Origin of the sequence: Metabacillus sp. Hm71, from assembly GCF_051842955.2 — a bacterium.
Lineage (GTDB): Bacteria > Bacillota > Bacilli > Bacillales > Bacillaceae > Metabacillus.
Genome location: NZ_CM200278.1, coordinates 12,501 through 127,843, shown reverse-complemented (window position 1 = coordinate 127,843; position 115,343 = coordinate 12,501). Strand labels below are relative to the sequence as shown.

Below are 115,343 nucleotides of genomic sequence, written 5' to 3'. Positions count from 1 at the left end.
TAACCGCAGCCTACATCCAAAACATCACCCTCTAAATCAGGACACGCAAAGGTTTCAATCAGTAAGCGCGAACCAAAATCTACTTCATTTTTAGAAAACACCCCGCGGTCACTTTCAAACGTAAAGAGATGTCCTTTTAACGTGTATTCCCATTTTTTTCGATCGCTTTCCACGTTAGGCTTTTGTGAATAATAATGTTCACTCATATAAGCTTCCCCTCTTTCAGAAGATTAGGGTTTGTATTTTACAATGCTTTTATACATACAGCATAAAAAGTCAACGTTTTTTCCTTCTTAGCTAAAACCGAGGTTCATTATAATTTATACACTATCTTTACGTATATAAAAAGCCCGCCATCACTAGCGAGCTTTTTTTACGTTCAAGTATAATTACTTAACTTCTACAGAAGCGCCAACTTCTTCAAGTTTAGCTTTTAATTCTTCAGCTTCTTCTTTAGAAACGCCTTCTTTAAGCGCTTTTGGAGCGTTATCTACTAATTCTTTAGCTTCTTTTAAGCCAAGGCCAGTAGCTTCACGTACAACTTTGATAACTTTGATTTTTTGTCCGCCAGCACTTGCAAGTACTACGTCAAATTCAGTTTGCTCAGCAGCAGCTTCGCCACCAGCAGCACCAGCAACAGCTACAGGAGCTGCAGCAGTTACACCAAACTCTTCTTCGATTGCTTTAACTAAGTCGTTTAATTCTAAAACAGTCATATTTTTAACTGCTTCAATGATTTGTTCTTGAGTCATTCTAATTTCCTCCTTGTTTTTCCTTTTAAAGTTTAATTAATTTATAAATACTAGGTAACTCGAATTACGCACCTTGTTCTTCTTTTTGGTCAGCAACAGCTTTTGCAGCAAGTGCAAAGTTGCGGATTGGAGCTTGAAGAACGCTAAGCAACATAGAAAGTAAACCTTCGCGTGATGGAAGTTCAGCAAGAGCTTTAACCTCTTCAACAGAAGCGATGTTCCCTTCAATTACACCAGCTTTGATTTCAAGCGCTTCATGCTTCTTAGCAAAGTCATTTAAAATTTTTGCTGGAGCTACAACATCATCATTACTGAAAGCAATCGCATTTGGACCAGTTAACGCATCGTTAAGGCCAGTTAGCTCAGCTTGTTCTACTGCACGGCGAGTCATCGTGTTTTTGTAAACTTTAAAGTCAATGCCCGCTTCACGTAATTGCTTACGTAGTTCAGTCACTTCACTTACAGTTAATCCACGATAATCTACAACGATAGTAGATTTGCTTTCACGGAATTTTGTAGCAATTTCTTCTACGATTTGTTTCTTTTGTTCGATAATTGCGCTCATTGTTACACCTCCTGTAGTTCTTTGTGTGACACTAGTACCGTTCGGTGATGGTCGTAAAAAAACCTCCACGATAGACATGGAGGTTTGTATATACAACAAGAAGCAAACAAATGCTTTATTCGTAAATACACCTCGGTAGGAAGATTAAGCTTTCAAAAAGCACCTACTGTCTACGGTATAGCGATATTCATTTAAACAACATTGATAATTATATATAAACTAATTTACGAAGTCAATAGTTATTATTTTACAGCAAAACTAGAAGAATCAACTTTTACGCCAGGTCCCATTGTAGAAGTCGCATTTACGCTCTTCATGTAAGTACCTTTTGCTGCAGCTGGTTTCGCTTTTAATAACGTTTCGTAAACAGTTGTAAAGTTTTCAACTAGTTTAGAATCTTCGAAAGAAACTTTTCCGATTGGAACATGGATGATACCAGCTTTATCAAGACGGTATTCAACCTTACCAGCTTTGATTTCGTTAATCGCTTTTGTTACATCAAATGTAACTGTTCCAGTTTTAGGGTTTGGCATTAAACCTTTAGGTCCTAAGACACGACCTAATTTACCAACTTCACCCATCATGTCTGGAGTCGCAACGATTACGTCAAATTCAAACCAACCTTGTTGGATTTTGTTGATGTAATCTGAATCTCCAACATAATCAGCACCTGCAGCTTCAGCTTCTTTCGCTTTTTCACCTTTAGCAAATACTAATACACGTTGAGTTTTACCAGTACCGTTTGGAAGTACTACTGCTCCACGGATTTGTTGGTCAGCTTTCTTAGGGTCAACTCCTAAACGGAAAGCAACCTCTACAGTTGCATCAAATTTAACGATGCTCGTTTTTTTCACTAGTTCAATTGCTTCTTGAACCGGATAAAACTTAGTACGATCTACAAGCTTTGCAGCTTCTACTAGCTTTTTACCTTTTTTAGCCATTTTTATTTCCTCCTTAGTGGTTTTAGCGGAATAACCTCCCACGAATAAAGGTTGCGAACTTGTTTTTAAGCAAACTCGCAACCCCCAAAAACATCCTTGACTAATAAGATTAGTCTTCGATAACGATACCCATGCTGCGTGCAGTACCTTCAACCATACGCATCGCTGATTCAACGCTTGCTGCGTTTAAATCAGGCATTTTTGTTTCAGCGATTTCACGTACCTTGTCACGCTTAACAGTCGCTACTTTATTACGGTTTGGTTCACCAGAACCAGACTCAATACCAGCCGCTTTTTTAAGAAGAACAGCAGCAGGAGGAGTTTTCGTAATAAATGTAAATGAACGGTCCTCGAATACCGTGATTTCTACTGGAATAATTAAACCAGCTTGATCAGCTGTACGAGCGTTAAACTCTTTACAGAATCCCATGATATTAACACCAGCTTGACCTAATGCAGGACCAACTGGTGGTGCTGGATTAGCTTTCGCTGCAGGAATTTGCAATTTTACAATTTTAATTACTTTTTTAGCCACGAGACACACCTCCTTAAGTCCGTGATGTGGTAAATGGGTTAAACCCTCCCACTCATCTAAACCATCCGTTGTACGAATGGTTAAAATTAGGGCGAACAAGATAAATCAAGTATATGACCTGAGCTTATTACCCTTATCGAGTCAGAAATAATGGAATTTCTGATCAGTGTAAAAACATAATTCTGCCTCAGATCTCCGAGACATACTGACCTATGAAATATTACCACTTTTCATAAGTGATTTCAAGTTTTTTTACAATTATAATTTGCTTACTTGAGCAAAATCCAATTCTACAGGGGTTTCACGGCCGAACATATTAACAAGAACTTTGAGCTTGTTTTTATCCTGGTCAATTTCTTCGATTGTTCCAGTAAAGTTTGCAAACGGTCCCTCTGTTACCTTTACTGTTTCATTCAATTCAAAGTCAATTTCAACCTTGCGCTCATCCATTCCCATTCGTTTTAAAATAAAATTAACTTCATCAGGTAATAAAGGCGTTGGTTTAGAACCATGTCCAGCAGATCCGACAAACCCTGTTACTCCTGGGGTATTCCGTACGACATACCAGGAATCGTCAGTCATGACAATCTCAACTAGAACATATCCCGGAAACACTTTTTTCTTTACAACCTTCTTTTTGCCATCCTTAAAATCCGTTTCTTCCTCTTCAGGTACAACCACACGGAAGATTTTATCCTCCATGCCCATAGATTCAACCCGTTTTTCTAGATTTGCTTTTACTTTATTTTCATAACCTGAATATGTGTGTACAACATACCAATTCTTTTCCATAGCTTCAGGACAAGTTGTCCTTCCCTCCCCACAATAGGTTTTATTTGAATGAATCTCTATATTTTTCTGCCTAAATATAATACTTTTTTAAACAATGAAAAAACCCGTTTAACGGGTTTTGCAGACAAAGATTAATATTCTCTATTATAGCACGATTTACCATCTGTTATTCAAAAATCAAACGAATTAATGAAGAAATACCTAAATCGATGACCGCAAAGAAAACACTAAAAAACACAACAGTCGTAACAACGGTAATTGTATACTTTGTCAGTTCTTTACCTTTTGGCCAACTAACCTTCTTCATTTCACGAGATACATCTCGAAAGAAATTAACTAAACGCTGCATGAATGCTACCTCCAGGATAATAGGGAAACTTCGCAAGAAAAATAGAAAGTAAAAAAATGAAGACTATTTTGTTTCACGGTGGTTCGTATGCGAATTACAGACTTTACAAAACTTTTTCACTTCTAACCGGTCATTCATAGCTGTTATATTTTTCATTGTCGTATAATTCCGACTTCCACAAGATGTACACGCCAACGTTATTTTTTTTCGCATTTCCTCACCTGCCGTTACACAATGATTCCTTAAAACTTTATCATAGTGAGGTTTTCACGTCAATAAACGATGAAATTCGAGCTGACGCTAGTGTCCTTTACAAACTAATTTCTCTCAGTTCTAAGTATCTTTCTAGTTTTCTCTTTACTCTCTGTAATGCATTATCGATCGACTTAACATGTCTATTTAATTCAGCTGAAATTTCATGATATGAACGTCCGTCTAAATATAACACAAGCACTTTGCGCTCTAAGTCGCTTAATAATTCTCCCATTTTCACTTCAATATCATCAAATTCCTCTTGATTAATGATAAGTTCCTCAGGGTCCATAACCTTCGCACCTGAAATAACATCCATCAACGTTCGATCTGATTCTTCATCATATATCGGCTTGTCCAATGATACATAAGAATTCAATGGAATATGTTTTTGACGGGTTGCTGTTTTGATTGCGGTAATAATTTGCCTGGTAATACATAATTCAGCAAATGCTTTAAATGAAGTAAGCTTGTCCTCTTTAAAGTCACGGATCGCCTTATATAAACCTATCATTCCTTCTTGAATGATATCCTCCCGATCAGCACCAATTAAGAAATAAGATCTAGCCTTTGCACGAACAAAATTCCGATATTTCGTAATTAAGTAGTCAAGTGCTTCACTTTCTCCGCTATGCACAAGTTCAACCACTTGTTCATCTTCCAATAATCCAAACTCTTCCTTGTTGACCTTACCCTTGTTGAATGGTGAATTCAAGCCCGATCCCCCCGACCGCACACAAGATAACAATATTATACAGTATCAATTTTGTAAGCGTCAACCAACTATAATTTTCCCCTGCGCCACTTTTCAAGCTTTTCCATCACATCATCAGGGAATAAAATCTTAGAGGATGGTTGCTTTTCCTCAATCTTTTTTACCCTTTGTTTAATTCTGCCCTCGATTGAATTCATTTCATTCAACAACTCTCTTGCTGATTTGCGAAGTGCACCTTGTCCAAATATCGCCCATTGTTCTGTAAAATCTGATGTAGCTACATGTACCTGTGTTTTAATGTTATTTAAGGACTTTGCCAACTTTTCAATTCGTTCATCTGCTGTTTCATTTTCCCGTGTAAAAATAACCTCAACACGATAATTTTTTAATGTTTTCTCAATTCCTTTTACAAGATGGGCGTCAAATACAATGATGACTCGATAACCCGTATAGGCCTGATATTCGGCCATCTTTTCGATTAATCGATCCCTTGCTTCAGATAAATTGGTCATCTTAAGCTTTTGAAGCTCAGGCCATGCACCGATAATGTTATATCCATCAACTAATAGGATATCCATTCTACACTACTCCCCTAAAGGGTATCTCTTTCGGTAAACCTCATACATCAAAAGACTAGCCGCAACAGATGCATTAAGAGATGTAACATGTCCCACCATTGGCATTTTAATTAAAAAGTCACACTTTTCCTTTATTAGTCGTCCAATTCCCTTGCCTTCACTTCCTATTATGAGAGCTAACGGCATGTTTCCATCTAAATTTCGGTAATCATCTGCACCTTTTGCATCTGTTCCTACAACCCAGACTCCTCGTTCTTTTAACTCTTCAATTGTTCTGGCCAAGTTTGTCACACGTGTAACAGGGATATGTTCAATTGCACCTGTTGACGCTTTAGCAACTGTAGCCGTTAAGCCTACCGCTCTTCTTTTCGGGATAATAATGCCATGGGCTCCTACTGCATCAGCTGTTCTCATAATCGATCCTAAATTATGGGGATCTTCAATTTCATCGAGTATCAAAAGGAAAGGCATTTCTCCCCTTTTTTCAGCAAGTTGAAGAATGTCATCAAGATGAACATATTCATAGGCAGCTACCTGAGCAACAACTCCCTGATGGTTTCCTTCTACCATTTGGTCAATTTTCTTTTTCGGAACAAAATTGATGGTAATGCCCTTTTCTTTTGCAAGCTTTGTTATTTGTTGAGCTTGTCCCTTTAACGAATTTTCCGCAACCCATATTTTATTAATCTCCCGCGAAGACTTTAATACTTCAATAACGGGATTCCGACCAATAATATAATCCTGATCCATTAGCTTTTCCTCCCTTCCTCAGATTTAATAAACCGGAACGCCTCCTGTATGAGTTCGTCTAAACGACCTTTTCTTTTTTCTAGATAAAGATAGCCGATCAACGCTTCAAATGCTGTACTATACCGGTATGTTTGGACATCGGTATTTTTCGGGATCGTTCCTGATTTCGCATTTCTGCCGCGCCTAATAACCGACTCTTCCTCTTCTGAAAAGCATTCCATAGACATGAAATAGTGCAAAATTCTAGCCTGGGCCTTTGCAGACACATAACTTTTCGCCTGATTATGAAGTTGATTTGGCCGAATCGTCCCTTCAGCTAATAGATGATGCCTCACATACATTTCATACACAGCATCACCAATATAAGCCAATGCTAAGCTATTCAACTGCTTTGCATCTTTAACCGTTTCAAAATCTAACAACATGATGTTCCTCTTCTCTATATGAAAAGGAGGCGATAGAACTCTTTGGTGCCCCCTTCAATATTGATCTTCCTTACCTTTATTCCCTCTTTAAAGGTTGTATAATCAACCACGCTTCCATCTAGTTCCTTGCGGGGTATCCTCTAAAATAATATTTAAATCTTTTAATTTATCTCTGATTTCATCTGCTAATGCAAAATTACGGTCTTTTCTTGCTTGAATCCGCTGATTGATCATTTCTTCGATCTCTTCATCTAAGAGTTCAGTAGAAGCAAACTTGACCCCTAACACTTCGCCTAGTTGATCAAACTCATCAAGAAACGCCTGGATCACTTCTTCAGATGTATTTTGCTCTTGTAAGTAATAATTTGCTTGCTTCGATAAGTCAAAAAGGACAGAAATGGCATTTGCCGTGTTGAAGTCATCATCCATTTCTTTCTTGAATTGCTGACGATAATCATAAATTTTGCTTAGCCATTCATCGTTATTATCAGTTAAATTCGTGCTGCTGTTTTTACGGTGCTGCAGATTCGTATAAGATGTCGTTAACCGTTCAAACGCATTCGCCGTGCTTTCCAGCAATTCCTGTGAAAAGTTAATTGGGTTTCGGTAATGAACAGATAGCATAAAGAAACGGACAACCTGTGGGTCAATTTCTTTAATGATATCGTGTACGAGAACAAAATTTCCTAATGATTTAGACATCTTTTCGTTATTGATATTAATATAACCATTATGCATCCAATATCTTGCAAATGGCTTGTCATTTAATGCCTCTGATTGAGCGATCTCATTCTCATGATGTGGGAAGGTTAAATCCTGTCCACCTGCATGAATGTCGATTGTATCGCCAAGGTATTTCTTCGCCATGGCAGAGCATTCAATATGCCAGCCCGGGCGCCCATGTCCCCAAGGGCTTTCCCAAAAAATTTCTCCTTCTTTAGCTGCTTTCCATAGAACAAAATCGAGAGCATCATGTTTTTTCTCTCCTACCTCAATTCTGTTGCCTAATCGCAGCTCGTCGATTGATTGATGGGAAAGCTTTCCGTACTCTGCAAACTCTCTCGTCTTATAATAAACATCTCCGCCTGCTTCATAGGCATAGCCTTTATCAATTAATGCTTGAATGAAATCAATGATAATGTCAATGTTTTCTGTCACACGCGGGTGAATGGTCGCTCGCTTGCATCCTAGTGCAGAAACATCTTCATAATAAGCATCGATAAAACGTTCAGCAATGGTTGGAACATCCTCACCGAGTTCATTTGCCGCTTTAATTAATTTATCATCAACATCTGTAAAGTTAGATACAAAGTTTACTTCATAACCGCTATATTCAAGATATTTTCTAACTGTATCGTAAACGATTGCCGGTCTTGCATTCCCGATATGAATATAGTTATATACGGTTGGACCGCAAACATACATTTTTACTTTTCCTGCTTCAAGAGGTTCAAACGTTTCTTTTTGCCTCGTTAGCGTATTGTACAACTTTATTGTCATGTTCACTCGTTCCTTTCTTTAACTGTTGTACTTCATATCTCAAGCTTGAAAGCTCAGCCTCAAGCTCTTTAAATCGATCTGCAACCGGGTCAGGCAAATTACAGTGGTCTAAATCCTTCCCAACCCGCTGGCCATTTTGAATAACCACTTTACCAGGAATTCCAACAACTGTTGAATGATCTGGAACATCCTTTAGCACAACAGAGCCAGCTCCTATTTTAGAGTATGCACCAACAGTAATCGATCCTAACACTTTTGCTCCTGTCGCAATCAATGCATTATCTTTTATTGTTGGATGTCTTTTCCCTTTTTCTTTACCAGTTCCCCCAAGTGTTACCCCTTGGAACACGGTAACATTATCGCCGATTTCACATGTCTCCCCAATAACAACTCCCATTCCGTGATCTATAAAGAACCTGCGGCCGATTTTTGCAGCTGGGTGGATTTCCACTCCTGTAAAAAATCTGCTAATTTGCGAAACAGCCCTTGCAAGAAAGAAAAGCTTCTTTTTGTATAAAGCATGTGCGATCCGATGGCCCCAAATCGCATGTAAACCTGAATACGTCAAGATAACCTCAAGATAGTTCCTCGCAGCTGGATCTTGTTCAAATACGACCTCCACATCTTCTTTCATCATTTTAAACACGGATATCCCTCCATTCATCACTTTCGATAAACCTTTATTATTTAGTAAAGAAAGGATCTTACCAGTCTCCCTACTCCCTTTGCCGTCGGCCCAAAAACTCTATTTCTTTTTTCTTGCTAGCCATTCCCTTTATCTTTTTGGTCCATACAAAAAAGCGCCTCTGCCATAATACAGAGACGCTTTGCACGCGGTTCCACTCTGTTTAGGTATGAGCATCTCGAAATAATCGTTCGCCTCATAACCTCAACTTTAGCTCTATAACGTAGAGCGACACGCTTTTACTTACTAATCCAATACTAGACGTTTAGTAAAAGACTCAAAGGTGCATTTCAAGAATTACTTCACATAAACCCCTTTCAGCCGATGGAGGTTTTCTCTGAAAAGGAAGCAATGCTTTACTCTCCTTATCAACGCTTTCTAACTATTGGTTTAACCATACTATATTACATTTTTTGAAAAAAGTTAACTAATAATATTTTCTAATCGGGAAAGGACCGTGTTTTTCCCTAAAACAGCAATTGACTTCGGTAAATCAGGACCATGGGTTTGGCCGGTAATTGCAACACGAATCGGCATAAATAGGTTTTTCCCTTTTTGGCCCGTTGCCTTTTGGACCCCTTTAATGGCAGCTTTTACATTTTCTGCTGAAAAGTCTTCTAATCCTTCCAGCTCACTTACAAATGCTTTTAATACCTCTGGCACCTGCTCACCGTCAAGAACAGCCTTTGCTTCGTCATTATAGGTAATATCATCCTTAAAGAATAATTCAGTTAAAGTAACAATTTCCGCACCATAGCTCATTTGCTCTTGATAAAGAGCAATCAGCCCATGAATTCGCTCTTTTTCTTCCCCGCTCATCGCTTCAGATACTTTTCCTGCCTTAACTAAATGCGGAAGTGCAAGCGGGACAAGCTGATCGACCTCTAATTGTTTTATATATTGATTATTCATCCATGCCAGTTTTTGTGTATCAAAAACAGCAGGGGATTTTGATAGACGTGCAGCATCAAATATTTCAATTAACTGCTCTTTGCTATAGATCTCCTCTTCTCCAACAGGTGACCAGCCAAGCAAGGCAATAAAGTTAAACAATGCATCTGAGAGATAACCAAGCTCCTCATATTGCTCAATAAATTGAATAATCGATTCATCACGTTTACTTAATTTTTTACGCTGCTCATTAACAATTAACGTCATATGACCAAACGTCGGGATATCCCATCCAAATGCTTCATAAATCATGATTTGCTTTGGTGTATTCGAAATATGGTCCTCGCCGCGTAAAACATGGGAAATTTTCATTAAGTGATCATCAACAGCTACTGCAAAATTATAGGTTGGTGTCCCATCCTTTTTGACAATAACAAAATCACCCATACCCTCTGATTCAAATGAAATATCACCTTTCACCATATCAGTGAAGCGAAACTCCCGGTTTGCCGGAACCCTGAACCGAATGCTTGGCTTTAAGCCTTGATTTTCATAGGCTTTTTGCTCCTCAGCTGTTAAATTCGCATGTTTTCCAGAATAATGAGGCGTCTCACCGCGGGCAATTTGTTCCTCACGTTCTTTTTCTAACTCTTCTTCCGTACAATAGCATTTATAAGCAAGCCCTCTTTCCAACAGCTCTTCATAGTATTTCTTATAAATGTCATTACGTTCTGATTGGCGGTAAGGACCATATTCTCCTCCGACATCTACGCTTTCGTCCCAGTCAATCCCAAGCCACTTTAAATACTTTAATTGGCTTTCCTCTCCGCCTTCAATGTTTCGCTTTTTGTCAGTATCTTCAATACGGACAATAAACTTTCCGCCTTGATTTTTTGCAAATAAATAGTTAAATAATGCTGTTCTAGCATTTCCTATATGTAAATGACCGGTTGGGCTTGGGGCATATCGCACCCTTACTTCGTTTGTCATACTTTAACCTCCACAGCTTTATATATAAATACAGTTCTATTTCATTTAGTCAGACCTAATTTTATCACCAATATGGTCAAGATACAAAAAAATAGTAAGTTCTTATCGTTTCTTAATTAATACAGTTGCCTGTGCCGCAATCCCCTCTTGTCTACCTGTAAAGCCAAGCTTTTCTGTTGTCGTAGCTTTGACATTTACTTGCGAAAGATCTGCCTCAAGCAATTCTGCAATTTTCTCTCTCATCTTTTCAATATGAGGTGCCATTTTTGGCTTTTGCGCAATAATTGTGCAATCTATGTTTCCTAGTTCATACCCTTTGCCCTTCACAAGCTTCCATACATGTGTAAGAAGCTTAGCAGAATCTGCATCCTTAAACTCAGGGTCAGTATCTGGAAAGTGTTTGCCGATATCTCCTTCTGCAATGGCACCTAAGCAAGCATCGGCCACTGTATGAAGTAAAACATCTGCATCAGAGTGTCCTAATAACCCTTTTTCATAAGGTATTTCAATGCCGCCAATTATTAATGGACGTCCTTCAACTAATTGATGGACATCAAAGCCTTGTCCAATTCTAATCAATTCTTTTCCCTCTCTTCATTGTTCCTTTTATTGGATCAGATATGTTTTTGCCCGCTCAAAATTGCATTCGCGATGATCAAGTCCTCTGGGGTTGTTAATTTTATATTTGTATAATCGCCCAATACGATAGAAACCGGCCGGCCTGCTCGTTCAATAAGGCTGGCATCATCTGTCCCAAGATAATTTTCCTTGTTCGCTTGGTGATGAGCATCAAGAATAATCGGCAAAATAAAGGCCTGCGGGGTTTGGATTGACACTAAGGTTGATCGCTCCACCGTTTCAACAACCACTCCGTTCTGCACCCGCTTGATTGTATCCTTTACCGGCACTCCTAAAGTAGCGGCTCCCGTTTCCTTTGCTTTATGTACTAAATCTTCTATCTTTTCATGCGATATAAAAGGTCGCGCTCCATCATGTACAAGGACAAGCTCGCCTTCATCAACAGCCTGTAAACCATTATATACACTGTATTGCCTTTCACTTCCACCTGATACGAGCGATTTCACTTTTTTAATATGATAGTGTTTAAGTAACCGAAGAAAATCATCTCTCTCCTGTTCATTTATAACCAGGATAATTCCTGAGCAAAATGGATGACTGTCAAATACTCTTAACGTATGAATGATAATGGGGGCATGATTAAGCTTAATAAACTGCTTATTTTTACCAGCATTCATCCGTTTGCCTTGTCCAGCAGCTGGTATAACGACTTGATAGTTCATTATGTTTACTCCTTCAAAAAAAACAATATACCACCATCATAAAAGATTAATCTATATATGTAAAACAGCCCATGAAACATTAATCAATTAATGTTTCACGGGCTTAATAATAAAAGCGCAAGGCGCTTAGCATTCGGCTACAAGCATAAGGCGAATAGGAATAGAAGGTGTTCTTTACCTTCCATTCCTATTTGACTAGACCCTAGAGTCAGTCAAAAACTAGGGCGTCCTCATCTCTTGACTGCACTTGCACGTCCAATGCTTTGGAGCTAGGCAAAAAAACTAAGTAGAAAAAGGTTAAATATGTTCTACTTATTATCATTTACAATGCCTTTTCTAACAATTTGGGCTTTGCAAAAATCATTCTACCGGCAGACGTTTGAAGAACACTTGTAACAAGAACATCAATATGTTTTCCAATATAGTTCCGACCATCTTCAACCACAATCATTGTACCGTCATCTAAATAAGCAATACCTTGATTATGTTCTTTTCCATCCTTGATGACTTGAACATTCATTTCTTCCCCCGGCAGTACTACAGGCTTAACGGCATTTGCTAAATCATTGATGTTGAGAACATGTACTTTTTGCAGTTCACAAACTTTATTTAAGTTAAAATCGTTTGTGACAACGACACCTGAAGTTAATTTTGCAAGCTTAACCAGCTTGCTATCAACCTCTTGAATATCCTCAAAGTCACCTTCATAAATCTCAACATTAATCGCAAGCTCTTTTTGAATTCGGTTAAGAATATCAAGTCCTCTGCGACCTCTGTTGCGTTTTAAGACATCTGATGAGTCAGCAATATGCTGAAGCTCCTCCAAAACAAATTGGGGAATCACAATCGTTCCTTCTAAAAAGCCTGTTTGACATATGTCTGCGATTCTTCCATCAATTATGACACTTGTATCGAGAATCTTTAGCTTTTTATCTTCTGTTTCACCTTCTTCTTCCGTTGTTCCTTTTTTCTTTCCTATTCGATTCGGTACGGAAAAGAGATTAATTAGTTCATCTCTTTTCTTGAAACCTACTTGGAATCCTAAATAACCAAGCAACAGCGTAAGAAAGATTGGTATGATTGTATTAAACACTTGGTATTGGATATCTTTTAAAGGAATAACAATAAGAAAAGCAACTATAAGACCAAAGATTAATCCTAAACTACCAAATAAAACATCTGTAACAGGAGCTTTCACAACAGCCTCTTCTAAAACTTTAATCCAATTTACAACGTAATCTACTAACCAAAATGTTGCCACAAAAAAGACGATTGCACCTAATACGGCTAAAGTATAAGGCGTATTAATAAAAGGTATGTCCTGCATATTTAATAACTCGAGTAGTTCTGGCATGAAGAAGATCCCTAACATACCACCTATACTCAAGAATAACAGTTGAATTATGCGTTTTATTAACATACCTTCACCTCCTTTTTACGATATAACTACTTTATCTTACTTCTAGAACTTGTGAAATAAAAAATTAAAAATGTAAATAGATTGATACAAGCCTGTAATTTTTCAAACAATATGGGAAAAAACGTATCAAAAGTATGAATAATTTGATGAAGTTTGGCCGTTTGCTTTGTCCTTATTTGCTCATACAAAGACACGTAAAAATCAATTTTAATATACCCTAAATTCAAGAAATTAAAACCATAAATTTGGAAATTCATTAAATATTCTTATATGTGTGCCTATCAATTAACAACTGATCCTGAAGTCTTTTTAACCCTTCTATAATTTTTTTTGCCCTCACCTCCCCGATTCCATCTACCTCATCTAATTGTTCTACGTTTGCCCGCAAAATAAGTTTCAAGTTTTTATAGGTTGTCACTAAATTTTCAATAATGATCCCTGGAAGCCTAGGAATTTTATTTAATAATCGATACCCTCTCGGCATAACCGGGCTGTCTATATTCGTAAATGAGGTGTACCCAAGCAATTTCAAAAGATCTGAATCCTCCAAAAGCTCAAAGCTGGAAAGATCCTGAAGCTGCTTAATAATTTTAAATGGATCGACGGCTTTGTCATTGGCATAATCTTTTATTAACAGTGCCGCTTCTTCCTCTGATCCCGAAAGGAGCTCTGCAAGCTGCAGCCTGATAAGATGCCCTTCAGCTCCAAGCTCATTTACATAGTCGTTAATTTCATCTTTTATCCGCAAAACCATTTCAAATCGATGCAGCACCTGTAAAACCTCTTTAAAGGTGACAAGCTCTTCAAGCTCTAATGCCCCTAATGTAGCAATTGATTGGTCAAGAACCAGTTTATACTTTTCCAGCGTTTGAATTGCCTGATTCGCCTTCGTTAAAATCACACCAATTTCTCTAAGCGCATACCTAAGTTCACCATGGTAGAGAGTAATGACATTTCTTCTTTGAGAAATTGCAATCACCAAATTGCCTGTTTGTTTTGCCACTCTTTCTGCGGTTCGATGACGCATTCCCGTTTCCGAAGAATAAATCGACGGATCGGGAACAAGCTGAGCATTTGCAAACAAAATTTTATTACCAGTATCACTTAAGACAATGGCTCCGTCCATTTTAGCCAGTTCATACAAGTGTGCTGAGGAGAATGGACATTGGATGAAAAATCCACCATCAATGATTTCCTTGACCTTCTCATTGTGACCAACAACAATTAATCCGCCCGTCTTCGCACGTAAAACATTTTCAATCCCTTCTCTAATTGGTGTACCTGGTGCAACAAATTGTAAGATTTCATTTAGCGTTTTTTCACCTGATAAATTCCCTACCTCTGTCATCCTCTATCCTCCTAACGTTTTATGGAGAGCCTCTGCTACATTTTTAACCCCAATAATCTCAATCTCATCAGGAGGGCTCCATCCACTTATATTAGCCTCTGGGATGATTGCTCTTTTAAACCCCAGCTTAGCAGCTTCCATGACTCTTTGTTCGATCCTGGAAACTCTGCGTACTTCCCCTGTCAATCCAACTTCTCCGATAATAACATCGGTTGGTTTTGGCGGGATATCCTTAAAGCTGGATGCAATGCTTACAGCAACTGCTAAATCTATTGCAGGTTCATCAAGCTTCACACCTCCTGCAACCTTTAAATAAGCATCTTGATTTTGCAGGAGCAAACCAACACGTTTCTCTAAAACTGCCATTAATAATGGCACCCGGTTATGGTCAATTCCTGTAGCCATTCTTCTTGGATTCCCAAAGCTGGTAGGTGAGATTAATGCTTGAATCTCAACTAAGACAGGTCTTGTACCTTCCATTGAGGCAACAACTGTTGAACCAGCCGCACCTTTAGACCGCTCTTCTAAAAAGATTTCTGAAGGATTTTGTACCTCTTCTAAACCTGATTCTTTCATCTCAAATATTCCCATTTCATTCGTTGAACCAAAGCGGTTTTTTACAGCACGCAATATGCGGTATGTATGATGTCTTTCCCCCTCAAAATAAAGAACCGTATCCACCATATGCTCTAATAATCTTGGTCCTGCAATCGATCCTTCCTTTGTTACATGACCAACAATAAAAATCGCAATTCCTTTTGTTTTTGCAATTCTCATCAGCTCTGCTGTCGATTCTCTGACTTGAGAAACACTGCCAGGAGCAGAGGTTATTTCACTATGGTATACCGTTTGGATCGAATCAACGACAACAAACGATGGGTTCGTTTCTTCTATCGCTCTTGAAATAAAACTTAAATCTGTTTCAGATAATACTAAAAGCTTATTAGATTTTACTCCTAATCGGTCAGCTCTCAGTTTTGTTTGTTTAACTGATTCTTCGCCAGAAATATATAAGACATCATTTCCACTTTCAGCTAATTGTGAGGACACTTGCAGCAAAAGTGTCGATTTACCAATCCCGGGGTCGCCGCCAATTAATACAAGTGATCCTCTGACAATACCGCTTCCTAATACACGGTTAAATTCTTTTAAATTTGTATAAATCCTTGGTTCTTGGGTTGTTTCAATATTTGTAATTGGGGAGGGTTTTTGTACAGTTTGATTGGAATGAGCAAAAACTGCCTTGCGAGGTGAGGCAGACTTTAAAACTTCCTCTGTCATTGTATTCCATTCACCACAGCCTGGGCACTTGCCCATCCATTTAGGTGATTCGTACCCACATGATTGACAAATAAACTTTACCTTTGTTTTAGCCATAAAACGATCCTCTCTTATTAGATTACCAAGTAGTCGAACTAATTATGAGTCATATCCCTAATTATAGAACGGAAAGAGGATTTCGAGGAGCATTTTGTTAGGTATGAAGCGTTAGCTTTTATTTACATTTTTTTACACAAGATGCAAATTAGAGCAGATTTCTGTCGAATTCTTGATGAATAAAGAAAGTGAGGCACACGTATCGCGGTATGCCTCAGCTTCCAATCAACCCATATTATATAACTTCTTCCTTTTCGGCTGTTTTGACAACAAATTCGCCATTCTCGACATCTAAGATAATTTTTTGACCTTTATCAATCGTGCCCTTTAATAATTCTTCTGATAGGCGATCTTCTACATTTTTCTGAATAGCACGGCGCAACGGTCTTGCACCATATTCAAGATCAATTCCTTCTTCTGCAATTTTCTCCTTCGCAGACTCCGTTAATTCTAATGAAAGATCTTGTTCCTTCAAGCGTTTTGTTAGTTGATCAGACATAAGTGAAACAATTTCTTTTAAGTGCTTCTTCTCTAGTGAGTGGAAGACAATAATTTCGTCAATACGATTAATGAACTCTGGACGGAATGCGCGTTTTAACTCATTCATTACCTTGTCTTTCATATCTTTGTAATTTTGAGTTTCATCTTGAACATTAAAGCCCACATATTTATTACGCTTCAGTTCACTTGCCCCAACATTTGATGTCATAATTAAAATCGTATTTCTAAAATCAACCGTGCGGCCTTTCGAATCTGTTAGTCTTCCATCCTCTAACACTTGAAGCAAGATATTAAATACATCAGGGTGAGCCTTCTCGATTTCATCTAACAGAACGACAGAATAAGGCTTTCTTCTTACTTTTTCCGTTAATTGTCCGCCTTCCTCATAACCTACATATCCTGGAGGTGAACCAACTAAACGTGAAGTGGAATGCTTTTCCATGTACTCTGACATGTCAATGCGAATCATCGCATCTTCATCACCAAAAATTGATTCAGCCAACGCCCTTGCAAGCTCCGTTTTCCCCACACCTGTTGGCCCTAAGAAAATAAATGAACCAATTGGACGTTTCGGATCCTTTAACCCTGCTCTTGCACGGCGAACCGCTTTTGCCACGGCTACCACTGCTTCCTCTTGTCCGATAACTCTTGAATGTAAAATGTTTTCCATATTTAATAATTTATCGGTCTCTGTTTGCGCTAATCTTGACACTGGAACACCAGTCCAGCTTGATACAACCATGGCAATATCTTCAACAGTGACTTCTGTATTTTCCTGTCCTTGTTTTTCCTTCCACGTTTTTTTAGTTTCTTCCAGTTGTTCACGCAATTTTTGCTCGGTATCGCGTAAAGATGCTGCTTTTTCAAACTCTTGGCTTTGAACAGAAGCATCTTTTTCTTTTCGGATTTCATCAAGCTTTTGCTCAAGCTCTTTTAAGTTCGGCGGTGTTGTAAATGAACGCAGTCTGACTTTAGAACCTGCTTCATCAATTAAATCAATGGCTTTATCAGGCAAGAAACGGTCTGAAATGTAGCGATCAGATAATTTAACTGCTGCATCAATGGCTTCATCAGTGATAGAAACTCTGTGATGTGCTTCATAACGGTCACGCAAACCTTTAAGAATTTGAATACTTTCATCCACTGTCGGCTCATCCACTTGAATTGGTTGGAATCGTCGTTCTAAGGCAGCATCTTTTTCGATGTATTTTCGATATTCATCAAGTGTTGTTGCCCCAATACACTGTAATTCTCCTCTTGCCAATGACGGCTTTAAGATATTAGATGCATCGATTGCACCCTCAGCTCCACCGGCACCAATTAGTGTATGCAGCTCATCTATAAATAGAATGATATTTCCAGCCTGACGAATTTCATCCATCACTTTTTTAAGACGATCTTCGAATTCACCGCGGTATTTTGTACCGGCTACTACTGTACCCATATCGAGTGTCATAACACGCTTATCACGTAAAATTTCCGGAACTTCATTTTGAACGATTTGTTGTGCTAAGCCTTCAGCAATTGCAGTTTTACCGACTCCAGGCTCACCAATTAAAACAGGATTATTTTTTGTACGGCGGCTTAATACTTCAATAACACGCTGAATTTCCTTGCTTCTTCCAATAACAGGATCCAAACTGCCTTCTCTGGCAATGGCTGTTAAATCTCTTGCAAGACTATCCAATGTTGGAGTATTTGCATTTGCCATACTTCCGCCTTGGTGGTTTGAAGACGTTTCATTGCTGCCTAATAACTGAAGAACCTGTTGTCTTGCTTTATTCAAGCTTACTCCTAAGTTATTAAGCACACGTGCTGCTACTCCTTCACCTTCACGGATAAGGCCTAATAGAATGTGCTCTGTACCTACATAGGAATGGCCTAACTTTCTCGCCTCATCCATCGATAGCTCAATGACTTTTTTAGCCCTAGGCGTGTAGTGAATGGTTTGAGAAGCATCTTGGCCTCTGCCAATTAACCCTTCAACCTCTTTCTGGATCTTATCTGGTCCAAGTCCTAATGCCAATAGAGCCTTCGCCGCAATTCCTTCCCCTTCGCTTACAAGTCCGAGAAGAATGTGTTCTGTTCCGATATTGTTATGACCTAAACGAACTGCTTCCTCTTGTGCTAAAGCAAGTACCTTTTGAGCGCGTTCTGTAAATCTTCCAAACATCATGATTCATCATCCTCCATCCGTTTATTACTTGCCATTTCTAGATTCAGCCTCTCTCTAATCAATGCAGCTCGGCGAATATCCCTTTCATTTGGTCGTAATGGCCCGCCAAAGTATTGTTGCAAAAATCCAGGCTGGGTTAAAATCATCAGTTCATTGAGAATAGTGCGGGATAAGTCTTTTATAATTCCTAAATCAATTCCCAATCTAACATCAGATAAACACTTGGCTGTCTCATTGGATTCAATAATTCGACTGTATACCAATGTTCCTAATGATCGGTAAACCCTGTCTTCCAGCTGATGTTGTGAGGAGTTGTATAAATCCTCTCTGGTAGACCTTTCTTGTGTAATTAATTGCTGAACAACACTTATCAAGTCCTCGACAATGTCTTTTTCAGTTTTGCCTAATGTGATTTGGTTGGAAATCTGAAAAATGTTGCCTACAGCTTCACTGCCCTCACCATATATTCCTCTTACAACCAACCCAAGCTGATTAATGGCCGGAATAATTCGATTAATTTTCTGAGTAAGAACTAAAGCCGGTAGATGCATCATAACCGATGCTCTTAAACCAGTCCCTACATTTGTCGGGCAGCTTGTTAAATAGCCTCTATTTTCATCAAAAGCATAATCAACTTCTTGTTCAATCAAATCATCTAACATGTTGGCCATATCCAATGCTTCTTTAAGCTGAAATCCCGGGAATAAACATTGTATGCGAATATGATCCTCTTCGTTTAGCATGATGCTAACTTCTTCGTTTTCAGATAATAAGCATCCTCCGTAAATAGAGTTTTCTGCTAGGTTAGGGCTTATCAAATGCTTTTCCACTAAGACTCTTTTTTGGATGGGCTGCATATCATTCATCTTCAACAGCTCTAAATGACCGATTTTTTGAAAGGTTTTATTTGCATATGTTTTCTCGAAGAAATTTAGAACACTTTGTGCTTCTTCATTTGTAGAAAGTGTCGGAAACTTATACTGCTCCATATTACGAGCTAATCGTATACGGCTGCTTAACACAATATCTGAATCCGGCCCCTCTTGGCTCATCCAAGCACTCATTGCTTTATTCATGAAGTTTTGGAGTGACATAATCATGATCCCTCCTCATAAAGGCCGCTTAATTGTTTTTCAAGGGTTCTAATTTGATCTCTAACCATAGCAGCTTGCTCAAACTCTTCCTGGACAATTAAGTGGTGAATTTTATTTTTCAAATCCTCTATTTGCTTTCGTATATGAATGTCTCCACCGATGCGTTTCGGGATTTTACCAGAGTGGGCTGTATTCCCGCCATGAACACGTCGAAGGATAGGTGTTATATAGTTTTTAAACGTATGATAGCAATTTGAACAGCCTAATCTGCCAACCTTTTTAAATTGCTGAAAGGTCATTTTGCATCGGCTGCACTGAGGAACATCATTTGATGCAAATACATTCTTTTCCTCTGACTTTATGTTTCCAGATTCCATATTTAGCAAACCAGTTAATAAATTATTTAAAGAAAATCCAGGATTAACATTGAACATAAAGAATTCACTATTTTCTTTTGCACAATGCTCACATATATGGACTTCCGTTTTTTCACCATTAATCACTTTTGTAAAGTGAAACGTTGCCGGTCTTTCATTACACTCCTGGCAAATCATCCGTCTCCCCTACTTTCACTTATATTTCAACGAAGTTAACATGGCCTTAACCATTCTTGCCCTAAGCTCATCCCTGTGAGGGAGGTCAATATATAACACTGAACGGTCAATGACACTTAACATTAATTTCGCTTCACGTGCAGAAATTACCTCTTCACTAACAAGTCGACCTATAATGTCTTCAGCAGCGGCCTGTGAAAGGCGATGATCAATTAAGTGTAAGATTTGGTCGAGCAGCTGTGCGTGATTATTTGTTCGAACTTTAATGATTCGAATATAACCGCCTCCGCCACGTTTACTTTCTACAATATAGCCTCTTTCAATCGTAAATCGTGTATTGATAACGTAGTTAATCTGCGAAGGTACACATTGAAATCTATCAGCAATTTCACTTCGTTTAATCTCAACTATTTCTTTCCCGCTACTATCCAGTACCTTTTTTAAGTACTGTTCAATAATGTCTGAAATATTCCTCACTCAACCTCCCCCTCACTGACTTTGACTATATTTGACTTTAATTCAACTATAAAACGAACAGAAAAATTTTTCAACTTTTCTGTTTCATTTTAAATATTGCCAAATTAAGTGAAGGTAAAACCTATTTAAAAGATTTTTTCAATCTCAGGATAGTCCAGTAATAGCTTTTCTAAATCAGTATGAAGAACCGATGAGATATCAATTTCTAATTGATAATAAAATACGACATTTCCCTCCTTATCCCTTCTACAATTTGTCATAATAATTTTATTTGTTGAGATCTCATATGATGATAGTTTTTCAGTTAATTGTTCAATTGTAATGCTGCTCTTGCCTGAATGGAGGGCTACTTTCATTTTGTTCCTTGCTTTATTGACATTCATATATTTTTCTATTCGATTCAAAAATATTAAGCACATTAAAACAATAATTGTAGTAAATAATGCTAAAACATACATACCTGCACCAATCACAAGTCCTAAACCAGCAACAATCCAAATGGAAGCAGCCGTTGTTAATCCTCTTACAGTTGCTCCTTTAACCAAGATTGTACCGCCACCTAAGAAACCTATACCGCTAATAACATAGGAGGGAATTCTTGCTGGATCAAAACGAATATTTTGATTGTTATCTATATAATCTTTGAAACCATAAAGTGAAAGAATCATCATTAAACAAGAGCCTATACCCACTAATAAATGGGTACGAAATCCTGCTGGATGATTATTAAATTCACGCTCCAACCCAATTACCCCACAAAAAACAGCTGCAATAAAGATACGTGCAAACATTATATATGTATCGTGACCTAAGAAATCGAGCATCCCCATTTTTTCTCCTTTTGATTTAGCTAATTATGTGATCTTACTATATGTATACTCAAATGATTGTCTTCAACCACAATTATTGAAAAATATTAAAGGAATATTGTAAAAAGAGAGCATAAAGGAATAAGTTTATATGACTATTACTGGAGATTTTTTAACAACAAAAAAGACCAGTATCTCTACTGATCTTTTTATCCTCTTACCTGGCAACGTCCTACTCTCACAGGGGGAGACCCCCAACTACCATCGGCGCTGAAGAGCTTAACTTCCGTGTTCGGCATGGGAACGGGTGTGACCTCTTCGCTATCGCCACCAGATATATTTTGATGTCGTTTTATAAGCGACAAATACTATTATATTAAGTTTTTGTAAAAAATCAAGATATTTTTTACGTTTATTTTTGAAGAAATGTTCCTTCAAAACTAGATAACGATTATACAATTCAATTACTGAGCTTACGCTTTTCCAAATAGGTTAAGTCCTCGATCGATTAGTATCAGTCAGCTCCACACGTCACCGCGCTTCCACCTCTGACCTATCAACCTGATCATCTTTCAGGGATCTTACGTTACAAAGTAACAGGGAAATCTCATCTTGAGGGGGGCTTCATGCTTAGATGCTTTCAGCACTTATCCCTTCCGCACATAGCTACCCAGCTATGCCTTTGGCAAGACAACTGGTACACCAGCGGTGCGTCCATCCCGGTCCTCTCGTACTAAGGACAGCTCCTCTCAAATTTCCTGCGCCCACGACGGATAGGGACCGAACTGTCTCACGACGTTCTGAACCCAGCTCGCGTACCGCTTTAATGGGCGAACAGCCCAACCCTTGGGACCGACTACAGCCCCAGGATGCGATGAGCCGACATCGAGGTGCCAAACCTCCCCGTCGATGTGGACTCTTGGGGGAGATAAGCCTGTTATCCCCGGGGTAGCTTTTATCCGTTGAGCGATGGCCCTTCCATGCGGAACCACCGGATCACTAAGCCCGACTTTCGTCCCTGCTCGACTTGTAGGTCTCGCAGTCAAGCTCCCTTGTGCCTTTACACTCTGCGAATGATTTCCAACCATTCTGAGGGAACCTTTGGGCGCCTCCGTTACATTTTAGGAGGCGACCGCCCCAGTCAAACTGCCCACCTGACACTGTCTCCCGGCCCGATAAGGGCCGCGGGTTAGAATTTCAATACAGCCAGGGTAGTATCCCACCGACGCCTCCACCGAAGCTGGCGCTCCGGCTTCTCAGGCTCCTACCTATCCTGTACAAGCTGTACCAAAATTCAATATCAGGCTACAGTAAAGCTCCACGGGGTCTTTCCGTCCTGTCGCGGGTAACCTGCATCTTCACAGGTACTATAATTTCACCGAGTCTCTCGTTGAGACAGTGCCCAGATCGTTACGCCTTTCGTGCGGGTCGGAACTTACCCGACAAGGAATTTCGCTACCTTAGGACCGTTATAGTTACGGCCGCCGTTTACTGGGGCTTCAGTTCAAAGCTTCGCTTGCGCTAACCTCTCCCCTTAACCTTCCAGCACCGGGCAGGCGTCAGCCCCTATACTTCGCCTTGCGGCTTCGCAGAGACCTGTGTTTTTGCTAAACAGTCGCCTGGGCCTATTCACTGCGGCTTTTCCGGGCTATTCACCCTAAAAAGCACCCCTTCTCCCGAAGTTACGGGGTCATTTTGCCGAGTTCCTTAACGAGAGTTCTCTCGCTCACCTTAGGATTCTCTCCTCGCCTACCTGTGTCGGTTTGCGGTACGGGCACCTCACACCTCGCTAGAGGCTTTTCTTGGCAGTGTGGAATCAGGAACTTCGGTACTATAGTTCCCTCGCCATCACAGCTCAGCTTATGTGACAACGGGATTTGCCTCGTTGTCAGCCTAACTGCTTGGACGCGCTAATCCAACAGCGCGCTTACCCTATCCTTCTGCGTCCCCCCATTGCTCAAACGGTGAGGAGGTGGTACAGGAATTTCAACCTGTTGGCCATCGCCTACGCCTTTCGGCCTCGGCTTAGGTCCCGACTAACCCTGAGCGGACGAGCCTTCCTCAGGAAACCTTAGGCATTCGGTGGAGGGGATTCTCACCCCTCTTTCGCTACTCATACCGGCATTCTCACTTCTAAGCGCTCCACTAGTCCTTACGGTCTAGCTTCACAGCCCTTAGAACGCTCTCCTACCACTGTTCTAAAAGAACAGTCCACAGCTTCGGTGATACGTTTAGCCCCGGTACATTTTCGGCGCAGAGTCACTCGACCAGTGAGCTATTACGCACTCTTTAAATGGTGGCTGCTTCTAAGCCAACATCCTGGTTGTCTAAGCAACTCCACATCCTTTTCCACTTAACGTATACTTTGGGACCTTAGCTGGTGGTCTGGGCTGTTTCCCTCTTGACTACGGATCTTATCACTCGCAGTCTGACTCCTGAACATAAGTCTTTGGCATTCGGAGTTTGACTGAATTCGGTAACCCGATGGGGGCCCCTAGTCCAATCAGTGCTCTACCTCCAAGACTCTTAATTCAAGGCTAGCCCTAAAGCTATTTCGGAGAGAACCAGCTATCTCCAAGTTCGATTGGAATTTCTCCGCTACCCACACCTCATCCCCGCACTTTTCAACGTGCGTGGGTTCGGGCCTCCATTCAGTGTTACCTGAACTTCACCCTGGACATGGGTAGATCACCTGGTTTCGGGTCTACGACCACGTACTCATTCGCCCTATTTAAGACTCGCTTTCGCTGCGGCTCCGTCTCTTCAACTTAACCTTGCACGGGATCGTAACTCGCCGGTTCATTCTACAAAAGGCACGCCATTACCCATTAACGGGCTTTGACTACTTGTAGGCACACGGTTTCAGGATCTCTTTCACTCCCCTTCCGGGGTGCTTTTCACCTTTCCCTCACGGTACTGGTTCACTATCGGTCACTAGGGAGTATTTAGCCTTGGGAGATGGTCCTCCCTGCTTCCGACGGGATTTCACGTGTCCCGCCGTACTCAGGATCCACTCTGGAGGGAACGAAGTTTCAACTACAGGGTTGTTACCTTCTATGACGGGCCTTTCCAGACCGCTTCATTTACCCCGTTCCTTTGTAACTCCTAATAGAGTGTCCTACAACCCCAAGAGGCAAGCCTCTTGGTTTGGGCTTCTTCCGTTTCGCTCGCCGCTACTCAGGAAATCGCGTTTGCTTTCTCTTCCTCCGGGTACTTAGATGTTTCAGTTCCCCGGGTCTGCCTTCATTACCCTATGGATTCAGGTAAAGATACTGTTCCATTACGAACAGTGGGTTTCCCCATTCGGAAATCTCCGGATCAAAGCTTACTTACAGCTCCCCGAAGCATATCGGTGTTAGTACCGTCCTTCATCGGCTCCTAGTGCCAAGGCATCCACCGTGCGCCCTTAACAACTTAACCTTTGACATCGAAGATGTCATTTACTAATTATTAAGAGAATCACTAAAAATAAGCGTTTAAACTCAGTGAATTACTTGAATTGTTATCGTTATCTAGTTTTCAAGGAACATAAAGCACAGGATGCACAAATGCTATAAGCATTTAAACTCCTATGTCTTTTTCTTACATATAATGAAAGATCGTAAATGATCTCTCAAAACTAAACAAAAACCAAGCGAGCCTCATTTTCCTTAGAAAGGAGGTGATCCAGCCGCACCTTCCGATACGGCTACCTTGTTACGACTTCACCCCAATCATCTGTCCCACCTTAGGCGGCTGGCTCCTTGCGGTTACCCCACCGACTTCGGGTGTTACAAACTCTCGTGGTGTGACGGGCGGTGTGTACAAGGCCCGGGAACGTATTCACCGCGGCATGCTGATCCGCGATTACTAGCGATTCCGGCTTCATGCAGGCGAGTTGCAGCCTGCAATCCGAACTGAGAATGGTTTTATGGGATTGGCTTGACCTCGCGGTCTTGCAGCCCTTTGTACCATCCATTGTAGCACGTGTGTAGCCCAGGTCATAAGGGGCATGATGATTTGACGTCATCCCCACCTTCCTCCGGTTTGTCACCGGCAGTCACCTTAGAGTGCCCAACTGAATGCTGGCAACTAAGATCAAGGGTTGCGCTCGTTGCGGGACTTAACCCAACATCTCACGACACGAGCTGACGACAACCATGCACCACCTGTCACTTCGTCCCCCGAAGGGGAACCTTCTATCTCTAGAAGTAGCGAAGGATGTCAAGACCTGGTAAGGTTCTTCGCGTTGCTTCGAATTAAACCACATGCTCCACCGCTTGTGCGGGCCCCCGTCAATTCCTTTGAGTTTCAGTCTTGCGACCGTACTCCCCAGGCGGAGTGCTTAATGCGTTTGCTGCAGCACTAAAGGGCGGAAACCCTCTAACACTTAGCACTCATCGTTTACGGCGTGGACTACCAGGGTATCTAATCCTGTTCGCTCCCCACGCTTTCGCGCCTCAGCGTCAGTTACAGACCAGAGAGTCGCCTTCGCCACTGGTGTTCCTCCACATCTCTACGCATTTCACCGCTACACGTGGAATTCCACTCTCCTCTTCTGCACTCAAGTTCCCCAGTTTCCAATGACCCTCCACGGTTGAGCCGTGGGCTTTCACATCAGACTTAAGAAACCGCCTGCGCGCGCTTTACGCCCAATAATTCCGGACAACGCTTGCCACCTACGTATTACCGCGGCTGCTGGCACGTAGTTAGCCGTGGCTTTCTGGTTAGGTACCGTCAAGGTACCGCCCTATTTGAACGGTACTTGTTCTTCCCTAACAACAGAGCTTTACGACCCGAAGGCCTTCTTCGCTCACGCGGCGTTGCTCCGTCAGACTTTCGTCCATTGCGGAAGATTCCCTACTGCTGCCTCCCGTAGGAGTCTGGGCCGTGTCTCAGTCCCAGTGTGGCCGATCACCCTCTCAGGTCGGCTACGCATCGTTGCCTTGGTGAGCCGTTACCTCACCAACTAGCTAATGCGCCGCGGGTCCATCTGTAAGTGGTAGCAAAAGCCACCTTTCAATTTCGAACCATGCGGTTCGAAATGTTATCCGGTATTAGCTCCGGTTTCCCGGAGTTATCCCAATCTTACAGGCAGGTTACCCACGTGTTACTCACCCGTCCGCCGCTAATCTTCGGGAGCAAGCTCCCTCAGATTCGCTCGACTTGCATGTATTAGGCACGCCGCCAGCGTTCGTCCTGAGCCAGGATCAAACTCTCCAATAAAGAGTTGATATAGCTCATAATAAATGTACTATTTTAGTACGTTGTTTGTTAATCGAAATTAACGTTGGCACGCTTGGTTTTGTTTAGTTTTCAAAGACCATTTTTTAATGACAACTAAATTAGAATACCCAATCCATATTGTGTTGTCAAGATTTTTTTTGGTGGAGCCTAGCGGGATCGAACCGCTGACCTCCTGCGTGCAAAGCAGGCGCTCTCCCAGCTGAGCTAAGGCCCCATAAGCATTATAGAAATGGTCGGGAAGACAGGATTCGAACCTGCGACCCCTTGGTCCCAAACCAAGTGCTCTACCAAGCTGAGCTACTTCCCGAAATAATTATCAGATATGGGATGTGAGAGGTCAGAGATTCCAAAGCATTATCTTAAATATAAAGCTTTCAATCTCAGTTCTGACTTCCTAATTCTCACTTCAAAATATATGGCGCGCCCGAGAGGAGTCGAACCCCTAACCTTTTGATCCGTAGTCAAACGCTCTATCCAATTGAGCTACGGGCGCAAGTCTAACTGGTGCCGAGGACCGGAATCGAACCGGTACGGTAGTCACCTACCGCAGGATTTTAAGTCCTGTGCGTCTGCCAGTTCCGCCACCCCGGCATTTCTAAAGAGCGGAAGACGGGATTCGAACCCGCGACCCCCACCTTGGCAAGGTGGTGTTCTACCACTGAACTACTTCCGCATTATTTAACTGGTGCGGGTGAAGGGACTTGAACCCCCACGTCACAAGGACACTAGATCCTAAGTCTAGCGCGTCTGCCAATTCCGCCACACCCGCACGGTGTGTAAAATGGTGAGCCATGAAGGACTCGAACCTTCGACCCTCTGATTAAAAGTCAGATGCTCTACCAACTGAGCTAATGGCTCATTTTTAAATGAGTAGTACTATTATGTTTAACGCTTGTTACTGACGCCCAAATCTCAGAATGATTTTTCAAGGAGCAGCTCGATTTGTGCGCTGATGTTTCGCTTCGCAGCTTATTCGTTCGTGCTCTACCAACTGAGCTAATGGCTCTTATTTATTGAAACAATAAGTGGTGCCGGCGAGAGGACTTGAACCCCCAACCTACTGATTACAAGTCAGTTGCTCTACCAATTGAGCTACACCGGCGTAATGGTGGAGGATGACGGGATCGAACCGCCGACCCCCTGCTTGTAAGGCAGGTGCTCTCCCAGCTGAGCTAATCCTCCGAGGCACAGGATGTGTGGCGATTAACGTCGCACACTTTACATGCCATCCTTTATTTTTTCTTTAAACAACCTGGCAACGTCCTACTCTCACAGGGGGAGACCCCCAACTACCATCGGCGCTGAAGAGCTTAACTTCCGTGTTCGGCATGGGAACGGGTGTGACCTCTTCGCTATCGCCACCAGATATATTTTGATGTCGTTTTATAAGCGACAAATACTATTATATTAAGTTTTTGTAAAAAATCAAGATATTTTTTACGTTTATTTTTGAAGAAATGTTCCTTCAAAACTAGATAACGATTATACAATTCAATTACTGAGCTTACGCTTTTCCAAATAGGTTAAGTCCTCGATCGATTAGTATCAGTCAGCTCCACACGTCACCGCGCTTCCACCTCTGACCTATCAACCTGATCATCTTTCAGGGATCTTACGTTACAAAGTAACAGGGAAATCTCATCTTGAGGGGGGCTTCATGCTTAGATGCTTTCAGCACTTATCCCTTCCGCACATAGCTACCCAGCTATGCCTTTGGCAAGACAACTGGTACACCAGCGGTGCGTCCATCCCGGTCCTCTCGTACTAAGGACAGCTCCTCTCAAATTTCCTGCGCCCACGACGGATAGGGACCGAACTGTCTCACGACGTTCTGAACCCAGCTCGCGTACCGCTTTAATGGGCGAACAGCCCAACCCTTGGGACCGACTACAGCCCCAGGATGCGATGAGCCGACATCGAGGTGCCAAACCTCCCCGTCGATGTGGACTCTTGGGGGAGATAAGCCTGTTATCCCCGGGGTAGCTTTTATCCGTTGAGCGATGGCCCTTCCATGCGGAACCACCGGATCACTAAGCCCGACTTTCGTCCCTGCTCGACTTGTAGGTCTCGCAGTCAAGCTCCCTTGTGCCTTTACACTCTGCGAATGATTTCCAACCATTCTGAGGGAACCTTTGGGCGCCTCCGTTACATTTTAGGAGGCGACCGCCCCAGTCAAACTGCCCACCTGACACTGTCTCCCGGCCCGATAAGGGCCGCGGGTTAGAATTTCAATACAGCCAGGGTAGTATCCCACCGACGCCTCCACCGAAGCTGGCGCTCCGGCTTCTCAGGCTCCTACCTATCCTGTACAAGCTGTACCAAAATTCAATATCAGGCTACAGTAAAGCTCCACGGGGTCTTTCCGTCCTGTCGCGGGTAACCTGCATCTTCACAGGTACTATAATTTCACCGAGTCTCTCGTTGAGACAGTGCCCAGATCGTTACGCCTTTCGTGCGGGTCGGAACTTACCCGACAAGGAATTTCGCTACCTTAGGACCGTTATAGTTACGGCCGCCGTTTACTGGGGCTTCAGTTCAAAGCTTCGCTTGCGCTAACCTCTCCCCTTAACCTTCCAGCACCGGGCAGGCGTCAGCCCCTATACTTCGCCTTGCGGCTTCGCAGAGACCTGTGTTTTTGCTAAACAGTCGCCTGGGCCTATTCACTGCGGCTTTTCCGGGCTATTCACCCTAAAAAGCACCCCTTCTCCCGAAGTTACGGGGTCATTTTGCCGAGTTCCTTAACGAGAGTTCTCTCGCTCACCTTAGGATTCTCTCCTCGCCTACCTGTGTCGGTTTGCGGTACGGGCACCTCACACCTCGCTAGAGGCTTTTCTTGGCAGTGTGGAATCAGGAACTTCGGTACTATAGTTCCCTCGCCATCACAGCTCAGCTTATGTGACAACGGGATTTGCCTCGTTGTCAGCCTAACTGCTTGGACGCGCTAATCCAACAGCGCGCTTACCCTATCCTTCTGCGTCCCCCCATTGCTCAAACGGTGAGGAGGTGGTACAGGAATTTCAACCTGTTGGCCATCGCCTACGCCTTTCGGCCTCGGCTTAGGTCCCGACTAACCCTGAGCGGACGAGCCTTCCTCAGGAAACCTTAGGCATTCGGTGGAGGGGATTCTCACCCCTCTTTCGCTACTCATACCGGCATTCTCACTTCTAAGCGCTCCACTAGTCCTTACGGTCTAGCTTCACAGCCCTTAGAACGCTCTCCTACCACTGTTCTAAAAGAACAGTCCACAGCTTCGGTGATACGTTTAGCCCCGGTACATTTTCGGCGCAGAGTCACTCGACCAGTGAGCTATTACGCACTCTTTAAATGGTGGCTGCTTCTAAGCCAACATCCTGGTTGTCTAAGCAACTCCACATCCTTTTCCACTTAACGTATACTTTGGGACCTTAGCTGGTGGTCTGGGCTGTTTCCCTCTTGACTACGGATCTTATCACTCGCAGTCTGACTCCTGAACATAAGTCTTTGGCATTCGGAGTTTGACTGAATTCGGTAACCCGATGGGGGCCCCTAGTCCAATCAGTGCTCTACCTCCAAGACTCTTAATTCAAGGCTAGCCCTAAAGCTATTTCGGAGAGAACCAGCTATCTCCAAGTTCGATTGGAATTTCTCCGCTACCCACACCTCATCCCCGCACTTTTCAACGTGCGTGGGTTCGGGCCTCCATTCAGTGTTACCTGAACTTCACCCTGGACATGGGTAGATCACCTGGTTTCGGGTCTACGACCACGTACTCATTCGCCCTATTTAAGACTCGCTTTCGCTGCGGCTCCGTCTCTTCAACTTAACCTTGCACGGGATCGTAACTCGCCGGTTCATTCTACAAAAGGCACGCCATTACCCATTAACGGGCTTTGACTACTTGTAGGCACACGGTTTCAGGATCTCTTTCACTCCCCTTCCGGGGTGCTTTTCACCTTTCCCTCACGGTACTGGTTCACTATCGGTCACTAGGGAGTATTTAGCCTTGGGAGATGGTCCTCCCTGCTTCCGACGGGATTTCACGTGTCCCGCCGTACTCAGGATCCACTCTGGAGGGAACGAAGTTTCAACTACAGGGTTGTTACCTTCTATGACGGGCCTTTCCAGACCGCTTCATTTACCCCGTTCCTTTGTAACTCCTAATAGAGTGTCCTACAACCCCAAGAGGCAAGCCTCTTGGTTTGGGCTTCTTCCGTTTCGCTCGCCGCTACTCAGGAAATCGCGTTTGCTTTCTCTTCCTCCGGGTACTTAGATGTTTCAGTTCCCCGGGTCTGCCTTCATTACCCTATGGATTCAGGTAAAGATACTGTTCCATTACGAACAGTGGGTTTCCCCATTCGGAAATCTCCGGATCAAAGCTTACTTACAGCTCCCCGAAGCATATCGGTGTTAGTACCGTCCTTCATCGGCTCCTAGTGCCAAGGCATCCACCGTGCGCCCTTAACAACTTAACCTTTGACATCGAAGATGTCATTTACTAATTATTAAGAGAATCACTAAAAATAAGCGTTTAAACTCAGTGAATTACTTGAATTGTTATCGTTATCTAGTTTTCAAGGAACATAAAGCACAGGATGCACAAATGCTATAAGCATTTAAACTCCTATGTCTTTTTCTTACATATAATGAAAGATCGTAAATGATCTCTCAAAACTAAACAAAAACCAAGCGAGCCTCATTTTCCTTAGAAAGGAGGTGATCCAGCCGCACCTTCCGATACGGCTACCTTGTTACGACTTCACCCCAATCATCTGTCCCACCTTAGGCGGCTGGCTCCTTGCGGTTACCCCACCGACTTCGGGTGTTACAAACTCTCGTGGTGTGACGGGCGGTGTGTACAAGGCCCGGGAACGTATTCACCGCGGCATGCTGATCCGCGATTACTAGCGATTCCGGCTTCATGCAGGCGAGTTGCAGCCTGCAATCCGAACTGAGAATGGTTTTATGGGATTGGCTTGACCTCGCGGTCTTGCAGCCCTTTGTACCATCCATTGTAGCACGTGTGTAGCCCAGGTCATAAGGGGCATGATGATTTGACGTCATCCCCACCTTCCTCCGGTTTGTCACCGGCAGTCACCTTAGAGTGCCCAACTGAATGCTGGCAACTAAGATCAAGGGTTGCGCTCGTTGCGGGACTTAACCCAACATCTCACGACACGAGCTGACGACAACCATGCACCACCTGTCACTTCGTCCCCCGAAGGGGAACCTTCTATCTCTAGAAGTAGCGAAGGATGTCAAGACCTGGTAAGGTTCTTCGCGTTGCTTCGAATTAAACCACATGCTCCACCGCTTGTGCGGGCCCCCGTCAATTCCTTTGAGTTTCAGTCTTGCGACCGTACTCCCCAGGCGGAGTGCTTAATGCGTTTGCTGCAGCACTAAAGGGCGGAAACCCTCTAACACTTAGCACTCATCGTTTACGGCGTGGACTACCAGGGTATCTAATCCTGTTCGCTCCCCACGCTTTCGCGCCTCAGCGTCAGTTACAGACCAGAGAGTCGCCTTCGCCACTGGTGTTCCTCCACATCTCTACGCATTTCACCGCTACACGTGGAATTCCACTCTCCTCTTCTGCACTCAAGTTCCCCAGTTTCCAATGACCCTCCACGGTTGAGCCGTGGGCTTTCACATCAGACTTAAGAAACCGCCTGCGCGCGCTTTACGCCCAATAATTCCGGACAACGCTTGCCACCTACGTATTACCGCGGCTGCTGGCACGTAGTTAGCCGTGGCTTTCTGGTTAGGTACCGTCAAGGTACCGCCCTATTTGAACGGTACTTGTTCTTCCCTAACAACAGAGCTTTACGACCCGAAGGCCTTCTTCGCTCACGCGGCGTTGCTCCGTCAGACTTTCGTCCATTGCGGAAGATTCCCTACTGCTGCCTCCCGTAGGAGTCTGGGCCGTGTCTCAGTCCCAGTGTGGCCGATCACCCTCTCAGGTCGGCTACGCATCGTTGCCTTGGTGAGCCGTTACCTCACCAACTAGCTAATGCGCCGCGGGTCCATCTGTAAGTGGTAGCAAAAGCCACCTTTCAACTTCGAACCATGCGGTTCGAAATGTTATCCGGTATTAGCTCCGGTTTCCCGGAGTTATCCCAATCTTACAGGCAGGTTACCCACGTGTTACTCACCCGTCCGCCGCTAATCATCGGGAGCAAGCTCCCTCAGATTCGCTCGACTTGCATGTATTAGGCACGCCGCCAGCGTTCGTCCTGAGCCAGGATCAAACTCTCCAATAAAGAGTTGATATAGCTCATAAAAAATGTACTATTTTAGTACGTTGTTTGTTAATCGAAATTAACGTTGGCACGCTTGGTTTTGTTTAGTTTTCAAAGATCATTTTTTTAAAGCAGCTTTATAATAATAACAAACTCCCAATCTTAAAGTCAAGAAGTTTTTATTTATTTTTTTAAAAAGCTCATTGCCTGTTTCGCAGCAACGTATTCAAATATACCACCGTTTCATTCCTTTAGCAAGCATTTTTTTAAAATAATTTAAAAATGAATAAAACTTGATAATTCGAAGAGAAAGTTATTGATGTAATTCTATACTAAACGCTAGAAAACTAATTTAAGCGTTTAGTGAAAGTTATTCAGAAATAACTCTATTTAGCCTGCGTTATTTACATGAAACCGACCAATTAAACGCAAATACAGCTAACTCAGTTTCTGGTATCAGTCCATTTTTAATACATGAACTTTTAGCATATTCAAGTGAGTAATAGTTTAAATAAATAGCCGTCACCAGAAAAAACAAGATAAATATAGATAACTTAATGCTCTTAGCTTTTATATGAACCACCACGCTTTTATACACAATATTCTAAATCCCTACCATTTTAACATATTATGACAATCAAAAAAGCAGACCAAATCAAAATATGGCCTGCTTCTAAAGTTCTTTTTAACGGTGTCTCATTTGCGGGAATAACAATACGTCACGAATTGATGGTGAATTAGTTAAAAGCATAACTAGACGATCGATACCGATTCCTAAACCACCTGTAGGCGGCATTCCGTATTCGAGTGCTTCAATAAAGTCTTCGTCCATCATATGAGCCTCGTCATTACCTTGTTCACGTTCTTTAAGCTGCGCTTCAAAACGCTCTTTTTGATCAATTGGATCATTTAGTTCTGTAAATGCATTTGCATGTTCACGAGCAACGATGAATAGCTCAAAGCGATCAGTAAAACGAGGGTCATCATCATTTTTCTTGGCCAAGGGTGAAATTTCTACAGGATGACCGTAAATAAATGTTGGTTGGATTAATTTTTCTTCTACTTTTTGTTCAAAGAATTCGTTGACGATATGTCCATATTGCATATGTTCAGTAATCTCAACATGATGTTCTTTTGCAAGAGTCCGAGCCTCTTCTAAGGACATCTCCTTCCAAAAGTCTGCACCTGTATATTCTTTTATAGCATCCACCATATGAAGTCTTTTCCATTTCGGTTCAAGATTTACCTCGTATTCCCCATATTGAATCGTTGTCGTGCCTAATACTTCTTTTGCTACATGGGCAATGACATTTTCCGTTAACTCCATAATATCTTGATAATCAGCGTATGCTTCATAGAGTTCGATCATCGTGAATTCAGGGTTATGGCGCGTAGATACACCCTCATTTCTGAAGACGCGGCCTATTTCATAGACTTTTTCCAATCCGCCTACAATTAATCGTTTCAAGTGCAATTCAATTGCTATACGCATGTATAAAGGCATATCCAATGCATTGTGATGAGTAATAAACGGACGGGCAGAAGCACCACCAGGAATAGAATGCATTGTTGGTGTTTCCACTTCTAAATATCCTTGATCATCTAAATAGCGTCTCATCGCTTGAATGATTTTACTGCGAGTAATAAACGTTTTCTTACTTTCTGGACTCACAATTAAATCTACATAACGTTGACGATAGCGTTGCTCAATATCTTTTAATCCATGGAATTTGTCTGGTAATGGTCGCAATGCTTTTGTTAAAAGCTCAAAAGATTTTACTTTTATCGACAATTCTCCCACTTTTGTCTTAAACACTTCTCCAGTTACACCAATAATATCCCCAAGATCTGCTGTATTGAAAATGTCATAAGCCTCTTCCCCAACAGTATCCTTACGAACATAAATTTGAATTTGACCAGATAAATCCTGGATATGGGCAAATCCCGCTTTCCCTTTTCCTCGCTTTGTCATAATACGTCCAGCAATTGTAACAGATATCGCCTTTTCTTCTAATTCTTCTTTTTCGAATTCATTATAGGCATCAATAATCTCTGCTGTTTGATGCGTTCTTTCAAAGCGTTTTCCAAACGGATCTAACCCTTTTTCTCTTAAAGTATGTAATTTCTCACGTCTCACCTTTAGCTGATCATTTAATTCTTCTTGGTTTAATTCATCGTGACTCATATTAACAACTCCTATCAGTTACTAAATAAAAAGCAGAAAACTGCCAGGAGTACTGGCAGTAAAACAACTTAACGCGCAAACCATTAAACAACCTAACAGTTATCCTACTTGACTAGCACTTTCTTGTTTTGCTTCAACCTCTAAAACAAACTCATCCAGAAGGGCAACAAGCTCGTCTCTAGTATTCATTAGGTTTACTTCATTTCTTACCTTTGCATTTCCTCTGATCCCTTTTAGATACCATGCAGCATGCTTTCTCATTTCGCGAACAGCCACATTCTCATTTTTAAGGGCAATTAATCGATCTAAGTGCAGCTTACATACCTCAATCTTTTCACGTACACCTGGTTCATCCATTAGTTCACCAGTTTCTAAATACTTAACAGTGCGATAAATCATCCAAGGGTTTCCTAGTGCAGCACGCCCAATCATAACCCCGTCAACACCTGTTTCATCAAGCATACGCTTAGCATCTTGTGGTGTTGTTACATCACCATTACCGATAACCGGGATTTTAACCGATTCCTTTACCTCTTTAATGATATCCCAATTTGCTGTTCCTTCATACATTTGTACACGTGTACGACCATGCAAGGCTACAGCTTTACCTCCAGCGCGTTCTACAGCTTGGGCATTTTTCACAGCATAAATATGCTCCTCATCCCAGCCCATACGCATCTTTACGGTTACAGGCTTTTCAACAGCCTCTACTACAGCTGAAACCATGTCATAGATTTTATTCGGGTCTAAAAGCCACTTTGCACCAGCATCACATTTCGTAATCTTCGGAACTGGACAACCCATGTTTATATCAATAATGTCCGCTGTTGTGTTTTTATCAACAAATTTAGCAGCCTCAACTAGCGTTTCTTTTTCGCCGCCAAAAATTTGCAAACTTAAAGGTTTCTCACGCTCATCTATATAAAGCATCCCCATTGTTTTTGCATTTTTATATAAAATCGCTTTATCGCTCACCATTTCGGCACAAACTAAACCAGCACCAAATTCTTTTACCGTTAAGCGAAAGGCAGAATTACATACACCTGCCATAGGGGCAAGCACGACTCTATTTTTTAATTGAATATCACCGATTTTAAACAATTTCTAACCTCCTATCCTTTCATTGATTCATTTGGGGTCAGCTCTTCAACAGTAATGTTAAGAGCTTTAGCTACTTTCTCGATAAACTGTTTGTTGGGTTCACGATTGCCTCTTTCTATTTCACCTAAGACTGAAACAGAAACACCAAGATCTTTTGCGAAACTCTCTTGGGTAAAGCCTTTTAATTTTCTAAAAGCGCGAATACGTCTACCCCATTTTTCTGCTTCCATATTCGTACTCCTTCTTTATCTTGTAATTGATCTATGATAGTCGAAAGTGATTCTTTCCTCGATGGAATGCGGATGTTCTTGTCTAATTCTGATAATGGAATTAACACAAAGGCACGTTCATGCATTCTAGGGTGTGGAACAATAAGTTGCTCTGTTTCAATATTTTCATGATTATAAAGCAAAATGTCAAGGTCTAAAGTTCGCGGCCCCCATTTTACTTCACGCTTTCGATTATGTGATTTTTCAATTTCCTGTAACACGTTTAATAGTTCAAGCGCTGATAGATCAGTGTTTATCTTAATAACCATATTTAAAAATTCATCTTGATCAGTAAAGCCAATTGGATCTGTTTCATAAATAGAGGAAATATTTTCTACAATTATGGATGGGTGAAAGTGCAGTGTTTGAATGGCTTTTTTTAAGTGCTTCTCCCGGTTTCCCATATTCGATCCAAGAGCTATATATGCTTCTACGTTCATTTCCTACCCCTTTTAATTTCGACGGCTACCTCTTTATAATGACCTGGTATCGGCGGGTCGGGCTTTATTAACTTTACCGTACAGTTTTGAACGAGATAGAATTTCGTCAATACTTCCTTAGCAATTTGCTCGGCAACAGTCTCAACAAGCTTATAAGGTTTACCCTCGACAATCTTTTTACAGCATGTATAAAGTGATGCATAATTGACGGTATGCTCCAAATCATCTGTTTCTCCTGCTTGTTTTAAATCTACTTCTACCGTTAAATCAACTCTAAATCGTTGGCCAATCTTATTTTCTTCCTTCAAAACACCATGGTATCCATAAAACTCCATACCGTTCACAAAAATCTTATCGATGTTAGTTACCTCCTTTACCAAGCATTGCATCCATCATTTTTGCCATTCTCGCCATCTCTAACACATCATGAATACGAATGATTTGGCAGCCTTTTTCAATTCCTAAGCATACGGTTGCACCTGTACCTTCCATTCGTTCCGTCGGCGGCAGGTCTAAAACATGCCCGATAAATGACTTTCTAGATGTACCTAATAATACCGGATAGCCAAGTTCGACAAAAGCATCCAAATGTCTCATTACCTGCAAATTATCGTCCATTGTTTTGGCAAAACCAATACCCGGATCTAAGATAATTTTATCATCACTAACTCCTGCATTCTTTACAATTGTAACAGACTCCATTAGGTCAGCAATCATATCAGGAATTAATTGATGATAATCACGATCGTGACGGTTGTGCATAAGAATAATTGGGACATTATAATCAGCAGCAACCTTTGCCATATCAGGATCGGCTTTCGCACCCCAAATGTCATTAATGATGCTTGCACCTGCTTCAACCGCTTGCATGGCAACCTCTGCCTTATAGGTGTCTATCGAAATCGGAACATCTATTTCATTTGCAAGTTCACGAATAACAGGAGCTGTTCGCTCAATTTCCTCTTCCACGGATACAGGCTGGTACCCGGGTCTTGTAGATTCCCCCCCGATATCAATGATATCTGCCCCGTTTTTGATCATTTCCTTTGCGTGAGAAATAGCTTTATCCAAATCTACATACTTTCCTCCATCTGAAAAAGAATCCGGAGTTGTATTTAAAATCCCCATGATTTGTGTCTTTTCGCCATAATGGAGAGTGTATTTCCCACATTCAATCACTTGTTGCTTCGTCATTAATTTCATTCTTCATCCAACCTTTATATCTCGTCTATACTTAATAATTTCGTCCGATAAGAACAATATAACTCCGTTAATTTTTGCACAACACTTCCATCTTTCCCAAAAAACAAATACTCGTCCACCTTTTTTATTGGAACAACCTCTTGGGAGGAATTTGTTATAAACACTTCATTTGCTTCTAGCATATCCTTTTTTGGGTAAAATCCTTCATCGATTTGCATGCCAAGGTTGTTCAAGCATTTCATCACAAATTGCCTTGTAATTCCATTTAAAATTCCTGTCTCAATTGAAGGCGTGTAGACAACCTGATCCTTTACCCAAAAGATATTGGAAACAATGCCTTCTGCAACATATCCTTTTTCCGTTAAGAAAATTCCTTCTACATCTGGAGTTTCTCTTAATTCCCGTCTTCCCAAAATATTATTTAAATAATGGTGTGACTTTAGGCGCTCTGTTCCTTCAGGTGTATTTCTGCGCAATGTTAAAATCGAAGCATGTTTTTCAATATTTCCAATCAGTGGTGCCTTTCTTAAAAAACAAAGAACAGTCGGTTGATCATAAGGTTGTAGCAGTTTGCCGACCTCGCCGATTCCAGCAGAAATATTTAACCGAACCGTCACATCTTCATTTACGAGATGATTTAACTGAAGGAGCTTCTGAAGAATTTCAGACACTTCATCCGCATCAACCTTATAAGAAATCCCTAACTCATTTAAGGCATGCTGCAGTCTTTTTACATGATCATGGAGAAGGAAGGGGAAGCCTTTATAAATACGAAATGTTTCAAAGGCTCCTAGACCATAAAGAAAGCCATGATCAAATGGAGAAATCGTGGCTTCTGTATCTTTTATAAACTGTGATTGGCAATATATATACACGTTTATGAACTCTTTTCGATTAATTTATATTGATTGATAAAATTCTTTAATAAGTCTTTTCCAAAGGATGTCATGATCGATTCAGGGTGAAATTGAACACCTTCGATCGGTAACGTTTTATGGCGGATGGCCATAATTTCATTTTCAGCTGTCCACGCTGTTACCTCTAAGCAATCAGGCAACGTTTCATTTTTTACAATTAACGAATGATAGCGCGTAGCAGTAAATGGATTTTCCATGCCTTTAAAGATCGCTTCTCCATTGTGATGGATTTGTGATGTTTTCCCATGCATTAACCGTTCAGCACGTACAACATCTCCGCCAAAGACCTGTGCAATGGATTGATGACCAAGACAAACGCCAAATATCGGAATTTTCCCCGCAAAATGCTTAATGGCTTCCATGCTTATTCCCGCTTCATTCGGACTGCAAGGCCCAGGAGAAATCATCAGAAATTGGGGGTTTAGCTCCTCAATTTCCGAAATCGTTATTTCATCGTTTCGTTTTACAACAAGTTCTTCTCCAAGCTCTCCTAGGTATTGCACTAAATTGAATGTGAATGAATCATAATTATCAATCATTAAAATCATCTGAACTCACCTCAGTCTCTTATTTTCTCTTCTTTACTCAGCTCAATTGCCTTAATCATTGCTTTAGCCTTTTTCAAAGACTCTTTATATTCAAAATCCGGATTGGAATCAATAACAATTCCTGCTCCAGATTGAACATACCCATAGCCATCTTTTGCAAATAAAGTACGAATCACAATATTAAGTTCCATATTTCCATCATAACCGATCCAGCCTATAGAGCCAGTATATATACCTCGCCTTGTTGGTTCAAGCTCTTCAATAATTTCCATTGTTCTTACTTTCGGTGCACCTGTTATTGTACCACCAGGGAAGGTCGCTTTGATCACATCTGAATAATTTGCTGTTTCTTTTAGTTTCCCCTGCACATTTGAAACGATATGCATTACATGTGAATACTTTTCAATGACCATAAATTCATTAACATGGACTGATCCATATTCACATACACGTCCTAAATCATTTCTTTCGAGGTCAACAAGCATGACATGCTCTGCACGCTCTTTTTCATTTTCAATTAATTCATTTGCAAGCTTTCTATCCTCTTCTTCATTTTTGCCTCTCGACCTTGTCCCGGCAATCGGGCGGGTACTTACAGCTCTCCCTTGTTTTTTAACAAGTAATTCTGGTGATCCGCTCACAATTTGAAACTCTGGAAAATGCAAATAAGCCATGTATGGAGAAGGATTTACTTCCCTCAAGGTTTCATAGATCTCAAGCGGATGATTTTCTAAACGAACATGCTGTCTTAATGAGAGATTTACCTGAAAGACATCTCCCGCTGCGATATATTGCTTGATATCTTCAACAGCCTTCTTGAAGGCTTCCTTTGAAAATGTGATAGGATCACCAGAAGTCGCTTCTTCTTGCCTATTTTTATATTGACATAGATTCGGGATGCATGTCCACTTTTCCTGCATCGAACGCAGCTTCTTCTTGGCACTTTCGACTTCATGCTCTTGATAATAATGTGTAATTAACCAGAGCTTGGATGTATGGTGGTCAAACACAGCAATATCATCAAAAAGCAAAAAATACAGATCAGGAGTTTCTAAATCATCAGCTGCAAGATCCTGCAACTTCTCAAAATACCTTACATAATCATAGCTAACGAAACCTATCGCTCCACCTTGAAAATCAGGCAGTTCCGGGTCAGTTTCCATCTGATATTTTTGAAACCAGGAATGAAAGAGATCAAGCGGATCCCCTTGCAGAACCTCGGTCCCCCGTTCATTTGTTATAAAAAGCAAATGATTTTTACCCTTTACTGAAGCAACCGGCTTTAGCCCGGCAATACTGTACCTGCCGCCCCGCCCACTTTCCAAAAAAGCATGCTGCTTCTCTTCTTGGACCAAGTATTTATATTGTTTAAAAAAATCACGATTATAATCAATATTGATGCTTAGCGATGTCCTTCGTTGCTGCATGACTAATCTCCCCTTTAAAACTCTTACTTTCATTTTACATAAATGTTGCGGAGAAACCATAAGGAATTTAATTTAATTTTTCACAAAAAGGACATCTTTATCACATTCCAAAAAATGATAAAAACCTTTTATAAAGTGAAAAGAGGTCGACATTTACGTCAAACCTCTTTTAAAATATATAATCTTAGTCAGGATCAATCATATTGATATAACGGAGTACTTAAGTAACGCTCACCATTATCTGGAATTACTGCCAATACTTTTTTGCCTTTACCAAGCTCTTTCGCTACTTTTAATGCTGCAAAGATTGCTGCTCCAGCTGAAATTCCACCGAGGATTCCTTCTTCTCTGCCTGCTCTTCTAGCTGTTTCAAATGCCTCTTCATTTTTAACCGTAACAACTTCATCATAAATAGCTGTATTTAATACATCTGGAACAAATCCTGCACCGATACCTTGAATTTTATGAGGACCTGGTTTTCCACCCGATAGAACAGGAGAATCTGTTGGTTCAACTGCATAAATTTTGATGGATGGATAGTTTTCTTTTAATACTGATCCAGCTCCAGTAATTGTACCGCCTGTACCAATACCTGATACGAAAGCATCTAATTGGTTACCCATTTGTTCAACGATTTCCTTACCAGTTGTTAGGCGATGGATTTCAGGGTTTGCTTCATTTTTGAATTGTTGTGGCATAAAGTAACCATGCTCTTCAGCTAGTTCTCCTGCCTTGCGGATTGCTCCGTTCATTCCTTCAGAACCAGGAGTAAGAACAAGCTCTGCTCCATACGCACGAAGTAAGTTTCTGCGCTCCAAACTCATTGTATCAGGCATAACTAGAATCGCTTTTAGTCCTTTTGCAGCAGCTACCATAGCTAGTCCAATACCTGTGTTACCACTTGTTGGCTCAATGATTGTATCGCCAGCTTTTAATTTTCCGCTTTTTTCTGCAGCTTCAATCATTGCAAGTCCGATACGGTCCTTTACACTGCTGCCCGGATTAAAATATTCAAGTTTCAAATAAACATCTGCACTGTTTTCATCAACTAGTCTATTTAACTTCACGATTGGTGTTTGACCAATTAATTCATGTATAGAGTTTGCTACGCGTGTCATACTATTCCTCCCCTATCCCGAGTAAATTTATTGGATTTATAAGTAAATATATCAATTAATATCACAATTGTCAAAACTTTTTATGCTATTTGTACTATTTTTCTGATTTTTCACCATAAAACCATGTGACACCCAGTTCTTCCCATAAAGGCTCGACAGATACCGTTCCTTCCATCTGTTCAAGTGCAATTTGCCGGCGGATTTGTCCTTTTACATCTTCAAAGCTGTATGTTTTCCCTTCAAGTTTTTCATGAAGGAACAGTACTGCATAGCCTGTATCAACTTGAATTGGCTCGCTCCACTCACCTTTGCCAAGCTTTGGTGCTGCTTCAAGATAGGCAGCAGGAACATATTCATTATCTTTAGAGACAAATCCAATATCACCGCCTGAATTCGCAGTAAACTCATCTATCGATTGTTCTAAAGCGAGTGCTTCAAAGCTGGATCCGCCATTAAGCTCTCTGATGATCTGGTTTGCCTCATTTTCCGTCTTCACGATAATATGTGATAAATGATAGGACTCATCTATATTGTATAAATCTTTATTATTTTCATAGAAATCCTTCATTTCTTTTTCAGAAACCGAAACATCCCTAGTCAGGATCTCTTCGAGCAAGATACTGTAACGAATCTGGTCTCTCCAGTTTTCTTCATTGCCAAATTGTTCTTCGTCCAACGAGTTATACATTGACTTATATGTAGCTAATTCCCTTTCAATAACTTCATCTGAAACGGAAATATCGTATTTCTTAGCCAACTCCTCAACAACCTGGACATTTATTAACTCCTTAAGCGTATCCTTCCCGTAACGCGTTTCAAGCTCAGCCATCCATTGTTCCCTGGTAATAGATGTATCACCAATAGTTGCAATTGTTTCACTTGTTTGAGGATCATTCGATACAGGAATGACCCCCTGATTCTTTGAAAGGAAAAAGCCAAGCGTAAAGCAATTAATGATTACTAAACCAAAAATAATACTCCATAATGTTTTCCCGCTCACTTTACCCAACTCCTACTACCCTGCTCAAACAAATTATTTTGCTGCTGTTTTTAATTCTTCTAAATCCTCTCTCGTCAGCAAATAAACTTCATTACAGAAATGACATTGAGCCTCAGCCTTTCCATCCTCATCAATCATGGCCTGTATCTCTTCTTCACCAAGGCTGATAATCGCATTTTCAATTCGTTCTTTTGAACATTGACATTTAAATGCAACAGGATGCTTTTCCAGTATTTTCACGTTTCCTTTGCCAAGTACTTCTTCTAAAATTTCCTCAGGAGTTAAACCACGTTGTATTAATTTTGAAATTGGTTCAATTTTATTTAATCTCTCTTCAATCTTTGTAATGGTTTCATCATCTGTTCCCGGCAATAACTGAATAATGAATCCGCCAGAAGCTAAGATGGTATTATCAGGGTTAACCAATACTCCAACTCCAACTGAAGATGGTATTTGTTCAGATGTTACCAAGTAATAAGTAAAATCCTCACCAAGCTCTCCAGAGACGATTGGTACTTGTCCAGAGAAGTTTTCTTTTAGACCAAGATCCTTCACAACTGTCAAGTTTCCCTCAGTACCTACTGCTCTTCTGACATCAAGCTTACCATGTTCATTTAAGTCAAAATGCGTTTGAGGATTTGTCACATAGCCGCGCACATCTCCCTTTGAGTTGCTGTCAACTAAGATGATACCGATTGGTCCGCCTCCCTCAATTTTAATTGTGAGCTTAGCATTTCCCTTTAGCATCGAACTCATCATGACTCCTGCAGTCATTGCTCTTCCAAGGGCAGCTGAAGCCGTTGGCCATGTGTGATGTCTTCTTTGTGCTTCAGAGATCGTCTCTGTTGTTCTTGCAGCATATGCTCTCACTTGATCATTATAAGCTAATGCCTTTATTAGATAGTCCATTTGTTAAACTCCCTTGTCTGTATAATCAATGATCTAGTTTATGTAAGCTAACGGTGCTCTGTACCTAATTCCTTTACTGTATTTCGTTCATAAATAAGCTGGAGACCTCTTAAAGTCAAGAATGGGTCTACTATATCAATACAATCTGATTCCTTGGCGATTAATGCAGCTAGACCACCCGTTGCAATAACCTTTGGTACTTCCTTTGCTTGTTCTTTTATCCTTTTTACAATTCCCTCTACTTGTCCTACATATCCATATAAAATACCAGATTGCATCGCACTTACAGTATTTTTACCGATGATGTTATCAGGTCGTGTTATTTCGATCCTCGGCAGCTTTGCAGCTCTTGAGTAAAGAGCTTCTGTTGAAATATTAATTCCAGGTGCAATGGCCCCTCCCATATATTGACGTTGTTCATTAATAAAACAATAGGTAGTTGCCGTTCCAAAATCAACAATGATAAGCGGGCTGCCATAATCCTGAATACCCGCTACAGCATTTACAATTCGATCCGCTCCTACTTCACGAGGGTTTTCGTATTTTATATTTAATCCTGTTTTCATTCCAGGTCCGACAACCAATGGTTTCAGATTAAAATACTTCATACACATTCTTTCTAACGCAAACATGATTGGCGGTACAACAGATGAAATGATAATTCCCTCTATTTCTTTAAAAGAAAGTCCCTCATGTTCAAAAAGGTTTTTTATAATCATGCCAAACTCGTCTTCCGTTTTATTACGGCTTGTTTCTATTCTCCAATGATGCTTTAACACATCCTCTTTATATACCCCTAAAACTGTATTCGTATTTCCTACATCCAATACAAGAATCATTTGTATCACCACTTTATATTTAATCTATTATTAGTTTACATATTCGAGATTATTTTATCATAAGAAAAGCGTAAGCGCCTTGATCAGCCCTGACATAATATCAATTAGCGTTTTTCCATTAAAAAAAGATCGATGACAAATTTAAGTTAGCCATCGATCTAAATTTTCACTATTATTGTTTAGAAGAATCCTCTTCATCTTTTTTTGGTTGGATATTTACTTTAACGTCCTCTGCTTTAGCATCCTGACTTTTTTCAGTCGCCGCAACTGGACGATCCGGTAATTTACCATGTTCAACAAGACTTTGAATTTGCGCTGCATCAAGTGTTTCAACCTCTAATAAGGTTTGTGCAACCAATTCAAGCTTTTCTCGATTTTCTGTTAAGATTTGACGAGCACGCTCATAGCTATCTTTAATAAAGCGTTGGATTTCTAAGTCAATCTCATGTGCAATGGCATCACTGTAGTTTTGTTCATTATGAAGATCGCGACCTAAGAAAACTTGACCGCCTTGTGATTGCCCGAATTGCAATGGTCCAAGCTTGTCACTCATACCATATTCAGTAACCATTTTTCTTGCGATGCTGGTTGCTCTTTGGAAATCATTATGAGCTCCGGTACTTACTTCACCAAAGATAATTTCTTCGGCAACCCGACCGCCAAGCAAACCAGTAATTTTATCTAAAAGTTCCGGTTTTGTCATAAAATATCTATCTTCTTTTGGAAGCATAACGGCATATCCGCCTGCTTGACCACGAGGCACAATGGTTACTTTATGTACCATATCAGCTTCATCAAGCACAACACCGATAATCGTATGTCCTGCTTCGTGATAGGCAACGATATTACGCTCTTTCTTAGAAATAACACGGCTCTTTTTAGCAGGACCTGCAATAACGCGGTCTGTAGCTTCATCAAGATCGGTGTTATCAATCTTCTTTTTATCCTGTCTCGCAGCAACTAATGCAGCTTCGTTTAAAAGGTTTTCTAAATCTGCTCCAGAGAATCCAGGAGTACGGGCCGCAATGGCCTTTAAATCTACAGATTCATCTAGAGGCTTATTACGAGCATGTACTTTTAAGACAGCTTCACGGCCTGTAACATCCGGACGGTCAACCGTAATTTGACGGTCAAAACGACCTGGACGTAATAACGCTGGATCCAGAATATCAGGTCTGTTAGTAGCCGCAATGATAATGATTCCTTCATTGGCACCAAAGCCATCCATTTCAACAAGCAATTGGTTAAGAGTTTGCTCACGCTCATCGTGGCCTCCACCCAATCCTGCACCACGTTGGCGCCCAACTGCGTCAATCTCATCGATGAAAATGATACATGGGGCATTCTTTTTAGCATTTTCGAATAAATCACGAACACGTGATGCACCGACACCAACGAACATTTCTACGAAATCAGAACCACTAATAGAGAAGAACGGCACGCCGGCTTCACCCGCAACTGCTCTTGCTAGTAAGGTTTTACCTGTTCCTGGAGGTCCCACAAGCAAGACACCTTTAGGAATTCTTGCCCCTAGTTCAGCAAATTTACGAGGATCTTTTAGGAATTCAACAACCTCAACCAGCTCTTGCTTTTCTTCATCTGCACCAGCGACATCCTTAAATTTAACCTTCTTCTTTTCTTCGCTATACAGCTTAGCTTTACTTTTACCAAAATTCATCACTCGGCTGCCGCCGCCCTGAGCTTGGTTTAGCAGGAAGAAGAATAAAATAAAGATAATAACAAATGGGATAATGGATGTGAAAAATGTAACCCAACCACTTGTTTCTTCAGCTGGAGCAACATTTAATTTTTCAACATTATTCGCCTCAGCAGCTTTATCAACCCGATTTAACCCTTGTTCGGTTGGTATATATGTCAAGAAGGTTTCATCTTCTTTATAACCTTCCATCTTACCTCTTACTTCAAATACACCACGAACCGGCTGTACAGTCATTTCTGTAACATTCCCATTGTTTAATTCAGAAATGAAATCATTGTACGTTATTTGTTCCGTTTTAGGATTGCCACCTGTAAAGAAACTAACAACCCCAATTATGACTAAAAAGATGAGTAAATAAAATATGGTATTACGGAAGATCCGATTCATTCCTTACCTCCTCCCACAGTAAACACGCTATATTAAATAGTATCATAGAAAATCATGGTAACACAACAAATTAGACTATGCTAAATCCCTGGATTTGCTGAAAAGTTTATTCATAAATTTCAGGCTTTAAAATTCCGATATAAGGAAGATTTCGATATTTTTCGCTGTAATCAAGGCCGTAGCCCACTACAAAAGCATCTGGAACAACAAAACCTACATAATCAGCTTCAATATCAGCTTTTCTGCCAGTTGGTTTATCAAGCAGTGTAACGATCTTTATTGATTTTGCTTTGCGGTAACGGAATAGTTTCACTAAATAACTTAAAGTTAAACCGCTGTCGATAATATCCTCAATGATTAAGATATCTCTTCCTTCAACAGAAGTATCCAAATCCTTGATGATTTTTACTTCTCCTGAAGAGACAGTTGATGAACCATAGCTTGAAACATCCATAAAATCCATTTCCAAATATGTATCAATATTCTTTAAAAGATCACCCATAAACGGCATGGCACCTTTTAGAACGCCAATCGCAAGCGGAAACCGATCTTTATACTCTTCCGTTAGGATCTTTCCTAACTCCTTCACTTTTTCCTGAATTTGTTCTTCAGTTACTAGTATTTCTTCGATATCTTGTCTCATTAAATGTGTGCCCCCTAGAAGTTCATAGCTCTTTATAATGTAATAATACAAAGTCATCCCCATTTGCCGGATCGGCTTCATAAATTGACTTTTTTAAGCCGGGCAGCCACAGGATGTCCCCATTCCCATCTTCTACAATAGGCCATGAGTTTCGGCTATGTAACGGAATCTTTGCATCAATAAATATATCTTTAACCTTTTTCCTGCCATTCATGCCTTTTAACTTGATTTTATCTCCCTGCTTTCTTGTGCGAATAATGAGCGGTTTCACTAACGTTTTCTCATTTAATAAAAACGATTCATTCCCATTAAATGATTCGCTGTTACCTTTGACCGATTCACACGAGATCTGAAACCCGTTTGGGAGATGAACAACGGAAGGGATATCAAGTTGAAAACAATAATCTTTACCTTCCTCTTGCTCAAAAGTAAACATACATGTTTGATATGATTTAATCACTTTTAATCTGCCTGGGTAGTCAAGTGAACCTGATGGGTGATCTTGTGAGAGTAACCTCAGTAAACTCTCAATATGTATTGAAGATAGAGAAGCTGGAATATTTACGTATAGATAGTTTAATATTAGTTGAATCCCTCTTCTTTGTAAAGGCAAAGGTAGGCTTTTAAACCTGTCGATATCCATTTCTACCAATGACTTTTCTTTTCTTTTCAATACTTTATTCATTTGTTGCTTTGTTAATTCCTTTAAATACGTTTCATCCTCTAATAAGGTTTCACTAAAATATTGAAATCTTTCGTGAACTAATGGATTTTCTCTTTTTAAATATGGCAATATATGCTTTCTGAAACGGTTTCTAGTATAATCCGTCTTTTCATTACTTGGATCAAATCTAGGCATTAAGTGTTGTTCCCGGCAATAAGAAAGAATTTGTTCTTTTGTTTGTCCAAGCAAAGGCCGTATGATGTATCCATTGTGAAACGCTCGTTTTAAGCGAATACCTGCAAGGGACTCTCCCGTACTTCCTCGAACCAACCTCATTAAGATCGTTTCTATTTGGTCATCCCCATGATGACCAAGTGCCAAACACCTTGACTGATACTTATCTAAAACTTCCTTGTAGAACTTATATCGGCACTCTCTTGCAGCAACTTGTGAACTTAAATGGTGAAGCGCAGCATATGCAGCTACATCAATTTGCTTTGCTTCACATATTATATGATGCTGCTTACAAAAATCCTGGACAAAGAGCATATCCTCTTTTGATTGTTCTCCTCTGAACATGTGATCGACATGCACAGCGACTAAATTAATCTTCCAGTGATCCTTTTGTTTATAAAGCAAGTGCAGCAACGCCAGGGAATCAGGTCCTCCCGATACACCAACGACAATGGTTGAACCCTTTTCAATCAATTGATGTTTTTGAATAAGGGCATAAAAGTTTTCCACGTTTCTTCCCTCTTTTTTTAATATTCCCTTTGAAGTCTTTTCTTTCTTATCTCTATCCTACCATTATTTCTTAGGCAATAACAAAGAAGAAAAATGCGTTCACATATTCACCATATTTTTTGAACAATTTTACAGTACGTTTTACATTAAATAATGATAAACATATAGGGAATAGATTAAAAACACGCCTATCAGAATCACAATTGTTTCAAGAACGCCGCTCATTTTTTTCCGTTTTTTAGTTTGCTTTGCCTGTTTTCTCGTTTGCTTCACTTGGGAAGGACTCATTCTTGCAGCCTGACTCTTAGTATGACCTTGTGTCTTTACCTGAGTACGATAAGTTTTCGTTTTCTGCTTCTCTTTGCTCGTTTCTATTGAGAGTAAATGAACTAAATCTCTCTTCATTTCAGCTGCATTCATGTATTTTCCCAATAGAGCCTTTTGTAAAACCTGCCTATGTTTTTGCAAGAATGGATGGTGATCAATGATGTCAAATAGCTGTGCTCTTCCGTCACTTTCACTCTTTCTAGTAAATCGCTTTGGATAAGCAGCATTAATCATGATCATTGCAACCGAAAAGAGGTCATATGAAGGCTCTGCTTTACGGGTGCCGAATCCCCAATACCCGCGGTCAAAAAACTCTGTAAACTCTTTGATTGCTCTTCCTTGCTGTGTCGTTCCGCCAACATCGATACATCTTATTCTTGGCGGAGGACCTGATATAAGCAGATTTTCAGGTTTTAGGTCCCCGAAAATCCAGCCTTGCTGATGAAGCCTTTCTAAGTTTGATAGAAGCTGAAGAACCAATACATCAATCCATTCAATTCCTCGATCTTTTATAAATTCCAGGAAATTTTTCCCTCGAACATATTCCATCACATAAAAAGGAAGGATTTTCCCATGATCGATTCTCCAATCATCCACATCAAGCAAAGAAGGCCCAAGAGAAGTACCTTGGACCTTAGAAAACCGCTTTAGCACGTTTACCTCTGAAGTAATCGCCATACTATTTTCACTCAGTTTAAGAGCGACTTTTCCTTTTCTACTATCAGCTAAGTACACATTGCCTGTTGCACCTTGTCCAAGCAGCCTTATAATCGTATATCGCTCCCCGTTCCACTTCCCATTAATAACCGTTCCTGAAGAAAGGTTACATGCCTGATTCATCATAGTATTCTTCTTCATTTTGTAATAAACCCCTTAAGGAACGTTTCTGTTTAAACTGTTGAATCGCATCCCGTATCGCTGGGCCTGTCGGTGTAATACCTCCTGTTGACAGTTTAGGGAATATAGAAGAAAGTGATTGTAGATTTGGTGTCCAATCAAGTACCTGTTCAACCTCATCCTTTTTCCCAGGAAATACTGAGACAGAAAATTGATTATCTCCCATTCTTGAATTCAAACTAATAGAGAGATCAAGCAATGCTTCCTTAACCGTAGGGAGCTTTGGCTTCATACTTGCACTTGTATCAACTAAAATGAGGATTTCCAAGCTTATGGTTTCACCTAGTTCATCAACAACCTCCATTACCTCGCCCCGTTTTTCAGGTGGAAGTTCTTCCATTGACGTATGTTTGCCAAGGATTTGCTGCAACTCTTTATTTACAACTCCTTGAAGCGTTTGCGTCATAGCTTTTCTCGTTACCATTTGCACTGTTTGCGATAGTTGGTGCGCATAGACAATTTGGTGTACGCCACCTCCTGACATTGCGATTCCTTCTATTTCTTGCATGGCCTCATGATCAATCACATTTTCTTCAACAACACCAATAACATTTACCGTTATCCCTTGCTCATGAGCTAATGCTGCTATTGCAATGGGATCTTCCCCATGATTAGAACATCCGTCCGTAATTAATAAGATTTGCTTTAAATGACCCTTTGCCATAATTACCCTCCTAGAGAGATGTAAATTTTTCATATATCGCTTATATCGCTTGGACGTATATGAAAACTTGTTACCATACTCGCCAGAAGAGCAGGTTTTTATACTCTAGCTCCTTCTTAACCTATTTTTTTCTTTGCTTCATATTTTGAAACAGGAATGCTTGCCCATTTCGGCGTATTGTGCTCAATCGCTGAAACAACAACCGTCATATCATCCTCGATTTTACCGGATCTCGTTCTTATCACCTCTTCCATTATTAGGTCTGCAACCTCTTGAGGATCTTCCGTTTTTATTTCACTAATTTTCCGCTTCATCCATAAATCATAATTCTCAACATGTTTTGGTCCTTCAAAGATACCATCACTCATCATAATCAAAAGGTCTCCTGCCTTCAGCTTTTCCCCAACAACATCGACATCGAAATCATCGATAATGCCCATTGGTAGATTGCTAGCTTGAATTTTAATGATTTTATCTCCTCGTTTCACAAAGCTTGGCGTTGAGCCAATTTTTAAGAATTTACTGGTTCCATCTTGAAGATCGACAATCGCTAAATCGAGCGTTGAGAAAATTTCATCTGTCGTTCTAAGCGATAAAATTGAATTGATTGTTTTAATTGCAACCTTTTCTTCTATGCCTGATTGCAAGATTTTTTGCAATAGCTTGATCGTTTCATTGCTTTCAAAGTGAGCTCTTTCACCATTTCCCATTCCATCACTAATGGCAACAGCAAACTTGCCCACTCCTAAATCAATCATTGAATAGCTATCACCTGATACTAAACCGCCGCCTTTCGCTGCATGAGCAACACCTGTTTCAATCCGGAATTTCTTCGCTGAACCAAATGAAACATGGCAATAACCATTTGGATAGTTTGCACACTCCTCATGTTTAACGATAATTGATTCATCTAAAATATCAGATAGCATTGGTGCAATGATTTTTTCGCACTCACCATGTCCATTACAAAAAGGAATACTCATTTCAATATCGACATTCCCTTGCTCAAGGCTGTAAATATCTACATTGACAATTTCTATCCCGAAATTTTGCAGGGCATCTAAAATTTGCTCCTCCTGGACAAAATGATTCTCGCGTTCTCTTTTAATTTCCTTGGAAAGGTCCTCCATAACATGTGATACACCTAATAGTTGTTCAGCAACTAACCTCCTGCTTTCCTGAACCTCCTTCTTTAGCTTTTGATTTGCTTGAAAATAATTGATTTCTTCTTCGATCGCCTCTTCCACTTTCGTTGATTTTGAACAGTGTTTCGCAAACTCCTTTTTTAACTTGATATTGTTTTGATACGTTTTTTGTTTCGTTTCTTGCATAATTGCCTGCATATATTCATAAGTTGTATCAAAGTTCTGTACCCAGCACCTTTCTTTCTTAAAACAATGCTGGCATGTACTTTCAGTAATACTGCTTAAAAATAAATCGGTTTCTCGTTGTTCATCTTCTGTCACATCCTTATTATAAAAGGTTCCAAAGCTTTCCGATAGCGCTTGGAATACTTGTGAAAATTGATCAACGCGATGTGCGGTTACATCACGGATTTTCCGTACATATTGTTGTTGTTCCTGAGCATGCTCACTTGTCCCTGGGATGTGCCGTGCCAGTCTTGCTGTAATGGCTTTCGGTGTAATCAGGAATAACAAGATGGCAATCATTGATTCAGTCAGTGTTGTCATTAAATCAGATGACCCTTGTCCATATAAAGAAATCAACACAGACCCTAGCAGAAGGCCAATTGCCGTTCCTAATTTTTGCCCTTCTCTTAATAGACCTCCTAATAGTCCAGAAAAGGCAAGGAGGCTCATATGATATAAGTTTCCGACGTTTGCCAAGCTTAAAATCAATCCCGTGACAACTCCAACTGTACAGCCAATGCTGGATCCGCCTATAAAGGCAAAAAGGAGAACAATATAACGGGAAAAGATATGTTCTGCCTGCAAATTTTGATAGGACACTCCAACAAGACCTGTCATTACAGAAGCTAAGAGAATCATAATGCAGATAATTTCCTCAATCTTTAGTGATTGTTTATATTTTCGGGCAGATATGAGTGGAATACTTTGAAGAAATATTAAAGTTAGGATAAAGGATAACCCTGATTCAACCCCTGCCATCATATAATCATATAATGTTAAAGTGGATTTGGTTGCGAGTGAAAAGACAATCCTTGTTAATGCAACCGTCCCAAAAACGACAAAGGGGAGAATCTTTAATTGATCCTTAAAGATATAGGCAGATAGGCGATTGATCACAAGGAAACCAATAATTGATGCTAAAATGATGAAGGATATTTCAAAAGAAACAGTCATACCTCCGGCTATTAAGGAGAAACCGGCTAATAATGCCTTATCTTTTTTCATGAGAAAAACCGCGCCAAAGAATGGCAATGCGAAAGGTAATACCTCCGATAAAATAATTGCTCGTCCTAATAAAAAACCAATTAATACATACACAAGACCTTTATGCAAGAGGAACACTTGTAATTTAGAAGAGAATCGATGAAAGAATCGATTAACTACTTGCTGGGTTTTAACCATTCCCAAATCCGAAATCGGCTCCATTAACCTTCTTTCTACTTTTTCCATCGTTCATTCCCCCACTAATTGATTGTTGCTGTAATTATATCGAACGCTTGGACAAGATTTTGTCAAAAGAAGGAATGATATTCCAAAAACAGTTCGACTGTTTTTGAAGAATGCGACAAATATCTAAGTGATGTGAAAATTTTTCCAATGTCTTTCGTCAAAAAGGTAGAAAACGATGAGAAAACGGCTAGGAATATGTAAGTAAAAGGAGAAAGAAAGATAGAATAGCCTATGAAAAACGGGTCCTTGTCGGCAAAATATTTCACCTTACCAGGTTTCGAATCCCATTTCCTTAGTGCGGAGAAGCTTTTTTAGTAAAACGACAAAAAAACTAGTTGCTCAAAACAACTAGTTTTTCCATATGACCCGTACGGGATTCGAACCCGTGTTACCGCCGTGAAAGGGCGGTGTCTTAACCGCTTGACCAACGGGCCTATTTAAATGTTGGAGACGGATATGAGATGTCAGAGGTTTATGTTTAATTTCGAAGAAAACGTTTATCCGACTTCTTACTTCCAAATTCCAACTTCTAGTATGGTAGCGGCGGAGGGAATCGAACCCACGACCTCACGGGTATGAACCGTACGCTCTAGCCAGCTGAGCTACGCCGCCATATTTCAAAGTTGTCCTTTTCTAAGGCACAAGATATATAATACATTCGAATTAAATTTACGTCAATATAAAATTTATTCACATAATCTTCTGACTATTAATCACTATTTAGAAAAGCGCAAGCGCCTTGATCAGCCTAGGGCAAATAAGACGATTTAGAATAGAAGGCGTTCTTTTGCCTTCAATTCTAAATTGGCTTATGACCTCGAGGGGCTAGGCGCTGGAGCTAGACACTAAAACTAAGTACAAAATTTTATACTTTCTTAAACATTAAAAAAAGGAAAACACCAATAAGATGTCTTCCTTTTACGGCAACATTTATATGAAGGCAGCAAGCTATCCTCTTCTAGCTCCTCGACCACCGCGTTTTGATTCTGTATTGCGTTTTAATGAAGATAGACGATCTTCACTGTCTTTTAAGAAACGACTCATCTTTTGTTCAAAGCTTTCCTTGCTATTATTGCGGAAATCATTTCCTCTTTGTCTCGGGCGATCTGATTGCCTTGGACGATCTGAGTTTCTTGGGCGTTCTGGACGTTCTGGGCGCTCTGGGCGATCTATCGCTTTTTTAATAGATAAACCAATCTTACCATCATTCTCAACATTTATTACTTTAACTGTAACTTCATCTCCGACTTTTAAGTGATCATTAATATCCTTCACATAATTATCGGCAACTTCACTGATGTGAACGAGACCTGTAGAGCCTCCTGGTAGCTCAACAAAAGCTCCAAAATTAGTAATGCCCGTCACTTTACCCTGTAACTTGCTGCCAACTTCAATCGACATAAAAATAATGCTCCTCCTTAAACAGATAAAAAATCATTCGAACCTTTATTATATTATACATAAATAAAAAATCGAGTGTCAACAAGGCTAATCTTTTATGTTAAAGATGATCTCATTCTCATCAGATAAGAAATAATCCCTTCGTGCAATTTTTGCGATATACTCATCATCATTAAGCTTGACAATTTCTTCTCTTAAAAGCTTCTCCTCTTGTTTTAATCCGCTCAATTCTTTTTCAAGTTTTTTTTGTTCAGCCAATTTTTCCTCAATGGTACTTTGCTGATTGTAAATGGTGGTGATTATAACCACTGAAGAAATGACAGCCAGTAATCCTAACAGGGTCAACCTTCTGATCAAGCCTCTTTTCCGTCGTTTCGAAAGTTGCTGTTGTCTCTCCTGTTGCTGCATATATTGTGATTGCAATTCCGTAATTTTCCTGGTTCTTTCGAGACTCATAGTTTTCCTCCTTACTTTTCTTTTCTCCGTAGCCACCACGCTTTTATCTTACTAGCTATATTCTGGAATTTTTTCATAAATCCTGCTAACAACCGAATAATCTTTCCCAGAAAGTTCCTAATTGTAAATGGAGTAAACCGCCATAAAAGGCGCAAAAGAAATCTTACCGGTGCTAATAAAAGTTTAACGAACGAATATAAAAATTGAAAAGCCCATTTTAGTAATCTCCATAAAAAGTTCACCGTTCCAAGTAAGATCACAAAGAGCAGCTGAACCAAGCCGACAATCGGTTTTACGATCATTAGATTGCCTACCTTTAGCATAAAACGATAGATGCTCAGGCTTGTCTGTATTAAACGCTCAAGAATACGCAAATACAAGCGTTTAAATAAACTCTGATAAGCTGCATATCCGCATAGAACAGCTAGGAAGATATAAATCCGCAATTCTCCTTCATTAACCAGCAGCAACAGATAAAAAAGGATAAGTCCTTGTACGACCCAAAATAAAAAATCATTAATAAAAACAACCCATCTAGCTCTCATTGGCCGCTTTAAAAAGCGGCCATAAGTATCGAGAGCCAAACCGAGCCAACCACCCATACCAGCCATTGCCAACATTGTGTAAAATTGCGTTGTCAGACTCATTTAAATAACTTGCTAAAGAGTCCTTTAGCTTTCTCCCCATGCTGTTCGTCCAAATACACCAAGTCAAAAATTCTGCTGCCCTTTATGGAAACAACGCCCTTATCAACATCAAGATTTTTCATCTGAAGGTTTTGCCCGCGGATCGCTAGCGCCCCCATGACGGTATCCAATAGAAATTCCTCACTATCAAAGCTCTCCACCTGCTTAACACCAGTTATCTCTAATAATTTCCTTCCCCGCATGATGACATCATGCTCTTGAATGGCACCTTTATGGACAGATGAATTGTTATCATAATATTGATTCATGTTCAACCTCCGCATTCTAAATAAAGGATTCTTTTACATTTGTATGTAAAAACAATCCGAATTAGAACAAGCTATATAGAAATGCGGAAGCGGCTTGTGACCTCGAGGGCCTAGGCGCTGCAGCTAGACAATATCGAAAAGCGGAAGCGGCTTGATCAGCTCCGACAAGCATAAGACGCTTAGAAATAGAAGACGTTCTTTTGTCTTCAATTCCTAAGTGGCTTATGACTCGAGGAGCTAGGCGCTGCAGCTAGACAATACAGAAATGCGAAAGCGCCTTGCCCTAAAAGCTATTCCTGCTCTACCTTCTCTTCTTTAACAATACGGTACAGATTTGCTGCCTCTTCTTTTCTTGTTGTTTCCTTTAAATCTGTAATCTCAACTGTCATTAACTTTTGGCCAAAACGGATGAGCAATTCATCCCCTATTTTCACATTAGAGCTTGCCTTTCCGGGGATTCCATTAATTGAAATCCGGCCTTGATCGGCAATTTCTTTTGCTAATGTTCTTCGTTTAATGATTCTTGATACTTTTAAAAATTTGTCTAATCTCATCTTCATCCCTCTTTATCTATTTTCTTTGCTTCATTCCATAATTGATCCATTTCTTCTAAGGACATGTCTTGAAGCTTCAGGTTATGTTCCTCTGCCTTCTTCTCTATGTAGCGAAAACGATCATAAAATTTTTTATTTGTTGAAGCCAATGCTTCCTCAGGTTCAATATGATAATGCCTTCCCACATTGACTAACGCAAATAACACATCACCGAACTCCTTCATGATGTAATGATCATTTGTATTCAATTTTAGCTCGTCTTCAAATTCTGTTATTTCCTCTTTTACCTTTTCCCAGGTTTCATCAACCGTTGGCCAGTCAAATCCAACCTTAGCAGCTTTTTTCTGTAAATGAAAGGCTTTGGAAAGGGCGGGAAGTGCTGATGATACCGAATCAAGAATGGATATTCTAATAGGGAGTTCTTTTTCTTTTTGCTTAATCTCTTCCCAGTTTGCCAGCACCTCATTTGTATCTTGAACAACCGTTTCTCCAAACACATGCGGGTGTCTGCGAACCATCTTTTCTGCGACTGCTCTTATAACATCATCAATCGAAAACATTCCATCGTCTTCACCAATTTGGGCATGAAGAACAACCTGCAAAAGAACGTCACCTAGTTCTTCAATCATATGATCTATATCTTCTTCTTCTATTGCTTCCAATAGTTCATAACACTCTTCAATTAAATATCTTTTTAAAGAGTGATGTGTTTGTTCCTTGTCCCAAGGGCAGCCATCTGGACCGCGCAGTTCGGCTACAATTTGCCTAAAGCTAGTAAATTGATGATATAACAGTTCGTTATTTTTTACAGGTGGAACATAGACACTTGTTAAGTTGTTGACACTTGTTTCACGATCAAGCTCATACAATGGCACTTCTTTAATATGCTGCTGACTGCTTCCAGCAGCAGTTACAATCGTGACACGATAATCATCTGGCAGCTGTTCCATTAAGGTGAGCTTTACATCTGATGCTACCATTTGGTCATAAACTTGAGTAATAAGAACATGTCCATTCAATTGAAGCTGTTCGCTTTTTAATGTTAAGGCATCTACTAGCTGAAATCCTTCAATTGGATCAATTTCTAATGCCTGAAAAGTCGAATCGATAAAGCTTTGTCCGCCTTGTACAACAATTGTATAACCCTTTTCCCTTCCGTTATTTAAAAGGAGTTGTACGGTTTTCTCTGCGACAAGCGGATGTCCCGGAACAGCATACACAATATCCTGATCGGCAGCTTTTTCTAATAAGGTTTCGACAATTTTCCGATACACTTCATCAAAGTCATCATTCTCTTCATAAATAGAATCAAACGCTTCATAACGTATTTCGTTATTTAATTCGACAATAATGGGATGCTCCTTTGTCCGCAAAAATAAATGCACAGATTTTGTAATTAATTGGTATACACCAAAAGGCAATTGCTGCAAATCGCCTGCACCTAACCCAACAATTGTGATTTTTTTAGCCATTTATGAACCCCATTTCATTTTACAAGTTTTTTTACAATTGGAATATTTTGAAGCTCATCATGTGTAAATACTTTTAATTTTAAAATTGCCCATCCATAAATACAACCTCCGATTAATACCCCGCTGAGCGATGCAATACTAGCATACAGTCGATGCTCTAAGTCAAAAACCAGGCCTGCAGCTTTTAGGAAGATCGTTAACAAGATAACCATGATGCCAATCGCAAGACCGATTTTAACTAAACTCTTATTCCCTTTAAAAGAATAACCTTTTATCACCATATATAAAATTGTGATCAATACGACAATCCCGTAAGAAACGACTGTTGAGATTGCTGCTCCGATCACCCCGTAAATTGGAATCAGCCACGTATTTAAACCATATTTAATCCCAACTCCAACTATGACCGACAATGCTGGAAAAAAGGCATAACCTAATCCCTGTAATATCGCAAACATAGTTAGACATAACGAGGTAAACAATATGGAAACACTTAAGACCATTAAGACCATTGAGCCTGAAGTATTTGTAAAAAGCATCACATTCGTCGGTTTTATAATCGCTATTAACCCGGATGATGCACCTGCGGCAACAACAATGCATAGCTTCAAAGAAAGATTCAGCTTTTCATGAATAAAGACAAAGTTATTTTGCACCTTTGCGCTTGCAATAACGGGAACAAGTGATAGAGCAAGAGATGTCGCAACAACTGTCCCCAACTGAATAAGCGGTTGTCCACGATCATATATGCCCTTGGTTTCCTTCGCTAAAACCTTTCCCATTCCTCCATCAACTAATAGGGAATATAAATTAAGCGCATCAATTAGCTGTATAAAAATTAGCAAAAGGCTGCTTAACCCAATTGTCCAGCTAGACTTCACTAAAGATAAGAGTATTTTCCGAGTTTGAATAGGTGCAGAAATATTCCACCTAAACATGCCGCGATGCTCTTTTCTCCAAGTGATTGCCAGCATTACCAGCGCAGCGATGCTCCCAATAATAGAACCTGCTAAAGTCCCAAAACCAACTTCATACAAATTATATCCAGCTTTTATCATGAAATAAGAGCTTACCAATATAAAAGAAACTCTAATTCCTTGTTCAACAACCTGAGAAACAGCTGTCGGATTCATATTTTGCTCTGATTGATAATAGCCTCTATAGGTTGAGACTAGGGGAACAATGAGAAACGAGATTGCGGATACCTGAATAAGCTTTGTAAGATGAAGGTCTCCCATAAAGCGTGCGATCTCATCAGAAAATATGTATAAACAAATAGATAGAAAAAAACCAATGACTAATAAATAGAAAAATATTATCGTCATGATCTTTGAGCGAATTTGCATCGATTTCCCATATCCGTATTCCGTCATCACCTTCGAAATCACTACAGGGAACCCCGATGTGGCTAAAATCACACTCATCCCATAAAAAGGATAAACCTGTTGATAAATATAAAACCCGATATCCCCGACAATATTTTGAAAAGGAACACGGTATGCTGCACTTAAAATTTTTGTTACTAACCCGGCAACTGTAAGGATAAGCGCTCCTTGTATGGCCAGATTCATCCTATTCTTCTGGACGTTCATGTCCTACTCCTCTCAAAAATCCTCTAAGCTTGATTATAGTAGAGCTGAAGAGCATTGAAAAGTCTTAGCCTAAGAATGAAACAACATTTAGGATAGATAAAACAAATAATTCAAACATAAAAAAAGCGCAAGGCGCTAAGCATTCGGCGACAAGCATAAGGCGAACAGGAATAGAAGGTGTTCTTTACCTTCAATTCCTTTTGACTAGACCCAAGAGCCGTTGGCGCCTGGAGCTAGATTCAGAAACGCAAGCTATGTTAAGAAAATATATAAATTCTGAAATCATTAAAAAAGAGCAGCATGTACGCTGCCCTTTTTGTCTACATCCTTATTGTTCCATTTGACGCGCTAAAAATCCTGCTGCAGTCTCTACTGCCTTATGCTCAACTTCACCAATTGGCTGTTCTTTAGAAAAAATAATGACAGCTCCAATTGGATCACCATTCGCGACAATTGGTCCAATTGTATATGATTTGATTTCTTCGCTAAGACCTTCAACAAGCTGTGTTTCTCCACCTTCAGCTTGTAAAACAGAGCTTCTTTCTTCCATTGCTTGTTCAACTACGTCACTAATGTTCTTATTTAAGTATTCTTTTTTTGAACCGCCGGCTACGGCAATAAATGTGTCTCGATCACAGATTAAAACTGGATGACCCAAACTATCATACAGGGCATCTGCATATTCCTTAGAAAAGTCGCTTAATTCGCTTATTGGTGAATATTTCTTTAGAATGACCTCACCATCGCGATCCACAAAGATTTCTAATGGATCTCCTTCACGAATTCGAAGTGTTCTGCGAATTTCCTTCGGAATAACGACTCGACCTAAATCATCAATACGACGAACAATACCAGTTGCTTTCATCTTATGCTGCCTCACTTTCATCGGATGATAGGGAAAAGAGTGATTGTTTGAATTGCTGTTACTTTTAAGGTAGGGTGTGTGTAACAACTCTAACCTCCTGAAGCTTTAATGAAAAAACTTTTGACAGGAGCTTTCTCTTTATGTAACAATCACCATTTGTTGAAATTAGTATCCTACACAAGTGATGTAATATACATGATGAAAGTGATTTTTTAACATTTTTCGTAAATTAACAACTAATAAGCTTCGCCTAAATCTTTTGATGTTAAACCTAATTTAAAGGAATTTCTTCTTTTTTTACTGACGCCAGCCCATTTAATAGTTCCTTGATAATATCTAACCATTTTTCTGTATCAAGCCCTTTTGTAGCAACCGTCAACTTTAATCTGCTGCCTTCCATACCTAAACCAACAATTCGATTATACTTATTGCTCAATTCGAATAGGCGGTGGCCGTCAATTTTATTACTTGCTTCCTCTTCAATGAGTAAGGTAATAACATCTTTTTCTTGTTTAATATGTTCAACTCTTTCCTGTATTGCAAACACTTTAATTTTTGCAATTTGGAATAAATAATCTACTTCAACAGGATATTCTCCAAAACGGTCAATCATTTCCTCTTGCAGTTCTTCTAATTCCTGCAAAGAATCAATTGATCTGAAGCGTTTATACATATCGATTTTTTGACGGCCATCTGAGATATACTCCTGTGGTATATAAGCATCCACTTGGAGATCAATTTCAACTTCAATCGCTTTTTCCTTCGGTTTATCTGTTTGCCGTTCTTCGATCGCTTCTTTTAACATTTGTGAATAAAGATCAAATCCGACCGAATCGATAAAGCCGTGCTGCTGGGCTCCCAATAAATTACCTGCTCCTCTAATCGATAGGTCACGCATCGCAATTTTAAATCCAGAGCCAAGTTCGGTAAATTCCTTTATCGCTTGCAACCTTTTTTCAGCTACCTCTGTTAAGACCTTATCTTTTCTATGTGTAAAATAAGCGTATGCCACACGATTAGAACGTCCTACCCTGCCTCGTAGCTGATAGAGCTGGGATAACCCCATCTTATCGGCGTCATTGACAATCAATGTATTAACATTTGGAATATCTACACCCGTCTCAATAATCGTCGTACTTACTAATACATCATATTCCCCTTCAAGGAAATTAAGCATAACGGACTCAAGTTCGTTTTCTGTCATCTTTCCATGTGCATATGTCACCCTGGCATCAGGGACAAGCATGGATATTTCCTCTGCTTTTCTTTCAATATCCTCGACTCGGTTATATAAAAAGAACACTTGACCGCCACGTGCCATTTCCCGTTCAATCGCTTCTCTTACAAGGGCACCATTGTATTCAACAACATAGGTTTGTACAGGAAAGCGGTTCTCGGGAGGTGTTTCAATAACGGATAAATCACGAACACCTAACATGGACATATGTAAGGTCCTTGGGATTGGTGTCGCTGTCAATGTAAGGACATCAACATTTGTTTTCAGCTGTTTAATTTTTTCTTTATGCGTCACACCAAAACGCTGTTCCTCATCGATAATAAGCAACCCTAAATCCTTATACTGAACATCTTTTGATAATAAGCGATGTGTCCCGATCACCATGTCAACGGTTCCGTTTTTTAAGCCTTTTTTCGTTTCAGTGATTTCCTTTCGCGTTCTAAAACGACTTAGAAGCCCAACGTTTATCGGATAATCCTGAAATCGCTCTCTAACCGTTTCAAAGTGCTGCTGAGCCAGAATGGTCGTCGGAACTAATAATGCAACCTGCTTTCCATCAGCAATGGCCTTAAACGCCGCTCTTATCGCAACCTCTGTCTTTCCATAACCAACATCTCCACAAAGTAGTCGGTCCATTGGACGAATACGCTCCATATCCTTTTTGATTTCTTGGATGGATCGTAATTGATCCTCTGTTTCCTGATATGGAAAGGCCAATTCAAATTCCTTCTGCATTTCTCCATCAGGGGAAAAGGCAAACCCTTCACTAGCTTCACGTTCTGCATACAGTTTAATTAAATCATCAGCAATATCTTGGACAGAAGACTCCACTTTCTTTTTTACCCTGCGCCAATCGCTGCCGCCAAGCTTATAAATCTTAGGTTCTTTGCCTTCAGAGCCTACATACTTTTGCACCTGGTCAATTTGTTCAACCGGGACATATAACTGGTCACTGCCTTGATACTTAATGTTTAAGTAATCCTTATGAATTCCATTAATTTCAAGTGTTTCAATCCCAAGATATTTACCAATACCATGGTTCACGTGAACAACATAGTCACCAATTTCTAACTCAGAGTAGCTTTTTATTCTCTCAGCATTTGAAAGCTTTTGTCTTCTGACTTGCTTTTTCACACGCTTTTTAAAAAGCTCCTCTTCTGTGATCACAGCAAGCTTTTGCATTGGAAGCTCAAAGCCTGTTTGAAGATCGCCTTGCATAATATAAATATTCCCGCTCTTAAAGGATTCCATCTCTCCAAGGATGTGGGCATTTATATCATAATCTTCTAAAACCTGCTCTAATTTTTTTGTTCGTTCTTCATTAACACCTAAAAAAACAACTGCATAATTCGACTTCTGCCAGCGTTCAAGCTCATTTTTCAACACATTCATTTGCCCATGGAAGTTTTGCATTTGCTTGCAAGATAAATTCAAAATATTTTGCGGGCTTGTATGTGGTACATGTCTTAAAAACAATGAAAGATAGACGATTGGGTGTTTCTTTTTCGTCATCACATCCACATAGGAATGGGATAATTTCACATCCTGAAAGATTTTCCCGTCTTCCAGCAAGCTTGTAAACCACTCAGCTTCTTCCCTATCCAATTGATCATAGGTTTCGTGAATTCTGCTTATTTCATCAAGAATGACAATAGCATCTGCAGGGAAATAATCTACTAAACTAGCAGCCTTCTCATAGAAGAGGGATGAATATTTAAAGATATCTTGACTAAATTGATTATTCCTTAAGCGCTCTAAGTCATACTGTATATTTTCAAGCAGCAATTCTTTTTGCTGCTCATTCTTCATTTTTTTAAGCGTTTTTGCTAAACCTGCCTCAACCGCTTGAATACCGCGATTTTTAGACTGTTCATCGACAATCATTTCAATTGCAGGTCCAATTGAGATTTCCTTCAGCATATGGAGTGAACGCTGGTCATCTATATTAAACGAACGAATCGAATCAATCTCAGTATCAAATAATTCAATACGAACGGCATGTTCCTCTGTCAACGGATAAATATCAATAATTCCGCCCCTTACACTGAATTCCCCTGGTGTGCTAACCATGTCTGCCCGTTCATATCCTAGGGAAATAAACATCTGAATGACTTGATCAAGGTCAATATCTTGTCCTAACGTCATCTTTAACTGATATTGTTCCCAAATTTCTTTAGGCGGAAGCAAACGCCTTATACCTGCCACAGGGGCAACAATGATCGATTGTTTCCCTTCAGCAAGCCTGTTAAGAACCTCAATTCTTTGTGCTTTCAGCTCCGGACTAGCAATCGCAATCTCAGAAGCAATTAAATCATTAACAGGGTAAAGGTAAACCATTTCATCATTTATAAGATGAACGAGATCTTCATATAATTTTTGAGCTTGATAAAGATTATGAGTAACAATTAAAATTGATTTCTTTAATTCATTATAAAGAGCTGCGGTAAAAACAGTTCTAGCTGAACCAGATAAACCAGCTACAAGCTGTTCATTCAACCCTTCTTCAATCCCAGAAACAATAGTCTTAAAATCATCTGTCTGATTAAAATATTGCTGCAAACTATACAAGCTCAGCCCTCCTCTCAGGTAAATTCATAGATTTATCTTTTTTGGCTTGTTTGTTTTTTAAATAGATTTGGATTGCCAGCTTTATACTATGGTGAAAAGCTAAACAGAAAAATGCTTTGGGGCTGTACCCAAAGCTCTTACTGAATAAAACTTTCATATTGATGAAATTCTGGATATCTATTTAGTGCATCGTGACAATCCTCGCAAATCGTTTTTATTTGTATATCACCATTTTGTTGATAGGTTATCATCTCTTGACGTTCTTCATCAGATAAATGATCAAAGCCCAGCTGTTCACTTGAAACAGCCATTTTATCAATACTTCCTACCTTCACACCACAGTGTCTACAATGATAATGCAGAGCCATAATTGCCTCCTGAAAAGGGTATATTTTACTGATAGTATGTACCTTTTCGAGGCTTGATATACATGATTTGCTCGGCAGATTAACTGATATTATGAATGTTTAATTAAACTCATTCATAATCTGAGTAAATGAAGTAGACAGCCATCTTTCACAGGCATTTGCAGATCGATCAATCGCTTCATTGATCCCTTGTGTTTCCTCATCAGTAAATCGTCCTAATACATAATCGGTAATTTTCATGCCATTAGTTGGACGGTCAATCCCTATGCGAATCCGGTTAAATTCTTGTGTGGCTAAATGTAAAATCATGGATTTAATCCCATTATGGCCACCGGCACTTCCCTTAGTCCTTAAGCGAATTCTTCCAACTGGTAGATCAAGGTCATCGTAAATAACAACAATCTCGTTATGATCAATATCATAATAATCCATCAAAGGCCGAATGCACTCCCCTGATAAATTCATATATGTAAGTGGTTTTAATAATATGATTTTCTCCCCTGAAATATGTCCCATCCCATATAATCCGTTAAACTTGTGGCGATCAAGCGGGATCGACAATTCCTTCGAAAGCTTATCAACAACCATAAAACCTACATTATGCCTTGTTTGCTCATACTGTTTCCCAGGATTACCCAATCCGATTATGAGTTTCATTTCTAGAAACCCTCCAATACAACTCAACTTATACGCATATGATTATATTATATACTTATCGTTATACTTTTACATGTTATTTTATTTACAATTCTTCCTCATATCCTAACAATAACACAAAAGTCTATGAGCAAAAAGGAAAGTGCCAGCCTTCCTAAAGCTACTAGGAAAAAATCTCTTAGTGCTCTAAAGTAGAAGGCTGACACTCGGTTAAATAATTCATCTATGGCTTTCTTATTTTTCGCTTTCTTCTCGACCTTCCTCATTTTCAGGAGTTCCAGGCTCTTGCTCTTCCCCACTGTCAATTTCTTCTTCCTGCTTAGGCGGGAGAATGGATGCAATCGCTGTCTCTTCATCCTGAACAAATGTGTAATCATTGCTCTTTGGAAGATCCTTAATTAAGATTGTTTCATTTACGCCGAGGTTTGTAATATCAACATCAATAGACTGTGGGATATTTCCCGGCTTTGCAGTAATGGTTAGTTCATGGAATGATTGCTGTAAGACACCGCCATCCTTCACCCCTTGTGCTTCACCTGTTAAATGTACAGGTACATCAACTTGCACATCCGACTGCATGTCCACTACATGAAAATCGGCATGGACAATTTCATTTTTTAATGGATCTGTTTGAACATCATAAAGCATAACCGCATGGGAATCACCATCTACATCCAGGTGAAGAATCGCATTTTTTCCTTCTTCCCTTAATGTTTTTATCAGCTCGATACTATCTAAAGCAACTGGCTTACTTTCAATTTTCTTCCCATAAATAATCGCGGGAATTTGACCTGATTCACGAATTTTTCTTTTCGCAGAGTTTGTGAATTCAGTTCGCTTTATCGCTTGTAATGTTGTCATAGTTACACCTTCCTAACGAATTATCATCCATATATATTGTTTACCCATAACTAGGAAGGTATAAACATATTTTTTCTAGCGGAAGCGATCTGGTTATGCCTGGAAAGCAAAAAGAAGCTATATTCTTATACGGGATGCCCGCATTTCAAGAATAAGCTTCCTTTATAAAAAAGTAAGTATAAAGTTATTACCTTGTGTTATTGTATAACACAAGGCGCCTTGCACTTTTCTTAATCAAAAAGTAAACTTACAGATTGTTTTTCATGGACACGAATAATCGCTTCGCCAATTAATGGTGCAACAGATAGCTCAACCAATTTATCAATTCGTTTCTCTTGCGGCAATGCAATTGAGTTTGTCACAACTAATTCTTTAATTTTAGAATTGTTAATCCGTTCAATAGCTGGACCTGATAAAACAGGATGTGTACAGCATGCAAATACTTCCTTAGCACCATTTTCGACAAGCGCGTTTGCTGCAAGCGTAATTGTTCCGGCTGTGTCAATAATATCATCAATTAAAATAGCTGTTTTCCCTTCGATATTCCCAATAATATTCATAACTTCCACAACATTTGGTCTTGGACGTCTTTTGTCAATAATCGCAATTGGAGCTTTTAACTTATCCGCTAATTTACGAGCTCTTGTTACACCGCCATGATCTGGGGAAACGATGACAATATCATCAAGGTTTTTTCCTAGGAAATATTCTCCTAATATCGGCACTCCCATAAGATGATCAATCGGAATATCAAAGAAGCCCTGAATTTGTGGTGCATGCAGATCTAAAGTAATAACACGGGTTGAACCTGCTGTTTCAATAAGATTTGCAACAAGCTTAGCTGTAATAGGCTCCCTTGCTCTTGCTTTTCGATCTTGTCTTGCATATCCATAATAAGGAATTACAATATTAATGGTTTTGGCAGATGCACGTTTTAAGGCATCAATCATGATTAAAAGTTCCATTAAATGTTCGTTAACAGGGCCGCTGGTTGATTGGATGACATAGACATCACAACCACGAATACTTTCCTCAATATTAATTTGGATTTCCCCATCACTAAACCGAGTAACAGAACTCTTCCCTAAATCCACACCAACAATATCTGCAATTTCTTTTGCTAATGCTGGATTAGAGTTGAGCGTAAATATTTTTAAATTTGAATCTCCATAGCGATTAGACATGGTAAAGTGAAAACCTCCATTAGGAATTTTTATTTTTTATTCGATCGACATAATTCTCTTTATTTACTTGTCGTGAACGTGCAACTGTTAATGCTTTCTCTGGTACATCATCTGTAACCGTTGATCCCGCAGCAACATATGCTTCTTTGCCAATTGTTACTGGTGCAATTAAATTTGAGTTACATCCAATAAATGCCCCATCTTCAATCTTTGTTAAAAACTTATTTTTTCCGTCATAATTAACCGTAATTGATCCGCAGCCAAGATTAACATCGGAACCTACCTCAGCATCGCCAATATAGCTTAAGTGTGATGCTTTGCTGCCCTTACCCATTGTCGACTTTTTAACTTCAACGAAATTTCCGATTTTCACTTCATCAGATATCGATGATAAAGGACGAATATGAGCAAAAGGTCCAATGTTAACACTGTTGCCGATTTGACTGTCATGTGCAACAGATTGACGGATTGTCGTTTCGTTTTGCACCGTGCAATTTTTAATTTCTGTATTCGGTCCGATCAGGCAGTTTTCACCTATAACTGTTTCACCTAGAATCATCGTTCCCGGGTAGATAACAGTATCGCGGCCAATAACAGCATCTGCAGAAATATAGGTGTTATCAGGATCAATAAGTGTTACACCGTTTCTCATATGCTCTTTATTGATGCGCTGCTTCATAATTTTTTCCGCCTGTGATAACGCGATTCGATCGTTAACTCCTAATGTTTCATCAAAAGAAGCTGTTTGATAGGCAGAAACAATTTTTCCTTCCTTTTTTAGAATCTCTATCACATCTGGAAGATAGTATTCCCCTTGCACATTATCATTTGATACATGTGATAATGCTTTAAATAATTCTTTATTATCAAAGCAATATGTACCAGTATTAATTTCAGCAATTTCTCTTTCTGCATCTGTTGCATCTTTATGCTCAACTATTTTTTCTACCGTACCGGCTTCATTGCGAACAATACGGCCATAGCCTGTTGGATCATCAGCCTTTGCTGTTAAGATCGTTGCTTTTGCATTTGTTTCTTTATGATGAGTTAATAATGCTGCCATCGTTTCTGAAGTAATAAGAGGTGTATCGCCACAGATGACAATTGTTGTTCCCTCTTCATTCTCTAGGTATGATGCCGCCTGCATAACCGCATGAGCAGTTCCTAACTGTTCACTTTGTAACGCATACTCACTCGCATCGCCAAGCTCTGATTTTACTTTTTCAGCACCATGTCCAACAACTGTCACGATTTTTGTTAACTCTAATTTAGATACTTGGTCTAAAACATGTTGTACCATAGGTTTTCCACATACAGAATGCAGAACTTTATATAATGAAGATTTCATCCGTGTGCCTTGTCCTGCAGCTAAAATAACTGCGTAGCGATTTTCCATTTACTAGGCCTCCATTTTTATATTTAACCTTTTTTAATTAAACTATTAAATGTCTAGTACCTTTTTATCCATAAAAAAATATATCTTAAAATAACTCGTATTTCAAGATAGCAAATAAAAGTACATGATATTTCTAATTTTATCATAATAATATTTTTTCGCACGTTCACTTTAACACAATAAAGGGTCTCATGAAGAACAAAAGCGCAAGCGCCTTGGTCATCGCCGTACAAACTGGAGGAGCATCGACTGAGATAAAGGAAACACGGTAAGCGAAGCGAACCGATGTTGACTTATCGTAGGGAGATGATCTGAAGTTTGATAGGCGATAGGCGCTGGCAGTCAAAAACGCGACGTCCTGTCGCACAGACTGCACTTGCACATCCTGTGCTTCGGAGCTGGATGTAGCAGTGCTTATCCACAGTTCAATGAATTTTCTAAACGATAAAAAAGGACTTTGCATTTATCTGCAAAGTCCCTTTTTATATTTTATGAAGCACCTGCTTCTTCAAATTCTACTTCTAACTCACCTAAACGGTGATATTCTGCTAATACAGCGTCTTGAATTTTTCCGCGTGTATTAGAATTAATAGGGTGTGCAATATCTCTGAACTCTCCATCAGGAGTTCTCTTACTTGGCATCGCAACGAAGAGACCGTTATTTCCATCAATAACACGGATATCATGAACAACAAATTCATGATCTAGCGTGATTGATGCAATTGCTCTCATACGTCCTTCGGTATTTACGCGGCGTAATCTTACGTCTGTAACTTCCATCCTGTTCACCACCTTTTCCCCCATATGAAAAACTTTAGTTACTATTTCAACGTTCTTTTATATATTCCTGCAATATTTGAAAATTTTTTTAAAATTTAGATAAGGGAGGAAAAGAGGTATTAAGCAAAAGATCTTAATAATGTAAAAGGACTGTCTCAAAACAAAGGATTAAACCTCTGAGACAGTCCGTATGCAAAAACGTTATTTAATTAATGCGATGACTTCTATTTCAACTAGAGCATCTTTTGGGAGACGTGCCACCTCAACGCAAGAACGAGCTGGCTTATGCTCTGAAAAATATTGACCATATACTTCATTAAATGCAGCAAATGAATTCATATCTTGAAGGAACACTGTTGCTTTTACCACTGATTCAAGAGATGCGCCTGCCTCCTCAAGAACAGCTTTTAAGTTTTTAAATACTTGATGAGTTTGTTCAGAAATATCTCCTGTTACCATTTCCCCTTCAGCAGTTAACGGGATTTGACCTGAGCTATAAAACAAATTATTCACAATAATCCCTTGCGAGTATGGGCCGATTGCGGCAGGTGCTTGATTAGTGCTGACAATTTTCATATTATTCCTCTCCAATCTTTTTTTCTTTAATAAATTGAAAATAAGTCCCGGGCTTTACTTGGATATGCTTTTCACGCGTATCTACATCAGTGAGTTTTACGAGAGAGATATATTCGTCCACCAGTCTTTCTTCTACTCCCTCAGTTTCTACAAGAACTCCGATCCCTGCAACCTTAGCCTGGAACTCCTCAAGAAGGCTGATCATCCCGTTGATTGTGCCTCCAGCCTTCATGAAGTCATCAATAATTAACACATTAGAGCCTTCCTTTAAGCTACGCTTAGCTAGCAGCATCGTTTGAATACGTTTAGATGAGCCTGAAACATAGTTAATGCTTACTGTAGATCCTTCTGTTACTTTGCTATCTTTCCTTACGATCACGACCGGTACATCAAGTTGAGCTGCAACAGCATACGCCAATGGGATCCCCTTTGTTGCAACAGTCATCACGACATCAATTTTCCGATTACTAAAAACGGTTGCAAATAATCTCCCTAATTTGTTAACAATCGAGGGGTCACCAAGGATATCGGTTAAATATAAATAACCTCCTGGAAGCAGCCTTTCTGGTTTAGCCATTAATTCACAAAGCTCGTCTATAAATTGTTTTGCTTCATTTTCCTCGACCTGCGGAATAAACTTTACTCCGCCCGCAGCACCAGGTACAGTGAGTAATGTTCCAATTCCATGTTGCTCAAAAGTCTCTTTAATAATCGTCAAGTCTTCGCTTATGGATGATTTAGCTGATTGATACTTCTCTGAAAAATAGGTTAATGGCACTAACGAATGTGGATGATGAAGCAAATAGTTTGTCATATCCACAAGACGACCACTACGACGAAATTTCATGAAATGGTAACCTCCAAAATCCGAATATTATTATAGTAAATATAACTTAATATCCGTATTTAATCAAGGCTGTTTCGCTCCCCCAGCATTCGTACTGCAAATACTTGGTCACAAAACCCTCGAAGTCCATTATAAACTCTCGGCAATCGTGATTCATATTGTACAAGACCGAATACAGTCGGTCCGCTCCCGCTCATGAGAACGGCATCAGCACCAAAACGCTTCATTTGATCTTTAATATTTGCTACTTCAGGATACATATGTAAAGTTACACTTTCTAGTACATTTCCCATTAGTTTGCAGATCTGGTCATAGTCTCCTGCTTTAATAGCTTCAACCATTCCTTCAACATCAGGATGCTCGATCGAATTTATGTTTAAATTTTTATAAACATCAGCAGTTGAAACGCCAATTGTCGGCTTTGCAAGAACAACCCAACAATGTGGCGGAGGGTCGATATGATGGATGATTTCCCCTCGTCCTGTAGCTAATGCCGTTCCGCCATAAACACAGAATGAAACATCTGAACCGATTTCTGCTCCCAGCCTTGCTAACTCTTCTATAGATAAACCCAAGTTCCATAAGCGATTTAATCCTCGTAATGTTGCCGCTGCATCACTGCTGCCTCCCGCTAATCCTGCAGCAACTGGAATCGTTTTTGTAATCGATATCGACACACCTTTACGGATCTTATACCTTTCCTTTAACAATTTAGCCGCTTGATAAGCCAAATTACGATGATCATCTGGAACAAAACGATTTTGAGACACAATACAAATCTCATCATATGGCAAAGAAACGAGCTCGACCCGGTCAGCTAAATCGATGGTTGTCATAATCATTTTCACTTCATGAAAGCCATCCTTCCGTTTAAAAAGGACGTCCAATGATAAATTTATCTTCGCTGGTGCTTTTTCTAACACACGCATGTATTCACCTACTTTAACGATCTAAAATTGTATCAACATTGTACCACAAAAGCAGGCATAGTATTTCTTTTTTCGACAAAGAAAAGCGGAAGCACCCGCTTAGACGCTGCAGCTGGACAATTCGAAATACGGAAGCGCCTCGTTCAGCTCCGACAAGCATAAGACGCTTAGGAATAGAATACGTTCTTTGTCTTCAATTCCTAAGTGGCTTATGACTCGAGGAGCTAGGCGCTGCAGCTGGACAATTCGAAATACGGAAGCGCCTCGTTCAGCTCCGACAAGCATAAGACGCTTAGGAATAGAAGATGTTCTTTGTCTTCAATTCCTAAGTGGCTTATGACTCGAGGAGCTAGGCGCTGCAGCTGGACATTCGAAATGCGGAAGAGCCTCGTTCAGCTCCGACAAGCATAAGACGCTTAGGAATAGAAGACGTTCTTTGTCTTCAATTCCTAAGTGGCTTATGACTCGAGGAGCTAGGCGCTGCAGCTGGACACGAAAACTGAGTTCGTTGTATATCTTACAAAGGCTTAAGTGCCAGCGACTCAAGAACATGCTGACTTCATTCTTCCTATAGACAAAGGGCTGACTGTATAAGCTCACTCCTCAAAAAATAAGGCGATAAAGCTTACCAGTCAACCCTGATACTTCACATTACTTTTGACCACGATGATGTTGAGCAAGCTGAGACTCAGCTAATTCAATTGCACGTTTAACCATATTTCCTGCATCACGTGACCGAATTGCTCCCCATCCTTCTTCTTTTACTGTTTCGTAAAAACCTAAGTCCTTTGCTAATTCATATTTAAAGCTTTCAGACATAATTCCACGACGTCTGCCCATAACACTACACATCCTTTCAAAGGATAAATATGGATAAAAGAAGAGATTGAACGGTGGCATTTTCTATTATCTACACTTATTTATCGATTTATGTAGGGAACTGCTTCTAAGAAAAGCGCAAGGCGCTAAGCATAAGGGGACAAGCATAAGGCGAATAGGAATAGAAGGCGTTCTTTGCCTTCAATTCCTGAGTGGTTACACCCTAGAGGGGCTAAGTGCTGGAGCTAGACACAAAAACTAAGTACAAAAAGTTATACCTTTTTAAAAAAAGACAAAAGAAAAAACAGTAAACAATTCTGTCTACTGTCCACTAACTGCAAATGAACCTGTTGTATCTTCAAAAAATGTTAATTGTACTGTTTCCGTTAACACATCAGCATAGCTGTAAGATACACGTTCAAACGAATTTTCATCTTGATCAAGCTCAATAACAAAGACAGATGGATAGGTTTCTGCAAGTACACCACAGCGTTCTATCGTTTTCCTACGACCACCGTTTGCTCTTAAAGTTAGTCGTCTGCCAAGATTTCCATCCAAGGACTTTTTAATATCCGTTAGAGTTTTTCCCATTGCATCCACCTCACTAATGTAATTATACAGCTTTTGCCTATGTAAGTCAAATAAAATTAAAATTATATCAATAACTTTTCCCAACTGTCAATAAATTATTTTCAACAAAATTCTTCATCCTTCACAGATAGTTTGTTCCGACAATATTAATTTTATGTGCAAAAATGAATGTTTTTTTTATTTTTTATTCAAATGTTCATTTATAAGCCGTAAACAGAGGAAAAGATTCATTATTTTTTGGTTTTCGCTAAGAAAAAACAATGAATACCAGATGGTATTTCATGGTTAAAAAAGATGAATTTTATCAAAAAAAGATGATATTTTATCACTGTCCAAGCAGCTCTTTTCTATTAGAAAGAGCCACTTATATCGATAAGCGGCAACATTTACTGATTACTATGTTTTCTGAATGGCATTCCTGTCCTAAGCACTCCCCTTGTTTCAACACCGCCAAGACCCTTTTCCCTTGTTAACGTGTTTCGAAGGACATCCCAAACATTAATCCGTTCAACAAACGGAGTAAAGCTTATTTTAGCGACAATGTAAACAGGGTCTAAGGCATGGATATTTACCCTTGATGGAGAGCTGGCAAAATTAGCGCCTGCCCTAATTAAGGATTCGAAATGGGATTGACATGCTCCTGCAAAAATCACGAGCTGGTCAAGGTGGGAAACTTTTTTACGGGCATTGCGGACAGTTTGCACGAACTCTTTTGAATGGCGGTACGCATTTAAATCATCTATATTTCCTTTATGCTTTGAATAAGCATCATGACCTGTTATCACTAAAATATCAGGACGATAGCTTTCGAGAAGACCCGTAATTTTTTCTGGCATTTCCTTTTCACTAACATGAATACCATTTACGGGGACACCGATCTTTTCATATAAGGCTAAACATTTTTGCAAATAAAGGGGATCTCCATCAACATGAAGGACTCTTCCAGGTATATGAAAAAACTCTTCGTTGTGGCTATAACTGGATGTTGCATAATATTCTTGCTTCTCTCTTAACAGCTGATAATCTTGGCGAAATAAATAATATGACTGCTCAATCAATTCCTTTTCCTTTTGCTTGCGGCTATTTTTCTCCATCTCATCCACAATGACGAGATCACTGCATTGTGCATCAGCTATTAATCTAACTTCATCACCATATAAGGTTGCAATCTGCTCTCCTGAAGCAGTTGTTTTTACATCAATCACTCGAAATAACAGGTCAAGCTGATAAGATTTTCTTGCTACAACATCTCCAATTTTCACCTGCATAATTGATCACTCCAATTTTAAGAAAAGCACAAGCACCTTGCTCGCTCCAATACAAACACGGCCATTGTAGGATTATTATCATCTTCTAAAAAAGTATCCTTTTCTAGCCTATGTTGTTTTTGATAATTGGTGATATGTCGCCTAAAAAAAAAGCAAATGAAGAAGCATTTACGTTAAATAAAAATAAAGCATAGTCTACAACGTAAACCATGCCTTAAAATCCTATCATAAGAAAAGCGCAAGCGCCTTGTTCAGCCTAGGGCAAATAAGACGCTCATGAATAGAAGGCGTTCTTTGCCTTTAATTCATGAGTGGCTAGACCCTAGAGAGGCTAGGTGCTGGAGCTAGACACTAAAACTAAGTACAAAATTTTATACTTTCTTACCTTTTACGCTTTATTTAGCATATAATCTAATGCATCACTTAATTTCGCAAACTCATCAATTGAAAGGGATTCTCCTCTTCGTTTGCCGTCGATCTCAACCTGTGCCAGGGTTTCTTCAATGATCGGTTTTAACTCTTTGCCATTTGGTAAAAAATGAACTAAGTTATTAAGCAGTGTTTTCCTTCTTTGTGCAAAGCTTGCACGAACAATTTCAAAAAAGAATGTCTCGTTCTTTACTTTTACAATGGGCTGATCCCTTACTAATAAACGAATGATCGCCGAATCAACATTAGGTTGCGGAACAAAAACAGTCTTTGGAACCGTCATCACCGTTTTTGCATCCGTATAGTATTGCACAGCAATCGATAACGAACCATATTCCTTTGTTGACGGTTTTGCGGATATTCGCTCTGCTACCTCTTTTTGCAACATGACTACGATTCCTTTAAGCGGCAGCTTGTCTTCTAACAGCTTCATAATGATTGGTGTCGTGACATAATAAGGCAAGTTAGCCACCACCATAATTTCCTCACAGTCACTAAAGTGTTCCTTTACGGCTTCCTGTAAGTTCGCTTCCAACACATCTTGATGGATAATTGAAACATTGGCATAAGGAGCTAATGTTTCATTTAAAATCGGCAACAGCCGGGAATCAATTTCAAAAGCAACAACCTTCTTCGCTCTTCTTGCAAGCTGTTCGGTTAACGCACCGATTCCTGGTCCAATTTCAATGACACCAGTTTTTTCTGATACATTTGCATGATCAACAATTCTTGTTAAAACATTCGGTTCAATCAGAAAGTTTTGTCCTAAGCTTTTTTTAAAGGAAAAACCGTATTTTTCTAATATCTCCCTTGTTCTAACGGGTGTGGCAATGTCCTTCATCATCAATTATTTTCCTCCTGTAGGATTTTGGTTACTGCTTTTATGTAATCATCCCTTGAGATTTGAAACATCTGCAGTCTTTTATGAAGCTGTTTTCCATTGGTATAGCCTATTTTTAATAAAACACCTAACTTTTCACGTCTGGCACGTGCCTTATTTCCGCCAATAAGTCCTGCATCTAATAAATCATCAAAAACGATTTCACTCGTGAATTCTTCCATCTCTTCCTTCACTGACTGCAAAGCATTTCGAATGGATCTGGCAGAGGCATGCTCAACTCCTATCCCTTTTCCGTTTTTAGGTCTCGCTTCCTCTTTTGGTAAGAATGCATGCTTACAGCCAGGAACCTTCGCTGCTATCGTTTTTCTTATTTTCTCTCCAGGGAAATCAGGGTCAGTAAAAATAATGACGCCTCTCGTTTGCTGTGCAAGCTTAACTTGCTCGATAACCGACTCTCCAATAGAAGAACCATTGGTTTCAATTGTGTCCGCATCAACTGCTCTTTTAATGGCAGTTGTATCATCTTTCCCCTCAACCACAATAATTTCTTTTATTTTCATTTTTTCCTCCAAAAAGCTGAAACTTTTCATAAAGTCTTTTCGTCTAATATATTGAATCCAAATGAATCCCTGTAATACCAGTTCTTTCGTTTTTACTTTATCTTATAAGCAAGTATACCCTTCATTATAACGCAAAAAAACAGAGGGATAAAAACCCTCTGTCAGCGTTTAATTTAGAATTTTAATTTTTACTCTTTTCGAACCCCATCGATAGGCAGCTGATTTCGATGAAATGAACACGTCGATTTTATTGCCTTTAATTGCTGAACCTGTGTCAGCAGCAACTGCATATCCATAGCCCTCGACATACACTTTTGTACCTAATGGGATAACACTTGGGTCAACAGCGATTACCTTAGCGTTAGGATTTGCTCGTAAATTAAGCCCTGTAGCAGTGGTACCGGAACAACCATTACAATAGGCAGTATAAGCTGTTGATCTCACATAAAACTCTTTCGCAACAGAATCATTGCCGCGTGAAACGGTAGCAGTACTTACAGGTTGAACAGCCTTCGTTCCTAACGCAACAACTCTAGCTTCACTTTCTTCTACGGTTTCTGTTTTTAATAGCTTCCTAGAAAATTCTTTTCCATTTTTAATAACGATTTCAAAGTGCTTCTTCTGCTTGCCTTCTTTACCAGATTCAATGATTTTTTGTTCCCCTTTTTCAAGGCTGCTATCTTTTTTGGTAACGACATTAAAGGCAATTGGTTCTTCCACTACATCGGTGACTTTTTCTATACGTGTAACCGTTATGGTACTCTTAGCATCAATCTTTTCCGTAAGAGCCGGCTTGACTTCATCTAATTTATTCAATTTTATGTTGTGTTCCTTTAAAAAGTCAGCGACAGTAGTCGAAGTAGTCCAAACTTGTTGTTTTTGATCGCCAACATTTAGTGCAAGTTTGAATGCTTTATCAATTGTTAATGACAAATTCTTTTCAATCTTCGTATCTAATGCTGGTTCGATTTTATCATGCTCTGTTACATCTAAATTTTCCTGTTCAATGAGTTCCTTTACTGTATCAGCTGTCGTCCAAATTGTCCTTCGCTTTTCGCCAATAGCAAGTTTAACGGGCTTAGAAGCTTCATAGACAATCTCCATATTTCCTTCTATCCGTTTACTTGCTGCAGGTGAAATGTGATCTTCTTGTCTGTAATCTATATCTAATTCTTTTAATAATGCACCGACTGTATCTGCATGAGTACGTATTTTTTCTTCTTTCCCGTTCACATTCAATGCGACAGTATCTTTTGATCCCTCATATGTACCGTATGCGACACCAGATCCTAACACTAGTATACTAGCAGTAGAAAGGACAACCTTACTATTTATTACTCTTTCGGAAAACAGCTTTTTCATGTTTTGAATGAAAATGAAAAACGCCTCCTTCTTCCTCGTGGATTATATAGAGTATCTTTCATCTTGTCAACCCTTTCGACGTTGTCTCATTTTTCCAACGTATTCATAATTATGCGTAAAAATGAGGCAAATGTGAAGAAAGAGTTATCGACAAGGATATACTATGAGGGAGATGAGATATGTAGAACTTTTAAGATTTTTTATCTAGTTGGACAAGCTACCCCATAACTCGACATGTTTCGTTATCGAGTTATGCCGAATAATTTTTTGGCATTGTCGGAAGTTTTTGTCGCAACTTCTTCAATACTTATTCCTCTGAGCTCAGCAATTTGTTCAGCAACATATTTTACATAGCTTGGCTCATTTCGTTTGCCTCTAAAAGGATGTGGTGTCAAATAAGGACAATCTGTTTCGATGAGAAGACGCTCCATCGGTATCTCTTTCACAACTTCCTTTGGCTTTTTCGCATTTTTAAACGTTACGGGTCCGCCAAACGAAAGATAAAAGTTCATATCCATACACTGCTTCGCAACCTCAAGACTGCCTGTAAAGCAATGCATGATACCGCCTACTTCACTTGCCTTCTCTTCATTTAAAATTTTTACAACATCCTCTGTAGCATCACGATTATGAATAATAATGGGAAGCTGCACTTCTTTCGCTAATTGAATCTGCTTGCGAAATACTTCCTTTTGCACATCTTTCGGAGATTTGTCCCAATAATAATCTAGTCCCATCTCACCGATAGCAACAACCTTTGGATGTGAGGTCAATTCTTTAATCCAAGCTAAATCCTCATCTGTCATATCAATTGCATCAACAGGATGCCATCCGACTGCTGCATATATCATGTCATACTGATTAGTTAATTCCATTGCTTTCGTTATCGTTTCCTTGTCAAATCCAACAACTACGATATGTGTTACGTTTTCTGCTTTTGCTCGTTGAATGACCTCTACTATATCTTCTTCGTATTGAACTGCATTTAAATGAGCGTGGGTATCAAATAGCATAATTTACCTCTTCCTTTCAATTCGACAAATCAAAGGGGTGTTCTACAAAATGTTACACGTGGAACACCCCTCTTTTTTATAAAAGACTATTTTCCAACTATCACTAAAACTAAGGTTCAAACCCTTATTTTATCGCTATTTAAGGCATCAGCCTTGATTTATTATTTTACTCTTGATCCATTCGGCAAACTTGCATCTACCGTTGCAACTGACAACACATTTTCTTGAGAACCGGCTAAAATCATTCCTTGGGAAAGTTCTCCTCGAAGTTTTACCGGCTTAAGGTTTACAACACAAATGACCTTTTTACCAATTAAATCTTCAGGCTTGTAATATTTTGCGATTCCGGAAACAACTTGTCGTTTTTCATAGCCTAAATCCAACTGGAGTTTTAGAAGGCGGTCTGCCTTTTTAACTGGCTCTGCATGGATGACCTCTGCCACGCGAAGATCAACCTTCATAAAATCATCAATCATGATTTCATCTTCCAATGGCGGTGCTTTTGTTTCTTTTTTCTCTTCTTGTACAGGAGCAGATCCCTTCATTTGCTCTTTAATATATTGGACCTCTTCGTCAACCTCAAGACGAGGGAAAATTGGCGCTTGTTTATTGACTTGAGTTTGATTAATTGCGCCAAAGCTTGTGATACTATCCCAAGCTTGAAGGTCATCATTGTTAATTCCAAGTTGGTGGAAAATTTTATTTGGTGTGTCTGTTAAGAATGGCTTTAATAATACAGCCGTAATACGTAAAGATTCTGCTAGATGAACCATTACGGAAGCTAACTTATCACGATTTGCTTCTTCTTTTGCCAGCACCCATGGTTGTGTTTCATCAATGTATTTATTTGTCCGGCTAATAAATTGCCATAACGATGAAAGTGCAATTGAAAATTCCATTTTTTCCATTGCATCCTCATACTTTTTCACTGTATGTTGCGAAAATGCTGCAAGCTGCTCATCAAATTCTGTTTGTGCACCATTGTATTCAGGCACTTGACCATTAAAATATTTTTCGATCATCGCTACTGTTCTATTTAATAAATTCCCTAAATCATTAGCTAAATCATAATTTACACGATCAATAAAACCTTCTGGAGTAAAGACACCATCCGAACCAAATGGAACCTCTCTTAATAAGTAATAACGAAGAGCATCTAATCCATATCTCTCAATCAAGGTCACAGGGTCAACAACATTTCCTTTCGATTTCGACATTTTGCCATCCTTCATTAAAAGCCAGCCATGAGCAAACACTTTCTTAGGAAGAGGCAAATCTAATGCCATTAACATAATCGGCCAGTAAATTGTGTGGAAGCGGACAATTTCCTTCCCAACAATATGAACATCAGCAGGCCAATACTTTTTATATTTCTCATCATTGTCTGTACCAAAACCAAGGGCTGTAATATAGTTAGATAACGCGTCAATCCACACATAAATCACATGTTTTGGATCTCCCGGAACTTTTATCCCCCAGTCAAACGTTGTACGTGAAACAGCCAAATCTTCAAGACCAGGCTTAATAAAGTTATTAATCATCTCATTTTTTCTAGATTCTGGTTGGATAAACTGCGGATTTTCTTCATAAAAGGCTAATAGTCTGTCAACATATTTCCCCATTCTAAAGAAGTAAGATTCTTCCTTAACCAGTTCAACAGGATGACCGCTATCAGGGCTTTTCCCGCCGACTATTTTTCCATTTTCAATGATTGGATCGACTAGCTGCAGCTCAGTATAATAGGTTTCATCTGGAACAGAATACCATCCTTCGTATTCATCTAAATAAATGTCACCCTGTTCAACAAGCTGTGAAAAGATCTTTTCAACAACAAATTTATGACGGTCTTGAGTGGTTCTAATAAAATCATCGTAGGAAATATCCATCTTACTCCAAAGATCTTTAATCCCTGTTACAATATTATCTACATACTCTTGAGGAGTTACATTACTTTCCTCTGCTTTACGTTGAATTTTTTGGCCATGCTCATCTACACCTGTCAAATACATGACATCATATCCGCGCATCCGTTTATAACGGGCCATCGCATCCCCTGCCACTGTCGTATAAGCATGTCCTATATGTAGCTTTCCACTTGGATAATAAATAGGTGTTGTAATATAAAATGTTTTTTGGTTATTCTCCATTATGTAAACCTCCTCTAAAACGTTAAAAACGGTTTGATTCTCCTAGAATATACTAGCTTTCATTAAGAAAAGCGCAAGGCGCTTAGCATTCGGCAACAAGCATAAAGCGAATCAGAATAGAAGGTGTTCTTTACCTTCAATTCCTATTTGTCTTGACTCTAGAGGCAGTCAAAAACTAGGGCATCCTTATCTCTTGACTGCACTTGCACGTCCTGTGCTTCACCGATGGCGCCTAGAACTAAACACAAAAACAAAGTTCAAAAAGTTATACTCCCTTCTTAAACTATTAAAAAACGCTCTCGCCCCTAAGGACGAGAGCGTTATGGTAGATAATTATGATTATGGACAACTTTCATAATGGCACAGCATTAACTAACCTATCCATTTTTGATTTTTTCATACTCTTTTATGATACCATCTTAGCCCCTAATATCAAGAATATATACCTAAAGTTTTAAGATTTCTGTCATTCGACATGTCTTTTAAGCTGCTGATGGAAATTGTCGAATTTCCGCTGTCTCTTGTCGAATACTTCTCATTCCTTTCCAACAAAAAAATGGATTTAATCCCGTTGTTTATTTCCAATTTAAGGTTTTATTACCATGTTTTGAGGGTAGACATTTATGGAAACATTGTTCTCATAAGGTTTTTCCTATAACATCTATTTTTTTACATGGAAAAATAAATAAAATGATTGACGTTTATTGGAAACACTGATATGCTTAAAAAGCAAATCAGTTTTTGTCGAATATTGACGAAGTATAAATAAAAAACATAGAATATGTCAAAATTGAGAGGAGACTAACAATTATGAAATCTACTGGTATTGTACGTAAAGTTGATGAATTAGGCCGTGTTGTTATTCCTATCGAACTACGCCGTACATTGGGTATTGCAGAGAAAGATGCGTTAGAAATTTATGTTGATGATGAAAAAATCATCCTTAAGAAATACAAACCAAACATGACTTGCCAAATTACTGGTGAAGTTTCCGATGACAACTTAGCTCTTGCAAACGGCAAACTTGTACTTAGCCGCGAAGGTGCAGAACAAATTTTAGCAGAACTTCAACGCCAACTTATTCAAAAATAATAAACATATATGAAAAAGGCTGTCACTGACAGCCTTTTAATCAATGTGATACGCTTGATAAACCTCACGTTTCTGAATATTTCTTTCACTGGAAACTCGTTTTATTGCTTCTTTTGAGGACATATCTTGTTTGATATAATGATCCACATGTTCTTTTAAACTTAAATGACTCCACCATGCATCTTCTTTTTCAGTATGTACGTCTTCATGAGCTCCCTCAATGATGATACAAAACTCACCACGAATTTCATTTTCCTCTGACCACTTCATAACTTCACTTACTGATCCTCTAATAAATTCTTCAAATTTCTTTGTTAATTCCCTTGATATACAAATAGAACGATTGCCTAAATAATCGGCTATTAACTGTAATGTTTCTTTTAAGCGATGGGGCGATTCATATAAAATAATGGTTTCCATTCTTCCGCGCAACTGGTCAAGCTGCTGTTTTTTTTCTTTTTTTTGCCGATCTAAAAAACCAAAAAAGTAAAATGGCTGAGGCGTAATTCCAGAAGCAATCAGGGCTGTTAATGCAGCATTTGCACCAGGGAGTGGAATGACACTTCCCCCAGAAGCAAGGACCTGCTTTACTAATTCACTGCCTGGGTCTGAAATGGTCGGCATACCTGCATCACTTACTAGTGCGATGTTTTTCTTTTGCTGTAATAATTCAAGCACTCGGTTGCCGCTTGTTTCTTTATTATGCTCATGATAACTAAATATTGGCGTATTGATTTCAAAATGATTGCAGAGCTTTTTCGTTTGACGGGTGTCTTCGGCAGCAATTACATCCACCTCTTTAAGCACCTTTATCGCACGAAACGTCATATCCTCTAAATTTCCTATTGGTGTTGGAACAAGATATAAATCTCCTAGTTCTTTTTCTTCATTTTGAAAACTTTTTTGTTGTTGCAGCATGCTCCCTTCACCCTTCTATATTAGATCTAGATTCGTTTAAGTATTTCTCCTTTGCTTTCCTTGGTAGCCTTTTAAAGGAAATTTCCCTTTTTAACGCTTCACTCTTTGTTTCATACATTTCCGAATACAATAGTTTAACAGGTGTTCTTCCTCTTGTATATTTAGCACCTTTACCCTCATTATGTTTTTTTAGCCGTTGCTTCAGATCCACTGTATATCCGGCATAGTAACTACCATCATTACATTCAAGAACATAAAAATAATGATTTGTATTTTCCATATAAACTCCTTATTGTGCTTGCATATCCTCTTGTTTATCTCCATATAATATTGTCTTTATCTCTTTTGTGTATTCGTTGTCATGGTTATAAACAAATACAGGAGGCAACAGCTTTAAATCCGTATTCCCATCTTTAATCCCTTCAATTAATAACGTATTTGCTTCTTTTCCTTGTTTAGGATAAACAAATTGAATTCGTTTCGGTTCAACCCGATACTTCCTCATGAGTTCTATAATATCAGCCAGTCTGCCCGGCCTATGGACCAAAGCTATTTTACCACCTTGTTTCACAAGCTGACTACTTACTCTGATGACATCGTCTAACGTACAAAGAATCTCATGACGTGCAATCGCAAGATATTTATTAGGATTTTGATTCTCTTTCAAAGGTGTCGCAAAGTAAGGAGGATTACAAGTTACAACATCAAATTTTCCAAATCCTAAATGCTTCGGCATATCTTTGAGATCGCCATGAATCATGTGAATCTGATGTTCCAAGTTATTATAGGCAACACTTCTTGTTGCCATATCATAAAGTCGTTCCTGGATCTCGACTCCAGTAATTTTGCCTTTTGTTCTTGTACTAAGGATTAATGGGATAATGCCATTTCCTGTACATAAGTCAATGATATTTCCCCTTTGAATCGGCATGTAAGCAAATCTCGATAGTAAAACCGCATCTAGGGAAAATGAAAAGACCGTTGGACTCTGTATAATTCTAAGATCCTCGGCTAATAAATAATCAAGTCGTTCATCACCTATTAATTTATCCATGAATAAATAACTCCTTTTAAGAAATACACAAGCGCATTTCTATTATCCCTATTAAGCATAAAAAAACTGACACATAATCAAAAGATACCATCCCTCTCTTGTTTTTTTAAAGAGGGACAAATGATCATGAGCCAGCCACTTTTATTTCTTATTAAGGAATGATAAGCAAAATAAACAATCTCCATCCTTACGAAGGCTGCCATAATGCAAATTACAAATATGAAAGCCTTCTTGATACAATCTTGCTAGGTTATCATATCCTTCGCCTATATCAATTTGGTTTTGCCTTGTTTGCTTTTTTTCCTTCGATGTTGGTTTCTTTGTTTTTTCAGCATTTGCATTTGTTAATGTTGAGTCTAGTCTTCGGCGTAGGTTCTCATTTTCGATTTTTAAATGCTGGTTCTCTTCAATAAGATCCCCTAAATGCTGCTTCAATTCACCCAATTGAGTATATAAAGATCCTATCTGTTCCTCCATGCTGCTGACAAACTCAAATATCTCTTTTTTATCCACTTGTTCCACCTCATCAATCTGTGGATTGCATTGGAACTACGCCTTCTTTCTGCAATTCATCCCAAGTGTATTCTACCACGCGTTCTTGTTCAACCAGGTCAACCTGTATAATTTGCTCTAAAATATTTAACCCAACAACTTTTCCAAGCCCCTTAGGTGTACCGATCACTTCGCCAATGTCTGGTAATAATTCCTTTGCAGACTCATAATCATCATTTTCATACTTTAAGCAGCACATTAAGCGGCCGCAAAGACCAGAAATTTTCGTTGGATTTAACGATAAGTTTTGATCCTTTGCCATTTTAATGGAGACAGGCTCAAAATCGCCTAAAAAGGTTGAACAGCATAACATACGGCCACAAGGTCCTATTCCGCCCAGCATTTTGGCTTCATCACGAACACCAATTTGTCGGAGCTCAATTCTCGTTTTAAAAATAGCTGCTAAATCCTTAACCAACTCCCGAAAATCAACGCGTCCATCTGCTGTGAAATAAAAGATCACCTTATTGCGGTCAAATGTATATTCAACATCTACTAATTTCATATCTAAACCATGCTCAGAAACTTTCTTTTGGCATACATGATACGCCTCTTCTGCTGCCTCTTGATTTTCCTGAACCATTAATTTATCTTTCTCATCTGCAAGTCGAATGACCTTTTTTAACGGCAGTACAATATCATTCTCTTCAACTTTTTTATTATTTAGTACGACTTTCCCATATTCAATTCCACGAATGGTTTCGACAATAACAAAGTCGTCTTTCTCTATATAAAGACCGTTTGGGTCGAAATAATAGATTTTGCCCGCTTTTTTAAAACGAACACCTACAACATCATACAAACTTATCCCTCCTGCAATGTTAACACCAATTGCTCCATCATTAATTGTGGATTCACATTGGCATGAAGCCTTTTTTTAGCTTCTAAAATAGAAGTCATCTTCTCAGTCACACTTCTTTGTGTCATTTGAAGGGCATGCTGCTTTAATTTCTGAATTACGTCTTGAAAAATTACTTGTTCGTTCATTCCTAATTGGATCGATAAAACATCTTTATATATATATAATAACAAGTCTAAACCTGTATCCTGCTTTTCCTTATCATTAAAATGGCTCATCCATTCTGTATGAACAAATATCGGTGCCTGTCCATTACGCTCTGATACCATTTCATATAATTTTATCACTTTCAATCTAGCCTGCGCAAACCAATCATCTTGTGCAATCTCTAATGCAGCCTCTTGATCATTTGTAAGCTGTGCAATGAGTGCCGCAAATTGCTTAGGAACCCCGCTTTGTGTAAGTGATTCCTCGATCGATTTAGGCTGTAATGGTTGAAACGATAACAACTGACAACGGGATAAAATCGTATTCAACATTTTATGATACTGTTCAGTTATTAAAATAGCAATTGTATTCGCATTCGGTTCTTCTAAAAACTTTAATAAACTATTTGCTGCATTTACCGTCATTTTATCAGCATGTATTATCATATAAAGCTTTTTATTCGATTCTACACCTGATTTAGAAAACTCCTCTTGCAACGCCTGAATCTGTCCTTTTTTGATTGACAATCCATCAGGCTCAACAAGATGAACATCCGGGTGATTTCCAGATTGGATCCTTTTACAATTTCTGCAGTTCTCGCATGGTTCAAAGCCGTGGAGATTTTCACAAAAGAAACTTTTGGCAAGCAAAAATCCTATCTCCTTTTTACCCGTTCCTTTTTTCCCCTCAAATAAATAGGCATGTGCTAACCGATTCTTTTGTATACTATTTGCTAGTAACTTCATAACACGCGGCTGATACGACGCGAGATCTTGCCAATTTTTCTCCATTTCTCTCCATCACTCTCTACGTATAAAGGTTAATCAGTAATCCTTTTATCTCACCTATTTTTGCAAGGATATCAATCGTTGAGCTTTCCTTGTTAACGACCTCGTCAGCTAATTCAACGAGTGACTGATCTATTTGTTCAATGATTTTTAATGACCGGCTATTCCTATTATAGTCCCAGCTTCTTGACTGTTTCATCGCCATTCCATACTCGACAGCCTCATGAATAAACTTTTTAACCAATATTTTATATTTAGAAAGTTCGCTAAAATTCCTTGATTTTGCTAATCGGCGACCTGCATCTTCAAGGTTAATGAGTAATTTATTCAATTGTTCGAGCTGAAGCTTGTTCCCCTGTTTTGTGACCAAATCCTGAAATTTCTTAGAGGAAATTATTAATGCTTTTTGCTCTATGTCTCGTTTATCTATGACTGTCCGTATGACTTGACTGATTTTCATAAAAACCTCCATGGCGATTGATCACCATATCTGTTATGAAGCATTGTTTATTAGAAGTGATGAAATTGGTCTACAGGAAGGACGAATACAGTTGCCCCGCCTACCTCTACCTCAACTGGATAAGGAATAAATGAATCCGCATTTCCTCCCATTGGTGAAACTGGTGCGACAAGCTGATCTCTCGATTTACAATTGTCCTTAATAATTTGCAAGCATTTATCCACCCTTATATCCTCTGTCCCTATCATAAAGGTCGTATTGCCGGATTTAAGGAATCCACCTGTACTAGACAGCTTTGTTACACGGAAATTATGTTCCATAAGAGCATTTAAAAGCTTATTGCTATCTTGATCCTGTACAACAACAATCACTAATTTCATTATGATATCCCCCTTATATTGTAACATGTTTATCCTACGTGATTCATTGCATGTTTAATGGTAATTTAATATTAGCTCACATTACAGATCAATATGTTTTCTCAATCTCTCTTTAATATCAGCTACAACCTCTTCAACAGGTTGATCAGCGTCAATAATTATGATCCTATCTTGAAATTTCTCGATTACTTGCTGATATCCTTCTTGAACCTTATAGTGAAACGAGAGATCTTCCATATCAAGGCGATTTTTCTCTCGTTCTGCATTATTTGCAATCCTTTGAAGACCTGCTTTTGGATCAATATTAAAATAAAAAGTAACATCCGGTAAAAAGCCATTAATAGCAAATTCATTTATCGAAAAAACTTCATCGATTCCTAAACCTCTGGCATATCCTTGATAAGCTAAGGAACTATCAATAAATCTGTCACAAAATACATGTTTGCCTTTGTTTATTGAAGGTATAACCTTCTCTACTAGATGCTGTCTTCTGGCAGCGGCATAAAGAAGAGCTTCTGTTCTTGAATCCATTTCCGTATGTTCCTTATTCAAAATGACTTCACGTATCTTTTCTGCGATCTGAATCCCACCAGGCTCCCTTGTGAATACAGCCTCAATACCTGATTTCTCCAGATCTTTCATTAATATTTCTAAAACAGTCGTCTTTCCAGCCCCTTCAGGTCCTTCAAATGTAAAAAACTTTCCCTTCAATCTACTCAGCTTCCTTTCATATATACAGCAATCTTCCCTTGTTGGATATGATCATCTCCCTGAATCGTTGCGCCGATTTCTATTAGTTCCTTTACTTGTTCAATAAGATCATTCGTAATTGTTTCACCAATCATGATAAAAGGTATTCCGGGTGGATAAGGAATAATGGCTTCAGCTGCATAATGTCCTATAGCTTCGCCAAAGGCTACCACTCTCTTTTTACATGTTTTTAAGTCTGAATATGATTTTTCTATAGGTTGAATCCTTTTCGATTGACGATTACTCATATGAACCAGTTGTTTTATAGGATGAGAGGGAGTAGGAAACCTTCTTTTGATCGTATCTAGTTCCTTTATTATTAATTTATCATAGGCAAGTGGTAAAATAAAAAGCACGTTTGCAGGATCAGCTAGTTCTGTATAGATTTGTTTTGTTTCTAAAAAATCTTGAAGCTCAAAACCGGTTAATCCATTTGCAGCCCTTATGGTAAGCTTTAATGGATCAGTCTGAACAAGCTGATCTTTGGATGTAACAATTTTGATATTATTAATAGAGTTTATTTCCTCACGAAAGTCCGCGATCACTTGCAAAATATCATGTTGTCTATCTTCTTTCTTTATCATTTCCAGATAAGCTCTAGCTAAGTCCAATGAAGCCATAATCGGGTAGGATGGACTGCTGCTTTGCAAGATTGATAAGTAATAAACAAGCTTATCTTTATCAACCATCTTACTGTTGAAATGCAGATAAGAACCCATTGTCATTGCCGGCAATGTTTTATGAGCAGAATGAACAACGATATCTGCACCTGCATGGACAGCAGATAAAGGAAATTGATCTCCGGTTATAAAATGTGAACCATGCGCCTCATCCACAAGAACCGGTATACTGCGCTCATGTGCATATCGAATGATTTCTGTTAAATCTATTGCCAACCCATAGTAATTTGGATTCGTTAAAACTAATGCCTTTGCTGTTGGATAACAAGCGATTGCCTCTTTTATAGTCTCCATCTCTATATAAGAGGGAACTTGATAAACTTCATCTACCTTTGGTGATAAAAAAACTGGATTAGCTCCAGCTAATTGAATTCCATTTAGAATTGATTTATGAGAATTTCGTTGAACGAGCACGATGTCATTTTCACGGCAACATGCTAAAACCATCGCTAAATTTCCAACTGTTGTCCCATTTACTAAGAAGTATGTATTTTCTACACCATATAAGGATGCTGTCAGCTCCTGTGCATGAGCGATAGCTTCTTTAGGATGATGCAGATCATCTAAGCCAGTAAGCTCAGTCACATCGAACGGTAAAATCCCCTTATAGACTTGCTTAGCTTTGCCCATAAAGACTGTTCCATTTTTATGTCCTGGAACATGAAAGGACATAGGGTTCCTCTTTGAATGCTGCATTAATGCGGTAAAGAGGGGTGTTTCCATATATCTATCAGCGTCCTTTAAATAATATAAAATAATTATAGCAATACTTAAGTTCTTGAGTAACAAAATTATCATTTATCATCTTATTTTTTCATAAAAAAAAGCTGATTCGTGTCAGCTTCTTTTAATTTCATGGTTTATACAATTCTATGAATAAAGTGGCGGGTTTTTTATTCTTCTTAACTTTTCTAAAAAATAGCTGTATTTCGGATCAGATGGTTTAGTCCTTGTCATTTCCTTTTCACAGTCTACACAAATAAAACTCGTATAGAGATGAATTCCTGCATTTTTTTCCATATCGCATATTATACATGTTTCCCCTTTGGAATTTGGTATTCTATTAGAATTCACTTTCTCCACCTCCATACTTTTCAGTTTGCCCAGAATCACCAATTGTATACACAATTTAGAATTTCGTAAATCTTTTATTTAATACCTTATGTTATTCGTGATTGCTTTGTGTTTGTCTTGAAAGTAATAAACCTTACGGTTTTTATTCCTTTAAACAACAAAAAAGACCAGTATCTCTACTGATCTTTTCATCCTCTTACCTGGCAACGTCCTACTCTCACAGGGGGAAACCCCCAACTACCATCGGCGCTGAAGAGCTTAACTTCCGTGTTCGGCATGGGAACGGGTGTGACCTCTTCGCCATCGTCACCAGATAAATGGTTTACGGCTTCCGATGAACTTCACATTTCTGCGTCATCTCAATCGTCAACATCCTCACGTACGGCTGTACGCTCCGGTGTCTCCTCAATCGATTCCTTGAACTGTTTGTTCCTCGAAACCCTCTAACTTTGTATAAAGTTATTAGGAATACTATATTCCTTCAAAACTAGATAACGATGTATAATTCAATTCACTTTGTTTAACGCATTAAATAGGTTAAGTCCTCGATCGATTAGTATCAGTCAGCTCCACACGTCACCGCGCTTCCACCTCTGACCTATCAACCTGATCATCTTTCAGGGATCTTACGTTACAAAGTAACAGGGAAATCTCATCTTGAGGGGGGCTTCATGCTTAGATGCTTTCAGCACTTATCCCTTCCGCACATAGCTACCCAGCTATGCCTTTGGCAAGACAACTGGTACACCAGCGGTGCGTCCATCCCGGTCCTCTCGTACTAAGGACAGCTCCTCTCAAATTTCCTGCGCCCACGACGGATAGGGACCGAACTGTCTCACGACGTTCTGAACCCAGCTCGCGTACCGCTTTAATGGGCGAACAGCCCAACCCTTGGGACCGACTACAGCCCCAGGATGCGATGAGCCGACATCGAGGTGCCAAACCTCCCCGTCGATGTGGACTCTTGGGGGAGATAAGCCTGTTATCCCCGGGGTAGCTTTTATCCGTTGAGCGATGGCCCTTCCATGCGGAACCACCGGATCACTAAGCCCGACTTTCGTCCCTGCTCGACTTGTAGGTCTCGCAGTCAAGCTCCCTTGTGCCTTTACACTCTGCGAATGATTTCCAACCATTCTGAGGGAACCTTTGGGCGCCTCCGTTACATTTTAGGAGGCGACCGCCCCAGTCAAACTGCCCACCTGACACTGTCTCCCGGCCCGATAAGGGCCGCGGGTTAGAATTTCAATACAGCCAGGGTAGTATCCCACCGACGCCTCCACCGAAGCTGGCGCTCCGGCTTCTCAGGCTCCTACCTATCCTGTACAAGCTGTACCAAAATTCAATATCAGGCTACAGTAAAGCTCCACGGGGTCTTTCCGTCCTGTCGCGGGTAACCTGCATCTTCACAGGTACTATAATTTCACCGAGTCTCTCGTTGAGACAGTGCCCAGATCGTTACGCCTTTCGTGCGGGTCGGAACTTACCCGACAAGGAATTTCGCTACCTTAGGACCGTTATAGTTACGGCCGCCGTTTACTGGGGCTTCAGTTCAAAGCTTCGCTTGCGCTAACCTCTCCCCTTAACCTTCCAGCACCGGGCAGGCGTCAGCCCCTATACTTCGCCTTGCGGCTTCGCAGAGACCTGTGTTTTTGCTAAACAGTCGCCTGGGCCTATTCACTGCGGCTTTTCCGGGCTATTCACCCTAAAAAGCACCCCTTCTCCCGAAGTTACGGGGTCATTTTGCCGAGTTCCTTAACGAGAGTTCTCTCGCTCACCTTAGGATTCTCTCCTCGCCTACCTGTGTCGGTTTGCGGTACGGGCACCTCACACCTCGCTAGAGGCTTTTCTTGGCAGTGTGGAATCAGGAACTTCGGTACTATAGTTCCCTCGCCATCACAGCTCAGCTTATGTGACAACGGGATTTGCCTCGTTGTCAGCCTAACTGCTTGGACGCGCTAATCCAACAGCGCGCTTACCCTATCCTTCTGCGTCCCCCCATTGCTCAAACGGTGAGGAGGTGGTACAGGAATTTCAACCTGTTGGCCATCGCCTACGCCTTTCGGCCTCGGCTTAGGTCCCGACTAACCCTGAGCGGACGAGCCTTCCTCAGGAAACCTTAGGCATTCGGTGGAGGGGATTCTCACCCCTCTTTCGCTACTCATACCGGCATTCTCACTTCTAAGCGCTCCACTAGTCCTTACGGTCTAGCTTCACAGCCCTTAGAACGCTCTCCTACCACTGTTCTAAAAGAACAGTCCACAGCTTCGGTGATACGTTTAGCCCCGGTACATTTTCGGCGCAGAGTCACTCGACCAGTGAGCTATTACGCACTCTTTAAATGGTGGCTGCTTCTAAGCCAACATCCTGGTTGTCTAAGCAACTCCACATCCTTTTCCACTTAACGTATACTTTGGGACCTTAGCTGGTGGTCTGGGCTGTTTCCCTCTTGACTACGGATCTTATCACTCGCAGTCTGACTCCTGAACATAAGTCTTTGGCATTCGGAGTTTGACTGAATTCGGTAACCCGATGGGGGCCCCTAGTCCAATCAGTGCTCTACCTCCAAGACTCTTAATTCAAGGCTAGCCCTAAAGCTATTTCGGAGAGAACCAGCTATCTCCAAGTTCGATTGGAATTTCTCCGCTACCCACACCTCATCCCCGCACTTTTCAACGTGCGTGGGTTCGGGCCTCCATTCAGTGTTACCTGAACTTCACCCTGGACATGGGTAGATCACCTGGTTTCGGGTCTACGACCACGTACTCATTCGCCCTATTTAAGACTCGCTTTCGCTGCGGCTCCGTCTCTTCAACTTAACCTTGCACGGGATCGTAACTCGCCGGTTCATTCTACAAAAGGCACGCCATTACCCATTAACGGGCTTTGACTACTTGTAGGCACACGGTTTCAGGATCTCTTTCACTCCCCTTCCGGGGTGCTTTTCACCTTTCCCTCACGGTACTGGTTCACTATCGGTCACTAGGGAGTATTTAGCCTTGGGAGATGGTCCTCCCTGCTTCCGACGGGATTTCACGTGTCCCGCCGTACTCAGGATCCACTCTGGAGGGAACGAAGTTTCAACTACAGGGTTGTTACCTTCTATGACGGGCCTTTCCAGACCGCTTCATTTACCCCGTTCCTTTGTAACTCCTAATAGAGTGTCCTACAACCCCAAGAGGCAAGCCTCTTGGTTTGGGCTTCTTCCGTTTCGCTCGCCGCTACTCAGGAAATCGCGTTTGCTTTCTCTTCCTCCGGGTACTTAGATGTTTCAGTTCCCCGGGTCTGCCTTCATTACCCTATGGATTCAGGTAAAGATACTGTTCCATTACGAACAGTGGGTTTCCCCATTCGGAAATCTCCGGATCAAAGCTTACTTACAGCTCCCCGAAGCATATCGGTGTTAGTACCGTCCTTCATCGGCTCCTAGTGCCAAGGCATCCACCGTGCGCCCTTCATAACTTAACCAAAAATCTTTTTATGAAAGAATCACTAAACTAAGCGTTTAAACTCAGTGAATACTTGAATTGTTATCGTTATCTAGTTTTCAAGGAACATTGGTGGAGCCTAGCGGGATCGAACCGCTGACCTCCTGCGTGCAAAGCAGGCGCTCTCCCAGCTGAGCTAAGGCCCCGTTTATAGTAAATGAGATGGTGGGCCTAAATGGACTTGAACCATCGACCTCACGCTTATCAGGCGTGCGCTCTAACCAGCTGAGCTATAGGCCCATCTCTTACATTTTATTATTAGAGAGTTAAAGTTCTCTCAAAACTAAACAAAAACCAAGCGAGCCTCATTTTCCTTAGAAAGGAGGTGATCCAGCCGCACCTTCCGATACGGCTACCTTGTTACGACTTCACCCCAATCATCTGTCCCACCTTAGGCGGCTGGCTCCTTGCGGTTACCCCACCGACTTCGGGTGTTACAAACTCTCGTGGTGTGACGGGCGGTGTGTACAAGGCCCGGGAACGTATTCACCGCGGCATGCTGATCCGCGATTACTAGCGATTCCGGCTTCATGCAGGCGAGTTGCAGCCTGCAATCCGAACTGAGAATGGTTTTATGGGATTGGCTTGACCTCGCGGTCTTGCAGCCCTTTGTACCATCCATTGTAGCACGTGTGTAGCCCAGGTCATAAGGGGCATGATGATTTGACGTCATCCCCACCTTCCTCCGGTTTGTCACCGGCAGTCACCTTAGAGTGCCCAACTGAATGCTGGCAACTAAGATCAAGGGTTGCGCTCGTTGCGGGACTTAACCCAACATCTCACGACACGAGCTGACGACAACCATGCACCACCTGTCACTTCGTCCCCCGAAGGGGAACCTTCTATCTCTAGAAGTAGCGAAGGATGTCAAGACCTGGTAAGGTTCTTCGCGTTGCTTCGAATTAAACCACATGCTCCACCGCTTGTGCGGGCCCCCGTCAATTCCTTTGAGTTTCAGTCTTGCGACCGTACTCCCCAGGCGGAGTGCTTAATGCGTTTGCTGCAGCACTAAAGGGCGGAAACCCTCTAACACTTAGCACTCATCGTTTACGGCGTGGACTACCAGGGTATCTAATCCTGTTCGCTCCCCACGCTTTCGCGCCTCAGCGTCAGTTACAGACCAGAGAGTCGCCTTCGCCACTGGTGTTCCTCCACATCTCTACGCATTTCACCGCTACACGTGGAATTCCACTCTCCTCTTCTGCACTCAAGTTCCCCAGTTTCCAATGACCCTCCACGGTTGAGCCGTGGGCTTTCACATCAGACTTAAGAAACCGCCTGCGCGCGCTTTACGCCCAATAATTCCGGACAACGCTTGCCACCTACGTATTACCGCGGCTGCTGGCACGTAGTTAGCCGTGGCTTTCTGGTTAGGTACCGTCAAGGTACCGCCCTATTTGAACGGTACTTGTTCTTCCCTAACAACAGAGCTTTACGACCCGAAGGCCTTCTTCGCTCACGCGGCGTTGCTCCGTCAGACTTTCGTCCATTGCGGAAGATTCCCTACTGCTGCCTCCCGTAGGAGTCTGGGCCGTGTCTCAGTCCCAGTGTGGCCGATCACCCTCTCAGGTCGGCTACGCATCGTTGCCTTGGTGAGCCGTTACCTCACCAACTAGCTAATGCGCCGCGGGTCCATCTGTAAGTGGTAGCAAAAGCCACCTTTCAACTTCGAACCATGCGGTTCGAAATGTTATCCGGTATTAGCTCCGGTTTCCCGGAGTTATCCCAATCTTACAGGCAGGTTACCCACGTGTTACTCACCCGTCCGCCGCTAATCATCGGGAGCAAGCTCCCTCAGATTCGCTCGACTTGCATGTATTAGGCACGCCGCCAGCGTTCGTCCTGAGCCAGGATCAAACTCTCCAATAAAGAGTTGATATAGCTCATAAAAAATGTACTATTTTAGTACGTTGTTTGTTAATCGAAATTAACGTTGGCACGCTTGGTTTTGTTTAGTTTTCAAAGAACTTTTATCACTTTCATTAAGAAGCGACTTAAATATATTAACATATATTTTTAATTTAAGTCAACAGCTTTTTTTAAAAAAATATAAAGGGAAAATCCCTCGTCATCAGCGACGTATAATAATATATCACCAATGAATTTACATGTCAACAAAAAATGAAACAAATGAATTGATCCATTTGTTTCAACCAATGATCATTGTTTTAATAACAATTAAAGCGACTAATCCAGGAATACCCAATATTCCAGAAACACTAGAAGTAATTAAATTTATAGGTATATGAAGATCGAAGCTCGTACCAAATGCATTTACAAAAAACAGCAGCAACGCTCCGATGATGATCTTTATACATAGTTGTCCGATAAATCTAAGAGGACTGATGGGAGCCCCAACAAACAAAAGGACTAGAATTAACCCTCCGAGTACTGAAAAAACAACGATTGGATCCATGTAATCACTCTCTTTCATTTCTCTTTAGTAAAAGATATGAAAAGAGTAAAAAAATAGAACAAGCTATTTAAGCGCAATATTAAGATAAGCTTACATACGGCCTATCTTAATATTGCGTTTCTTAGCTTCTTTTAATAAGAAAAAATATTTTGCTTCAGCAACCTTTAATTCGTAGAGAACTTGTGAAGAAGGTTCTACACTTTTTTCAATGAGTTGCTTTTGCCGATTCCACTCTTGTTTTAGATCGAGTAAATTTTGTATTAATTGCTGGTCATATTGATTTCTTAACCAACCTTTTCGGCGAAAAAGCATAGTTGTCCTCCTTTATTCACATAAACTGTTGTATGATCATAATTCGATCAAAAAATGTAAAAAAGCAGTCTAAAGGGATGTCCTATGTCCACTCTTTATAACTCTCTTCTTCCTTCTAATGCCTTCGATAAGGTAACCTCATCCGCATATTCCAAATCGCCGCCTACAGGTAAACCATGTGCAATTCTCGTTATTTTAATACCAGAAGGTTTTAATAATCTTGAAATATACATAGCTGTTGCTTCACCCTCAATATTGGGGTTCGTAGCTAGAATGACTTCTTGGATTACATCATCTTGAAGTCTCTTTAATAGTTCAGGAATTTTAATATCCTCAGGTCCAATTCCATCCATCGGGGATATTGAGCCATGTAAGACATGATATAGACCGTTATATTCTTTCATTTTTTCCATAGCAATGACATCTTTTGGATCTTGCACAACACAAACCACACTTTTATCTCGTCGGTCATCCTCACATATATAGCAAGGGTCTTGATCTGTTATGTGACCACAAACCGAGCAATAGGTTAGGTTCCTTTTCGCATTAACTAATGCTTTTGCAAAATCCAACACGACATCTTCTTTCATATTCAAGACAAAAAAAGCCAGTCGAACGGCCGTTTTTGGTCCGATTCCTGGCAATTTCATAAAGCTATCAATCAGCTTTGATATTGGTTCAGGATAATGCATAATAAATCCTCCTAGAACATCCCCGGTAAGTTCATTCCTTTTGTAAATTGACCCATTGTTTCGTTTGTTAGATCATCAATTTTTTTCAATGCATCGTTTGTTGCTGCCAATACTAAGTCTTGCAGCATTTCAATATCTTCCGGATCTACAACTTCTTCTTTAATATTTACTTCAACTAACTCCTTTTGTCCGTTAACAATAACCGTTACCATACCGCCGCCTGCAGTACCCTCAACTGTTTTTGTCGCAAGCTCTTCTTGCGCTTTCGCCATATCCTTTTGCATTTTTTGCATTTGCTTCATCATTTTTTGCATATTGCCCATACCGCCACGCATCATATCTCATTCCTCCAATTGTTATTCTTTTATTTCGATTAAATCATTACCTACTAATTTTCTTGCTTCAGCGATAAGAGGGTCTTCCTCTTCTTCCTGCTGGTTTACATTTTCATCTTTGTGATCCCTTAGGAATTCTTCTCTTATTTTAACCCAATCATGCTCAGGAACGCCAACCATTTCCAAACTTTTGCCCGTAATTTCTTGTAAAATTAATTCCATATTGGATCGAACATTGTTGTTATTTTCAGCCACCATTTTGCAGTGGATTTCAAATTTAAACTTCAAAACAAATGCAGATTCTGAAGCCGCTACCGGCTCACTATCATTGAGTAATGCCGCATGAGATACTTTATTTTGCCTTTTTAGCAATTCCAAAAGTTCTCCCCAGCGACTTTTCACAATTTCTAAATCTTTTCTAGTTGCAACTTTGAGAATCTCATGAATTCTGCCTTCAGGGGTTTTATAGCCGCTTTTTATTGATCTTTGTTTTGGCTCATTAGCTGCTGATTGTTGTTGAGGTGCAGTTAGACCTTGCTGCTTTAATCTGGTTAATTCTGATTGCAAACTAGTGATCTTTTCCATTAAGGAATTATACCCTTCGTTGTCAAAATGGGAAGCCGCTGCTGGTTGTTGACATAACTTTACAAGGGCAATTTCCAAGAAAATCCTTGGGTGGTTTGTAAATTTCATCTCTTGTTGGCTTTTACTTAACATTTCGATCGTTTCATAAATCTCATTAGATGGTATTTCATTTGATAACTCAATAAACTGTTCATCAACAGTTACCCGTTCCAACACATCCTCAAGTGTTGGGGCTGTTTGGTATAAGAGCATATCTCTATAGTAAAAGATAACATCCTCTATAAACCGCGCTGGATCCTTCCCTTGATACATTAACTGATCAAGAGCTTGTAATGCAGTTGTCACATCCTTTTCGTGTATAGCGGATGCAATTTTTCCGATAAAGTCTTGTGAAACAGACCCGGTAATTAGCAATGCCTCGTCCAGTCTGACAAGATCATCGCTATATGAGATTGCTTGGTCAAGAAGGCTTAAAGCATCCCTCATCCCGCCATCAGCTGCCCTAGCAATAACATCTAACGCCGCTTCTTCAATATTCACCTGTTGTTTATGTACGATTTCTTTCATTCTTCTAACGATATCAGTAGCCGTTATTCGCCTGAAGTCAAAACGTTGACATCGGGAGATAATCGTTAATGGAATTTTGTGCGGTTCTGTTGTAGCTAATATGAAGATAACATGCTTTGGCGGTTCTTCTAATGTTTTTAAGAGAGCATTAAAAGCACCAATCGATAACATATGAACCTCATCCACAATATAGACCTTATATTGGACAGATGATGGGGCATATTTAACTTTGTCGCGTATATCTCTAATTTCATCAACACCATTGTTAGAGGCAGCATCTATTTCAATGACATCAGATATTGTCCCGGTTGTAATTCCTTTGCATGTTGGACACTCATTACATGGTTCTGCTGTTGGAGCCTTTTCACAGTTTACCGCTTTTGCAAATATTTTTGCTGCACTTGTTTTCCCGGTACCTCTAGGCCCCGAGAAAAGATAAGCATGTGAAAATTTATTTTGTAACAGGGCATTTTGTAACGTTTTAGTGATATGTTCTTGTCCGACCACATCATGAAATTGCTGAGGTCGATAAACACGATATAAAGCTTGATATCCCACAAAAATGCCCCCTTTATCTTCTTCTATATTATTATAACAACCAACTTCCGTTTTACAAAGGTTTACCTATTAAGAAAATATAATTGAAAACAAACAAAAACTCACCCTTTAACAGAGTGAGTCGTTATTTTTAAATAAACTGCCGTGCACCTTCCTTCGATTAACACCCATAGGCGTTACTCAAGCAGTTAGCTCGACCCAGGCGACCCTGCGGCACATGAGAGCTTCCACTTAATGCTGCTTCCTTCCGGACCTGACATGGTTCATGGATTCCCATTGCGCAGGACCCAGGCGTCAACACCACTTACTTGAGGCAGCCCTACAGTATGTTAACCTCTAGAAGGAATTCGGCCTCGCTAGAGCGGATTGCGAGTACAGGGCACCGCTACCTCCCCGCTTAGCACGGCAAAATTGATACCATATTTAGTTGCGCCGTTAAGTACGACGCATGTATAAGTATATAACCTTCTTCGTAAAATTGCAATGGCTACTCACTGTAAGTTTTTTCCGTTCGCTTTCGATTGCTTTTTTCGCTGCCTGAGTTCCCGAAAAAAATCGCTTAACAATGTGCTGCATACCTCTTCCTCAACACCCATTGCCACTTCCACTTGATGATTAAATCTTTGCTCTTGCAGCAAATTCATTAAGGTTCCTGCACAACCGCCCTTCGGATCAGCAGCTCCGTATACGACTCGTTTTATTCTTGATAAGACAATGGCTCCTGCACACATTGGACACGGCTCTAAAGTGACATAAAGCGTTGCCTCCTCTAATCTCCATGTCCCCAGGGATTTACACGCTTCATCAATCGCTAAAATTTCTGCATGTGCAATCGAACGCTGATCCTTTTCCCGCAAGTTATAGGCAGAGGCAATAACGTTCCCATCAAGCACAATCACTGCTCCAATTGGAACTTCACCAATTTCTTGCGCCTTTTTTGCTTCTTCTATTGCTAACTTCATAAAATATTGATCGTTAAACATGCAAAAGCCCCTTATATATTTTACTATTCTGTTCACTCTAATTCATAAAGGAGGTTCAGATGGAACACTCAAACCAAGCACTTCTTATTATAGATATGATTAATAATTTTCAGTTCGATCATGGTCCTATTTTAGCAAAACAAGCTGAGGATATCTCCCATAATATTTTCGCCTTAAAAAAGAAACTAAAAACAATTGCCGTTCCAATTATTTATGTGAACGACCATTATGACCTATGGCAGGCGGATTATCAAAAAATTGCTGATAAGTGTAAAAACAACTTAAGTGAAAAGATTATCCATACGATATATCCTGAGGATGATGAATTTTTCTTGATTAAACCTAAACACTCGGCTTTTTTCGGAACAGCTTTAAACACACTGCTTTATAACTTACAGATAAAAGAAGTCATTATAACGGGTATCGCAGGAAACATATGTGTTTTATTTACAGCAAATGATGCTTATATGAGAGGATATCAGATCACCATTCCTGCAGATTGCATCGCCTCTAATGAAGAGGAGGACAATATGTTTGCTTTAAAAATGATGAAACATACGTTAAAAGCCAAAATTGTAAATAGTGAAAATATATAAATTAAACTAACATGTGATCCGTTCTCTCTACATATGATGTACAAAAACGTATGCTAAGGAGGACAAACATGCAAATACATATTGTCCAGCAAGGACAAAATTTGAATGGCATTGCTCAAGCCTACAGTACGACGGTACAAGAGATTGTTCGTGCAAATGAACTGCCTAATCCGAATAATCTTGTCGTAGGTCAAGCGATTGTCATTCCGATTCAAGGAAGATTTTATTGGGTCCGTCAGGGTGATAGTTTATATAGCATTGGTCAAAGATTTGGAATCTCCCCTGCTGAATTAGCAAGAGTCAATAATATTCAAATGAACCAGCCGCTTTCAATCGGATTGCGGTTATACATCCCGGTTAGAAGACAAAGATCAGTTGAATCCAATGCATATGTTGAGCCTAGAGGTACTAGTGTATCTCCAAATCTTGAACAGGCTGCACGTGATGCAGCACCCTATCTAACCTATCTTGGTCCATTTAGTTTTCAAATTCAAAGGGACGGAACGTTAAAAGAACCTTTATTAAATAACTTCCCGCAAATCGCCAGACAAAACGGCGTCACCTTAATGATGGCGATCACCAATCTTGAAAATGATCAATTTAGTGATGAACTCGGCCGAATTGTCTTAACAAATATGGACATACAAAATAAGCTTTTAAGTAATATTGTGACAACTGCCAAAAAATACGGCTTCCGTGATATTCATTTTGACATGGAGTACTTAAGACCGCAGGACCGGGAAGCATACAATCAATTTCTACGAAGGGCTAAAAACAGATTTAGCCAGGAAGGCTGGCTGCTCTCTACAGCATTGGCACCTAAAACAAGTGCCGGTCAAAAGGGTCGTTGGTATGAGGCACATGATTATAAAGCTCATGGACAAATTGTTGATTTTGTTGTCATCATGACCTATGAATGGGGATATAGCGGCGGTCCCCCGATGGCGGTTTCTCCGATCAATCCTGTTAGAGAGGTACTCGAATATGCCATATCAGAAATGCCTAGCCGCAAAATTATGATGGGGCAAAACCTGTACGGTTATGACTGGACGTTACCATTTGTTCAAGGAGGGCCATTCGCAAAAGCGATAAGCCCACAACAGGCGATACAACTAGCAAGCCAACATAATGTACCGATTCAATATGATGTTGAAGCACAAGCTCCCCACTTTAATTACAGAGATAATAATGGGAAAGAGCATGAGGTTTGGTTCGAGGACGCACGATCAATTCAAGCGAAATTTAATCTAATTAAAGAGCTTAATTTGCGAGGCATAAGCTATTGGAAGCTTGGTTTAGCTTTTCCACAGAATTGGCTGCTGCTTGCAGATAATTTTGAAATTGAAAAAAAATAACTAATGGGGATCTGATTTTTCAGATCTCTTTTTTCAATTTTCATTCAATTGTTGGAAATAAATGTATTCTCTTCGATGGTTGCTCTAAAATAGAAATGGCTGTGGTAAAATGAACTTTGTCAATTTTTAAAGGAAAGGTGTTTCAGTTTAAAGGAGGACCATTATGAAGACACCCTTTATTACTGTAGAGGGCCCAATCGGCGTTGGCAAAACGTCATTATCGAAAGCAATAGCTGACCATTATCAATTTCATTTATTAAAAGAAATAGTAGAAGAAAATCCATTTCTAGGGAAATTTTATATGAACATTGAAGAATGGAGTTTCCAAACCGAGATGTTTTTTCTTTGCAACCGATATAAACAATTAGAAGATATTACAAAACAATATCTTCAGAAGAATAAACCTGTGGTAGCGGATTATCATATTTATAAAAATCTTATCTTTGCCAAGCGTACATTAAAAAAAGAACAATACGATAAATATGTAAAAATCTACGAAATATTAACAGCAGATATGCCTACACCTAGCTTAATCATCTATTTACATGCAAGTCTTCCAACATTGCTTACCCGTATTGCAGCAAGAGGACGAGAAATTGAGCGCAATATTGATCCAGAGTATCTTTTGCAGCTTTCAGTAGACTATGAAATAGCAATGATTGAATGGGAAAAGAATCACCCTTCTGTACCTGTTATTAGACTTAATGGTGACTCTTTAGATTTTGTTAAAAACAAACATGATTTAACCAGGATCTTCAAACATTTAGATCAGCATTTTCAAAAAGGAGCCAGCTCAAATGAAACTACTAGATAAATATAACATTCCACACAACTCGGTTATTACAATTGCCGGTACTGTTGGTGTAGGAAAATCAACGATGACAAATGCACTAGCGAACGCGTTGAATTTCAAGACCTCTTTCGAAAAGGTTGATTCAAATCCTTATTTAGATAAGTTTTACGCTGATTTTGAACGCTGGAGCTTTCACTTGCAAATCTATTTCCTTGCTGAACGTTTTAAAGAACAGAAGAAAATATTTGAATATGGCGGAGGATTTATACAGGATCGATCCATTTATGAAGATACGGGCATCTTCGCCAAAATGCATTATGAAAAAGGCACAATGTCTGCAGTTGATTACGAAACGTATACAAATCTTTTTGAAGCAATGGTGATGACGCCTTATTTCCCACACCCGGACCTTCTTATCTATCTTGAGGGAAGCTTAGATGATATTTTAGAAAGAATAAAATTACGAGGCAGACCAATGGAACAGCAAACCCCTGTTGAATATTGGGAGGAAATGCATCGCCGCTATGAAAATTGGATTAATAACTTTAATGCTTGTCCTGTTTTACGAGTGAATATTAACGACTATGATATCATGAAAAATGAACAAACTATCGAACCGATTATTGAGCGAATTGGGTATTTTATCGAGCAATCGAGGTTATTAAAAAAATAAAGCGAGACTTTCAATTACAAGGATTACGTTAAAATTGAAAAATAGCAATCACAAAGGATAGCATGCTCCTCTTTGTGATTGCTATTTTTTTTAAAAAGAACATAAAAAAAATCGTTACTACAAATGTAACGATTGTATCAATCCCCATATTTTATGCGCTAAATATGAGATAATGGTTTAAATTATGGAGGAGGAAGGGGGATTCGAACCCCCGCGGGCTTTGACACCCCTGTCGGTTTTCAAGACCGATCCCTTCAGCCGGACTTGGGTATTCCTCCGTTTCGACAAGATTTAATTTATCATATACTATTATGCTTGTCAACAATTTCGTGAAAAAAATTAAAAACTTTTTCTATTAATTAGCATGCTCGCGATAGAATAGCTTTATACAGATTGAAACAAGGAGTTTTTTAATGAATCAAAACTCCCTGTTTCGATCAATTCGTTTTATTACTGAATGCTGATTCGCTCTTTATTTCCCATATATGGTCTTAAAACTTCTGGAATAATAACTGATCCATCTTCTTGTTGATAGTTTTCTAAAATGGCGGCTACCGTTCTTCCGATCGCTAATCCTGATCCATTTAAGGTATGAACATGTTCAACCTTGGCTTTCGCATCACGTCTGAAGCGTATGTTTGCACGGCGTGCCTGGAATGCTTCAAAATTACTGCAAGAAGAAATTTCCCGGTATGTTCCGTAGCTAGGAATCCAAACTTCAAGGTCATATTTTTTAGCTGCTGTGAAGCCTAGATCGGCCGTACACATGCTTAAAACCCTGTATGGCAATCCTAGTAGCTGAAGAACCTTTTCAGCGTGTCCTGTAAGCTTTTCAAGCTCCTCATAAGAGTCTTCAGGTTTAACAAAGCGGACTAGCTCAACCTTATTGAATTGATGCTGACGAATTAATCCTCTCGTATCCCTACCTGCAGACCCTGCTTCCGAACGGAAATTTGCACTAAACGCCGCATAGCAAATTGGAAGCTGTTCAACATTTAAAATTTCCTCGCGATGCAAATTGGTTACCGGTACCTCAGCAGTAGGAATTAAAAAGTAATCCTCACCTGCAATTTTAAAAGCATCCTCTTCAAACTTTGGTAATTGACCAGTCCCAGTCATACTGTCGCGGTTTACAATAAATGGCGGCAAAATTTCTGTATATCCATGCTCCTCGATATGAAGATCAAGCATAAAGTTAAAAAGCGCTCTTTCCAATCTTGCACCTAATCCGCGATAAAAAACGAAACGACTTCCTGTTACCTTTGCAGCTCGTTCGAAATCCAATATCTTTAGCCCATCTGCAATGTCCCAATGCGGTTTTGGTTCGAAATCAAACTTTGGTAATTCGCCCCATTTGCGAACTTCAATATTATCATCTTCAGTATCACCAATCGGCACACTCTCATGTGGAATATTTGGAATTGATAAAAGCAATTGATCTAATTCCGCTTCAACCTCACGCAATTGGTCATCAAGAACTTTAATCTCTTCTCCTACCTCTTTCATTGCTTTAATTAAATGATCAGCATCTTGCTTTTCTCTTTTTAATTGCGCAATTTGAGATGAAACATCATTTCGTTTGCTTTTGAGTTCTTCAGTAGATGCAATGAGCTCTCTTCTCTTTTTATCCAATTCCTCAAATTTTCCGAAATCTGTTAAATCTTCGCCGCGTTTTGATAACTTTTCTTTTACTTCTTCAAAATTCGCACGCAAATACCTAATATCTAACATGCTTCATTCTCCTTTGTCATTTATTATAAAATAGCTCAAATAATTTTGTGTTGATTAGTTGAAAAATCAACAATGAGCTTTAATATAACTAGAATAAAATAAAAAACTCCCGTCCCCAAAAAGGGACGAGAGTTACCCGCGTTGCCACCCTAGTTAAAAATACATAACGTATTTTTCACTTAATGAATAACGGTCATAGCCGGAATCGCCTAGTTAGTGTTAAAACCCTGTTCAGCCATTCATTCAAGGATGGATTCACAAGCATCTATCACCGATTTCCACCAAGCATCGGCTCTCTGCAGATAGAAGATCCTGCTACTAGTTCCTATCATCACGTTAACATATACATTTTAGTAATCATAAATTTACTACAAGTTTACAGCACCTGCAAGCTTTTTATACATCTATTTTGATTCTTTTACCATATTTATAAATAATTGCGTCATACGATGATCATCCGTTAATTCCGGGTGGAATGAGCATCCGAGGAACTGTCCTTGACGTGCTGCAACAATTCGTCCGTTATGTTTCGCCAGGATTTCAACATCTTCTCCTACCTCAACAATATGCGGTGCCCGGATAAATACACCTACAAAGTCCTCACCGACACCAGTAATCATTAATTCCGCCTCAAAGCTGTCTTTTTGACGGCCAAAGGAATTACGTTCAACGGTTGCATCTAATAGCCCTAAATGAGGCTCGCTGTTTCCAACAATGTTTTTGGCAAGTAAAATTAATCCAGCACATGTGCCAAACATCGGCTTTCCAGCAGCAGCAAAATTCTTTAAAGGCTCCATAAAGTTGTACTTATCAATTAAACGACGCATTGTTGTGCTTTCTCCGCCTGGGATAATTAAACCATCCACTTCATCAAGCTGTTCTACAGTCTTAATGACGATCCCTTCAGCATCACATGCCTCAACAGAGCGAATATGTTCTCTTACAGCCCCTTGCAGGCCTAAAACACCGATTTTTAGCATGTTAAAAACTCCTTTTTATTACCAACCACGCTCTTGCATTCTTTGCTCTGGTAAAAGGCTTGAAATTTCAATTCCTTGCATAGCACTTCCAAGACCTTTTGAAAGCTGAGCAATTAGTTCATAGTCTTGATAATGTGTTGTTGCTTCTACAATTGAACGAGCAAATTTAGCCGGATTTTCAGATTTGAAGATCCCTGAACCAACGAATACGCCATCTGCTCCAAGTTGCATCATTAATGCAGCATCTGCCGGAGTTGCTACACCGCCAGCTGCAAAGTTAACGACTGGCAATTTTCCTTCTTTTTTAATTTGAAGAAGAAGTTCAAATGGTGCACCAAGATTTTTTGCTTCCGTCATTAATTCATCTTCACTCATCGCTGCAACTTTACGAATTTGCGCATTCACTTTACGCATATGACGAACAGCTTCAACAATGTTACCTGTACCAGGTTCACCTTTTGTACGAAGCATCGATGCACCTTCAGCGATACGACGAGTCGCTTCACCTAAGTCGCGGCAGCCGCAAACAAATGGAACAGTGAAGTCACTTTTTAACAGATGGAATTCTTCATCAGCAGGTGTTAATACTTCACTTTCGTCAATGTAGTCTACACCCATTGCTTCTAATACACGTGCTTCAACGATATGACCGATACGTGCTTTTGCCATTACTGGAATGGATACAGCATTCATCACTTCTTCTACGATTGTAGGATCAGCCATTCTTGCTACACCGCCAGCAGCACGAATATCAGCAGGAACACGCTCAAGTGCCATTACTGCTACCGCACCGGCTTCCTCTGCAATTTTCGCTTGTTCTGCGTTGACAACGTCCATAATGACGCCGCCTTTTTGCATCTCTGCCATACCTCGTTTAACGCGGTCAGTACCTGTTGTATTACTCATTATGTTAGTCCCCCTTATGTAATTTCCTTTAATAGGATTTGTTATAGTGTTGTTTAAAATTCATCTACGCTATATTTTATCCTAACTTTTAAAAAAATCCTATCAAAATTAATACAATTAGTAAAACAATTCCTAAATCATACACTATTCAATCATTTTTTTCATATACTTAAGATTTCCAATTCCTTATATATGATAGAGAACACATACAAATTCTATATAAGAAAAGCGCAAGGCGCTTAGCATTCGGCAACAAGCATAAGGCGAACAGGAATAAAAGGTGTTCTTTACCTTCAATTCCTGTTTGACTAGACCCTAGAGGCAGTCAAAAACTAGGGCGGCCTTATCTCTTGACTGCACTTTCACGTCCTGTGCTTCGCCGATGGCGCCTGGAGCTAGATTCAGAAACGCAAGCTATGTTAAGAAAATATATAAATTCTGATATTATAAAAAAGGCTCCATAATAGGAGCCTTTCATTAAAACCAGCCTTTAACTGTATCTGTAATCGTGCCCCATAAACCGCTGAAGAAGCCGCCAACGCCTCTCATTGATAGGACAAACCAGTTTGCTTTTTCAACTGCCTCTTTCGTAACAACATCTACTTGAGGTGATTTATTTTTATCAACAAAACCTAAAGAACTTCCATTACCTTGATAGCTGACAACCATGGTACCAACCTTTTGATCTTTCTTAACAGGAGCAGTCAGCTCTCCTTTTTTTGTTAGCTGTTTTTGATCAAGCTGGAACGTTGGTTTGTACGCATTTTCTTCACCATTTTTCACAACAAGATTAATAGCTTCTTTAGTATGAATTGAAACTTGATCTTCCTTACCCTTTACAACAGGGATAGTAGATTGTGATTTTATTTGATAATTAGCAGGGAAAACTTCTTTTACTGAAAAATTGTTGAAAGCATAATTCAGCATTTTTTCCGTTTCGACAAATCGTGATTCATGCAATGATTTACCTTGTGCGTTCATCACGACTGAAATAACGCGCATTCCATTACGTTCAGCAGTTGCTGTAAAACATGATCCTGCATTGGTAGTAGAACCTGTCTTTAATCCATCTACGCCTTCATACTCATAAACTAAACCTGGAAGCATCCAGTTCCAGTTCGGCATATTAGTAGCATCATCTGTGCCTTCTCTAAATACTTTTTTAGGAGTACTGGCTGTATCTAAAATCTCTGGGAAGTCATTAATTAATTTTTGAGAAAGCAAAGCCATATCACGGGCAGATAAACGGTTTTCTGCATCGGCACTTGTACCTTCTGGATGCATCCCTAGCAGATCTTTATTTTCTAAGCCAGTTGCATTAACAAATTCATAGTTTGTTAGACCTAACGCCTTTGCTTTTTCATTCATTTGTTTTACAAAAGCCGTTTCAGAACCAGCAATGATTTCAGCTAACGCAATAGCTGCACCATTAGCAGAATAAATTGCCATGGCTTCATATAATTCCTGAACAGTATAAGAGCCGTCTTGTCTTAACGGAACATTTGATAAATCGCCATTTTGTGAGATTTTATAGACATACTCACTCGGAGTATAGGTTTGCTCCCACTTAATCTTTCCATCTTTAATTGCTTCAAGTACTAAATACTCTGTCATAACCTTTGCCATACTAGCGACAGGAAGCTTTTCATCAATATTTTTCCCATAAAGGATGGTTCCAGTCGATTCCTCTATGATAATGGCAGAGCTTGCATTAATTGAAATCGGCTCCTCTGCAGCACTAACCGTTGTGAAAGGGGAAAACGCAGAAACAATAAATGTGAACGCAAATAGAACGGCGAACAACCTCTTAAATTTTTTACTGATCAATGTGATACCTCCAAATTTAATATATCTATAGTTAAAAACATCTGTTTATTTTTACTAGAACATTATTTTTTCTTTTCATTTTTAAAACAACAAGATAGATTTTATCATACAAATTCAAAAAAAAATAGACAGAGTACAAGTCTCTGTCAATTGTTAAAGTTCTGTCATAATTCACGAAGTTTTTGTCATACTTGGGAGATTATAGTGAGTAATTTGGTGCTTCTTTTGTAATTTGTACATCATGTGGATGACTTTCCTTTAATCCTGCACCAGTCATACGGATAAATTGTGTGTTTTCTCTTAATTCTTCAAGATTTTTTGTTCCGCAATAACCCATACCAGAACGAATACCGCCTACTAGCTGATAAATGGTTTCTGATAATGGTCCTTTATAAGGCGTTCTGCCTTCAATTCCTTCTGGAACGAATTTTTTATTATCTTCTTGGAAATAACGATCCTTACTGCCCTTTTCCATTGCACCAACTGAACCCATTCCTCGGTATACTTTAAAACGGCGTCCTTGGAAAATTTCTGTTTCCCCTGGGCTTTCAGATGTCCCAGCAAGAAGGCTTCCGAGCATAACAGCGTGTCCGCCAGCTGCAATAGCTTTTACCATATCACCAGAGTACTTAATTCCTCCGTCTGCAATTATGGAAATACCGTGCTTTCTAGCTTCTGTAGCACAGTCATACACAGCTGTGATTTGGGGAACACCAACACCTGCTACAACCCTTGTTGTACATATTGAACCAGGTCCAATTCCGACTTTAACCACATTAGCTCCCGCATCGATTAGTGCCTTTGTCGCTTCTGCAGTTGCCACATTTCCAGCAACAATATTTAAATCAGGGTATTCATTACGGATCATTCTAACCGTCTCTAAAACGCCTTTAGAATGGCCATGCGCTGTGTCTACTACGATTGCATCAACATTCGCTTCTACTAGCTTTTTCACGCGAACCATTGTATCAGCAGTAACCCCTACAGCGGCAGCAACAATCAAACGACCGTGAGCATCTTTTGCTGAATTCGGGAACTCAATGACTTTTTCAATATCTTTGATTGTAATTAAGCCTTTTAAAACACCATTTTCATCTACAAGCGGCAGCTTTTCAATTTTATGTTTTTGTAAAATGCTCTCTGCGTCTTTTAAAGTGGTCCCTACACCCGCTGTCACAAGGTTCTCTTTTGTCATAACATCATTGATTTTAATTGAGTAATCTTGAATAAAACGCATATCACGATTTGTAATGATTCCAACTAGCTTTTGTTCCTCAGGGTTATTTACAACTGGAACACCAGAAATTCTATATTTGCCCATTAAATGCTCAGCATCATAAACTTGATGTTCCGGAGTTAAAAAAAATGGATCCGTAATAACGCCTCTTTCAGATCTTTTTACTTTATCAACCTGCTCTGCTTGCTGTTCAATTGACATATTTTTATGAATAACACCTAATCCACCTTGTCTTGCAATCGCAATAGCAAGTTCTGCCTCTGTTACAGTGTCCATACCAGCACTTATGATTGGAATATTAAGTTTTAAGCTAGGAGTCAGCTGTACACTTAAGTCAACATCCCTTGGCAATACCTCTGATTTAGCTGGTACTAATAATACATCATCAAATGTTAAGCCTTCTTTAGAAAATTTTTGTTCCCACATAGTAAATCCCCCTTTTTTCGGCAAAATATTATTAGTAGATTATCAACAGTCATAACGGCTGTCAAGGAAGGAGAAAAGAGTTTAAATATTTAGAATTCAGTAAATGGAGTGTACAATTTATGACGTCATCATTTTGGGAACGCTTACTATCTTATCATTCAACGGAAACGGTTCAAAAAAAACTGGAAAAATGTTATAAAAAACTTTCTTTTGAAAATGCAAGTGGACTATCATATGAAAATGGCTACAGGTTTGTTTATTTTCTAAAGCATGGAGAAAATTTTTTCTTACAAGCGGGTCAATCGCCATACACAATTCAGCCAATGCTGTTATTTTACGGTATATCACAATTAATTAAAGCATGCCTTATTGTTATCGATCCTGAGTACCCGTCCACATCCTCTGTTCTTGCACATGGTGTCTCTAGTAGGAAGCGCAAAAAGCAACAATATCATTTTTTAAAAGATGAAATTAAAATACAACGAAATGGCCTTTTTTCTCATGTAGCAAATAAATTATTTCAAATTAATCATCTTGATGCTGAAAAATATTCAATGGAGTTATTATTAAAGCAAATTGCGGAAATGAATGAGGTATTTTTCTTTCATCATTCAAAGGAACATTTTATTAAACTTAAAACAAATCAGGGCCGGCTTGTGCTTTCAGAGAACATAGCGCAATGTTTTCATATGTCTTTAACACGATTGGCTGAATATCTTGAAGAAAAGTATAAATTTAACACTGCTGAGTCTGGACATAACGATTGTTTGCTGCTGAACAAGGTTTCAATTGCAAATTTTCATTGTGCACCTTTTTCTTATCACTTGGAGGAAGATTGTTTCTATCTTCCAAACTCACGGGAAACGTTGCTAATTCTCCCTGAGCTCTTAGTCCATTATTTATTGTTATATAATTTAAGCATGATTTCAAGATATGAAACCGAATGGTGGTATGAGCTTCTATTAGGTGCTTCAAGTGATGATTATCCATTCATCTTACGTTATATTGAGATTGCAAAACGGAAGATTCCTTACTTTGTATTAAATTTTTTAGAGCATAATCTTTAGGGTGGGAGTTATTTAGCACAAGATTATTTTACCTCTCTTGGAGTTTAAGTGAAAGTAAAGCAATCGGCTATTTGCCGATTGTCCCTTTACTTATGGCTTCTCTTTCTAGAAAAATTCCCTATATTTCTTTTCAGAATAAACCTTACGGTTTTTATTACTCTAAATATCGAAAAAGACCAGTATCTCTACTGGTCTTTTCACTCTCTTACCTGGCAACGTCCTACTCTCACAGGGGGAAACCCCCAACTACCATCGGCGCTGAAGAGCTTAACTTCCGTGTTCGGCATGGGAACGGGTGTGACCTCTTCGCCATCGTCACCAGATAAATATGAAGTTTGAAGGCATGTTCCTTCAAAACTAGATAACGATTATACAATTCATTTACTGAGTTTACGCTTTTCTAAATAGGTTAAGTCCTCGATCGATTAGTATCAGTCAGCTCCACACGTCACCGCGCTTCCACCTCTGACCTATCAACCTGATCATCTTTCAGGGATCTTACGTTACAAAGTAACAGGGAAATCTCATCTTGAGGGGGGCTTCATGCTTAGATGCTTTCAGCACTTATCCCTTCCGCACATAGCTACCCAGCTATGCCTTTGGCAAGACAACTGGTACACCAGCGGTGCGTCCATCCCGGTCCTCTCGTACTAAGGACAGCTCCTCTCAAATTTCCTGCGCCCACGACGGATAGGGACCGAACTGTCTCACGACGTTCTGAACCCAGCTCGCGTACCGCTTTAATGGGCGAACAGCCCAACCCTTGGGACCGACTACAGCCCCAGGATGCGATGAGCCGACATCGAGGTGCCAAACCTCCCCGTCGATGTGGACTCTTGGGGGAGATAAGCCTGTTATCCCCGGGGTAGCTTTTATCCGTTGAGCGATGGCCCTTCCATGCGGAACCACCGGATCACTAAGCCCGACTTTCGTCCCTGCTCGACTTGTAGGTCTCGCAGTCAAGCTCCCTTGTGCCTTTACACTCTGCGAATGATTTCCAACCATTCTGAGGGAACCTTTGGGCGCCTCCGTTACATTTTAGGAGGCGACCGCCCCAGTCAAACTGCCCACCTGACACTGTCTCCCGGCCCGATAAGGGCCGCGGGTTAGAATTTCAATACAGCCAGGGTAGTATCCCACCGACGCCTCCACCGAAGCTGGCGCTCCGGCTTCTCAGGCTCCTACCTATCCTGTACAAGCTGTACCAAAATTCAATATCAGGCTACAGTAAAGCTCCACGGGGTCTTTCCGTCCTGTCGCGGGTAACCTGCATCTTCACAGGTACTATAATTTCACCGAGTCTCTCGTTGAGACAGTGCCCAGATCGTTACGCCTTTCGTGCGGGTCGGAACTTACCCGACAAGGAATTTCGCTACCTTAGGACCGTTATAGTTACGGCCGCCGTTTACTGGGGCTTCAGTTCAAAGCTTCGCTTGCGCTAACCTCTCCCCTTAACCTTCCAGCACCGGGCAGGCGTCAGCCCCTATACTTCGCCTTGCGGCTTCGCAGAGACCTGTGTTTTTGCTAAACAGTCGCCTGGGCCTATTCACTGCGGCTTTTCCGGGCTATTCACCCTAAAAAGCACCCCTTCTCCCGAAGTTACGGGGTCATTTTGCCGAGTTCCTTAACGAGAGTTCTCTCGCTCACCTTAGGATTCTCTCCTCGCCTACCTGTGTCGGTTTGCGGTACGGGCACCTCACACCTCGCTAGAGGCTTTTCTTGGCAGTGTGGAATCAGGAACTTCGGTACTATAGTTCCCTCGCCATCACAGCTCAGCTTATGTGACAACGGGATTTGCCTCGTTGTCAGCCTAACTGCTTGGACGCGCTAATCCAACAGCGCGCTTACCCTATCCTTCTGCGTCCCCCCATTGCTCAAACGGTGAGGAGGTGGTACAGGAATTTCAACCTGTTGGCCATCGCCTACGCCTTTCGGCCTCGGCTTAGGTCCCGACTAACCCTGAGCGGACGAGCCTTCCTCAGGAAACCTTAGGCATTCGGTGGAGGGGATTCTCACCCCTCTTTCGCTACTCATACCGGCATTCTCACTTCTAAGCGCTCCACTAGTCCTTACGGTCTAGCTTCACAGCCCTTAGAACGCTCTCCTACCACTGTTCTAAAAGAACAGTCCACAGCTTCGGTGATACGTTTAGCCCCGGTACATTTTCGGCGCAGAGTCACTCGACCAGTGAGCTATTACGCACTCTTTAAATGGTGGCTGCTTCTAAGCCAACATCCTGGTTGTCTAAGCAACTCCACATCCTTTTCCACTTAACGTATACTTTGGGACCTTAGCTGGTGGTCTGGGCTGTTTCCCTCTTGACTACGGATCTTATCACTCGCAGTCTGACTCCTGAACATAAGTCTTTGGCATTCGGAGTTTGACTGAATTCGGTAACCCGATGGGGGCCCCTAGTCCAATCAGTGCTCTACCTCCAAGACTCTTAATTCAAGGCTAGCCCTAAAGCTATTTCGGAGAGAACCAGCTATCTCCAAGTTCGATTGGAATTTCTCCGCTACCCACACCTCATCCCCGCACTTTTCAACGTGCGTGGGTTCGGGCCTCCATTCAGTGTTACCTGAACTTCACCCTGGACATGGGTAGATCACCTGGTTTCGGGTCTACGACCACGTACTCATTCGCCCTATTTAAGACTCGCTTTCGCTGCGGCTCCGTCTCTTCAACTTAACCTTGCACGGGATCGTAACTCGCCGGTTCATTCTACAAAAGGCACGCCATTACCCATTAACGGGCTTTGACTACTTGTAGGCACACGGTTTCAGGATCTCTTTCACTCCCCTTCCGGGGTGCTTTTCACCTTTCCCTCACGGTACTGGTTCACTATCGGTCACTAGGGAGTATTTAGCCTTGGGAGATGGTCCTCCCTGCTTCCGACGGGATTTCACGTGTCCCGCCGTACTCAGGATCCACTCTGGAGGGAACGAAGTTTCAACTACAGGGTTGTTACCTTCTATGACGGGCCTTTCCAGACCGCTTCATTTACCCCGTTCCTTTGTAACTCCTAATAGAGTGTCCTACAACCCCAAGAGGCAAGCCTCTTGGTTTGGGCTTCTTCCGTTTCGCTCGCCGCTACTCAGGAAATCGCGTTTGCTTTCTCTTCCTCCGGGTACTTAGATGTTTCAGTTCCCCGGGTCTGCCTTCATTACCCTATGGATTCAGGTAAAGATACTGTTCCATTACGAACAGTGGGTTTCCCCATTCGGAAATCTCCGGATCAAAGCTTACTTACAGCTCCCCGAAGCATATCGGTGTTAGTACCGTCCTTCATCGGCTCCTAGTGCCAAGGCATCCACCGTGCGCCCTTCATAACTTAACCAAAAATCTTTTTATGAAAGAATCACTAAACTAAGCGTTTAAACTCAGTGAATACTTGAATTGTTATCGTTATCTAGTTTTCAAGGAACATTGGTGGAGCCTAGCGGGATCGAACCGCTGACCTCCTGCGTGCAAAGCAGGCGCTCTCCCAGCTGAGCTAAGGCCCCGTTTATAGTAAATG

The 115,343-nt window shown here is 40.1% G+C and carries 98 protein-coding genes, 15 tRNA genes, 11 rRNA genes, 1 other RNA gene and 3 other annotated features (1 of these 128 only partly in view); of the genes, 6 read left to right on the top strand and 119 right to left on the bottom strand.

Annotation, left to right across the window (positions count from 1 at the left end; all coding sequences use genetic code 11):
- The 87 genes from ACSVDH_RS00675 to metG all read right to left on the bottom strand — a co-directional run.
- A protein-coding gene (locus ACSVDH_RS00675) for a class I SAM-dependent methyltransferase (RefSeq protein WP_299092134.1) crosses the window boundary here: on the bottom strand, window positions 1-206 show its 5' end (the start). The gene continues 397 nt to the left of window position 1, outside the view; the window shows 206 of its 603 coding nt (coding positions 1-206); it begins with the start codon at window positions 204-206; its stop codon lies off the left edge, out of view.
- A 183-nt stretch (window positions 207-389) separates the two neighbouring features.
- Window positions 390-752: a 50S ribosomal protein L7/L12 gene (gene rplL, locus ACSVDH_RS00670; RefSeq protein WP_299092135.1), complete on the bottom strand. Its 363-nt coding sequence runs from the start codon at window positions 750-752 to the stop codon at window positions 390-392.
- Window positions 753-816: 64 nt separating this feature from the next.
- Window positions 817-1,317, bottom strand: a complete 501-nt coding sequence (rplJ, locus tag ACSVDH_RS00665) for a 50S ribosomal protein L10 (RefSeq protein WP_299092136.1) — start codon at window positions 1,315-1,317, stop codon at window positions 817-819.
- Window positions 1,318-1,364: 47 nt separating this feature from the next.
- Window positions 1,365-1,511, bottom strand: a sequence feature (ribosomal protein L10 leader region).
- 48 nt (window positions 1,512-1,559) lie between these two features.
- Entirely contained in the window at window positions 1,560-2,258 is a 699-nt protein-coding gene (gene rplA / locus ACSVDH_RS00660) for a 50S ribosomal protein L1 (protein ID WP_299092138.1), read from the bottom strand.
- A 109-nt stretch (window positions 2,259-2,367) separates the two neighbouring features.
- Window positions 2,368-2,793, bottom strand: coding sequence for a 50S ribosomal protein L11 (gene rplK / locus ACSVDH_RS00655; protein WP_026561207.1), 426 nt, complete (start codon window positions 2,791-2,793; stop codon window positions 2,368-2,370).
- A gap of 258 nt (window positions 2,794-3,051) precedes the next feature.
- Window positions 3,052-3,585 (bottom strand): transcription termination/antitermination protein NusG, encoded by a 534-nt coding sequence (gene nusG, locus ACSVDH_RS00650; protein WP_299092140.1) that lies wholly within the window; start codon window positions 3,583-3,585, stop codon window positions 3,052-3,054.
- A gap of 166 nt (window positions 3,586-3,751) precedes the next feature.
- Window positions 3,752-3,934: a preprotein translocase subunit SecE gene (secE, locus tag ACSVDH_RS00645; RefSeq protein ID WP_299092141.1), complete on the bottom strand. Its 183-nt coding sequence runs from the start codon at window positions 3,932-3,934 to the stop codon at window positions 3,752-3,754.
- Window positions 3,935-3,997: 63 nt separating this feature from the next.
- Window positions 3,998-4,147 carry a 50S ribosomal protein L33 gene (gene rpmG / locus ACSVDH_RS00640; RefSeq protein ID WP_439253605.1) on the bottom strand — a complete coding sequence of 50 codons (150 nt, stop codon included), beginning with the start codon at window positions 4,145-4,147 and terminating at the stop codon, window positions 3,998-4,000.
- A 97-nt stretch (window positions 4,148-4,244) separates the two neighbouring features.
- Window positions 4,245-4,901, bottom strand: coding sequence for an RNA polymerase sporulation sigma factor SigH (gene sigH, locus ACSVDH_RS00635; protein WP_299092143.1), 657 nt, complete (start codon window positions 4,899-4,901; stop codon window positions 4,245-4,247).
- Window positions 4,902-4,969: 68 nt separating this feature from the next.
- Entirely contained in the window at window positions 4,970-5,479 is a 510-nt protein-coding gene (locus ACSVDH_RS00630) for an NYN domain-containing protein (protein ID WP_299092144.1), read from the bottom strand.
- Window positions 5,480-5,485: 6 nt separating this feature from the next.
- The gene (gene rlmB / locus ACSVDH_RS00625) at window positions 5,486-6,229 is read right to left on the bottom strand and encodes a 23S rRNA (guanosine(2251)-2'-O)-methyltransferase RlmB (RefSeq protein ID WP_299092146.1); all 744 of its coding nucleotides are present in this window, start codon (window positions 6,227-6,229) and stop codon (window positions 5,486-5,488) included.
- Window positions 6,229-6,654 (bottom strand): Mini-ribonuclease 3, encoded by a 426-nt coding sequence (locus tag ACSVDH_RS00620; RefSeq protein WP_439253604.1) that lies wholly within the window; start codon window positions 6,652-6,654, stop codon window positions 6,229-6,231. The genes rlmB and ACSVDH_RS00620 overlap by 1 nt, the downstream gene beginning before the upstream one ends.
- Before the next feature lie 102 nt (window positions 6,655-6,756).
- Window positions 6,757-8,154, bottom strand: a complete 1,398-nt coding sequence (cysS, locus tag ACSVDH_RS00615) for a cysteine--tRNA ligase (protein ID WP_299092148.1) — start codon at window positions 8,152-8,154, stop codon at window positions 6,757-6,759.
- Window positions 8,105-8,818, bottom strand: a complete 714-nt coding sequence (gene cysE, locus ACSVDH_RS00610) for a serine O-acetyltransferase (protein ID WP_299092150.1) — start codon at window positions 8,816-8,818, stop codon at window positions 8,105-8,107. The genes cysS and cysE overlap by 50 nt, the downstream gene beginning before the upstream one ends.
- A gap of 151 nt (window positions 8,819-8,969) precedes the next feature.
- Window positions 8,970-9,220: a binding site (T-box leader), on the bottom strand.
- A gap of 42 nt (window positions 9,221-9,262) precedes the next feature.
- Window positions 9,263-10,720: a glutamate--tRNA ligase gene (gltX, locus tag ACSVDH_RS00605; RefSeq protein ID WP_439253602.1), complete on the bottom strand. Its 1,458-nt coding sequence runs from the start codon at window positions 10,718-10,720 to the stop codon at window positions 9,263-9,265.
- 102 nt (window positions 10,721-10,822) lie between these two features.
- Window positions 10,823-11,299, bottom strand: coding sequence for a 2-C-methyl-D-erythritol 2,4-cyclodiphosphate synthase (gene ispF, locus ACSVDH_RS00600; RefSeq protein ID WP_439253601.1), 477 nt, complete (start codon window positions 11,297-11,299; stop codon window positions 10,823-10,825).
- Between the two features lie 35 nt (window positions 11,300-11,334).
- Window positions 11,335-12,021 (bottom strand): 2-C-methyl-D-erythritol 4-phosphate cytidylyltransferase, encoded by a 687-nt coding sequence (ispD, locus tag ACSVDH_RS00595; RefSeq protein ID WP_439253600.1) that lies wholly within the window; start codon window positions 12,019-12,021, stop codon window positions 11,335-11,337.
- Between the two features lie 322 nt (window positions 12,022-12,343).
- Window positions 12,344-13,441, bottom strand: a complete 1,098-nt coding sequence (locus ACSVDH_RS00590) for a PIN/TRAM domain-containing protein (RefSeq protein WP_299092155.1) — start codon at window positions 13,439-13,441, stop codon at window positions 12,344-12,346.
- Window positions 13,442-13,697: 256 nt separating this feature from the next.
- A complete protein-coding gene (gene disA, locus ACSVDH_RS00585; protein WP_299092156.1) occupies window positions 13,698-14,789 on the bottom strand; it encodes a DNA integrity scanning diadenylate cyclase DisA in 1,092 nt (363 codons plus the stop codon).
- A 3-nt stretch (window positions 14,790-14,792) separates the two neighbouring features.
- Window positions 14,793-16,166: a DNA repair protein RadA gene (gene radA / locus ACSVDH_RS00580; RefSeq protein WP_439253598.1), complete on the bottom strand. Its 1,374-nt coding sequence runs from the start codon at window positions 16,164-16,166 to the stop codon at window positions 14,793-14,795.
- Between the two features lie 235 nt (window positions 16,167-16,401).
- The gene (gene clpC / locus ACSVDH_RS00575; RefSeq protein WP_439253597.1) at window positions 16,402-18,843 is read right to left on the bottom strand and encodes an ATP-dependent protease ATP-binding subunit ClpC; all 2,442 of its coding nucleotides are present in this window, start codon (window positions 18,841-18,843) and stop codon (window positions 16,402-16,404) included.
- Window positions 18,840-19,937: a protein-arginine kinase McsB gene (mcsB, locus tag ACSVDH_RS00570; RefSeq protein ID WP_299092176.1), complete on the bottom strand. Its 1,098-nt coding sequence runs from the start codon at window positions 19,935-19,937 to the stop codon at window positions 18,840-18,842. Before mcsB ends, clpC begins: the two co-directional genes overlap by 4 nt.
- A 2-nt stretch (window positions 19,938-19,939) precedes the next feature.
- Window positions 19,940-20,491: a protein-arginine kinase activator protein McsA gene (gene mcsA, locus ACSVDH_RS00565; RefSeq protein ID WP_439253595.1), complete on the bottom strand. Its 552-nt coding sequence runs from the start codon at window positions 20,489-20,491 to the stop codon at window positions 19,940-19,942.
- Between the two features lie 15 nt (window positions 20,492-20,506).
- The gene (locus tag ACSVDH_RS00560; RefSeq protein WP_299092178.1) at window positions 20,507-20,968 is read right to left on the bottom strand and encodes a CtsR family transcriptional regulator; all 462 of its coding nucleotides are present in this window, start codon (window positions 20,966-20,968) and stop codon (window positions 20,507-20,509) included.
- Between the two features lie 125 nt (window positions 20,969-21,093).
- Entirely contained in the window at window positions 21,094-21,798 is a 705-nt protein-coding gene (locus tag ACSVDH_RS00555; protein WP_299092179.1) for an MgtC/SapB family protein, read from the bottom strand.
- Between the two features lie 198 nt (window positions 21,799-21,996).
- Window positions 21,997-22,112: ribosomal RNA gene (gene rrf / locus ACSVDH_RS00550) — 5S ribosomal RNA — on the bottom strand.
- Window positions 22,113-22,265: 153 nt separating this feature from the next.
- A 23S ribosomal RNA gene (locus ACSVDH_RS00545) occupies window positions 22,266-25,197 on the bottom strand.
- A 234-nt stretch (window positions 25,198-25,431) separates the two neighbouring features.
- Window positions 25,432-26,982, bottom strand: a 16S ribosomal RNA gene (locus ACSVDH_RS00540).
- A gap of 159 nt (window positions 26,983-27,141) precedes the next feature.
- Window positions 27,142-27,217: transfer RNA gene (locus ACSVDH_RS00535), tRNA-Ala, on the bottom strand.
- Between the two features lie 16 nt (window positions 27,218-27,233).
- Window positions 27,234-27,310: transfer RNA gene (locus ACSVDH_RS00530), tRNA-Pro, on the bottom strand.
- A 109-nt stretch (window positions 27,311-27,419) separates the two neighbouring features.
- Window positions 27,420-27,496: transfer RNA gene (locus ACSVDH_RS00525), tRNA-Arg, on the bottom strand.
- A 9-nt stretch (window positions 27,497-27,505) separates the two neighbouring features.
- A tRNA-Leu gene (locus ACSVDH_RS00520) sits at window positions 27,506-27,594 on the bottom strand.
- A 10-nt stretch (window positions 27,595-27,604) separates the two neighbouring features.
- Window positions 27,605-27,676: transfer RNA gene (locus ACSVDH_RS00515), tRNA-Gly, on the bottom strand.
- Between the two features lie 10 nt (window positions 27,677-27,686).
- Window positions 27,687-27,772 (bottom strand) — tRNA-Leu (locus tag ACSVDH_RS00510).
- A gap of 13 nt (window positions 27,773-27,785) precedes the next feature.
- Window positions 27,786-27,861: transfer RNA gene (locus ACSVDH_RS00505), tRNA-Lys, on the bottom strand.
- A gap of 168 nt (window positions 27,862-28,029) precedes the next feature.
- Window positions 28,030-28,105: transfer RNA gene (locus ACSVDH_RS00500), tRNA-Thr, on the bottom strand.
- 4 nt (window positions 28,106-28,109) lie between these two features.
- Window positions 28,110-28,185: transfer RNA gene (locus ACSVDH_RS00495), tRNA-Val, on the bottom strand.
- A 68-nt stretch (window positions 28,186-28,253) separates the two neighbouring features.
- Window positions 28,254-28,369, bottom strand: a 5S ribosomal RNA gene (rrf, locus tag ACSVDH_RS00490).
- A 153-nt stretch (window positions 28,370-28,522) separates the two neighbouring features.
- A 23S ribosomal RNA gene (locus ACSVDH_RS00485) occupies window positions 28,523-31,454 on the bottom strand.
- 234 nt (window positions 31,455-31,688) lie between these two features.
- A 16S ribosomal RNA gene (locus tag ACSVDH_RS00480) occupies window positions 31,689-33,239 on the bottom strand.
- Together the 16S, 23S and 5S rRNA genes with 9 tRNA genes alongside form the textbook arrangement of a ribosomal RNA operon.
- A 664-nt stretch (window positions 33,240-33,903) precedes the next feature.
- Window positions 33,904-35,403, bottom strand: coding sequence for a lysine--tRNA ligase (gene lysS, locus ACSVDH_RS00475; protein ID WP_439253500.1), 1,500 nt, complete (start codon window positions 35,401-35,403; stop codon window positions 33,904-33,906).
- 99 nt (window positions 35,404-35,502) lie between these two features.
- Complete coding sequence (gene dusB, locus ACSVDH_RS00470; protein WP_299093015.1) at window positions 35,503-36,504, bottom strand: tRNA dihydrouridine synthase DusB; 1,002 nt, start codon at window positions 36,502-36,504, stop codon at window positions 35,503-35,505.
- Window positions 36,505-36,515: 11 nt separating this feature from the next.
- Window positions 36,516-36,734, bottom strand: a complete 219-nt coding sequence (locus ACSVDH_RS00465; RefSeq protein WP_299093016.1) for a helix-turn-helix domain-containing protein — start codon at window positions 36,732-36,734, stop codon at window positions 36,516-36,518.
- Window positions 36,686-37,213 (bottom strand): 2-amino-4-hydroxy-6-hydroxymethyldihydropteridine diphosphokinase, encoded by a 528-nt coding sequence (folK, locus tag ACSVDH_RS00460; protein WP_439253501.1) that lies wholly within the window; start codon window positions 37,211-37,213, stop codon window positions 36,686-36,688. Before folK ends, ACSVDH_RS00465 begins: the two co-directional genes overlap by 49 nt.
- Window positions 37,210-37,572 carry a dihydroneopterin aldolase gene (folB, locus tag ACSVDH_RS00455; protein ID WP_299093060.1) on the bottom strand — a complete coding sequence of 121 codons (363 nt, stop codon included), beginning with the start codon at window positions 37,570-37,572 and terminating at the stop codon, window positions 37,210-37,212. The genes folK and folB overlap by 4 nt, the downstream gene beginning before the upstream one ends.
- A gap of 1 nt (window position 37,573) precedes the next feature.
- Entirely contained in the window at window positions 37,574-38,407 is an 834-nt protein-coding gene (gene folP, locus ACSVDH_RS00450) for a dihydropteroate synthase (RefSeq protein ID WP_439253534.1), read from the bottom strand.
- Between the two features lie 23 nt (window positions 38,408-38,430).
- Window positions 38,431-39,291 (bottom strand): aminodeoxychorismate lyase, encoded by an 861-nt coding sequence (gene pabC, locus ACSVDH_RS00445; RefSeq protein ID WP_439253502.1) that lies wholly within the window; start codon window positions 39,289-39,291, stop codon window positions 38,431-38,433.
- 2 nt (window positions 39,292-39,293) lie between these two features.
- The gene (pabA, locus tag ACSVDH_RS00440) at window positions 39,294-39,881 is read right to left on the bottom strand and encodes an aminodeoxychorismate/anthranilate synthase component II (RefSeq protein ID WP_439253503.1); all 588 of its coding nucleotides are present in this window, start codon (window positions 39,879-39,881) and stop codon (window positions 39,294-39,296) included.
- A gap of 11 nt (window positions 39,882-39,892) precedes the next feature.
- Window positions 39,893-41,308, bottom strand: coding sequence for an aminodeoxychorismate synthase, component I (gene pabB, locus ACSVDH_RS00435; RefSeq protein ID WP_439253504.1), 1,416 nt, complete (start codon window positions 41,306-41,308; stop codon window positions 39,893-39,895).
- A 194-nt stretch (window positions 41,309-41,502) separates the two neighbouring features.
- Entirely contained in the window at window positions 41,503-42,426 is a 924-nt protein-coding gene (gene cysK / locus ACSVDH_RS00430; protein ID WP_299093024.1) for a cysteine synthase A, read from the bottom strand.
- Window positions 42,427-42,520: 94 nt separating this feature from the next.
- Window positions 42,521-43,426 (bottom strand): peptidyl-prolyl cis-trans isomerase, encoded by a 906-nt coding sequence (locus ACSVDH_RS00425; protein ID WP_299093025.1) that lies wholly within the window; start codon window positions 43,424-43,426, stop codon window positions 42,521-42,523.
- Between the two features lie 33 nt (window positions 43,427-43,459).
- A complete protein-coding gene (gene hslO / locus ACSVDH_RS00420; protein ID WP_439253506.1) occupies window positions 43,460-44,335 on the bottom strand; it encodes an Hsp33 family molecular chaperone HslO in 876 nt (291 codons plus the stop codon).
- Between the two features lie 47 nt (window positions 44,336-44,382).
- On the bottom strand, window positions 44,383-45,174 hold the full coding sequence (locus ACSVDH_RS00415) for a type III pantothenate kinase (protein WP_439253507.1): 792 nt from the start codon (window positions 45,172-45,174) through the stop codon (window positions 44,383-44,385).
- A 172-nt stretch (window positions 45,175-45,346) separates the two neighbouring features.
- Complete coding sequence (gene ftsH, locus ACSVDH_RS00410) at window positions 45,347-47,281, bottom strand: ATP-dependent zinc metalloprotease FtsH (protein WP_299093028.1); 1,935 nt, start codon at window positions 47,279-47,281, stop codon at window positions 45,347-45,349.
- Window positions 47,282-47,387: 106 nt separating this feature from the next.
- Entirely contained in the window at window positions 47,388-47,924 is a 537-nt protein-coding gene (gene hpt / locus ACSVDH_RS00405; RefSeq protein WP_299093029.1) for a hypoxanthine phosphoribosyltransferase, read from the bottom strand.
- A 22-nt stretch (window positions 47,925-47,946) separates the two neighbouring features.
- On the bottom strand, window positions 47,947-49,332 hold the full coding sequence (gene tilS / locus ACSVDH_RS00400) for a tRNA lysidine(34) synthetase TilS (RefSeq protein ID WP_439253509.1): 1,386 nt from the start codon (window positions 49,330-49,332) through the stop codon (window positions 47,947-47,949).
- A 141-nt stretch (window positions 49,333-49,473) separates the two neighbouring features.
- Window positions 49,474-50,517: a serine/threonine protein kinase PrkT gene (prkT, locus tag ACSVDH_RS00395; RefSeq protein ID WP_439253510.1), complete on the bottom strand. Its 1,044-nt coding sequence runs from the start codon at window positions 50,515-50,517 to the stop codon at window positions 49,474-49,476.
- A complete protein-coding gene (locus ACSVDH_RS00390; protein ID WP_439253512.1) occupies window positions 50,483-51,253 on the bottom strand; it encodes a VWA domain-containing protein in 771 nt (256 codons plus the stop codon). Before ACSVDH_RS00390 ends, prkT begins: the two co-directional genes overlap by 35 nt.
- An 83-nt stretch (window positions 51,254-51,336) precedes the next feature.
- Window positions 51,337-53,820, bottom strand: a complete 2,484-nt coding sequence (spoIIE, locus tag ACSVDH_RS00385; RefSeq protein ID WP_439253514.1) for a stage II sporulation protein E — start codon at window positions 53,818-53,820, stop codon at window positions 51,337-51,339.
- A gap of 362 nt (window positions 53,821-54,182) precedes the next feature.
- Window positions 54,183-54,254, bottom strand: a tRNA-Glu gene (locus ACSVDH_RS00380).
- A gap of 101 nt (window positions 54,255-54,355) precedes the next feature.
- A tRNA-Met gene (locus ACSVDH_RS00375) sits at window positions 54,356-54,432 on the bottom strand.
- A gap of 336 nt (window positions 54,433-54,768) precedes the next feature.
- Complete coding sequence (locus ACSVDH_RS00370) at window positions 54,769-55,221, bottom strand: S1 domain-containing RNA-binding protein (protein ID WP_299093034.1); 453 nt, start codon at window positions 55,219-55,221, stop codon at window positions 54,769-54,771.
- 87 nt (window positions 55,222-55,308) lie between these two features.
- Window positions 55,309-55,677, bottom strand: coding sequence for an FtsB family cell division protein (locus tag ACSVDH_RS00365; protein WP_439253515.1), 369 nt, complete (start codon window positions 55,675-55,677; stop codon window positions 55,309-55,311).
- A gap of 11 nt (window positions 55,678-55,688) precedes the next feature.
- Window positions 55,689-56,324: a spore cortex biosynthesis protein YabQ gene (yabQ, locus tag ACSVDH_RS00360; protein WP_439253516.1), complete on the bottom strand. Its 636-nt coding sequence runs from the start codon at window positions 56,322-56,324 to the stop codon at window positions 55,689-55,691.
- Window positions 56,321-56,632 carry a sporulation protein YabP gene (gene yabP, locus ACSVDH_RS00355; protein ID WP_046517505.1) on the bottom strand — a complete coding sequence of 104 codons (312 nt, stop codon included), beginning with the start codon at window positions 56,630-56,632 and terminating at the stop codon, window positions 56,321-56,323. The genes yabQ and yabP overlap by 4 nt, the downstream gene beginning before the upstream one ends.
- A 290-nt stretch (window positions 56,633-56,922) precedes the next feature.
- The gene (locus tag ACSVDH_RS00350) at window positions 56,923-57,186 is read right to left on the bottom strand and encodes an RNA-binding S4 domain-containing protein (protein ID WP_299093038.1); all 264 of its coding nucleotides are present in this window, start codon (window positions 57,184-57,186) and stop codon (window positions 56,923-56,925) included.
- Between the two features lie 2 nt (window positions 57,187-57,188).
- Complete coding sequence (yabN, locus tag ACSVDH_RS00345; RefSeq protein ID WP_439253517.1) at window positions 57,189-58,658, bottom strand: bifunctional methyltransferase/pyrophosphohydrolase YabN; 1,470 nt, start codon at window positions 58,656-58,658, stop codon at window positions 57,189-57,191.
- A gap of 14 nt (window positions 58,659-58,672) precedes the next feature.
- Window positions 58,673-60,250, bottom strand: coding sequence for a putative polysaccharide biosynthesis protein (locus ACSVDH_RS00340; protein WP_439253518.1), 1,578 nt, complete (start codon window positions 60,248-60,250; stop codon window positions 58,673-58,675).
- A 328-nt stretch (window positions 60,251-60,578) separates the two neighbouring features.
- Window positions 60,579-61,115, bottom strand: coding sequence for a stage V sporulation protein T (spoVT, locus tag ACSVDH_RS00335; RefSeq protein ID WP_439253519.1), 537 nt, complete (start codon window positions 61,113-61,115; stop codon window positions 60,579-60,581).
- A 271-nt stretch (window positions 61,116-61,386) separates the two neighbouring features.
- The gene (gene mfd, locus ACSVDH_RS00330) at window positions 61,387-64,920 is read right to left on the bottom strand and encodes a transcription-repair coupling factor (RefSeq protein ID WP_439253520.1); all 3,534 of its coding nucleotides are present in this window, start codon (window positions 64,918-64,920) and stop codon (window positions 61,387-61,389) included.
- Window positions 64,921-65,057: 137 nt separating this feature from the next.
- Complete coding sequence (fin, locus tag ACSVDH_RS00325; protein ID WP_439253521.1) at window positions 65,058-65,288, bottom strand: anti-sigma-F factor Fin; 231 nt, start codon at window positions 65,286-65,288, stop codon at window positions 65,058-65,060.
- 99 nt (window positions 65,289-65,387) lie between these two features.
- Entirely contained in the window at window positions 65,388-65,945 is a 558-nt protein-coding gene (pth, locus tag ACSVDH_RS00320) for an aminoacyl-tRNA hydrolase (RefSeq protein ID WP_299093047.1), read from the bottom strand.
- A gap of 234 nt (window positions 65,946-66,179) precedes the next feature.
- On the bottom strand, window positions 66,180-66,806 hold the full coding sequence (locus tag ACSVDH_RS00315; RefSeq protein ID WP_439253522.1) for a 50S ribosomal protein L25/general stress protein Ctc: 627 nt from the start codon (window positions 66,804-66,806) through the stop codon (window positions 66,180-66,182).
- A gap of 230 nt (window positions 66,807-67,036) precedes the next feature.
- Window positions 67,037-67,990: a ribose-phosphate diphosphokinase gene (locus ACSVDH_RS00310; RefSeq protein ID WP_299093051.1), complete on the bottom strand. Its 954-nt coding sequence runs from the start codon at window positions 67,988-67,990 to the stop codon at window positions 67,037-67,039.
- Between the two features lie 19 nt (window positions 67,991-68,009).
- Window positions 68,010-69,386: a bifunctional UDP-N-acetylglucosamine diphosphorylase/glucosamine-1-phosphate N-acetyltransferase GlmU gene (gene glmU / locus ACSVDH_RS00305; protein ID WP_299093052.1), complete on the bottom strand. Its 1,377-nt coding sequence runs from the start codon at window positions 69,384-69,386 to the stop codon at window positions 68,010-68,012.
- A 489-nt stretch (window positions 69,387-69,875) separates the two neighbouring features.
- On the bottom strand, window positions 69,876-70,166 hold the full coding sequence (gene spoVG / locus ACSVDH_RS00300) for a septation regulator SpoVG (RefSeq protein WP_046517517.1): 291 nt from the start codon (window positions 70,164-70,166) through the stop codon (window positions 69,876-69,878).
- A gap of 201 nt (window positions 70,167-70,367) precedes the next feature.
- Window positions 70,368-70,742, bottom strand: coding sequence for a 2-iminobutanoate/2-iminopropanoate deaminase (ridA, locus tag ACSVDH_RS00295; protein WP_299093054.1), 375 nt, complete (start codon window positions 70,740-70,742; stop codon window positions 70,368-70,370).
- A gap of 1 nt (window position 70,743) precedes the next feature.
- Window positions 70,744-71,589 carry a pur operon repressor gene (gene purR, locus ACSVDH_RS00290; protein ID WP_299093055.1) on the bottom strand — a complete coding sequence of 282 codons (846 nt, stop codon included), beginning with the start codon at window positions 71,587-71,589 and terminating at the stop codon, window positions 70,744-70,746.
- A gap of 59 nt (window positions 71,590-71,648) precedes the next feature.
- The gene (ispE, locus tag ACSVDH_RS00285; RefSeq protein ID WP_299093057.1) at window positions 71,649-72,518 is read right to left on the bottom strand and encodes a 4-(cytidine 5'-diphospho)-2-C-methyl-D-erythritol kinase; all 870 of its coding nucleotides are present in this window, start codon (window positions 72,516-72,518) and stop codon (window positions 71,649-71,651) included.
- Window positions 72,519-73,169: 651 nt separating this feature from the next.
- Window positions 73,170-73,358, bottom strand: a complete 189-nt coding sequence (locus tag ACSVDH_RS00280; protein ID WP_439253523.1) for a small, acid-soluble spore protein, alpha/beta type — start codon at window positions 73,356-73,358, stop codon at window positions 73,170-73,172.
- 300 nt (window positions 73,359-73,658) lie between these two features.
- Window positions 73,659-73,928 (bottom strand): biofilm formation stimulator Veg, encoded by a 270-nt coding sequence (veg, locus tag ACSVDH_RS00275; RefSeq protein ID WP_046517522.1) that lies wholly within the window; start codon window positions 73,926-73,928, stop codon window positions 73,659-73,661.
- 386 nt (window positions 73,929-74,314) lie between these two features.
- On the bottom strand, window positions 74,315-75,196 hold the full coding sequence (gene yabG, locus ACSVDH_RS00270) for a sporulation peptidase YabG (RefSeq protein ID WP_299093059.1): 882 nt from the start codon (window positions 75,194-75,196) through the stop codon (window positions 74,315-74,317).
- Between the two features lie 388 nt (window positions 75,197-75,584).
- On the bottom strand, window positions 75,585-76,469 hold the full coding sequence (rsmA, locus tag ACSVDH_RS00265; protein WP_299094550.1) for a 16S rRNA (adenine(1518)-N(6)/adenine(1519)-N(6))-dimethyltransferase RsmA: 885 nt from the start codon (window positions 76,467-76,469) through the stop codon (window positions 75,585-75,587).
- Entirely contained in the window at window positions 76,469-77,026 is a 558-nt protein-coding gene (gene rnmV, locus ACSVDH_RS00260; protein WP_299094522.1) for a ribonuclease M5, read from the bottom strand. Before rnmV ends, rsmA begins: the two co-directional genes overlap by 1 nt.
- Window positions 77,027-77,194: 168 nt before the next feature.
- Window positions 77,195-78,388, bottom strand: coding sequence for a ubiquitin-like domain-containing protein (locus ACSVDH_RS00255; protein WP_439253524.1), 1,194 nt, complete (start codon window positions 78,386-78,388; stop codon window positions 77,195-77,197).
- A 242-nt stretch (window positions 78,389-78,630) separates the two neighbouring features.
- Window positions 78,631-79,401: a TatD family hydrolase gene (locus ACSVDH_RS00250; protein WP_439253525.1), complete on the bottom strand. Its 771-nt coding sequence runs from the start codon at window positions 79,399-79,401 to the stop codon at window positions 78,631-78,633.
- Window positions 79,402-79,562: 161 nt separating this feature from the next.
- Window positions 79,563-81,548, bottom strand: coding sequence for a methionine--tRNA ligase (gene metG / locus ACSVDH_RS00245; RefSeq protein WP_299094526.1), 1,986 nt, complete (start codon window positions 81,546-81,548; stop codon window positions 79,563-79,565).
- A gap of 810 nt (window positions 81,549-82,358) precedes the next feature.
- Here metG and abrB point away from each other — a divergent pair.
- The gene (abrB, locus tag ACSVDH_RS00240) at window positions 82,359-82,640 is read left to right on the top strand and encodes a transition state genes transcriptional regulator AbrB (protein WP_299094527.1); all 282 of its coding nucleotides are present in this window, start codon (window positions 82,359-82,361) and stop codon (window positions 82,638-82,640) included.
- A gap of 36 nt (window positions 82,641-82,676) precedes the next feature.
- Here the strand turns inward: abrB and rsmI are convergent, their stop codons facing one another.
- The 23 genes from rsmI to tadA all read right to left on the bottom strand — a co-directional run bounded on the left by rsmI (window position 82,677) and on the right by tadA (window position 100,235).
- On the bottom strand, window positions 82,677-83,558 hold the full coding sequence (rsmI, locus tag ACSVDH_RS00235; protein ID WP_439253526.1) for a 16S rRNA (cytidine(1402)-2'-O)-methyltransferase: 882 nt from the start codon (window positions 83,556-83,558) through the stop codon (window positions 82,677-82,679).
- Between the two features lie 7 nt (window positions 83,559-83,565).
- On the bottom strand, window positions 83,566-83,838 hold the full coding sequence (locus ACSVDH_RS00230; protein WP_299094531.1) for a GIY-YIG nuclease family protein: 273 nt from the start codon (window positions 83,836-83,838) through the stop codon (window positions 83,566-83,568).
- A gap of 9 nt (window positions 83,839-83,847) precedes the next feature.
- Window positions 83,848-84,612, bottom strand: a complete 765-nt coding sequence (locus ACSVDH_RS00225) for a tRNA1(Val) (adenine(37)-N6)-methyltransferase (RefSeq protein WP_439253527.1) — start codon at window positions 84,610-84,612, stop codon at window positions 83,848-83,850.
- A 141-nt stretch (window positions 84,613-84,753) separates the two neighbouring features.
- Window positions 84,754-85,125, bottom strand: a complete 372-nt coding sequence (gene yabA, locus ACSVDH_RS00220) for a DNA replication initiation control protein YabA (protein ID WP_299094536.1) — start codon at window positions 85,123-85,125, stop codon at window positions 84,754-84,756.
- Between the two features lie 13 nt (window positions 85,126-85,138).
- Window positions 85,139-85,966 carry a PSP1 domain-containing protein gene (locus ACSVDH_RS00215; protein WP_299094538.1) on the bottom strand — a complete coding sequence of 276 codons (828 nt, stop codon included), beginning with the start codon at window positions 85,964-85,966 and terminating at the stop codon, window positions 85,139-85,141.
- A gap of 2 nt (window positions 85,967-85,968) precedes the next feature.
- Window positions 85,969-86,961 carry a DNA polymerase III subunit delta' gene (gene holB, locus ACSVDH_RS00210; RefSeq protein ID WP_439253528.1) on the bottom strand — a complete coding sequence of 331 codons (993 nt, stop codon included), beginning with the start codon at window positions 86,959-86,961 and terminating at the stop codon, window positions 85,969-85,971.
- 16 nt (window positions 86,962-86,977) lie between these two features.
- Window positions 86,978-87,418 carry a YaaR family protein gene (locus ACSVDH_RS00205; protein ID WP_439253530.1) on the bottom strand — a complete coding sequence of 147 codons (441 nt, stop codon included), beginning with the start codon at window positions 87,416-87,418 and terminating at the stop codon, window positions 86,978-86,980.
- A 50-nt stretch (window positions 87,419-87,468) separates the two neighbouring features.
- Window positions 87,469-87,798, bottom strand: coding sequence for a cyclic di-AMP receptor DarA (gene darA, locus ACSVDH_RS00200; RefSeq protein WP_299094544.1), 330 nt, complete (start codon window positions 87,796-87,798; stop codon window positions 87,469-87,471).
- Between the two features lie 81 nt (window positions 87,799-87,879).
- Window positions 87,880-88,509: a dTMP kinase gene (tmk, locus tag ACSVDH_RS00195; protein WP_439253531.1), complete on the bottom strand. Its 630-nt coding sequence runs from the start codon at window positions 88,507-88,509 to the stop codon at window positions 87,880-87,882.
- Window positions 88,510-88,514: 5 nt separating this feature from the next.
- Window positions 88,515-89,951 (bottom strand): aminotransferase class I/II-fold pyridoxal phosphate-dependent enzyme, encoded by a 1,437-nt coding sequence (locus ACSVDH_RS00190; protein WP_439253532.1) that lies wholly within the window; start codon window positions 89,949-89,951, stop codon window positions 88,515-88,517.
- A 147-nt stretch (window positions 89,952-90,098) separates the two neighbouring features.
- Complete coding sequence (locus ACSVDH_RS00185; RefSeq protein ID WP_299094552.1) at window positions 90,099-90,317, bottom strand: sigma factor G inhibitor Gin; 219 nt, start codon at window positions 90,315-90,317, stop codon at window positions 90,099-90,101.
- A gap of 183 nt (window positions 90,318-90,500) precedes the next feature.
- Window positions 90,501-90,616, bottom strand: a 5S ribosomal RNA gene (rrf, locus tag ACSVDH_RS00180).
- A 219-nt stretch (window positions 90,617-90,835) separates the two neighbouring features.
- Window positions 90,836-93,767 (bottom strand): 23S ribosomal RNA (locus ACSVDH_RS00175).
- 90 nt (window positions 93,768-93,857) lie between these two features.
- Window positions 93,858-93,933: transfer RNA gene (locus ACSVDH_RS00170), tRNA-Ala, on the bottom strand.
- A gap of 17 nt (window positions 93,934-93,950) precedes the next feature.
- Window positions 93,951-94,027, bottom strand: a tRNA-Ile gene (locus tag ACSVDH_RS00165).
- 78 nt (window positions 94,028-94,105) lie between these two features.
- Window positions 94,106-95,656 (bottom strand): 16S ribosomal RNA (locus tag ACSVDH_RS00160).
- Between the two features lie 280 nt (window positions 95,657-95,936).
- Window positions 95,937-96,203, bottom strand: coding sequence for a pro-sigmaK processing inhibitor BofA family protein (locus ACSVDH_RS00155; protein WP_299095556.1), 267 nt, complete (start codon window positions 96,201-96,203; stop codon window positions 95,937-95,939).
- A 90-nt stretch (window positions 96,204-96,293) separates the two neighbouring features.
- The gene (locus tag ACSVDH_RS00150) at window positions 96,294-96,515 is read right to left on the bottom strand and encodes a YaaL family protein (protein ID WP_299095559.1); all 222 of its coding nucleotides are present in this window, start codon (window positions 96,513-96,515) and stop codon (window positions 96,294-96,296) included.
- Window positions 96,516-96,610: 95 nt separating this feature from the next.
- Window positions 96,611-97,207: a recombination protein RecR gene (gene recR / locus ACSVDH_RS00145; protein WP_299095562.1), complete on the bottom strand. Its 597-nt coding sequence runs from the start codon at window positions 97,205-97,207 to the stop codon at window positions 96,611-96,613.
- Between the two features lie 11 nt (window positions 97,208-97,218).
- On the bottom strand, window positions 97,219-97,542 hold the full coding sequence (locus tag ACSVDH_RS00140) for a YbaB/EbfC family nucleoid-associated protein (RefSeq protein ID WP_439253838.1): 324 nt from the start codon (window positions 97,540-97,542) through the stop codon (window positions 97,219-97,221).
- Between the two features lie 21 nt (window positions 97,543-97,563).
- Complete coding sequence (dnaX, locus tag ACSVDH_RS00135) at window positions 97,564-99,252, bottom strand: DNA polymerase III subunit gamma/tau (RefSeq protein ID WP_439253827.1); 1,689 nt, start codon at window positions 99,250-99,252, stop codon at window positions 97,564-97,566.
- A gap of 142 nt (window positions 99,253-99,394) precedes the next feature.
- An RNA gene (gene ffs, locus ACSVDH_RS00130) (signal recognition particle sRNA large type) lies at window positions 99,395-99,658 on the bottom strand.
- 85 nt (window positions 99,659-99,743) lie between these two features.
- Entirely contained in the window at window positions 99,744-100,235 is a 492-nt protein-coding gene (tadA, locus tag ACSVDH_RS00125) for a tRNA adenosine(34) deaminase TadA (protein WP_439253828.1), read from the bottom strand.
- Between the two features lie 59 nt (window positions 100,236-100,294).
- Between tadA and ACSVDH_RS00120 the strand changes: the two genes are divergently transcribed.
- From ACSVDH_RS00120 to ACSVDH_RS00105, 4 genes are all read left to right on the top strand, one after another.
- On the top strand, window positions 100,295-100,831 hold the full coding sequence (locus ACSVDH_RS00120) for a cysteine hydrolase family protein (protein ID WP_439253830.1): 537 nt from the start codon (window positions 100,295-100,297) through the stop codon (window positions 100,829-100,831).
- A gap of 68 nt (window positions 100,832-100,899) precedes the next feature.
- A complete protein-coding gene (locus ACSVDH_RS00115; RefSeq protein ID WP_439253831.1) occupies window positions 100,900-102,186 on the top strand; it encodes a glycoside hydrolase family 18 protein in 1,287 nt (428 codons plus the stop codon).
- A 163-nt stretch (window positions 102,187-102,349) separates the two neighbouring features.
- Window positions 102,350-103,000, top strand: a complete 651-nt coding sequence (locus ACSVDH_RS00110; RefSeq protein WP_439253833.1) for a deoxynucleoside kinase — start codon at window positions 102,350-102,352, stop codon at window positions 102,998-103,000.
- Window positions 102,984-103,652: a deoxynucleoside kinase gene (locus ACSVDH_RS00105; protein ID WP_439253834.1), complete on the top strand. Its 669-nt coding sequence runs from the start codon at window positions 102,984-102,986 to the stop codon at window positions 103,650-103,652. The genes ACSVDH_RS00110 and ACSVDH_RS00105 overlap by 17 nt, the downstream gene beginning before the upstream one ends.
- A 185-nt stretch (window positions 103,653-103,837) precedes the next feature.
- On the opposite strand, the gene ACSVDH_RS00100 is transcribed toward ACSVDH_RS00105, so the two are convergent.
- The 6 genes from ACSVDH_RS00100 to guaB all read right to left on the bottom strand — a co-directional run bounded on the left by ACSVDH_RS00100 (window position 103,838) and on the right by guaB (window position 110,759).
- A tRNA-Ser gene (locus ACSVDH_RS00100) sits at window positions 103,838-103,930 on the bottom strand.
- A gap of 172 nt (window positions 103,931-104,102) precedes the next feature.
- Window positions 104,103-105,383, bottom strand: a complete 1,281-nt coding sequence (serS, locus tag ACSVDH_RS00095) for a serine--tRNA ligase (RefSeq protein ID WP_299095005.1) — start codon at window positions 105,381-105,383, stop codon at window positions 104,103-104,105.
- Between the two features lie 118 nt (window positions 105,384-105,501).
- Window positions 105,502-105,724 (bottom strand) — a binding site (T-box leader).
- 63 nt (window positions 105,725-105,787) lie between these two features.
- Window positions 105,788-106,363, bottom strand: coding sequence for a pyridoxal 5'-phosphate synthase glutaminase subunit PdxT (pdxT, locus tag ACSVDH_RS00090; protein ID WP_299095007.1), 576 nt, complete (start codon window positions 106,361-106,363; stop codon window positions 105,788-105,790).
- Between the two features lie 18 nt (window positions 106,364-106,381).
- The gene (gene pdxS / locus ACSVDH_RS00085; protein ID WP_299095009.1) at window positions 106,382-107,269 is read right to left on the bottom strand and encodes a pyridoxal 5'-phosphate synthase lyase subunit PdxS; all 888 of its coding nucleotides are present in this window, start codon (window positions 107,267-107,269) and stop codon (window positions 106,382-106,384) included.
- A gap of 477 nt (window positions 107,270-107,746) precedes the next feature.
- Window positions 107,747-109,096, bottom strand: a complete 1,350-nt coding sequence (locus ACSVDH_RS00080) for a D-alanyl-D-alanine carboxypeptidase family protein (protein ID WP_439253835.1) — start codon at window positions 109,094-109,096, stop codon at window positions 107,747-107,749.
- 199 nt (window positions 109,097-109,295) lie between these two features.
- Window positions 109,296-110,759, bottom strand: a complete 1,464-nt coding sequence (gene guaB, locus ACSVDH_RS00075) for an IMP dehydrogenase (protein ID WP_439253836.1) — start codon at window positions 110,757-110,759, stop codon at window positions 109,296-109,298.
- 119 nt (window positions 110,760-110,878) lie between these two features.
- Between guaB and ACSVDH_RS00070 the strand changes: the two genes are divergently transcribed.
- Complete coding sequence (locus ACSVDH_RS00070) at window positions 110,879-111,826, top strand: YaaC family protein (RefSeq protein WP_439253837.1); 948 nt, start codon at window positions 110,879-110,881, stop codon at window positions 111,824-111,826.
- A gap of 207 nt (window positions 111,827-112,033) precedes the next feature.
- On the opposite strand, the gene rrf (ACSVDH_RS00065) is transcribed toward ACSVDH_RS00070, so the two are convergent.
- The 3 genes from rrf (ACSVDH_RS00065) to ACSVDH_RS00055 all read right to left on the bottom strand — a co-directional run bounded on the left by rrf (ACSVDH_RS00065) (window position 112,034) and on the right by ACSVDH_RS00055 (window position 115,329).
- Window positions 112,034-112,149: ribosomal RNA gene (gene rrf / locus ACSVDH_RS00065) — 5S ribosomal RNA — on the bottom strand.
- A gap of 82 nt (window positions 112,150-112,231) precedes the next feature.
- Window positions 112,232-115,163: ribosomal RNA gene (locus tag ACSVDH_RS00060) — 23S ribosomal RNA — on the bottom strand.
- 90 nt (window positions 115,164-115,253) lie between these two features.
- Window positions 115,254-115,329: transfer RNA gene (locus ACSVDH_RS00055), tRNA-Ala, on the bottom strand.
- Between the last annotated feature and the right edge of the window lie 14 nt (window positions 115,330-115,343).

Bases quoted from the DNA above. Each gene is read 5' to 3' on its own strand.
- ACSVDH_RS00555 (WP_299092179.1), bottom strand. From the start codon at position 21,798: ATGGGGATGCTCGATTTCTTAGGTCACGATACATATATAATGTTTGCA.
- lysS (WP_439253500.1), bottom strand. From the start codon at position 35,403: ATGAGTCACGATGAATTAAACCAAGAAGAATTAAATGATCAGCTAAAG.
- disA (WP_299092156.1), bottom strand. From the start codon at position 14,789: ATGACAGAGGTAGGGAATTTATCAGGTGAAAAAACGCTAAATGAAATC.
- ACSVDH_RS00465 (WP_299093016.1), bottom strand. From the start codon at position 36,734: ATGGAAGCAGAAAAATGGGGTAGACGTATTCGCGCTTTTAGAAAATTA.
- prkT (WP_439253510.1), bottom strand. From the start codon at position 50,517: ATGAAGAAGAATACTATGATGAATCAGGCATGTAACCTTTCTTCAGGA.
- folP (WP_439253534.1), bottom strand. From the start codon at position 38,407: ATGACGAAGCAACAAGTGATTGAATGTGGGAAATACACTCTCCATTAT.
- ACSVDH_RS00155 (WP_299095556.1), bottom strand. From the start codon at position 96,203: ATGGATCCAATCGTTGTTTTTTCAGTACTCGGAGGGTTAATTCTAGTC.
- ispE (WP_299093057.1), bottom strand. From the start codon at position 72,518: ATGCGTGTGTTAGAAAAAGCACCAGCGAAGATAAATTTATCATTGGAC.
- pabA (WP_439253503.1), bottom strand. From the start codon at position 39,881: ATGATTTTAATGATTGATAATTATGATTCATTCACATTCAATTTAGTG.
- ispD (WP_439253600.1), bottom strand. From the start codon at position 12,021: ATGAACTATCAAGTCGTTATACCAGCTGCTGGACAAGGCAAACGGATG.
- yabP (WP_046517505.1), bottom strand. From the start codon at position 56,632: ATGAATCAATATTATGATAACAATTCATCTGTCCATAAAGGTGCCATT.
- metG (WP_299094526.1), bottom strand. From the start codon at position 81,548: ATGGAGAATAACCAAAAAACATTTTATATTACAACACCTATTTATTAT.
- ridA (WP_299093054.1), bottom strand. From the start codon at position 70,742: ATGAAAATTGTCAGCACTAATCAAGCACCTGCCGCAATCGGCCCATAC.
- ACSVDH_RS00150 (WP_299095559.1), bottom strand. From the start codon at position 96,515: ATGCTTTTTCGCCGAAAAGGTTGGTTAAGAAATCAATATGACCAGCAA.
- guaB (WP_439253836.1), bottom strand. From the start codon at position 110,759: ATGTGGGAACAAAAATTTTCTAAAGAAGGCTTAACATTTGATGATGTA.
- clpC (WP_439253597.1), bottom strand. From the start codon at position 18,843: ATGATGTTTGGAAGATTTACAGAACGCGCTCAAAAGGTACTTGCTTTA.
- glmU (WP_299093052.1), bottom strand. From the start codon at position 69,386: ATGGAAAATCGCTACGCAGTTATTTTAGCTGCAGGACAAGGCACACGG.
- ACSVDH_RS00255 (WP_439253524.1), bottom strand. From the start codon at position 78,388: ATGAAAAAGCTGTTTTCCGAAAGAGTAATAAATAGTAAGGTTGTCCTT.
- hslO (WP_439253506.1), bottom strand. From the start codon at position 44,335: ATGGACTATCTAATAAAGGCATTAGCTTATAATGATCAAGTGAGAGCA.
- spoVG (WP_046517517.1), bottom strand. From the start codon at position 70,166: ATGGAAGTTACAGACGTAAGATTACGCCGCGTAAATACCGAAGGACGT.
- ACSVDH_RS00070 (WP_439253837.1), top strand. From the start codon at position 110,879: ATGACGTCATCATTTTGGGAACGCTTACTATCTTATCATTCAACGGAA.
- cysS (WP_299092148.1), bottom strand. From the start codon at position 8,154: ATGACAATAAAGTTGTACAATACGCTAACGAGGCAAAAAGAAACGTTT.
- rnmV (WP_299094522.1), bottom strand. From the start codon at position 77,026: ATGAAAATAAAAGAAATTATTGTGGTTGAGGGGAAAGATGATACAACT.
- ACSVDH_RS00185 (WP_299094552.1), bottom strand. From the start codon at position 90,317: ATGGAGGTGGAGAAAGTGAATTCTAATAGAATACCAAATTCCAAAGGG.
- purR (WP_299093055.1), bottom strand. From the start codon at position 71,589: ATGAAATTTCGTCGTAGTGGTCGTCTTGTGGATATGACAAACTATTTG.
- rsmI (WP_439253526.1), bottom strand. From the start codon at position 83,558: ATGCTGCAACAACAAAAAAGTTTTCAAAATGAAGAAAAAGAACTAGGA.
- rplA (WP_299092138.1), bottom strand. From the start codon at position 2,258: ATGGCTAAAAAAGGTAAAAAGCTAGTAGAAGCTGCAAAGCTTGTAGAT.
- hpt (WP_299093029.1), bottom strand. From the start codon at position 47,924: ATGAGACAAGATATCGAAGAAATACTAGTAACTGAAGAACAAATTCAG.
- ACSVDH_RS00630 (WP_299092144.1), bottom strand. From the start codon at position 5,479: ATGGATATCCTATTAGTTGATGGATATAACATTATCGGTGCATGGCCT.
- ACSVDH_RS00190 (WP_439253532.1), bottom strand. From the start codon at position 89,951: ATGGAAACACCCCTCTTTACCGCATTAATGCAGCATTCAAAGAGGAAC.
- nusG (WP_299092140.1), bottom strand. From the start codon at position 3,585: ATGGAAAAGAATTGGTATGTTGTACACACATATTCAGGTTATGAAAAT.
- ACSVDH_RS00370 (WP_299093034.1), bottom strand. From the start codon at position 55,221: ATGTCGATTGAAGTTGGCAGCAAGTTACAGGGTAAAGTGACGGGCATT.
- ACSVDH_RS00110 (WP_439253833.1), top strand. From the start codon at position 102,350: ATGAAGACACCCTTTATTACTGTAGAGGGCCCAATCGGCGTTGGCAAA.
- rsmA (WP_299094550.1), bottom strand. From the start codon at position 76,469: ATGATGAAGGACATTGCCACACCCGTTAGAACAAGGGAGATATTAGAA.
- ACSVDH_RS00390 (WP_439253512.1), bottom strand. From the start codon at position 51,253: ATGAAAAATTTACATCTCTCTAGGAGGGTAATTATGGCAAAGGGTCAT.
- ACSVDH_RS00590 (WP_299092155.1), bottom strand. From the start codon at position 13,441: ATGTTAATAAAACGCATAATTCAACTGTTATTCTTGAGTATAGGTGGT.
- pdxT (WP_299095007.1), bottom strand. From the start codon at position 106,363: ATGCTAAAAATCGGTGTTTTAGGCCTGCAAGGGGCTGTAAGAGAACAT.
- darA (WP_299094544.1), bottom strand. From the start codon at position 87,798: ATGAAATTAGTGATTGTTGTTGTACAGGATCAAGATAGCAATAAGCTT.
- fin (WP_439253521.1), bottom strand. From the start codon at position 65,288: ATGGCTCTGCATTATCATTGTAGACACTGTGGTGTGAAGGTAGGAAGT.
- recR (WP_299095562.1), bottom strand. From the start codon at position 97,207: ATGCATTATCCTGAACCAATATCAAAGCTGATTGATAGCTTTATGAAA.
- ACSVDH_RS00415 (WP_439253507.1), bottom strand. From the start codon at position 45,174: ATGATTCTTGTATTGGATGTAGGAAATACGAATACAGTTTTAGGGGTA.
- spoIIE (WP_439253514.1), bottom strand. From the start codon at position 53,820: ATGGAAAAAGTAGAAAGAAGGTTAATGGAGCCGATTTCGGATTTGGGA.
- ACSVDH_RS00620 (WP_439253604.1), bottom strand. From the start codon at position 6,654: ATGTTGTTAGATTTTGAAACGGTTAAAGATGCAAAGCAGTTGAATAGC.
- serS (WP_299095005.1), bottom strand. From the start codon at position 105,383: ATGTTAGATATTAGGTATTTGCGTGCGAATTTTGAAGAAGTAAAAGAA.
- ACSVDH_RS00225 (WP_439253527.1), bottom strand. From the start codon at position 84,612: ATGGATAAATTAATAGGTGATGAACGACTTGATTATTTATTAGCCGAG.
- pth (WP_299093047.1), bottom strand. From the start codon at position 65,945: ATGAAACTCATAATCGGATTGGGTAATCCTGGGAAACAGTATGAGCAA.
- cysE (WP_299092150.1), bottom strand. From the start codon at position 8,818: ATGAATGGAGGGATATCCGTGTTTAAAATGATGAAAGAAGATGTGGAG.
- ACSVDH_RS00115 (WP_439253831.1), top strand. From the start codon at position 100,900: ATGCAAATACATATTGTCCAGCAAGGACAAAATTTGAATGGCATTGCT.
- holB (WP_439253528.1), bottom strand. From the start codon at position 86,961: ATGGAGAAAAATTGGCAAGATCTCGCGTCGTATCAGCCGCGTGTTATG.
- rlmB (WP_299092146.1), bottom strand. From the start codon at position 6,229: ATGGATCAGGATTATATTATTGGTCGGAATCCCGTTATTGAAGTATTA.
- pabB (WP_439253504.1), bottom strand. From the start codon at position 41,308: ATGCAGCAACGAAGGACATCGCTAAGCATCAATATTGATTATAATCGT.
- yabQ (WP_439253516.1), bottom strand. From the start codon at position 56,324: ATGAGTCTGACAACGCAATTTTACACAATGTTGGCAATGGCTGGTATG.
- rplL (WP_299092135.1), bottom strand. From the start codon at position 752: ATGACTCAAGAACAAATCATTGAAGCAGTTAAAAATATGACTGTTTTA.
- folK (WP_439253501.1), bottom strand. From the start codon at position 37,213: ATGAACGTAGAAGCATATATAGCTCTTGGATCGAATATGGGAAACCGG.
- ACSVDH_RS00310 (WP_299093051.1), bottom strand. From the start codon at position 67,990: ATGTCTAATCGCTATGGAGATTCAAATTTAAAAATATTTACGCTCAAC.
- ACSVDH_RS00250 (WP_439253525.1), bottom strand. From the start codon at position 79,401: ATGCTATTTGATACCCACGCTCATTTAAATGCAGTTCAATACGAAGAA.
- cysK (WP_299093024.1), bottom strand. From the start codon at position 42,426: ATGACACGCGTAGCAAACTCTATACATGAATTAATTGGTCAAACACCA.
- ACSVDH_RS00365 (WP_439253515.1), bottom strand. From the start codon at position 55,677: ATGAGTCTCGAAAGAACCAGGAAAATTACGGAATTGCAATCACAATAT.
- ACSVDH_RS00350 (WP_299093038.1), bottom strand. From the start codon at position 57,186: ATGAGATTAGACAAATTTTTAAAAGTATCAAGAATCATTAAACGAAGA.
- ACSVDH_RS00140 (WP_439253838.1), bottom strand. From the start codon at position 97,542: ATGCGTGGCGGTATGGGCAATATGCAAAAAATGATGAAGCAAATGCAA.
- ACSVDH_RS00340 (WP_439253518.1), bottom strand. From the start codon at position 60,250: ATGAACGTCCAGAAGAATAGGATGAATCTGGCCATACAAGGAGCGCTT.
- spoVT (WP_439253519.1), bottom strand. From the start codon at position 61,115: ATGAAAGCAACTGGTATTGTTCGTCGTATTGATGATTTAGGTCGAGTC.
- yabG (WP_299093059.1), bottom strand. From the start codon at position 75,196: ATGCAGGTGAAAATTGGAGATGTTGTAGCAAGAAAATCTTATCAGCTT.
- mcsB (WP_299092176.1), bottom strand. From the start codon at position 19,937: ATGTCACTCCAAAACTTCATGAATAAAGCAATGAGTGCTTGGATGAGC.
- yabN (WP_439253517.1), bottom strand. From the start codon at position 58,658: ATGGCTAAAAAAATCACAATTGTTGGGTTAGGTGCAGGCGATTTGCAG.
- ACSVDH_RS00230 (WP_299094531.1), bottom strand. From the start codon at position 83,838: ATGGAAAATACAAATCATTATTTTTATGTTCTTGAATGTAATGATGGT.
- tadA (WP_439253828.1), bottom strand. From the start codon at position 100,235: ATGTTTAACGATCAATATTTTATGAAGTTAGCAATAGAAGAAGCAAAA.
- rplJ (WP_299092136.1), bottom strand. From the start codon at position 1,317: ATGAGCGCAATTATCGAACAAAAGAAACAAATCGTAGAAGAAATTGCT.
- pdxS (WP_299095009.1), bottom strand. From the start codon at position 107,269: ATGAGTAATACAACAGGTACTGACCGCGTTAAACGAGGTATGGCAGAG.
- abrB (WP_299094527.1), top strand. From the start codon at position 82,359: ATGAAATCTACTGGTATTGTACGTAAAGTTGATGAATTAGGCCGTGTT.
- ACSVDH_RS00280 (WP_439253523.1), bottom strand. From the start codon at position 73,358: ATGGGCAGACGTCGTGGAATTATGTCTGAAAGCTTTAAATATGAATTA.
- radA (WP_439253598.1), bottom strand. From the start codon at position 16,166: ATGGCTAAAACAAAGGTAAAGTTTATTTGTCAATCATGTGGGTACGAA.
- ACSVDH_RS00205 (WP_439253530.1), bottom strand. From the start codon at position 87,418: ATGAAAATCAGTCAAGTCATACGGACAGTCATAGATAAACGAGACATA.
- ftsH (WP_299093028.1), bottom strand. From the start codon at position 47,281: ATGAATCGGATCTTCCGTAATACCATATTTTATTTACTCATCTTTTTA.
- gltX (WP_439253602.1), bottom strand. From the start codon at position 10,720: ATGACAAACGAAGTAAGGGTGCGATATGCCCCAAGCCCAACCGGTCAT.
- veg (WP_046517522.1), bottom strand. From the start codon at position 73,928: ATGGGAAAAACTCTAACGGATATTAAAAAGTCCTTGGATGGAAATCTT.
- rpmG (WP_439253605.1), bottom strand. From the start codon at position 4,147: ATGCGAAAAAAAATAACGTTGGCGTGTACATCTTGTGGAAGTCGGAAT.
- mcsA (WP_439253595.1), bottom strand. From the start codon at position 20,491: ATGATTTGCCAGGAGTGTAATGAAAGACCGGCAACGTTTCACTTTACA.
- ACSVDH_RS00120 (WP_439253830.1), top strand. From the start codon at position 100,295: ATGGAACACTCAAACCAAGCACTTCTTATTATAGATATGATTAATAAT.
- ACSVDH_RS00105 (WP_439253834.1), top strand. From the start codon at position 102,984: ATGAAACTACTAGATAAATATAACATTCCACACAACTCGGTTATTACA.
- secE (WP_299092141.1), bottom strand. From the start codon at position 3,934: ATGCAGCGTTTAGTTAATTTCTTTCGAGATGTATCTCGTGAAATGAAG.
- ACSVDH_RS00315 (WP_439253522.1), bottom strand. From the start codon at position 66,806: ATGACAACATTACAAGCGATAAAGCGAACTGAATTCACAAACTCTGCG.